The organism is Methylobacterium sp. A54F (genome assembly GCF_053346035.1).
This window is the reverse complement of sequence record NZ_JBKFBF010000005.1, coordinates 169,944-280,672: the sequence shown is the minus strand read 5'-3', so window position 1 is coordinate 280,672 and position 110,729 is coordinate 169,944. Positions and strand designations below refer to the sequence as shown.

Below are 110,729 nucleotides of genomic sequence, written 5' to 3'. Positions count from 1 at the left end.
CTTGGCCTTCGCGTCGTAGGTCCAGGTGGTCTTCTGCACGCCGGGGAAGACCATGCCCTCGTCGGCGGTGGCGGGCCGCTCCTTCGACCAGACGTACCAGTCGCGGTGGGGCGAGGCCGGATCGGAGCGCGCGGACTGGAACCAGGGGTGCCGGTCCGAGGTGTGGTTGACCACGAGGTCGATGAGCACCCGCAGGCCCCGCTGCTTGGCCGCGTGCGCGAAGGCCACGAAGTCGCCGAGCGAGCCGTAGGCGGGGTCGACCCCGTAATAGTCCGAGATGTCGTAGCCGCCGTCGCGCTTCGGCGAGGGCTGGAACGGCATCAGCCAGACCGCCGTGGCGCCGAGCCCCTGGATGTAGTCGAGCCGTCGCTCGAGACCCGCGAAATCACCGATTCCGTCGCCGTCGGCATCCATGAAGGTGCCCACCGACAGGCAATAGATCACCGCGTTCTTATACCAGAGATCATTGATCATGCGGTTGATAAAACCTTCGGTTGTCTCGACCGGGCCGCGCCTCCAACGTTTCAGCCCGCGGAAGCGTTGCGGGCAGCGCGTGCAGGGACGTGGCTATTAAGCGTCGCCCGCCAAAAAGGATTGCGTCGATCTCGGATCGCGGCGGCGAAAGCTTGACTATAGGCCCGTATGCCGGTGTCAGTCTCACCTGCAACGATCGGCGCAATTGCCGCGACGCTTGGGGGGTAGAGGTCATGAGGAACGTGCTGTTCGGAGCCGCGCTGCTGGCAGTGCTGGCAGGGCCGGCCTTCGCCAAGAACTTTGCCATTCCGGCGAACAATCCGGCCCTGACCCTGTCGATCCCGGACAAGTGGAAGCCCGACGAGATCCAGTATGGGTACGGCGCCAAGTCACCGGACGGCGACGTGTTTTTCTCCGTTGAGTACGCCTCGAAGAGCCGCTTCGACCGGATGATGAAGGAGAACGAGAAGTGGATGCGTGAGAACGAGATCGACGACAAGGTCGAGCCCACCGAGAAGGACGTGGACTTCAACGGCAAGCCCGGCAAGCTCTTCCGCTTCGACACCACGGACGGCAACGGCAAGACCATCGTCGACTTCATCGTCGTCAAGGGCAACGACAACACCGCCATCCTGATCACCCTGTGGGCCTCCGAGGAGGAGCGCCAGGCGAACAAGGCGGACATCAACGCCATCATGAGCAGCATCCGGCCGATCCAGTGAGTGCGCGGGGAGAGACGACGGGAGGGACGACCATGGCGATGCACAGGACTATCGGCCTGCCGCTGGCGGGGCTGGCGCTGGCGGCGCTGCTCGGGAGCGGGCCGGCCCGGGCTGCCGACAGCGACCTCTGGATGGGGACGACCAAGAAGGCCGCCCCCGCCCCTACACCCGCGCCCGCACCTGCACCGGTGGCCGGCGGGTCCCGCGAGGCCACGGTGGCCGATCTGGAGGCCGCCGAGCGCGCGGTCGACGCGGCCGAGCGCGCCCTCGCGGAGGTGCAGGACCGCCTGCCCTTCGGCGTGCGCAACGTGACCTTCGTCAACCGCAAGGCGGAGGCGTTCCGCAACATCGACCGGCGCTCGACCAACGTGTTCGCGCCCGGCGAGCCGCTCCTCACCTACATCGAGCCCCTCGGCTACGGGGTGCGGGAGAAGGACGGCGGCTACAACTTCGGCATGACGATGGACTTCCGCGTCCGCACGGCCGCCGGCGAGGTGGTGGCCGGCAAGGACGCCTACAACAGCGTCGACCTAAACCCGCAGAAGCGCCGGGTCCCGTTCTACGTGGATCTCAGCCTCAACCTGACCGGCGCACCGCCCGGCGACTACGTGCTCGTCTACACCCTGCACGACGCGGTGAGCGGCAAGACCACGAGCTTCGAGCAGCCGTTCACGATCAGGGGATAGGCGCGGCCGCCCCGGCAGGCTCCTTAAAACAGCCGCGTTGTGCACCGCATGTTCAGGCGTGCGGGCGCACAAACTTCGGGCCCGCGCGTCTCATGCTCAAGCGTGCCGGTGCCCGAAGGGCTCGATGAACACCATCCTGATCAAGCTGTTCGCGACCGCGCTCACCCTCAGCCAGGTCACCACCCGGCCGGAGGACGTGAAGACGCGCTTCGACCCCGCCACGGACGGGCCGCAGGTGGTGCAGATCCTGCGCGACGGCTGCGCCCACATGCGCAAGGCCTTCGACATCGAGGACATCAACCTCGACGAATTGATCACCACCGCCATGGAGGACCCGAGCGCGGTGGCGGGCGCGGACGCGCCGAAGATCCTCCACGGGCTCGATCTGGCCGAGCTCAACACGAGCTACCGCCAGTTCTGCAAGGGCGAGGCGCCCAAGGACTCGCCCTTCGACGCCGCCGAGGTGATCGCCTTCTACAACAAGGCGACCACCGACCTGCCCACCGCCGAGGCCCTGCGCGACAAGGCGCTGCCCGGCATGACGCAGATCCTCGACAACGCGGGCAAGCCCTTCGCGGAGACCTTCGAGGCGAACGGGCGCCGCCTCGCGGTGCCGATCGAGAGCGTACCGCCCCTCGTCCGGCAGGCCTTCATCGCGGCCGAGGACAAGCGCTTCGAGAGCCACCGCGGCATCGACGAGCGCGGCGTCATCCGCGCCTTCATCGGCAACCTCGCCTCCCCGGGGCGGCCGCAGGGCGGCTCCACCATCACCCAGCAGGTGGTGAAGAACCTCTCGGTCGGCGACGACGTCACCTACGAGCGCAAGATCCGCGAGATGATCGTGGCGGCCCGCCTCGAGCGCATTCTGACGAAGCCGCAGATCCTCGGGCTCTACCTCAACGGCATCTATCTCGGCCGCGGCGCCTACGGGATCGAGATGGCCGCGCGCAGCTACTTCGGGAAGCCGGTCTCCGCCCTCACCCTGCCCGAGGCGGCGCTCCTCGCCGGCATGCCGAAGGGCCCGAACTACTACAGCCCCGACAAGTACCCGGACCGGGCCCGGGAGCGCCGGGCCTACGTGCTGTCCCGCCTCAAGGAGCAGGGCACCATCACGGAGGCCGAGATGGCCGCCGCCGTCGGCGCGGATCTCGGCCTCAAGCCGATCGAGACCGCCCGGCGCGATTCCGGCTTCTACGTGGTGGATCACCTCAACCGCGAGGCCCGGACCTTCGCGGGCGTCGAGGCCCTCACGGCCGCCTCCTACACGGTGCGCTCGACGATCAACGCCGGTCTCCAGCGGGCGGTCGAGGCGGCGCTGCAGGACGGGCTCGCGGGCTACGAGCGTGCGACCGGGCGGCAGGTCTGGTCGGGCCCGGAGCTGAACCTCGCCGAGAGCGTCCGGCGCATCGCGGCAACCCAACCGTCCGAGGCCGCGCCCACTGCGGATGCGGCGGCACCGGCGCCAACCCGCCCGGCGGCCAACAGTGCGTCCAAGACGGGAAGCGGTAAGGCGGCCGGCCGATCCGCTCAGGCCGTCGCCGCGAAGGCTGGTCCGAAGCCCGCCTGGCTGCGGGCGCTCGAAGGCGCCCGGCCTGTCCTCTACGACGTCCACTGGCCGCTGGCGGTGGTGCTGGAGACGGGGCGCAACGGCGTCCGCGTCGGCCTGCCGGACGGGCGGGTGGCCGCCCTCGACCCCGGGCCCGCCCGGGGCAAGCTCCAGCCCTACGACGCGGTGCGGGTGAAGCTGCGGGAGGGCAAGGGCGCGCCGCGTGCCGAGATCCGGATGCGCCCGGCCGTGCAGGGCGCGGCCCTGGTCCTCGAGAACCGCACCGGCCGGATCCTCGCGATGAGCGGCGGCTTCTCCTACCCGGTGAGCCAGCTCAACCGGGTGACCCAGGCGGTGCGCCAGCCGGGCTCGACCCTGAAGCCGCTCACCTACCTCGCGGCCCTCAACGCCGGCCTGCAGCCCAACACCCTGGTGATGGACTCGGCCGTGACGCTTCCGCCGATCGGCGGGGTCGGGGATTCCTGGTCGCCCAAGAACTACGACGGCGGCGGCGCCGGGCCCACCACCCTGCGGCGGGGGCTGGAGTTCTCGAAGAACCTCGTCACCGCCCGCCTCCTGCAGGGCGGCATCGCCGAGAAGGCGCCCCAGAGCCTCAAGCGCGTCTGCGACATCGCGCTCGAGGCGCAGATCTACGCCGAGTGCGAGCCCTACTACCCGTTCGTGCTGGGGGCCCAGCCGGTGCGGATGCTCGACCTCGCCGGCTTCTACGCCGCGGTGGCGAACGAGGGCGCCCGGCCGGCGCCCTACGCCCTCGAGGCGGTGGAGCGCGACGGCAAGGCGCTCTACACGCACAGCCCCCGCGAGCCCGCCCGGATCGGCTCGGCCGACCGCGTCGCCTTCTACCAGCTCAAGACCATGCTGCAGGGCGTGACGAACCACGGCACCGCCGCCGCGCTGGCACGCGTCTCGCAATTCGTCGCGGGCAAGACCGGGACCTCGGAGAACGAGAACGACGCCTGGTTCGCGGGCTTCACCAACGAGATCACCGTCGTGGTCTGGGTCGGCTACGACAATGCCGACGGCACCCGGCGGACGCTAGGGCGCGGCCAGACCGGTGGCCACCTCTCGGTGCCGATCGCTGGCAGCATCTTCCAGGCCGCCTGGGCGAACGGCGTGGCGCGCACGCCCCTCAGCCAGCCCTCCCCGGAGGCGCGACAGCACCTCGTCGACCTGCCGATCGACGCGCGCAGTGGGCAGCGCACGGCGGGCGGCGGTTTCCTGGAGCATTTCCGGACGGGCGGCGACGGCCGCATGGCCGACACCCAGTTCCGCCTCGTGCCCCGCGAGACCCTCTACGCCATGCGGCCCGATGCCGAGGACGGCGACCTCGCCGGCCGGGAGGAAGGTGCCGACGTGAATGGCGACTTCTACGGCAACATGACCGGGAACCGCGCGCCGGACGCGGACCTGTTCGACCCGTTCGGCGAGCGCCGCCAGGCGCCGCAGCGCAGCCGGCGCGCGCAGGGCGACCTCGACGGCTACCGGGCCTGGCCCGGGCAGACCGACCGCTCGCCCTTCGGGGACGAGGACTGGCCGCGGCCCCGCCGCCGCGATCCGGACTACCTGTTCGGCGACGATCCCCGCTACTGACCCGGCGCCCACCCCTCGCCTCCCCCGACCCCGCGCGGCGCGCTCTCGGGGCGGAGCGCGCCGCCGCGCCCCCGAGCCGCATCCGACTTCTCCTTCAGGCAGGTTCCATCGTGCGGATCCCCCCCTCGCAACGCCTCGCCCTCGCCCTCGCCCTCGCGACGGCCGGTGCCCTTCCGGCTCGGGCGCAGGAGACCCGCAACATGGCGCCGCCGCCGGCCGCCGCGGAGCGCGTCCGCGACGTGCCCTCGGTGACGGCGGTGGATCCGGCGACGCTCAAGCCCGGCACGGTCCTGTTCAGCGACCGGCGCGACAAGCCCGCCTCCCCCGAGAGCGGCCTCGTGCCCTACCTCGACTGGCAGCGCGCGCGGCCCGCCGAGGCCGCGGCGCTCGCCCCCTACCCGGGCTACAAGGAGCCCGACTACGTGCAGACCGTGAACGGGGTGGCCAAGCCGCGGCACGAGACCCTGAAGGTCTACGTGGCGGAGGGCCGCTTCGTGGTGGCGCGACCCCCGGAGGCGATCGACCTGCGGGACTTCGCGAACCTCGCCTTTGTCCAGCGCATGGACCCGCAGATCCGGCACAAGGCGCTGGGTCCCGCCGAGGTGACGCCCACCAAGGATCCGGCCGCCGCCTTCGCGCGGCGCCCCGATCGGCCCTGGTGCGGGGAGCCGGGCGCCACCTGCATCGAGTCGCGCTACGACCTCGAGGGCAAGCTGCCCCTCGGGGTCAAGCTCGCCAACAAGCTGGAGGAAGGGGGGGCGAAGAAGATCGCCGAGTTCGTCTCCTTCCAGAGCGAACTGCGCATCCTGTCCCCGGCGGAGGCCGCGGGGCTCGCGGGCCTCACGAAGGTCGATACCCCAGTGACGGGCGGGCTCGAGCAGACGATCTTCTGGGTCAACCAGATCCTGCGCTTCGGCAAGTTCCTGGCCGTCCTCCAGCCGATGCCCGGCGACCCGACGCGGACCGTGGTGACGACCTACATGGCGCTCGCCATCAAGGCGGACGTGCTCGACCGCAAGGCCGAGTATGCCCGCGTGCCGGTGCTCAAGAACCTGCTGCCCGTGCAGGTGCTGATGGGCAATTCGAGCTTCAACACGGGCAGCTCGATCAGCGCCGGGCTGCCGACCTACGCCCGCAACCGCATCACGGCCTTCGCGGACGCCCTGGCCAAGCGCTGAGGCGGGGCGCCTGCCCCGCCCCGGTCAGTACCCGCGGTTGGCGATCGACGGCAGCGAGGGCTGCGTGTAGGCGCGGTTCACGTCACGGCGGCTCTGGGTGCCGTTGGTGTCGTTCGAGCGGCGATAGTTGTCGGCGCTGAAGGTCTCGGCGAAGCCGCTGCGGCTGTCGGGGCCCTCGACGCTGCTGCAGGCGGCAAGGCTCTGGGCCAGCAGCGCGGCGAGGCTCGCGGCGGCAAGGAGTCGGATCGGGCGCATGGCGGTACTCTCGGATCGCGGTCGGTCGGGCCCCGAGGTGCTGCCGGGGGCACCGCCCCGTCAAGCGCCCCTCACCGGCGCGTGAACCGGTTCGGGGCAAGGTGAGGCCGGGCCGCCACGGAAAACTCACCAATCCGCGGCATCGGCGCATCGGCCGGCGGCCAATCGTGTGGAGGACCCCCGGCGGGGTCTGGCGAATCCGCGCCGCTTCGGGACACAATCTGCGCCGATGAGCAACGTCCTGACCTTCCGCCAGCGCCAGCCCGCCGCGCAGCTTGCCCGCTGCGAGGTCGTGGCCGTCGCGGGCGATCTCCTCGGCCTCCTCGAGCAGCTCGAGGACGTCAGCGCCCGCGCCGCCGCCATGGGCCGCCCGAGCCTGGAGGTCCAGCGGACAGTGCAGCACCTCCTCGACGCGGTGACCGCGGTGGAGCGTGCCCTCGACTGCATTGGCGAGGGCGACGAGGCGGCCCCGGCCTGAGCCGGTTTCAGGGGCGCGCACGGTACAACTTTTGGTCACATCCTCCCCGGAACTGTCCCGGTTAACCTGCCGTTAAAAGTGGGACGCGCCGCCGCAGGTGCCCGCCGCACCGCTTCCGTGCGGACCCCGGGCCGGACTTGCGCGTCGCCCGCGCTTTCCGGAGGGGACGAGATGTCAGAGATCCATGCCCGTCGCGCGCCGCGCCGCGCCCTGTTCACGGCGGCGGCGGCCGGCCTCCTGCTCGGCACGGCCGTGCACGGCGCGGCCGCCCAGGACGCCCTCGGCGGCCTGCTCGGCCAGCTCTTCGGAGCCCCTCAGGCAGCGCCGCAGCCGGTCCCGCAATTCGCCCCGGTGCCCGGTTACGCCCCGGACGCCTACCGCGCCCGCCGCGCCGGCAAGCCCCGCCTGAGGACGCGCTACGCCGCCCTGCCGAAATCCGAGCCCCTCGCGATCCGCGTCACGGACCGCCAGAAGCCCCTCGACATGAAGGCCGGTGCCGCCGCGGCCCTGATGCGGGACGAGACCCTGAGGCCGGGCGACATCGTGGTGCTGAAGGACGGCGCGCGGGTGTTCTCCGGTTCCGCGCGGGACAAGGTGCACGCGATGCGCGACTTCGAGCCCGCGGAGCGCTCGCCCTACCTTGACCGCAAGACCCGCCGCCTGCTTGCCGCGATGATCACGCCCGTGGGCGCGCTGCCGGCCGAGGAGGCACGGCGCATGATCGCCCGCCTCAAGCGCAACGCGCCCGCGAAGATCGATGCTGCCGAGCCGGCCGCGGAGCAGGTGGCGGTGCGGGTCATCAATCCCTGGACAACGAACCCCTGAGGCCCCACGGCGCGGGATCGCGCCGTCAGGCGCCAGTCGCGCCCGAGAGGCTCGCCCAGACCGTGCCGTAATGGCAGGCGGTGGCGACGAGCACGAAGGCGTGCCAGATCGCGTTCTGGAAGGGCAGCGTCCGCCAGACGTGGAAGACGACGCCGACCGAGTAGAGCAGCCCGCCGATGGCGAGGAGCCACAGGGCGGTGGGCTGCAGGGCCGCGATCACCGACTCGTAGGCCAGGAGACCGCTCCAGCCGAGCAGCAGGTAGAGGCCGATCGACAGCCGGTCGTAGCGGCCGGGCAGCAGGAGCTTGACGGCGATCCCGATGCCGGCGACCAGCCAGATGAAGGCGAGCAGCGCCCAGGCGGACCAGCCCGTGCCGACCAGCGCCACGAGCGGCGTGTAGGTGCCGGCGATCATCAGGTAGATCAGGGCGTGGTCGGCCCGTCGCAGGAGCCACTTCCGGGGGCAGACCGGATAGAGGTTGTAGGTCGCGGAGACCGCCAGCATCGAGACCATCGCGGTGGCGTAGACGACGACCGCCACCCGGCTCTCCCAGGCGAGGTGGGCGGTGGCGGCCAGCGCGATCAGGGTGACGGCGCCCGCTAGACCCAGCACCACCCCAACGCAATGGACCACACCGTCGGCCATCATCTCACGGCGGGTGTAGTTCCAACTTACCGACAGCGGTCGTCCATCCTCTGCCAGGAACATCTCTGCCTCCTGCAACGTGCTGACCTTAAGCTTTTCGAGCCAAAGTCGTTCCGCGCGAAGACTGCGGATCGGACGCTTATCCCCGTCATTTCGCTGTCATGGTGAAATCTGTTGCTGTGCAGAATGCGTGTTTGCAAAGCAACAACGCCCGGTATCGGGCATCGGCCTGTACTAATTTCGGACTATGCAAGCTTGAGGCCGCGTCGGCATTCAGGGCCGCGAGCCCGCCAGGGCCTCGAACCCGAACGGCACCGCGGTGCCGCCGCGCTGCGGTACGACGGCCGCCGGCAGGCCGCGGCCGAGGCGCGCATGCACCACCGCCATGGTGAGCACCGCCATCGCGAAGACCTGATGCGCGAGGGCGGCCCAGAGCGGCACACCGAGGAGCAGGGTCGCGATGCCGAGGCCGGCCTGCGCGAGCGTCAGCGCGGCGATGCCGGTGGCCCGCCGGGCGGTGCCGCTGCGGGGCACCGCCCGCCTAGCGTCGAAGGCGTGCAGGAGGGCCGCCAGCACGATCAGGTAGGCGGTGAGCCGGTGGTTGAACTGCACGAGGGCATCGTTGTCGATGAAGTTCTCGATCCAGGGCTTGACCGCGAACAGGCTCTCGACGGGCGGGACGAGGTCGCCGTTCATGGTGGGCCAGGTGTTGTAGACGAGGCCCGCATGCGAGCCCGCCACCAGGCCCCCGAGGAAGATCTGCACGAGCACCAGCACCGGCAGGGCGTAGGCGCTCCGCCGCAGCCGCGCCGGGGCTGCCGGCACCGCGTCGCGGCGCTCGCCGGCGGCCAGCCAGACGAGGCCGGCCAGGATCAGGCTCGCGGTGGTGAGATGCAGCGCGAGCTTCAGGGGCGCCACCGCCGTCATGCCCGGCTGGAGGCCCGAGGCGACCATGATCCAGCCGATCGCCCCCTGCAGGCCCCCGAGGATCCCGAGCCCGAGGAGGCCGAGGCCCAGGCGGCGGCCGAGCCGGCCCCGCCACCAGAACCAGACCAGTGGCAGGAAGAAGACCAGCCCGACGATCCGGCCGAGCAGCCGGTGCCCCCACTCCCAGGCGTAGAGAACCTTGAAGTCGGACAGGCCCAGGCCCTGGTTCAGGATCTGGTACTGGGGGGTGCCCTTGTAGCGGTCGAACTCCGCCGCCCAGGCCTCGGCGGAGAGCGGCGGCACCACTCCGGTGACCGGGCGCCACTCCGTGATGGACAGGCCCGAGCCCGTCAGCCGCGTCGCCCCGCCGACCGCCACCATCGCCACCACCAGGGCGGCCAGGAGGTAGAGCCAGGTGCGGACCGGATTGCGGGGTGCCCGGGCGGCTGTCGTCATGCTGTCCTCGCCTCGGCGGGCGTCGGGCACCCGCTCAAACTCCCGGAGGGCGTAGACAAGCCCGCACGGCACGGCAACGCACGCTGGTGCCGCAGCCGCCGGCGGTTGCCAACCGGCGCGCGGCCCCTTAGCCCTCGCGGGACCGCCGGACGGCCCGGAGCCGTCCGGCACCCGGCGGGCGGCTCGGGAGTCCGCCGCCCCGCACCAACCACCGGAGCCCGGCCCGATGCGCCGCCGCACCCGCACCCTCGTCGGGACGATCACGATCCTGGCCGTCGTCATCGTCTACGCGCCCCTCGCGATGGCGCTGGCCGACAGCCGCATCTCGCAGGCCCCCGCGCTGGTGCAGACGATCGCCTACTGCATCCTCGGCATCGCCTGGATCTTCCCCCTGATGCCGCTGATCCGGTGGATGGAGCGGCCGGATCCCTGAGCGGGCGCGCGAAACCCTCGTTTTCGCCGCACTCCGGGGCGAGAAGCGGCCGAACCCCGCTCGCTCACCCGCTTCCGAGTGCCGCCGCCGCCTCATGCCCCGCTCCTCGCCGCGCCGTCTCGGCCTCGTCCTGCTGCTCGTCCTCGCGCCCGCCGCCGCGGCCGCCGAGGCTGCGCCGCGCTCGATGGCCGAGTGCGAGCGTCTGAAGAACGATCTCGCCTACAACCAGTGCCTGGCGATGTTCGGGCCGGCCGCGAAGAACATCGCGGGCGGCGGGGCGGACGGGGCGCCGATGGCGGCACCCGCGGCGGCGGCCACCACGGCCAACGCGGCGACGTCGATCCCGGAGGCTGAGGACCTCGTGCCGGAGCTCGGCAGAAGCCGGCGCGGGCGTCACCGCTACGGGCGCCGCGGGCGGCAGAGCGCGAGCTTCACGGTGGGCGGCGAGGGCAGCGGCTCCTACCGCCGGCGCCGGCGGCGCTGAGCCTCACTCGACATTGACGCGCCGGCCGCGGTTCCAGGCCAGGAACGGCACGCCCGAGAGGAGGCCCGCCAGGGCCGCCTCGGTCTGGTGGCAGCCGTTCACGGAGACCCGCGGCAGAGCGTGCAGGTGGCCGGCATGCGCGCCGAAGAGATGGCCGGGCCGGGTCGTCACCGCCGTCGCGAAGCCGAGCGTGCGGGCGAGGGCGAACTCGCGGGGGCCCGCCGAGCTCGGATCCCCCACCGGGTAGGACAGGTGGCGCACGGGCCGCCCGAGCTCGGCCGCGATGCGGGCGCGGCTCGCCGTCACTTCGCGGGCGACGGTGTCGGGATCGTGCTTGGCCAGCATCGGATGCGAGCAGGTATGCGCCCCGATCGTCACGGCAGGATCGCGGGCGAGCGTGCGCAGGTCGTCCCAGGAGAGGCAAAGCTCGGCCGCCAAGCCCCCGGGGGCGAAGCTGGCCGCCCGGCAGAGCGCGGCGATCCCGTCGAGAAGCCGATCCTCCGGGCCGGCGCGCAAGGCCCGATAGAGGATCTCGAAGGCGCGCGCCTTCTCGGCCGGGCTGCGGGCCGGCAGCTCCAGCGGGCCGAGGCTTACCCGGTCGAGGCGTGCCACCGCCCGCTCCAGCTCGATCCACCAAAGGCGGCCCCGGCCCCCGGCGAAGTCGCTCGCCACGAACAGCGTCCAGGGCGCGCCGTGGCGGGCGAGCACTGGGGCGGCGTGCTCCGCATTGTCGCGGTAGCCGTCGTCGAAGGTCAGGGCCGCGAAGGGGCGCTCCGCATCCCCCGCAAGGCGCGCCGGCACCGCATCGAGGCCGACGAGATCGAAGCCTCGGGCGCGCAGCTGCGTCAGCGTCCGGTCGAGGAAGGCCGGGGTGATGGCCAGGAGCCGGTTCGGCGCGAAGGCGCCCGGCGGCTCCGGCGTGACGTGGTGGAAGGTGAGGATCAGCCCCCGGCCCCGCGCGGCCGGTGCGAGCCAGCGGTCGGCCCCGGTGGCCCGGACGAGGCCGAAACCTGCACCGAACAGGCGGTGGCGATTGGCGGAGGACAGCATGGCGGCCCGCTCCCTGAACTCATGGGTAGCCGTAATCCCCTCCCTCACAAGGTTTCGTTACCCACGGCCGAAGACGGACCCGTCCCGTACACGGGCGCTTAGGGCAGCCCCGGGCAACCTCCCCGCCGATTGGACGCGGACGGGCAGGGAGGCGGGGATGGCCGCATTGGTTCAGGAGGTCCCGATGGCCGGAATGGCGCAGGCGCGGACCCGTAGCGGCCTCAGCGCGGAGATCTTCTCCGCGCTGGCGGCGGCGGAAGTCCTCTGGCGGAGCATCGAGGCCGAGCCGGGCTGCCTCGGCAGCCCCTACCAGCGCTTCGACTGGGTGGCGGCGTTCGTCCGCTCCGGCAGCGCGCGCGGCGACCTCCGGATCGTGGTGCTGCGCGACCCCGCCGGCCGTCCGCGGATGCTGCTGCCCCTGGTGGTGGCGCGCCAGGGCGGGGTGCGGGTCGCTCGGGTCGTCGGCGGCACCCATGCGAACTACCATCTCCCCCTGTTCGCCTCGCGGGAGGCCGCGGCGCTCCCCGCCGCTGCGATCGCGGAGGCGCTCGCGCAGGCGGGCCGGGCCGCCGGGATCGACGTCTTCCACCTCGCCCACCAGCCGGTGGCCTGGGACGGTGCCGTGAACCCCCTCGCGCTCGGGGGCGAGCCGGCCGCCAGCAACGGCTACGGCCTGATGCTCGGCCCGGACCCGGACGCGACGCTGCGCCGGGCCTTCAGCGCGGATGCCCGCAAGAAGCTGCGCACCAAGGAGAAGCGCCTCGCGGAGGCGGTGGGGCCCCTCGCCTACCGGCGGGCCGAGACGCGCGAGGAGGCCGAGCGAATCCTGGCGGGCTTCTACGCCCACAAGGCCGCGCGCTTCGCGAGCCTCGGCGTCGGCGATCCCTACGCGGGCGCGCCCATCCGCCATTTCCTCGCCGCGGCGACGGCCGGGGACGCGCCGGCCGTGGAGCTCCACGCCCTGGTGGTCCGCGAGGACGGCCGGGTGCTGGCGAGCTTCGGCGGCGCGGTCGACGGCGGCCGCTACAGCGGCATGTTCACGGCCTTCGACGGCGACCCGGCCATCGCCCGGTTCAGCCCGGGCGATCTGCTCCTGCACCACCTCGTGGCCGAGCAGACCGCCCGGGGCCGGCAAGCCCTCGACCTCGGGGTCGGGGAGGCCCGCTACAAGGCGAGCGTCTGCGACGAGACCATCGCGCTGGTCGACGCGATCCTGCCCGTCACCCTGCGCGGCCACGCCTTCGGGCTCGCCGCGCGCCTGCGCACGCGCCTCAAGCGACGCGTCAAGGGTAGCCGGCGCCTACGTGGGCTCGTGCAACGCCTGCGGATGCTGCGCGTGCGGGGGTGAGGACTTGGCGGCCGAGGCCGGCGGCGCCGCAACCTGCTGGTCACGCCGCCGAGCGGCGCAGCGGCAGTGCGTCGGCGTCGGGCGCGGTGTGGTGATCCTGGGCGACAAGCACCTGGCCGGTGCCCGCGCGCTCGACCAGCCCGTAGAGGGCGACGAGGGCTGGATCGTCTGCGGCCGCGTTCGTGGCGATCACGACGCTGTCGACGTGGGACGCCGCCAGGGCCAGGAGGTCGTGGTCGGTGCCGGCCCGCAGGCGGCAGACCACCCAGGCGTAGGCCTCCGCCATGGCATCGACCGCGATGCCCAGCGCCTGGCTCTCGCCGAACAGCACGTCGGTCTCGACGAGACCGGTGGAGACCCGGTGGAGGCGTGAGCCCCGCGCCGCGCGGATCACCTCGGGGAAGTCCGCCTCGCCGGCGACGAGGTCCGTGAGGCCCGGCTCGTCGTCGAGGGGGCCGTCGAGGTCAACCAGGAGCGCGCCGCCGCGGGCCGCGAGGGCCTCGGCGAGGCTCGTCACGAAATCCTGCCCGCCCCGCGGTGCCGCGGTCTCGACAATCAGGAGGGTGGTGCCGGCATTGCGGCGGGGCGCCTCCCCGAGGCGGGCGATCAGCGGGTCGAGGTCGAAGCCGGGCGCCGGACGGGGCGCCGGCGGGGCGGCGGGCGAAGCCTCGGGCCGGGACTCCGCCGCGGTGGCAGTCGCCTCGGTCTGCGCGTCCGCGATCGGCCTGCGATAGGCGGCCATCGCGGTGAGGTTGTTCTCGTAGGTGAAGCCCGCCATCCGGGCCCAGGCGTTCGGGGGAGCCGCCTCCGGGAAGGCGAACACCCGGCGCTCCGGGAGCGGCTGAGCCGCGCCCTCGTCCGGCACGGGGCCGAGGCGGGGCTCGACCCGGTCCGGGCGCGGGGGCTCCGCGAGGAGGTGGCGGCCGAGGACCGCGCCGGCCGAGAGGAGCAGCGCCACGAGCGTCGCGAAGGCGATCGTCGGCACCTTCTTGGGGAAGGACGGCGTCTCGGGCGTCACCGCGCGGGAGACGATGCGGGCATCGGCCGGGGCCGCGCCCTCGGCGTCGCGCGCCGCAGCCTCGCGGAAGCGCGAGAGGTAGGATTCGAGCTGGTCGCGCTGCACCCGCGCCTCGCGCTCCAGCGCGCGGAGCTGGATCTCGCTCGTGTTGCCCTTGGCGACGACGTCGCTCTGCCCGTCCACTGCCGCCTGCAGGCTGTCCACGCGGGCGCCCGCGATCTTGGCGTCGTTGTCCAGGGTCCGCACGATGCGCTCGGCCGCGGCCTTGATCTGCTGGTCGAGGTCGGAGACCTGCGCGGTCAGCTCCTTGATGCGCGGATGCGCGGGCAGCAGCGTGCGCGACTCCAGGGCGAGCTGCGCCTTGAGGGCGATGCGGCTCTCGACCGTGCGGCGGATCAGGTCGTTGTTGGCGACCTCGCCGATCTCGAAGGCGCGCCCGTCCTTGATCATTTCCTTGATGGCCTTCACCCGGCCGGCGAGGTCCGCCCGGAGGGTGCGGGCCTGCGAGAGCTGGCTCGACAGCTCGCCGAGCTGCTGGCCGGTGAGGGGCTGGCTCGGGCTGCCGCCGATCAGCCCGTGCTTGGCCCGGAACGTCTCGACCCGGGCCTCGGCCTCGGCCACGCGCTTGCGCAGGCCCTCGATGTTGCCGCCGAGCCAAGTCGAGGCGTAGCGCGCCGTGTCGGTCTTCGCGGTCTCCAGCGAGGCGAGGTAGAGCTCGGAGACGGTGTTGGCGCCCTGCGCGGCGAGCTCCGGGTCGCGGGAGCGGAACTCCACGGTGAGGATGCGCGACTTGCCCGCGGGGTAGACGAGGAGCCGCTCGAAGTAGCTCTCCAGCACCCGGTCCTCGGCCGGGCGGTCGAGGGGGTTGCGCCCCAGGCCGAGCATCATCAGCACGCGCTTGGCCGGGCCGGGCTCGCCGGCGCTCGGGTCGAATTCCGGGTTGCCGACGAGCTTGAGCCGGCGGATCGCCTCCCGCGCGAGGTCGCGCGACATCGCCACCTGGACCTGGCTCGCCACGGCCTGCTCGTCGATCGGCGCGGCCTGCTCGCCGCGCTCGGCCGCCGTCCGCGTGAAGGCGGCCTCCCGGCTCTCCAGCAACACCTTGGCCTCGCCGGTGTAGCGAGGGGGCACGACCTGCACGAAGGCGACCGCCGCGGCCCCCGCCAGCACCGTCGGCACGGCGATCCAGGCCCAGGAGCGGCGCAGCACGGCCAGCATCTGCGGGAGGGCGAGACCCTCGCTCGCGCGCTCGGCGACGGGGCTTTGACCGATACGGGACATGGGCGGGTCTTCACGCAGGGCCGTTCGACACCCGGACAGTTGACCGGTGGCCGAGGGTCGGCATTGCGGGCAGTAAATCCCGTTAAGGTTGCCTGAGCGTTAAGATCCCGCGTCCCGGGGCCGGTCCGATGCGGGACGTCAGCTTTCCTTAACCATATCGCCCTACCCGTGGACGCTCAGGCCAACACGGCGGCAGTGGTGATGAACCGGCGCGCACTCCTCCTCGCACTCACGTCGAGCCTCGCCCTCGGGGGCTGCCTGCGTCCCGATTTCCGGACCGCCGCCCTCGACGCCACCGGCACCGGTTCGATCGGTGCCCGCTACACGCTCGCGGCCGGCGACCGGCTGCGCGTGATCGTGTTCGGCCAGGACAACCTCTCGAACATCTACGCGGTGGACGGGGCCGGCCGCATCGCCATGCCGCTGATCGGCACGGTGGGCATCGGCGGCCAGACCACGGGCGAGGCCGCTCGCACCATCGAGGCCAAGCTCGCGGCCGGCTACGTGCGGGAGCCGCACGTCACCGTCGAGGTCGACGCCTACCGCCCCTTCTACATCCTCGGCGAGGTCACGACGTCGGGCCAGTACCCCTTCGTCAACGGCATGACGGTGGAGACCGCGGTGGCGATCGCGGCGGGCTTCGGCCCGCGCGCCGCCCGCGACTATGCGGTGCTCACCCGCGAGACCAAGGGCAACATGGTCTCCGGCATCGTGCCGATGACCTACCCGGTGCGCCCGGGCGACACCATCGTGGTCAAGGAGCGCTTCTTCTGAGGAGCCCGGCGGAGGCGGGCCGGTCCCGCGGCTCAGCCTTGTCGGAATCGCGTTAGCCCGCCGCTTACCCTCCGGCCGCAAAGACCGGCCCGCGGGCCGCGCCGGGCGCGCGCCTTAACCTCGCACGCACCCCGCCCCCGGAAGAGTGGCGCCATGCCCGCCCGACGGGTGACGGCCGGCCCGCGAGGTCGCCGCCCCGCCGGTTCGCCCGGAGGATTGCGCCGTGACCACTCGACCCTCGATCCTCGCCAGCACGGACGGCGCGGCCGTCGACGTCGGCGCGCGCGGCGCGCGCATCAGTCCGTTCGAGGCCGCCCCGCCCCACCGGATCCTGCACGTCTTCCGGGCCCCGGTCGGCGGCCTGTTCCGGCACGTCGTCGACCTCGCCCGCCTGCAGGCGGCGGCCGGCCACGAGGTCGGGATCGTCTGCGACGCCCTCACGGGCGGCGAGCGGGCCGAGCAGGCGCTTGCGGCGCTCGCGCCCGTCCTCGCCCTCGGGGTCACGCGGCTGCCGATGCGGCGCAACCCGCATCCGACCGACCTCGCGGCCCTGCGGGCCACCGCCCGGCGGGCCGAGGCGGTGGGGGCCGACGTGCTGCACGGCCACGGGGCCAAGGGCGGCGTCTACGCCCGCTTCGCACCGGTCCGGACCGGCGGGCGCCCCGTGGTGCGCGCCTACACCCCGCACGGCGGCTCCTACAACTACCAGCCCGGCTCGCTGCTCCACCGGGTCTACATGGGCGCCGAGGCGGTGCTGGCGCGCCGCACCGACGTCTTCCTCTTCGAGAGCGCCTACGTGGCCGGGCGCCATCGCGCCTACGTGGGCATGGAAGGGCGGATCAGCCGCATCGTTCACAACGGCCTCTCGGCGGCCGAGTTCGAGCCGGTGGCCGAGGCGCCCGACGCCTTCGACCTGCTCTACGTCGGTGAGCTGCGCGAGGCCAAGGGCCTGCCGGTCCTGCTCGAGACCCTCGCGCACCTGCACGCTGCCGGACGACCGCTACGCCTCCTGATGGTCGGCTCCGGCCCCGACGCGGAGGCGCTGCGCCTGCGCGCGGCGGCGCTCGGGCTCGCGGAGGCCGTGGCCTTCGAGCCCGCCCAGCCGATCCGGCCGGTGCTGGCCCGGGGGCGCATCATGGTGGTGCCATCACTGGCCGAGTCCCTGCCCTACGTGGTGCTTGAGGCGGCCGCAGCCGCCCGCCCCCTGGTCGCCACGGATGTCGGCGGCATCCCGGAGATCTTCGGCGCGGCCGCGAGCGACCTCGTTCCGCCCCGCGACGCCCTCGCCCTCAAGGACGCGATCCTGCGGCTCCTCGACGAGCGGCCCGAGGCCCTGAAGGACCGCTTCGAGGCCCTCAGCGCCTCCGTGCGGCGCAACTTCTCCATGGACCGGATGGGCGCCAACGTCCTGTCCGGCTACGCCGCCGCGTTCCGGGCCCGGGCGCGGGCCGCGGAGCCCCGCGCGGCCGGGCTGCCCGGCACGGCGCGCTGAGGCGCCGTTCACGACCACGTCATCCCGCGCCGCGGAACGGGCCTGCGGCGCGCCCTGTTGTGCGCGGGAGCGCGGCGACCCGGGGGTCCCCGCACCCCGCGCAAGCCCTTCGGAGACGGCCCGCCCATGATCTTCCCGGCGACCACCGCGTTCTACGCGGCGCTGCTCGCGCTCCTCTACGTCGGCCTCGCCGGCTGGGTGGTGGCCGGCCGCCTCTCGGGCGACGTCCTTCACGGCGACGGCGACGACCCGGACCTTCAGAAGCGCATCCGGGCCCACGGGAATTTCGGCGAGTACGTGCCCTTCGCGCTCCTGCTCGTCGCCCTCTTGGAGGCGGGCGGCGGCGGCCGCGGGCTGGTCCAGGGCCTCCTCCTCGTCCTCCTCGTCGCCCGCCTCGCCCACCCGTTCGGCATGCTCGCGCCGAAGAATTCCCCGCGCCAGTTCGCCTGTCGCGGCGGCGGCATCCTGGCGACCTTCGGGGTGATGATCGTGGCGGCGATCGCCCTGCTGCTGCGGGCCGGCTGAGGACCCAACGGTGGAGCGGCCCGAGGCAGCGATCTGAACCGGCGCGATGCTCGCCTCGCGCTGCCGTCTGTGCCTCGCCGGCCGTGCCGGAGGCCACGGCACCCGATCCGCAGGCTCCGTGCCGAACCCGCGCACGAATGAGCGTTTCGAGTCTTGGTTGTCCCCACAAACCAAAGACCAGAGGCTTCCGCGCGGCGATCGTGCCTCGGCCTTAAGGTTTCGCACAACGCAAATTGCGAGAGTGGCTCGCGCGGCACGAGGGGGCCGCATCCTGCCCGGAAGCGGTCCATGAGTGCGTTCGACGTCAGAGACCTTCTCAAGGCGGCGGGGGAGCCCGACCCCGGCGCCGGGGCGCTGCCCCTCGCCCGCCCTGCCTCGCCCGCGGCTGCCGCGATCTCGCCGGTGGTGCTGGCCGGAGCCGTGCGGATGGGGGAGTTCGCGCTCATCGTCGGCGTCGGCCTGGTGATGCACCAGGTCCGCCTGCGCGGCGTCGTGCCCTTCGGCCTTCCCTACCTCGCCGCCATCCTCGCGGTGGCGGGCGCCGCCGTCGGTCTGTTCCAGTCGGCGGGCACCTACCGGATCGGCGCCTTCCGGGCCTTCTACCGGACGGCCCTCAAGATCACGGCGGGCTGGATCCTGGCCTTCCTCAGCGTCGCCGCCCTGATGGTGCTGGCCAAGATCTCCGATGCCTACTCGCGGGTCTGGCTCGCCAGCACCTTCACGGGCGGCCTCGCGCTGCTGCTCGCCGGCCGCTTCGCGCTGGCCCAATTCATCGCCGCCGAGACCCGCAAGGGGCGCTTCGACCGGCGCACCGCCATCGTCGGCGGCGGGCCGATCGCCGAGGAGCTGATCGCGGCCCTCGAGAAGGAGAGCGACACGGGCATCCGCGTGGTCGGCGTCTTCGACGACCGCAACGACGAGCGCTCGGCCGAATCGGTCGCGGGGCATCCCAAGCTCGGCAGCGTCAGCGACCTCGTCGGCTACGCCCGCTCGACCCGCCTCGACCTGATCATCTTCACCCTGCCGATCTCGGCCGAGGCCCGCATCCTGCAGATGCTCGCCAAGCTCTGGGTGCTGCCCATCGACATCCGCCTCTCGGCCCACGCGACGAAGCTGCGCCTGCGCCCGCGCGCCTATTCCTACCTGGGCGCCGTGCCGGTGCTCGACGTGTTCGACAAGCCGATCGCCGACTGGGACGTGGTGGTGAAGGGCGTGTTCGACCGGGTCGTGGGGGCGCTCCTGCTCGTCGCCCTCTCGCCGGTGATGCTCTGCGTGGCGCTCGCCGTCCGCCTGACGTCGCGGGGGCCGGTGCTGTTCCGCCAGAAGCGGCACGGCTTCAACAACGAGGTGATCGAGGTCCTGAAGTTCCGCTCCATGTTCGTCGACCAGTGCGATGCCGCCGCGGCCCGGCAGGTGACGAAGGGCGACCCCCGCGTCACGCCGGTCGGGCGCTTCATCCGCAAGACGTCCCTCGACGAGCTGCCCCAGCTCGTCAACGTCCTGAAGGGCGACCTCTCCCTGGTGGGCCCCCGCCCCCACGCGGTGCAGGCGAAGGCCGCCAACACCCTCTACGATCAGGTCGTCGACGGCTACTTCGCGCGCCACAAGGTCAAGCCCGGCATAACCGGCTGGGCCCAGATCAACGGCTGGCGCGGCGAGACCGACACCAGCGAGAAGATCCAGCGGCGCGTCGAGCACGACCTCCACTACATCGAGAACTGGTCCGTCCTGTTCGACCTGCAGATCCTCGTGACGACGCCCTTCGCCCTCCTGAAGACCGAGAACGCCTACTGAGGCTGCGGCTTCCGGCCCCGATTACGCGGGAAGGCCCCGCTCCTCGGCGAGGAGCGGGGCCTTCCCGTTCGAGCGTCCCGTTCGAGCGTCCTGGCGGCTCGGCCTACGGCAGGGCGCCGGCCTTCTCCTTGGCCTTCAGGATGGTGTCGCGGCAGGCGTCGGCGTTGCCGGCCTGATCCTCCTGACGGGCCTTCTGGACGAGGGACTTCGCCTCGGCGACGCCGCCCGCGGTGGCGGTGGTGGACGGATCGCTCGGCTTGCCGGCCGGCGGCTTGTCGAGGGCCTTCTCGGAGTTCGAGGAGGTCGCACCGCCCGGCGGCTCCTTGCCCGTCACCTTCTCGGCGCCCGCGCTGTTCAGGCGCCGCTCCAGCGTCGAGATCTCGTCGGCGCAGGGCGTGGCGAGGGCCGGGCCCGCGACGACCACGAGGGCCAGCGTGGCGGGCAGCAGGTACGAGAACCGCATCAGGTGTGTCTCCCGGATTGTTGGCTCCCGGGCATCGTCCGATGCCGGCCCGGGAGGGATCGGGGAGGTAACACCCCTGCCGGGGGCGAGTTCGGATCGGGGGTTGAGGCGAGAGGCCGCACGCAACCGAGGCGTGCGGATGGGGGATCAGAGCCGCGCCTGGATCCTGCGGGCGATCTCGCCGAGGCGCTGCTCCAGGAGCTGGGGCACCTCGCAGACGTAGGTCAGGGACTGCTTGCGCTCGTCGAAGATGCGCCGGTCCCAGGCGAAGCGGGTCTCCAGCTCCGACTGCTCCTTGGGGAGCTCGCGGGCATCCGCGCCGGTCGGCGCGTCCTTGGTCTCGCTGATCTTGTCGGCCTCCTCGCGGATGCGCTCGGCCATCCGGCGCTGACCCTGGGCGTAGCGGCCGATGCCGCTCATCACCTTGTCGCGCTCGCCGTTGATGACCTCGAAGACGCCCGCGTAGACGTGGGTCAGGCCCTTGGCCTTGCCCTCAGGCCCGACCTTGGCGACGTACGCGTCGAGGAGGCCGTCCACGTCCTTCAGCTCGGTGCGGCGCGATGCGATCTTCTGGGCGAGCACCGCCGCATCGGTGTCGTCGCCCCAGGGGCCTGCGGCCTCGATGTCGGGCCCGGTCCAGAACTGGCCGGCACTGAGATTCGGAACCTTGCGCTGGACGCAGGGCCAGTCCGGGTCGATCCGGGGCTGGGCCGCGGCCGGCACCACGGCCAGGAAGCCGAGGGCGAGCACGCCGAGGCTGGGGAGGAGGTGTCGGGTCATGCGGTGTCTCCGGCCGGTCCGCCCCGCCGGGCCATGATGCCGCGGCCCGGATCGTAGGCGATCACGGCAAGGGTGAAGAAGGCGAGCGTCGTCCCGATCACCACCGCGCAGGCCAGGGGCTCGAACTGCCCGTAGAGGGCGAAGCGGACGAGCTGCACCGCGTGGGTGAAGGGGTTGAGCTCGCAGATCCAGTAGAGCGTCTCGCTCGATTCCCGGATCCGCCAGAGCGGATATAGGGCGGAACTGGCAAAGAACATCGGGAAGATCACGAAGTTCATCACGCTCGCGAAGTTCTCGAGCTGCCGCACCAGCGAGGACAGGAACAGGCCGATCGCGCCGAGCATCAGGCCGGAGGCCAGGAACGCCGGCAGCGCCGCGACGTAGCCGATCGTCGGGATGTCGGTCTCCCAGAAGTAGGCCACCGCCAGGAAGGTGTAGGCCTGGACGATCGAGACCGTGACGCCGGCGATCAGCTTGGCCAGCAGCAGCAGCCAGCGCGGATAGGGCGAGGTCAGCAGCACCTTCATCGAGCCGACCTCGCGGTCGTAGACCATCGAGAGGGACGATTGCATGCCGTTGAAGAGCTGGATCATCACGGCGAGCCCCGGCACCACGTAGACCTCGTAGAGCACGTAGGTCTGGTAGGGCGGCTCGATCGAGACGCCGAGGGTGTTGCGGAAGCCCGCCGCGAAGATGAACAGCCAGACGAGGGGCCGCACCAGGGCGGAGAAGAACCGCTCTTTCTGGTTGAAGAAGCGCAGGAGCTCCCGCCGGACGATGCCGCCGAGGCAGATCAGGTAGCCCAGCGCGTCGAGGCGGCCGAGATGGCTCGCGCCGCGCTCGGCCCGGCCGGTGGTCGCACCGGCGCCGGCCTGTGCCGCTCGGTCCTGCGCGGCGGTGGGGACGGGCGTGCTCATCGGGGCATCTCGCGGGGCTCGGCTTCGGGCATCGTTGCGGTCTCAGGCGGCCTTCGGCTCCGCGACGAGGCGCCGGAAGGCGGCCTCCAGGGATTCGTCGGCCGCGCCGATCGTCCCGGCCCGGCCCCGCGCGACGATCCGGCCGCGATGCAGCACGACGGCGTCGTCGCCCGGCTCGATCTCCTCGAAGATATGCGTCGCCCAGAGCACCGACAGCCCCTCCTCCCGCACGAGCGCCCGGACGATGGCGACGATGTCGGCGCGGGATTCGAGGTCGAGTCCCACAGTCGGCTCGTCGAGGAGCAGGAGGCTCGGGCGGTGGACCAGGGAGCGGGCGATCTCGATGCGGCGCGACTGCCCGCCGGACAGGGTGCGGACCTTCTCGCCTCGCCGGTCGCTCAGGCCCACCCGGTCGAGCAGCGTCGCGATCCGGGCCTTGGCGGCGCCCCGGGCGATGCCGTGCAGGCTCGCGTGGTAGAGGAGGTTCTGCTCGACGGTGAGGTCGGTGTCGAGGGTGCGGGCCTGGAACACCACGCCGAGGCGGGCGAGCGCCCGCGACGGCTCCCGGTCGAGGGGATGCCCGAAGATCGCGACCCGGCCCTCCTGGTTGGCGTAGAGGCGGGTGACCACCGAGAACAGGGTGGTCTTGCCGGCGCCGTTCGGGCCGAGGAGCGCCATGAAGCGCCCCCGCTCGACGGTGATCGAGACGTCGGTCAGGGCCGCGCGCGCGCCGAAGCGGTGGCCGACCCCGAGGACGGCGAGGGCCGGAGCCTCGGCCGCGCTCACCGGCCGAGCGCCCGCTTGGCGTCGCCCACCGCGTCGAGGCACTCGTCGAACTCGCCCTCGCCCTGCTCGCGCTCCGCGACCCGCAAGGCCTTCTTGAGCTTGGGCTGGGCGGCCTCGGGGGGCGCCTTGGCGAGGGCCTCGCGGATCATCGCGATCCCCTCCGCGCAGGCGGCCTTGTCGTCGGCCCTGGCGGGGGCCGTAAGGAGCGGGGCCGCGAGGAGGGCCGCGAGGAGGGCGGCGGGGGCCGCCGCGGCGGTTGCGCGCCGCCGGACGGCCGGGCGGCCGGGTTCGTGGAGAGCCTGCATCACTTCACCGTCAGCGTTCCGGTCATGCCCTTGGACTCCAGTCCGCGGGCCTCCCACTTGTACGCGCCGGGCTTGATCGCGACGAACTCGATGGCGATCTCGCCGGGATCGTCGAATTCGAGGTGGTCGGGCGGCCCGCTGCCGTGGATCTCGAGGTGGTTGATCACGATCTGGTTGAGCCAGATGTAGCGGAAGAACTCGGGCGCGTAGAATTTGTATTCCTGCCGCCCCTTGGCGACGATGCGCAGCCGGTAGGCCTTTCCGGCCTCCAGCTCGATGTCCTTGTTCTCCACGACGAAGTCGTTGCCCTCCTCGTTGCCAAGCACGAGGTCCGGCAGGTTCTGCCGCTTCTTGGTCAGGTCGAGCCCGAGGGCCGGGCCCGCCGCGACGAGGCCCGCGAGGCCGAGCGCCGCGAGCCGGATGGTACGCATCATCGTCGAGTGTCCTCCCTGAGCCGCCTCTGACGGGCGTGCCGGCATCCGTTCCTATTGCGGCGAGACCGCCACGCCCCAGGGCAGCAGGCCCACGGGGATGCTCTTGACCACCTTGCCGGCCTCGACGTCGATCACCGAGACGTCGTTGGAGGTGCCGTTCGTCGTGAACAGCATCTTCTGGTCCGGCGTGAAGGCGAGCTGCCAGACGCGCTGGCCCACGGGCAGGTACTTCTCGACCTCAAAGCTCTTCGCGTCGATCACCGCCACGCGGTTGGCCGGGCCGAGGGCCACGAAGGCCTTGGTGCCGTCCTTGGTGATGCGGATGCCGACGGGCTGGATCGCCTCGTCGTTCACGCTGGGGATCTTGAAGGCAATCTTCTTGACGACCCGGCGGGTCGCCACGTCGATGACGCTCACCGTGCCGCCGACCTCGGCCGAGACCCAGAGGAACTTCCCGTCCGCCGTGAACTCAGCGAAGCGCGGGCGCGCGTCGACCAGCACGTTGTCGATCACCTGGAAGGTCTTGGTGTCGATGAAGTGGGCCATGTTGGTGGTCTCGGAGGTGTTGACGAGCACCGTCCCGTCCGGGGACAGGCCCATGCCCTCCGGCTCGACGCCGACGGGAACCTCCGCCAAGACCTTGTTCTTCTCGATGTCGATGACGGTGACCTGGCTGTCGTCCTCGTTGGCGACGTAGAGGGGGTTGCCGGTCCGGTCGAGGATGAACTGCTCCGGGTCGGGGCCGGAGCGGAGCGAGCGCACCACCTTGCCGGTGGCGGTGTCGAGCACGTCGATGCGGTCGTCGTCGCTTGCGCAGACGAAGACCTCCTTGCCGTCCCGGCTGACGGTGATGCCGCGGGGGCGCCGGCCGACCTTCCAGGTGCCCGTCACCGCGAGGGTCGCGGTGTCGATCACGCTGACCGAGTTGCCCTTCTCGTTCGAGACGTAGACCGTGTAGGCCCGCGCCTCGCCCGATCCGGCGACGAGGCAGGCGGCGAGCGCCGCCGTCCCGAGACCGGTCCTCAGGCCTGCTCTCACGCAGCCGATCATTCCTGTCCTCCCGTCTGTGCCGGCGCTGCCGCCGACGGCCGTGCCTTGTCCGGCAGGGCTCGCCGGCGGCGCGTTGCGGCGCGGAGTGTAGTGCGTTCGCGCCCCGTGGCGAGGCCGGCGGCCCCGCGGGCGCCCATCACGATTGACGCAGGACCCGCTCACTTCAGCTTGCAGATGGTCTCGGGCAGGTCCGTCCCGAGGGTGTCCAGCGGCGTGCGCTGGTGCAGGTAGCCCTGCTCGGGCGCCACGGAGACCAGGGCCTTCGGCTGCACCACGATAAGGGGCTGGCGCATCTGGTGGTCCCAGGGGCGGAAGCTCAGGGAGACGCCCTTGTAGGCCGGCAGGCTGAAGGCGGGGTCCGACAGGAAGGGGCCGATCACCGCCGGGTCGGCGGTCTTCCGCGCGGTCGCGGCGTCCCCCACGGTGCGGATCGCGGCCCAGACCTGGTAGTCGAGGGGCCGCATCAGCCGGCCGGCGAGGCGCCGGAAGCGGTTCTGGGCCTGCGCGGCGCCCCAGGTCTCCAGCACCGGCGCCCATGTGGTCGCCACGAGGGCCTGCGTGCCCGCCACGGGCCGCGGATCGACCGTGCGGTAGGGCACGTAGTCGCCCCAGTCGCTCTCCTCGTCGGCGACGACCGCCACGTCGTAGTCGAGGCCGCGGGTGAACACCATCGCCTCCGCGCGGGTCGGCGTGTCGCCCCGCGCCCGGGCCAGGGGCCCGAAGGTCCAGGGCTTCTCGGCGGTGATCTTCAGGGCGAACTTCCGCGCCGAGTTCCGCCAGGCCTCCGCGTAGAGCTTGTCGGCCTCGGTCGGCCCGACGATCAGGAAGATCTTCCGCCAGCGCATGAAGGTGAAGTACTGCGCCAGCGCATCCGTCTGCATCGCCCGGCTCGGCAGGATGTGGAACACGTTCGCGCGACAATCCGCGCCCCGCAGCCGGTCGTCGGGCGCGGCGGTGTTGAAGACGACCGCGCCCTCGCCCTTCACGGCGTCGGACACCGCCAGGACCTCGTCGGCCGGGAGCGCCAGCACGAGGTAGCGGATCCCCTTGGCGACGAGGCCCTTCGCGGCCTCGACGGCGCCCGGCCTGCCCTCGGCGAGCGCCACCTCGTCCAGCGCGTAGGTCTGCTTCGTGAAGCGGCCGGTGGTGTTGTTGTCGGCAATCCCCATCCGGGCGCCCGCGAGCCCCTCGTCCTCGGGCACCGCCTCGGCGTCGTAGGAGGCCGGCGCGGCCTGGGGCCGGTAGATCAGGCCGATCCGCGTCTCGGAGGCGGCCGGTGCGGCCGGGGGCGTCTCCTGCGCCCTCGGCTCCTGCGCCGAGACGCTCGGCGGATAGGCCGCTGCCCCCGCGAGGGCGGCGAGCATCGGGAGGGCGTGGCGGAGGGCTCGTGCAGGATGATGCATGCGGGCGGCACGCTAACAACATCCGCGCAGCGCGCTCAACGCCTGAAAGATGAGGAAATCCTAAGCGTCCCCCGCCGCGTAAGCGCTTCGGACAGCCCGGCGCATTGCCAAATTCGCCCGTCGCACGACCTAACGGGGCGTGCGTCCGGCCCGGCGCGGACACTCGGGCACGGCCGCCGCCATCAGGGAGATCCGTCCATGCTCCGACGCCTGCCGGCGCGCGCCGCCCTCCTCGCCCTCGCGGGCCTCCTTTCGCCTTTGCCGAGCGGAGCGTGGGCCGCCGAGACCGCTGCCGTGTTCCCCGTGGAGTTCTCCGACCCCGGCGTGGTCGGCGGACGCAAGCCGCGGCCCGACGAGGCGCGGCGCCTCGCCCTCGTCACGGAGGAGCTGCGCACGTCCCTCAAGGCGAGCGGCGGCCTCGAACCCGTGGACACCGGGCCGCAGGCGAGCGAGATCGCCAAGCAGGCGCCCCTGTTCAAGTGCGAGGGCTGCGCGGCCGGCATCGCGAAGACGCTGGGTGCGGATCTCGCCGTGACGGGCTATGTGGAGCGCGGCTCGAACCAGCTCCTGAACCTCAACGTCACCATCGCGGATGCCGGAACCGGCAAGGTGGTGCGGGGCGGGCAGGTGGTGATCCGGGCCGACACCGACGACACCTGGGCCCACGCCATGCGTTGGGTGGTGAAGAACCGCCTGCTGGCCGAGCCCCTGCCGAACAAGTCCTGATCCGTCCGGGCGCCCCCGGCGCCCCCGCTCCGAAGTCTGTCGCGTCGATGCATCCCGTCCCGTCCGCCCCCGGCGCAAGGCCGCGCCTCCTCGTCAGCGTCCGCAGCTGCGACGAAGCCCGCGCGGCGCTGGCCGCCGGGGCCGACCTGATCGACGCCAAGGACCCGGACCGCGGCGCCCTCGGGGCGCTGGCCACGGACGTCGTGCGGGCCATCGTCGCGGCCATGGCCGGACGCGCGGTGACGAGCGCGGTGGCGGGCGAGCCCGCCGGCCCCGAGGCGATGGCGGAGACCGTTCGCGCCATGGCGGCGACGGGCGCCGGCTACGTCAAGGTCGCGGTCCGGCCGGGGGACCTCGCCCATCCGGGCCCCCTCGCGGCGGCCGCGGGGGCCGCGCCCGGCCGCCTCGTGGCGGTGCTGTTCGCCGAGGACGGCGCGGCGGCGCCCTCCGTGGCCCCCCTCGCGGCCGCGGGCTTCGCTGGCGCGATGATCGACACCCTGGGCAAGGACGGCCGGCGGCTCGGCGACTGGCTCGCGCCGGAGGCCCTCGAGGCCTTCACCGAGACCTGCGGCGCGCACGGCCTGCTCTCCGGCCTCGCCGGGTCGCTGCGCGTGGCCGACATCCCGGTCCTGTCCGGCCATGCGCCGGGCTATCTCGGTTTCCGCGGCGGGCTGTGCGAGGGCGGCGACCGCCGCCGCGCCCTCGATCCCGCCCGCATCCGCGCCGCGGTCGCCGCCCTGGCGGCCCTGCCCCGGGCGGACGCCGCATGAGCGGCCTCAGCGTCGTCAAGGTGGGCGGAAGCCTGCTCGCCGACCGGGCGGCCCTCGCCGACGTGCTGCGCGGCCTCGTCGAGGGCCGGGAGGGACCCTGCCTCGTCGTGCCGGGCGGCGGACCCTTCGCGGACGCCGTGCGGACGGCGCAGGCCGCGCTCGGACTGTCCGACGCCCTCGCCCACCGCCTCGCCCTCGACGCGATGGGGCGGACGGCCGAGGTCCTGCGCGCCGTCGAGCCGCGGCTCACGATCTGCGACGCCCCCGAGGCGCTGACCGCCTTTGCGCCCGTCCCGGTCTGGGATCCCCTGCTGTTGAAGGTTGGCCACCCCGAGATCCCCGAGACCTGGGACGTCACCTCGGACAGCCTCGCGCTCTGGCTCGCCGCGCGCCTCAAAGCGGCGCGCTGCCTCATCCTGAAATCCGCCGCGGTGCCTGTCGGCGCCGACCTCGCCGCCCTCGCCCGCCTCGGCCTCGTCGATGCCGCGGCGCCCGCCTTCGCGGCGCGCTTTCCCGGCGCGATCGAGATCCGCGGCCCCGCCGCGCGGGCCGCCGCGTGAGCGCCCCCGAGCACCTCGTCTTCGTGACCGGGCGCCTCGCCCGCGCGCGGCTCGAGAAGGTGGCGGCCGGGCTGCTGGCCGACCGCTTCGCCTGGAGCATCGCGGATGCGGGCGTGAAGGTCGCGGCGCTGATGACCGAGGAGATCATCCGGCGCCGCGTCGAGATCCCCGCGGGGGCGACCCGCATCATCCTGCCCGGGCGCTGCCGCGCGAACCCGGAGGCCCTCACCCGCCACTTCGGCGTGCCGGTGGAGCGGGGGCCCGACGAGATCGTCGACCTGCCGGCCTATCTGGGCCTCGCGGGGCGGCAGGTGGACCTGTCGCGCCACGACCTGCGCATCTTCTCCGAGATCGTGGACGCCTCGCGGATGACCCCGGAGGCGATCCTCGCGAAGGGCCTCGACCTCGCCCGCCGCGGGGCCGACGTGATCGACCTCGGCGGCCTGCCGGACACCGCCTTCCCGCACCTCGAGGACAGCGTGCGACTCCTCAAGGAGGCCGGCCTCAGCGTCAGCGTCGATTCCTTCTCCCTCGACGAGTTGCGCCGCGGCGCCCGGGCCGGCGCCGACTTCCTCCTCAGCCTCAACGAGGAGACCCTCGACCTCGCCTTCGAGACCGACGCATTGCCGGTCCTCGTACCGATGCGGCCCGACGACCTGCCCTCTCTCGACCGGGCGATCGAGCGGATGGAGCGGGCGGGCCGGCCCTACATGGCCGACCCGATCCTCGAGCCGATCCACTTCGGCTTCGTGGACTCGATCGCCCGCTACCGCGCGGTGCGCGAGCGCTACCCCGACATCGAGATGATGATGGGCACCGGCAACCTCACGGAGCTCACCGAGGCGGACAGCCTCGGCGTCACCGCGCTCCTCGTCGGCATGTGCTCGGAGCTCGCGATCCGCAACGTGCTCATCGTGCAGGTCTCGAACCACACCCGCCGCACGGTGGAGGAGCACGACGCCGCCCGCCGGGTGATGTTCGCCGCCAAGGCCGATGCGGCCCTGCCCAAGGGCTACGGCCGGGAACTCTTGGCACTTCACGACAAGCGCCCGTTCGTGCAGACACCCGACGAGGTCGCGGCCGCGGCCGCCGAGGTGCGGGACCCGAACTACCGCGTCGCGGTGGCCGAGGACGGCATCCACGTCTACAACCGCGACATCCACAGGGTCGGCACCGACGCGATGGCCTTCTTCCCGGACCTCAACGTGGCGAGCGACGGCGCCCACGCCTTCTACCTTGGGGCGGAACTGGCCCGGGCCGAGACGGCGTGGCGCCTCGGCAAGCGCTACGTCCAGGACGAGCCCCTGCGCTGGGGCGCGGCCGCCGAGGCCGAGGCCGAGGACACCACCGCCTTCAAGCAGGCCGGCCACACGCGGCACTCGGGTCCCGGCGGCCCGCCGCCCGGCACCCGCGACGCGCGAATTCCGGTGGAGGCCGACGCTGCGCCGCCCGAGACCGTGAGCGAGTCGCAGGCGCGGGCGGAGGTCGCGGGCCTCGCGGAGACGCCAGAGGAGCCGCAGGTGCCGGGTGCGCCCGGCCGCGTGGTCTGCGGCCGGTTCGTGCCGGACGCGGAAGGCTGAGCCGCGTGCCGCTGATCCTCGAGACCATCGTCACCACGCTCTCGCCCGCCGGAGACGTGCATCTCGTGCCCTTCGGGCTGATCCAGGAGGGCGAGGACTACGTGCTGGCGCCCTTCCGGCCCTCGCCCACCATCCTCAACCTCGACGCGAACCCGTTCTTCGCCGCCTCCTCGCCCCGCGACGTGCGGGTGATCGCGGGGGCGGTGACGGGCCGGCGCGACTGGGCGCTGGCGCCCTGCGACGTCATCCCGGGCCGGCGCCTCGCCGACAGCTTCGGCCATGGCGAGTTCGCGGTGGAGGCCGTGGAGGACGACGCCGTGCGCCCGCGCTACCGCGGGCGCCTCGTGCACCGCGCGGCCCACGCGCCCTTCATCGGCTACAACCGGGCGCAGGCCGCGGTGCTGGAGGCCGCGATCCTGTCGACGCGGCTCCACATGCTGCCGCCGGAGAAGATTCTGGACGAGATGCGCTATCTCGCCATCGCCGTATCCAAGACGGCCGGGCCGCGCGAGCGCGAGGCCTGGGACTGGATCGAGGACAAGGTCGCCGCCGCCCTCGGGCGGGAGGACCGCGTGCTCGCGAAGAACGACGCCTCGCCTGCCTGAGGCGGCGCCCAAGGAGGATTATTCATGCGATTCCTGACGCTTGCCACCGTGACGGCCTTCGCCGCGGTGTCGTTCTCTGCCCAGGCCCACGGGCCGACCCGCAAGAAGGTCGAGGAGACCGTCGAGATCAACGCGCCCGCCGACAAGGTCTGGGCGGTGATCGGCAACTTCCAGGACATGAGCTGGCTGCCGCCGGTGGAGAAGACCGAGGGCAAGGGCGGCAACGAGCCCGACAAGGCCACCCGCACCCTGACCCTGAAGGGCGGCGCCACGGTGGAGGAGGCTCTCTACAAGTACTCAGCCGAGAAGAAGAGCTACTCCTACCGGATCACCAAGGTCGACGTGAAGACCCTGCCGGTGAACGACTATTCCTCCACCCTCAAGGTCGAGGACGAGGGCGGCAAGTCGAAGGTCTCCTGGGACGGCGCCTTCTACCGCGGCTACATGAACAACGACCCGCCGCCCGAGCTGAACGACGAGGCCTCCCAGAAGGCGGTCCGCGGCCTCTACCGCACCGGCCTCGACGCCCTGAAGGCCAAGGTCGAGAAGGGCTCCTAGCCCTGTCGCCCTCCGGTCAGACCCAGGGAGGCCGGCCGGCGGCCGGCCTCCTCGCTGCCCTGCTCACCGCCCTGCTCGCAGGCCTCTTCGCCCTCCCGCTCGCCGGCTCGGCGCGGGCCGCCGAGGCCGTGGTGACGGTGCAGGGCGACAACGCGGTCGAACTCGTCGACACCGCCTCGGGCGCGGTGAGCGCGCGAATCCCGGTCCCGGGCTCGCCCGCCGGAATCGCCCTCTCGCCCGACCGCCGCACCGCCTACGTCACGCGGCCGGACGGGCCGGGCCTCGCGGTGATCGACCTCGACGCCCGCCGCGTGGTGCAGACCCTGGCGCTGCCCGGCGGCCCCCTCGGCATCGGCGTCGATCCCGCCCACGGCACCGTCTACGTGGCGGACTGGTACGCGAAGCGCGTCCTCGTGCTGAAGCCCGGACCCGACGGTCTCGTGCAGGACGGCGAGATCGCGGTCGGGGCCTCGCCCTCCGGGCTCGCCGTCACGCCCGACGGCGCGACGCTGCTCGTCGCCAACCGCGAGAGCAGCTCGGTTTCGGTGGTCGACGCGGCGAGCCGCCGCGAGGTCCGGGTGATTCCGGTGGGCGGGCACCCGTTCGGGCTCACCCTCGATGCCGCCGCGGGCCGCGCCTACACGGCCAACGTCCTCTCGAACGACGTCTCGGTGATCGACCTCGCCGCGGGCCGCGAGATCGGGCGCATCAAGGCCGGGGAGCGCCCCTACGTGGTGGCGCTGGCCGGCGCCCGGGGCTTCGTCACCAACCAGTACGCGGGCACCGTCACGGTGTTCGACCGGGCGAGCCTGCGGCCCGAGGCGACGATCGAGGTGGACGACCACCCCGAGGGCATCGCGGCGAGCGCGGACGGACGCACCCTCGTCGTGGCGAACTGGGGCTCGAACACCCTGAGCCTGATCGACGCCGGGAGCCTCAAGGTGGTGCGCACCCTGAAGACCGGCGACGGCCCCAGGGCCTTCGGGGACTTCCTGCGCTGATATCAGGCGGCCTGGGGCGGTTCGTCCGGGCTGTTGCCGGGGGGCGAGTTCAGGATGTCCTCCAGCTCGTCCACCAGCATGTCGACCTGCTCGGGGGTGGCGAGGACGCGCAGCGTCTCGCCGTCCTCCGCGGCGATGGCGAGCTCGATATGGGGGCCGACGCGGGTCGCGAGGATGCGGGCGAGGGGCTTCAGGGCGCTCATGCGGTCTCCGGGGTGGGACGGGATTGGTGGAGCAGCGCGACCGCGAGGGCCGGGCCGCAGGTCGAGGCCCAGTCGGGGCTGCCGGCGATGCGGCCGGCCAGCACGTCCGTGAAGGCGTGGCAGGGGCGCCCGAGGCGCAGGGCAAGCCGCTCCGCCAGGAAGGCGCCGGCGCCGCAGGCGATGAGCGGCGCGTCCGCGCCGAGGTCCGGGCGCGACAGGAGGATGGCGGCCGCTCCCTGCAGGCCGGCGAGCTGCGCCTCGGCGAAGTGGGCGGCGAGCGCCCGCCAGTCGGCGGCGTCGCCCTCGCCCCGGTCGCGCCCGATCATCCGCGCGAGGCGGGTCTCGCTCTCGGGCAGCGACTTGCCCTTGAGGTCGGGGCTGTGCTGCTGGTCGGCGCCCGCCGGCAGGTCGCCGGTGAGCCGGTAGACGTCCGCAGTGTTGGCGAAGGTCTCGGCCATCAGGCGGGTGCGCCGGCCCCGGAAGGGCGCGTGGTCGGTGAGCGCCAGGACCGGCGTGCGCACGACGCCGGTGTAGACGAGCTCCCCCGTCTCCAGCCGCTCCGCGTCGCTGTAGCCGAGGGCGGCGGGCCGGCCCGAAACGATCGGGATGAGGTCCGCCGTGGTCGAGCCGATGTCGACGAGGAGCGCGTCCGGGCGGTGCTGCCCGAGCAGCGCGGCGGTGGCGTGCCAGTTCGCGGAGGCGACGTCGGCGGCGGCCGCCCCGGCGGCGCCGGGGGGCACGAAGCCGCCGCGTCCCGCGTAGATCCGGACGGGGCCGTCGAGGTGCATGGCGGCCCAGCCCGCGAGCTGCGCCACGCCGTCCGCCCGGTCCGCGAAGCAGTCGGTCAGCTCGCCCGTCATGGTGACCGCGTGGTCCGCCGGCTCGCGGGCCCAGGCAGGCAGCTCGGCGAGGGTCCGGTCCAGGGCCGGCAGGCCCCGCCAAAGGGGGCACGGCGCCTGGATCACGGCGGTGACGCGGCCGTCCTCGACGAGGGCGGCCTTGACGTGCACCCCGCCGAGGTCCCAGCCGATGGTGCGGCGCGTCGATGCGGCTGAGGTCACGGGCGGGTCCGGCTTCGAGGTGTCAGGGAGACAGGACGATGGGCGGCTTCGAGATCATCCCGGTGCTCGACCTGCGCCACGGGCGCGTGGTGCGGGCGCGGGCGGGCGAGCGCCAGTCCTATGCCCCGATCGAGACGCCCTTGGCAAAGGGATCGGCACCGGCGGCCGTCGCGGCTGGCCTCGTCGCGGCGTTCCCCGCCCGCACCCTCTACGTGGCGGATCTCGACGCGATCATGGACGGCACGCCGCCGGACCTCGCCGCGCTCCGCGCCGTCGCCGAGGCCTGCCCGGGCACCGCCTTGTGGGTCGATGCGGGATTCGCGGAGGGCGGCGCCGTCGAGGCTTTCCTCGCGGCCGGACTCGGGGCGCCGGTGCTCGGCAGCGAGAGCCAGGCGGGCACGGACCTCGTCCGGCGGTTCTCCGACCGCAGCATCCTGTCGCTCGACAGCCGGGGCGAGGCGCGGCTCGGGCCGCCCGAGCTGCACGACGACCCGAGTCACTGGCCGGACGCGGTGATCGTGATGACGCTGGCGCGGATCGGGGCGGGCGACGGGCCGGACCTCGCGGGGATCGCGGCCGTGCGGGCGCGGGCGCCGCTGGCGCGGGTCTACGCGGCGGGCGGGGTGCGGGGGCCGGAGGACGTCGCCGCCCTGCGCGCCGCCGGGGCGGCCGGCGCGCTCGTCGCCTCCGCGCTGCACGACGGGCGCCTGCGGGCGTCGGACTGTGCCGGCTGAGGGGGCAGGGGACGAGGACACCACGAAAAAGGGTGGGGCGGCTTTCGCCGCCCCACCCGGGCAGGGCCTAACGGCCGAGGAAGATGGAAGCCAGTCGCTGGAGCAGGCCCCGCGGTGCGGGCGGAGGCGCGCTCTGCCCAGGACTGTCCCCGATCTAGGCGTTCGCCGCGAAGGGGTGCGAGGCGGAGTTGCGCTGCTCGGTGACGGTCGAAGCCTTCGGCTCGCCGTTGACGGCGCGCTGGATCGACAGCTTGGTGGCGTCGTAGTTGTACTTCTGGATCTTGGCGTCGTCCGCCGCCTCCCAGTGGATGAACACGCCGACCAGGATGAACAGGTCGTCGGCCTCGTCGGCCGGGATGATGCCCTCGGCAACGGCATCCTGCACGGCCTTGGCGACGCCGTGCTGGGCGGGGCCGAACATCTGGACGGCCTGACGGGCGTCGTTGATGGTGACCTTGTTGAACATCAGCGTGTTCGGCTTGCACGGCAGGTTCGGCGCGATGACCGCGAGCAGGCTGGTGAAGCCGTGCTTGTTGTTCACGAGGCCGTTGCAGAAGGCCGTCTCGGCCGGCGAGCCGCGCGGTCCGATGATCAGGTCGATGTGGGCGACCTCGTTGCCGTCGCCGACGAGAGCCTCGCCGACCTGAACCTTGGTGATCTTTGCCATTCGGGGTCTCTCCCTGGATTCCTGAAAGGAGGCCACGCGCCCGGGAGGCGTGGCCGGAAGCCATCCTTGTTCGCGACGCTCGACAGGGGGCCGAGCCGGTTTGCCCGGATAGCGGCGCGGACCCTACAGCGGGCCTTTTCGCGGAACAACCCTGCGCAAGGCCCTGGAATCGGTAAATGTTTGCGCGGAGCCGGGTGTTCGGCCCTGGATCTTTCGGCGGTTTCGTGCAGGCGCCGTCAGACCGCCGAGCCCGCCGCCAGCACCGCGGCGCCAGCCGCCAGCACCGCGTCGAGGAACAGCGTCGCCACCGTGAGGTCGGCGCTGGTGCCCGGGTTGATGCCCGCCTCCTTCAGGCGCCGGTCGTGGGCGAGGAGCGCGTCGACGGGTTCCCCGGCAAGGTCGAGGGCGAGGAGCTCGGCCGCGGCGGCCGCCCGCACGGCTTCGGCCCGCGCGGGACCGTGCTTGCGGGCGATGTGGCTGTCGGGGATTGCGGCCAGGTAGGCGATGTGCACGGCGGTGGTGCTCCAGGGCGCGTCGAGCCCCCGGGCCCGCGCGGCCGCGAGGGCGGGCAGGCCCACCGTGCGGAGGTCCGCGAAATCGGTGACGTAGGCGCGGGCGATGCGGTCCCGCGGGGCCGCCTCCCCCATCGCGTCCTGCAGGGAGGCCGGGGCGGCGTCGGCGACGTCGTGGCGGGCCGCCCGGCCGAGGCCGCCGGGGTTCGCCTGACGGATCCCCGCGAAGACGCCCGCCGCATCCGCGGCGTCGAGTTCGGCGAGGATCCGGGCCAGGGGGGCTCCGGCCTCGGCCGCCCGCGCCACCGGCGCGCAGAGGAGCAGGATGCCGAGGTTGGTGTTCTGGCCGACCGCCGCCATCGTGGCCGCGACCCCGCCCGCGACCCGGCGCCCGACGCCGGCGCCCGCCTCCGCGAGGGGAGGCGCGGAGACCTCGGCGCTGGTTACGAAGTCGGCCACCGCCATGCGGTGCCCGGCCGCGTAGGCGTGGACGTTGCCGACCTTCAGGGCGTCGAGTTCCGCGAGGCAGGCCGCCCGGTAGAGCGAGCCGATCAGGGCCGGCGCCAGGGCGGCCACCGCCCTCAGCCCTGCACGGCCACGAGGCGCGGAGGCCGGGCCGCCCGCACCGCGTTGAGGAAGCCGCGGGCCACCGCGCCCGCGATGTCGGCCTCCGCGACCCGCTGGAGGCCCGACCAGGCCGGCATCGAGTTGACCTCGAGGACCATGAAGCCCCCCTCCCCGTCCTCCACGAGGTCGACGCCCGTGTAGTCGACGCCGACCGCGGCGGCGGCTGCTTCCGCGAGCTCGCCGGCCCGGGCCGGCATCGCCCAGGGCAGCGGGCGCCCGCCCCGGTGGACGTTGGTGATCCAGCCGTCGCCCTCGCGGATCATGCCCGCGATGGCGCGGCCCTCGCAGACGAAGACGCGGTAGTCGCGCCAGAGCCCGTCGCGGCGGGGCACGTAGCGCTGCAGGTAGTAGACGCGGGCGACGGCCTCCTCGGGTGGCAGATCCTCGGGCCGCTCGACGAGCCGGAGGCCCTCCCCCTGCGAGCCGAACAGCGGCTTGAGGACGAGGGGGCTGCCGGGCCGCGCCTCCCGGTCGACGATCCCGGCCGCGGCCGCGCGGCTCGAGACCACGAAAGTGTCGGGGGTCGGCAGGCCGGCCCGGGCGACGAGGAGGCTGGTGGCCGCCTTGTCCACCGAGCGCTCGATGGCCACCGGCCCGTTCCAGACGGTCACGCCGGCGGCCACCAGGGCGTGCAGCACCCCGAGGCGCAGGGTCGTCGCCTCGAAGGTGCCGCCCGCGATGGTGCGCAGGAGGACGCCGTCCGGCAGCCCGTCCGGGAAGCCCGGCACCCGCAGCGGCTCGCCGCCGCCCGTCACCACCGCGACGTCGGCGAGGGAGAACAGCACCGGCTCGACGCCCTGCGCCGCGAGCGCCGCGCGCAGCCGCGCCTTGTGCCAGGTGCCGTTGTCCGCCGCGAGGCCGATCCGCATGGGTGTCCCGATCTACGCTGCCCACCGCACCACCACCCGGGCGCGGGATCCCGTCCTTCAGAGGCGGCGCGATCGCCCCCCATCCGGGCGGGCGTCGCGCGGCTCCGGGCCTCAGCCGAAGGAGGCCTCGACGAGTTCCGGCATCAGGCGGCCGCCCCGGAAGGTGCTGCCCGTGCGGACCGAGGTGACGATCGCCTCGGCGGGGCTGAAGAGGGCGCCGTCGATCTTGTAGAAGTCGCCGTTCACCCGGGCGAAGATCTCGGCGAAGGGCGCGCCGTGGTCGCTCGACGTGGTGGAGGGCAGCTGCTCGGCGAGGCCCCGCGCGTCGGCGTCGTCGGCGTCCACGAAGAGCTGCACCCGGCCGCCGTAGATGATGGCGTCGTTGGTGCGCCCCATCGCCCGGATGAAGTCCGGGTGCTGCGGTGAGAGCGGCGCCGAGCCGATGCCGTCGACGATAGCGTGCAGGTCGAACCCGACCGTGTGGGCCTTGTGGAGCGCCACCTCCAGCACCCGCGCGACCACCTGCGTGGCGCCCGCGAGGCTCTGGGTCGGCGCGAAGATGAAGGTCAGGTCCTCGGGGCTCAGGCCCGTGGCCTCCGCCACCTTGGCGACGACGCTGGCGGGCGGGCCGCCGGCCGCCTCGAGGACGAGGGCGGTCCGCCCCGCGCTGTCCCGGTATCCGAGCTCCTTGTAGAGGTCCTCCACCACGGCCACCGCCCGTCCGGGACCCGAGCCGAGGGCGAAGAAGCCGGAATCGCCGGTCTCGTCCGCGAGGCTCCAGCCCGCGTACTGGCTGCCAAGGCAGGCCAGCACCGGATCGTTGGCGTGCACCACCACCGAGTAGGGCCAGGCCGCCACGGGGCCGGTCGGGCTGATCGTCACCGTGCCGAGGCCGCCGAGGCAGATCTCGGCGATGCGGCGCCCGGCCTCGATCGAGCCGCGCACGGAGGCGCCGGCATCGACCATGCGCGCGCCGCCGGCCTCCTGGCTCACGGCGAGGCGCAGGATCCCGGCGTCGGCGACGAGCCGCTCCACCAGGGGCGCCGACAGCGCGTTGAGGCTCGGGTAGGCACTGGAACTCATGGTGCTTCCTCCTGGTCGAGGAGGGCGTGCACGATCGCCGCCCTCTCCCGCAACTGCGCGCGCACCGCCCCGGCGTCCCGGCCGGCCGCCAGGACCGTGCAGAGCGGCGCATCCCGGCCGACAGCCGTGCCGGCCCCGGGCCGGTCCCGCACGAAATCGGGCCACGGGAGCGCCGGCAACGTGCGGTGGTCCCGGGCCCCGTAACAGATCTGTGCGCCCGCCGCATCCACCGGTGCGGGCCCCGGCGCCGGGAGGCTCCCGAAATGGGCCTCGACATGCGCGGCGAGCAGGGGAAGCCCGCGCCGGTCGAGGACGTCGAGGGTGGCGCCGGGGCGGGGGTTGATCTCGGTGAGCCACCAATCCGCGCCGTCGACGAGCAGGTCGGCGCTGGCGAGGCCGCGCAGGCCCGTCGCGGCCACGATCCGCTCCACGGCGGCGGCAATCTCGGCGGCGAGGCGGGGTGCTAGCGCCGGCGCCTCGTCGCGGCCGCGTGCCAGGGCGCCGGCGTAGCGGAACGGGCGCAGGGCCGAGGGCGCGCTCCACTGCTCGGTGACGGCCAGCGGCAGGAGGCGGCGCCCGTCGCCGAGGAAGTTCAGGGCGTGGGCGATCCCGGGTACCCGGGCCTGGAAATAGGAGCCCGCGGGCGCCCGTGCCCGGGTCGCGGCGCGGATGTGGCTCCCCCCCGATCCCCCGACCCGCTTGAGGAGCCAGGCCGCCGGCTCCGCCACCGGCCCGAGGCTCACGGCCGGGTGCGGCACCCCGAGGCGGGCGCAGAGGGCCGCAAAGGCGAGCGGGTCCTTCAGGGCGGCGACGCAGGCGGGTTCTGCGCCGATCAGCCGGTGGCGCCGGGCGAGCGTCGCCATCAGGTCCGGCGCGCCCTCGAAGCCGCTGCCGAGGACGAGGCCGAGCGGCGCGCCGCCGGCCTCCTCCGCGAGGGCGTCGAGGGCCCCGAGGACCGCCTCCGCCCCGAGCCGCCCCGTCCCGAAGCGCCCCGGCAGCGGCCGGTGCGCCTCCGCGAGGGCGCGGGTGTCGGCATCGCCGAACAGGTCGGCCACGTAGGGGCGCAGGCCCGCCCGGCGGGCCGCCTCGGCGAGCGCCCGGCCCGACTGCGCCGCGATCAGGACGGCCTCGCCCAAGCCCGCGCTCCGCCTGCGCGAATGCCGTGCGCCTCAGCCGGCGATCTCGACGGCGAGCGCGTAGGCGTCCCGGAAGTCGAGGCACAGGGGCTGCTCGGAATCGAGCATGCGGCGGAACAGCCGGCACTGGGTCTGGTACTTCACGTTGCCGACCGCCAGCGCGCCGATGCCGATGCCCTTGCCGGTGGGCAGGGCGACGTCCACGGCGTTCACGTCGATGCCCGCGATGCCGGCCGGCGGGACCGCGTTGACGTCGGAGGCGACGAGGAGGCCGGGGGCGGATTCGAGGTCCTCCGCCGACAGGATCGGGATGCCGGCCGGGCCTGCCGAGAGGATCACGTCCGCCTGCGTGATGGCGGCGCGGCGCGCCTCCGGGGTCGAGCCGTCGACGGCGCCGACGTCGATGCCGAAGCGCCACTTCATCGTGAAGGCGATTTTCGAGACGCGCTCCTCGCCGTCGTGGCCGACGAGGACCGTGCGGGCGCCCTCGAGGGCGCCGATCACCGCCGCCACGTAGGCGACGACGCCGGCACCCCCGAAGATCACGATCTGCTTGCCCTTGAGGTCCGTTCCGAACCGCCCGCGCAGGGCCCGGGCGACCTGGGCCACCATCGCGGCGCCGGTGGTGAAGGAGCCCGCCGGGTCCGCGAAGAGGTGGTTGGCGAAGGGCGGCACGAAGGCCTTCTTCGCCCGGTCGACCATGTCGAGGGCGTCCTCGGCGTTCTTGCCACCGATGAAGAGGCCGGTGCGCACGCCGTCCTGGGGCGCGCGGGAGAAGATCGAGTCCTGCGTGAGCGACACGACGTCGGGCAGGGTGACGTCCGTGTAGGTGACGATGGTCTCGAAGCCGGCATCGACGGCCATGTTCACGTCGAAGGGGCTCATGTGCTTGAGCGGCGTGAGCATGTGCAGGATCGAGCGGGCCATGGCGGTCTCCTTGAGTTCAGGTCTGAGGGGCGATGGCGCCCTGAGGTTTCGTCAGCTCGCGGTCACGGTCGCGCCCGCGTTGCGTCCGCGGGCGATGACGAAGCGCAGGGGGCCGGGCCGTTCGAGGCGCGCGACGAGCCGGCGCGCCTCGGCCTCGGAGGGCATCAGGGCGAAGCCGGTCGGCCCCCAGGAGCTCTGGCCGTAGCCGGCGACGCCCTGCGCCGCCACCGCCGCCAGCGCCTCGGCCACCGCCGGACTGGCGTAGCGGCCGCCCTGGTGGGGCGCGAAGTGGTCGCCGATGCGCCGCTGGATCGCCGTGATGCCGGCCCCGAACGCCTCGGGCTCGGCGAGCACCGCGGCGGGCATCACCTGCATCAGCACGATCCGGCAGATCTCGGCGGCCTCCGCCTCGGGGAAGCGGGGCAGGTCGCGGAAGGCCTCCGTCTCGGGGGCGCCGTGCACGCCCGTGGCGGTCTCGTCGAGGATCAGCACGATGCGCCAGGCCTCCGGGTAGGGCAGCCGGGCGATCACGGGCGGCGGGGCGCCGCTCGCGTCGCGGCCGCCGTCGACGATGAGGCCGCCCTCCGTGAAGCTCGCGAGGCCGACGCCCGAGCGGTTGCCCCGGTCGAGGGCGTCGGCGAAGTCGGCCGGCGCGAAGGGGCGGCCGTGGAGGCGCGCGAGCGCCGCCGCGACGGCCAGCGCGAGTTGCGTGCCGGAGCCGAAGCCCGCATGGGCGGGGATCGTCTCCTCGATGCGGATGGCGGCGGCCTCGGGCACCCCGAGATGGCGCGCGGCGGCCGCCGCGTAGTCCCGGGCGCGGCCGGCCTCCGGCCCCTCGACGGTGAGCGCCGGGGCCGGGGCGGCCGAGAGGGCGACCGCGGGAGCGTCGACTGCCACGCCGAGGCTGCCGAAGCGCCGGCCGAGGCCGCCGTGGAGGTCCAGGAAGCCGAAATGCAGCCGCGCCGGGGCCCGGACCCGCACCGCGCCGACGCCCGATCCCCCCTGCGCCACCTGATCCGGGAGCTGCGCCACCTCGACCCCTCTCGCGGAGAATCGTCGCCGATGCGGGGTCCCCGGAGGGCGGCCCGCGCGTGGCCGGCTTCTCCCATGGAGACCCCGTGGGGAGCAACCTGGGATCTGCGCCGCCGCCGCACGCGCAGCGGGAAATCCGGAACCCGGCACTTGCCTGCCGCCTTGGCCCGATGCAAACGTTCGCGCCCTGGCCACCCCTGCCCCGGCAGGCGGACGGTTCCGACGCGGCTCTCCGCGCGATGCCCTCCCCCCTCGGGAGCCCGCCTCGCGCGGCGAGAGCCGGCCCCTCCCCGGGCGGTCGCGCGGATGCCGACGCCAAGGTGCCTATGAATGGCGCCAACGAAGGCGACAACGATCGGGTGAGGTGGGATGGCAGCCTGCTGGGTTAAGGGTGGCGCGGCGGACGCGGAGACCGCCATCGAGGCCGCGGCGACGCTGCTGGCCGGGGCCCGGTCCCCGGTGATCGCGGGGCTCAACGCCGACGTCGCGGCGCTGCGCACCGCGTTCCGCCTCGCGGGCACGCTCGGTGCCTCCGTCGACTTCACGGGCTCGGACGCGGCCTACGCCGATCTCGGCTCGCTCACGCGCAACGGCATCATGGCGACGACGCCGGCCGAGGCGGCCGGGCGGGCGGACGTGGTGCTCGTCGTCGGCGCACGCCCCTGGGACGCGCCGGGGCTCGCCGACCTCGCGGCCGGCACGCCGAGCCGGGGCCGCGCGGCGGGGTCCGCGCGCAGCCTCCTCGTCCTCGGCGGCCCCGACGGGCTGCCCCACGCGGCCTTCCCGGTCGAGCCCGCCGGCTTCGCGGTCGCCCTCGCGCACCTGCGCGCCTTCGCCAAGGGCAATCTCTCGGACGACCACCCCTACGCCGACCTCGCCCGGCGCCTCGCGGCCGCGCAGTACGGCGTCGCCGTCTACGAGCCCGGCGAGCTCGGCGAGATGGCGGTCGAGACCCTCCAGGGCCTCGTCAAGGACCTCAACGAGACCACCCGCTTCTTCACCCTCGGACTGTCGGGCGCCGACCAGTCGCGCTCAGTCGTCCAGGTCTCGGCCTGGACCTCCGGTCAGGCGCCCCGCACGGGCTTCGGCCGCGGCGTGCCCGAGCACGACCCCTGGCGCTTCGACGCGGCCCGACAGGCCGCCGCCGGCGAGATCGACGGGGCGCTCTGGCTCTCCCCCCTGCCCGGCCCGCGGCCCGACTGGCTCGGCCGGGTGCCCGCGGTCGCCATCGTCGGCCAGGGCAGCCCCGAGGCGACGGGCGAGCTTGCCGAGATCGTCATCACGGTCCCGGTCCCCGGGACGGGAGCCGGCGGCGTCCTCTGGAACGAGGGGCGCGCCACCCTGACCTACCGGAGCGCGGGCGCCCCCGGCGCGGGGCCGGCGGCCGCGGAGATCGTCGAAACCCTTGCGGCGCGCGTCGCCGAGCGGAGGACCGCCTGATGCTGACCCGGATCAGTGGCGGCCGGGTCGTCGATCCGACGGCCGGGCGCGACGCCGTGGGCGACGTCTGGATCGAGGACGGCCGGGTGGTTGCTCCTTCCGAGCGGACGCCGGACCGCACCATCGACGCCACGGGCTGCGTGGTCATGGCCGGCGGCGTCGAGGTGCACTCGCACATCGCCGGCGGCAACGTGGTGATGTCCCGCCTCCTCCTGCCCGACCTCTACGTGAGCGAGACGGCGCCGGACGGGCATCCCTTCGCGCATGCGGGCGGCTCCGGCGCCTGGATCGGCGCCTCCTACGCCCGGATGGGCTACACCACGGCGGTCGAGCCCGCGATGCCGCCGGCGAGCGCGCTCGCCCTGCAGCTCGAGCTCGCCGACATCCCGCTCCTCGACCGCGGCGCCCTCGCGGTGATGGGCAACGACGACCACCTCCTGAAGCTCCTGCGGGAGGGCGAGAGCGCGGCCGCGGTGCGCGACCTCGTGGCCCTCAACCTCGCCACCACCCGCGGCCTCGGGCTGAAGTGCATCAACGCGGGCGGTGCCTCCGCCTTCAAGGACGGGGCGCTGCGCCTCAGCCTCGACGACGAGATCCCCTGCTACGGGCTCTCGACGCGGCGGATCATGAGCGCCCTCCTCGACGCGGTCGAGGAGATCGGCGTGCCGCACCCGCTGCACGTCCACTGCAACAATCTCGGCCTGCCGGGCGCCGACGACTCGTTCGTGGCGACCCTCGAGGCCGCGGAGGGGCGGCGCATCCACTTCGCGCACGCCCAGTTCTACGCCTACGGCGTCTCCGATCCCGAGAACCCCATGACGGGCGGCTTCCGCTCGGCGGCCGAGCGCATCACCGCCGCCATGGAGGCGCACCCCAACGCCACCTACGACGTCGGCCAGGTCGCCTTCGGGCAGACCGTGACGATCTCGCTCGACATCCTGCGCCAGTTCGGCGGCCGCAAGGGCGCCAAGCCCAAGAAGTGGTCGCTCACGGCGGGCGATGCCGAGGGCGGCGGTGTGGTGCCGTTCCTGTACCGGCCGAAGGGCCCCACGAGCTCGCTCCAGTGGGCGATCGGGCTGGAGCTGATGCTCCTGTCGGGCGACCCCGAGCGCACCATCCTGACGACGGACCACCCGAACGGCGGCCCCTTCACCGAGTATCCCCGCATCATCCACCTCCTGATGGACCGCGAGGAGCGCGCGCGCGCCATCGCGGAGCTGCCGGCGATCGTCGGCGAGCGCTCGACCCTGCCGGCGCTGACCCGGGAGTACTCGTTCTCGGAGATCGCGCAGCTGACCCGCTCGGGGCCCGCGAAGCTCCTCGGGCTCGACGACCGCGGGCACCTGCGTCCGGGCGGGCGGGCCGACGTCGCGATCTACCGCGACGACCCCGACCGGACCGCGATGTTCGCCCGCGCCAAGGCGGTGCTGAAGGACGGCGCCGTGATCGTGGAGGACGGGGAGGTCGTCGCCTGGCGCGCGGGACGCACGCTGTCGCTCGGGGTCGAGGCCGACGCCGGCATGGCGCGGCGCACCGAGAGCTACCTCCAGGACCGGTTCGGCCAGGGGCTCGACAGCTTCGCGGTGCCCGAGGCCGCCTTCGCGGGCGAGACCTTCGAGGACGTGGCATGCCGGGCATGATTGCGCGCGGATCCGAACTGGCGCCGGTGAACTGACGATGGCTGACCTGACCCTTAACGGCATCCGGGTGGAGGACACCTTCGCGGAGGCCTTCGACGTCGCCGGCACCGCGATCGTCGTCACCAACGACACGCCCAAGTGGGCGATGATCGCCGCCACAGTGATGACGGGCTTCGCCACCTCGGTGATCGGCTGCGGCGCCGAGGCCGGGATCGACGCCGTGCTGTCGCCGGACGAGACGCCGGACGGGCGGCCGGGCGTGCGCATCCTGCTGTTCGGCTTCGAGCCGAACGGCCTCAAGGAGCAACTCCTTAAGCGCGTCGGCCAGTGCATCCTCACCTGCCCGGGCACGGCCTGCTACGCGGGCGTCGAGGGGCCGACCAAGATCAAGCTCGGCGGCGCGATCCGCTACTTCGGCGACGGCTTCGCGGTGGCCAAGCGCCTCGCCGACGCGCACGGCAAGGTCCGCCGCTACTGGCGCATCCCGGTGATGGACGGCGAGTTCCTGTGCGAGGATTCGACCCGCGCGGTGGACGGGGCGGTGGGCGGCGGCAACCTGCTCTTCCTCGGCCGCACCCACGCCGACACGCTCCGGGTCGCCGAGATCGCCGTCGAGGCGGCGGCCGCCGTGCCGGGCGCGATCCTGCCCTTCCCCGGCGGCGTCGTGCGCTCAGGCTCGAAGGTCGGCGGGCGCACCAAGGGCATGATGGCCTCCACCAACGACGCCTATTGCCCGACCCTGAAGGGCCGGGCCGGCTCGGCGCTGCCGCCCGAATGCGGCGTGGTGCTGGAGATCGTGATCGACGCGCTGACCTCGCAGGGCGTCTCGGATTCCATGCGGGCGGCGCTCCACGCCGCCACCGAAGTCGGGGCGCGCCACGGCCTCGTCGCGGTCACGGCCGGCAATTACGGCGGCAACCTCGGCCGCCACCACTACCATCTCCGGGACCTCCTGGAGAAGGACGGCGGCGCGGGCGGCGGCGAGGCTGGCGAAAAGGCTGGAGCATGAGCGTCCTCACCCTCCGCGAGGCCCCGCCGGAGCGCCTCGACTTCCTGAACGTCAACCCAGTGGCCCTCGCGGGGCTGTCCGAGGCCGAGGCGGCACGCCTGCCCGTCGGCACGAGCCGCCGGGGCGTGGCGCTGGGTGACTGCTTCGCGGTGTCCCTCGACGGGTCCGACACCCTGACCATCGAGGGCGGCCACGAGCGCCTCGACCGGGTGGGCGCCGCCCTCTCGGAGGGCAGCGTGCGGGTGGTCGGCGACGTCGGCCAGCGCCTCGGCGCCGGCATGGCGGGCGGGCGCCTCACCGTGACGGGCAGCGCCGGTCCCTTCGCGGGCGCGGGCGCGACCGGCGGCCTCATCACCGTGGAGGGCGATGCCGGGGACGGCGCCGGCGGTGCGGTCTACGGCGCCAAGGCCGGGCTCGACGGGGCGACCCTGATCGTGCGGGGCCGGGCCGGGGCGCGCTGCGGCGACCGCATGCGGCGCGGGCTGCTGCTCGTCGGCCGGGCCGGCGACCTCGCGGGCGCCCGCATGATCGCCGGCACCCTCGCGGCACTGGAGGCCGGCGACCACCCGGGGCTCGGCATGCGCCGCGGCACCCTGCTCCTCGGCCGGCACGGACAGATGGCCCCGAGCTTCGTCGAGACGGGCACGCACGACCTCGTCTTCCTGCGCCTCCTCGCCCGCTCCCTGCAGGGCGTGAGCCCGGAGCACGCCGCCCTCGCGACGGGGGCCCTGCGCCGCCACTCGGGCGACCTCGCCACCCTCGGCAAGGGCGAGATCTGGGCCGCCGCCTGAGGCCCTGGCGGCCCCTGGCGCCCGACCGCCGCTTGCCGGAAGCTCCCGGCGGCGTTGCCGCAGCCGGCAAGGTCCATCTGGCCGGAGCGCGCCCGCGCCCGATATGAGGGCGAGCCTGCCCGGCATCCCCGCTCATTCCGCGAGGCGCGGCCCCATGCTGATCCTGCTCTCCATCTGCCTGCTCGCCGAGCCGACCACCTGCAAGGAGGACCGGATCGAGCTCAGCTACGAGGCGACCTCGCCCTTCATCTGCCTGCGCAACTCGCAGAGCGCGCTGGCCACCTGGCAGGAGGCCCATCCGGAATGGCACGTGGCGCGCTGGCGCTGCGCGGCCCGCGGCAGCCAGCCGAAAAGCCTGTGATCCCGGAGTCTGCGGTCCCGGCCCGTCCTCAGAACCGGGTCCGCAGCTCGACGTAGACGGTGCGGGGCGGGCCCGCGTAGAGGCCGCCGTTATCCTCCAGGCTGGCGCGCGTGTAGTAGCGCCGGTCGAGCAGGTTCTGCACGCCGAGGCTGAGCTTGGCGCCCGGCGCCACCTCGTAGCTCGCCCGCGCGTTCCAGATCGCCCAGCCCGGGATGCGGCCGAGCTTCCCGTCCGCGCTCGGCACGACGGTGTTGGCCTCGTCCGCGAACTGGGCGGATTGCAGGTAGCCGAACGTGTCCAGGGAGAAGGGGCCGGTCGCGTAGGTCGCCCCCACCGTGCCGGTGCGGCGGGAATAGAGCCGCAGGTCGTTGCCCCGGAAGACGCCCTCCTCCGCCGTGGCGCGGGTGTAGGCGTAGGTCGCGTAGACGCCGAGGCCGGTCAGCGCCGGGTGGAGGCCCGCGAGGTCGTAGCGCAGGCTCGTCTCGACGCCCCGGTGCAGCGTGCGGCCAACGTTGCGGTAGTTGCTGCCCACCGCGTCGTACTCGATCTGGTTGTCGAAGTTCAGGCGGAACAGGGCGATCTCGGCGGTGAGGCCGCCGAGGAAGTAGCGCGCGCCGACCTCCGCGGTGGTGGCGATCTCGGGCTCCAGGCGCTGGTCGATGGGGCTCAGGGGCAGCTGCAGGAAGGCCACCGAGCCGAAGGAGCGCCCGACGTTGCCGTAGAGGAAGAGGTCGGGGGCGGCCTGATAGCCGACGCGCAGCGAGGGCAACGGCACCGTGTAGTGCTGCGCGGCCTCATAGCCGGTCTGGTTGTTGCGCCGGCCGATCGTCACGTCCTCGACGCGGATGCCCGGGGTCACCGTGAGGGCCCCGAAGGTGAGCTTGTCGTCGAGGTAGGCGGCGTGCGCGTCCGTCCGGCCCGTGGAGTCCCGCACGGTCACGGGGAGCACGGAGAAGGGGTTCGCGCCGGCGCGGAAGCTGCGCCGCAGGCGGCGCTCGTCCGAGTCCTCGCGGACGTAGCGGTAGCCCACCGAGATCTCCTGGGCGATCCCGAGGAGGTCGGTGCGGACGCTGTAGCGCGGCTCGATGCCGAGGGTGTTGTAGGTGCGCGGCAGGATGTCGAACTGCGTCGCCAAGGTATCGCGGCTGCGGTTCGAGAGTGCGTAGGTGCGGCTGCTGGCGAGGTCGAAGACGGTCGTCTCGAAGTAGCGGGTGCCGTCGAACTCGTTGACGTAGCGCGCCACGCCCTCGACCCGGCTCGCCTCGTAGCTCTGGAAGGCGTTGGTGGAGCCGTAGGGGTTGCGCGCGTAGGCCCGCTGGTCGAGGGGGCCCGGCAGCTCGGCGGAGGCGACGAAGCCCTTCACCCGGCCGTCGATGTAGCTCTCGGGCGTGAGCTGGACGCGATACTTCAGCATCGCGTCGTCGATGTCCTGGTTCGTGCGCGGCCGGAAGGACGGACCGTGGTTGCCCGAGTAGAGGAGCGCGAGCCCGCTGCCCTCGGCGTTGCTGCCGCCGACCACGAGGTCGGCCTGGCCGTTGAGGAAGCCGCCGGCCGCCCCGGACCCGTTCAGGTTGCCGCGCAGGCGCACCTGCCCGCCGAACTCCCGCGGGATCGGCCAGGTCACGTAGTTGATGACGCCGCCGACGTTCTGCGGGCCGTAGCGCACCGCGGCGCCGCCCTTGATCACGTCGATGCGCTCCAGCATCCCCACCGAGACCGGCGCCAGGGACAGCTCCGGCTGGCCGTAGGGCGCGTTGGAGATCGGCACCCCGTCGAGCAGCACCGTCGCGTAGCTGCCGAGGCGCGGGTTGAGGCCGCGGATGCCGATGTTCTGCGCAAAGTCGCCGCTGCCGGTGCCGTTCGGCGGGGGCGCCTGGACGCCGGGGATCAGCCGCAGGGCCTCCGTGAGGTTCTGGGCGCCGGAGGCCGCGATCGCCGCGGCGGTGGCATCCCCCCGGCTGCCCGCGTAGGTCCGGGCCGCGGCCGGGACCTGCGCGGTGGCGATGGGGCTCGCGCTCACCTCCAGTTCCTCCAGGGCCACGGCCGCCTCGGGCGCCGCCCGCGCGCCGGACGCGCCGAGGCAGACCGCCGACAGGAGGGCGGCCGCGCGGGCGGCCGGGTGGCGCTGGATGGTCATGGGGCGGGCCTGTCCTCACTCGGGGCGGCCGGAGCCGCGTGCGGCCCCGGTGGCACGGGGGGACGGGCGGGGAAAGCAGGCGCTCGATGCTATCTTCTGTAATTGGAGTAAATCCAAGTTTCGGACGAAGGAGAGGCACAGATATCGATCTTAGAGCCGTAGTAATTTTATGCCGTAATGTTGCGTTTTGGTGTCACAACTCTGGGTTTTCTCAGGTATAATAGCTACCGAAAGTCGTGAGGCCCCTGCGCGCCGACCCGCGGCGATTCCCGCCGACCCGACGGGGGCGCGGCACCCGGGTCCCCTTGGCCGGCGGCCAGCGCGGTGACACTCTCTCCCGGTCGCCCCCCGCGGCCGGAGCAAGGGTCCATGCGTTCGCTGAAGGTACGGTTCGGGCTGCTGCTCGGCGGGACGGCGCTCCTCGTCGTGCTGGCCGCCGCCGGGGTGCTGGCCTCGATCGGGGCGGCCGAGCGCACCATCGACCGCACGCTGGAGGCGCAAGGGCGGCTGGAGCTCCTCGCCGAGCTGTCCGGGCGCATGACCCAGTTCGGCCTCGCCGCCGTCGAGACCGTGACGAACCCGGACGGGCAGCCGGAGGCGATGGGCGTCGCCCGCACCAACGCCGACCGGGCGCTCTCCGCCGTCGAGGAGGCGGTGGCCCGCACCCTCAGCGCCACCTCCGACGACCAGACCGACCGGGTGCAGTTCGCCGCCCGCATGCGGCCGCTCGCGCAGCTGCGCGCCGCGCGCGCCGTCCTCGACCGTCAGGTCTCGCAGATCGAGCGGCAATCCGATGCGGAGGCGCGCAAGAACGCCATCAAGGGCGCGCTCAACGGCTTCGGGGCGATGACGGGCCAGCCCCTCTCCTTCCTGATCGAGGCCGAGCGGCGCAGCATGGTGCTGGGCTCCGAGCAGGCCCGCGCCCTGTCGCAGCGCCTGCGCCTCGCCTCCGCGGCGGCGGTGCTGCTCGCCCTCGCCCTCGTGGCGGTGCTCTACCGCAGCGTCACCCGCCCCACGCTGGCCCGCATCGAGGCGGTGCGGCGGGCGGCCGGCGCGGTGGGCAGCGGCGCCCTCGACACCCGTCTCTCCGTGGCGACCCGCGACGAGCTCGGCCTGCTCGTCGCGAACTTCAACCGCATGGCCGCCCGCCTCTCCCGCCGCGAGAGCCGGCTCGCGGCCGACCGGGCGGCGCTGGAGGACACGGTCGAGGCCCGCACCGCGGACCTGCGCGCCGCCAACGCCCGCCTGGAGGCGGTCGACCGCTCCCGCCGGCGCTTCTTCGCCGACGTCAGCCACGAGCTGCGCACGCCCCTGACCGTGATCCTCGGGGAGTGCGACATCGCGGGCCGCAGCCTCGCGCGGGCCTCCGAGCCCGGCGCCCGCCCGCCGGACTTCGCGCCCGTCTTCGCCACCATCCGCAAGCGGGCGCAGCGCCTGAAGCTGCGCGTCGAGGACCTCCTCCGGGTCGCCCGCTCCGAATCCGGCGCGATCGAGCTCGACCGCCGGGCGGTCGGCGCCGTGCAGGTGCTGGAGGAGGCCGTCGACAACGCGGGCTCCGAGGCCGCCCGGCGGCGGGTCGCCCTCGACTTCGACCCCGGCCCGCGGGACTTCGCGATCCTCGCCGACCGGGAATGGCTGCGCCAGGTCGTCGAGAGCCTCATCGACAACGCCTTCCGGCACGCCACCGGCCTCACCCGGGTGCGGGTGTCGCTCGCGCCCGCCGGGACGCCCGACGCCCCCCGCGCCCGCATCGCGATCCGCGACGACGGCGCGGGCTTCTCCGAGGGGCCGGACGAGCTGTTCGAGCGCTTCCGGCGCGGCACCCGGCCCAACGAGACGGGCTTCGGCATCGGCCTGGCACTGGCGCGCTGGGTGATTGAGCAGCATGATGGCGCGATCCGCCTCGGGCGGGGCGAGCACGGGCGCGGGGCGGAGGTCGTTCTCGACCTCCCCGTGCTCGACCTCGCCCTCCAGCAGAACGAAGGGCGGCAGATCAGGGAGGGCGCCGCATGACGCGGGTACTCATCGTCGAGGACGACAGCGACATCCGCGCCATGCTGGCCCGCGGCCTGGAGGCGGAGGGCTTCTCGGTGGGCATGGCGGGCTGCGTCGGCGACGCGCTCACCGCCGCGCGGGACGAGGCGCCCGAGGCGGTGGTGCTCGACATCACCCTGCCGGACGGCTCGGGGCACGACGTCTGCCGCTCGCTGCGCGAGGGCGGCTATCCGGGCCCGATCCTGTTCCTCAGCGCCCGCGACGAGATCCGCGACCGCGCCGAGGGCCTGGCGCTCGGGGCCGACGACTACATCGTGAAGCCCTTCGTGTTCGACGAGCTGGTGGCGCGCCTGCGCACCCACCTGCTGCGCCGCCGGGAGTCGGACGCGCCCCGCACCCTGGTGACCGCCGGCAAGCTCACCCTCGACCTCAACACCCGGCAGGTGAGCTGCGGCGAGGCCTCCGCCCGCCTCACCCCCCGCGAGGCGGAGCTCCTCGCCATGCTGATGGAGGGCGCCAACCGGCCGGTCTCGCGGGGCGACATCTTCGACAAGCTCTGGGCGAGCCAGGGTGGCCTCTCCCTCAACGTGGTCGACGTCTACGTCGGCTACCTGCGCTCCAAGATGGCGGACTTCGTGCGCTTCGGCGGGCCCGTCCTCGTGACGGTGCGGGGCCGGGGCTTCATGCTCGACCTGCGGGGCCAGGATTTCCGCCATTGAGACGGCGCGCCGGCGGGCCGCAGCGCTTAACGTCCCGCTCACCCGCCTCACACGATTTTGGGATGATCCGGCAATTTTGCGCTTGAAGTGGCGCGCCAAATCGCCGATATAGCTGCGGCGGCAAAAATCGCTGCACCGTCAATATCTTAGGATCCTCTTAGACGGGATCCCGGCGAGATTGACGAATCGAAAAGTCCGAGGAGAAACACCATGAAGTGGGCTGCCCCCATCGTTTCCGAGATCTGCGTCGGCATGGAAGTCACGAGCTACGAGTCGGCCGAGATCGACACCTTCCACTAAGGTGAGCGCCGGCCGGGGATCGCAGGACCATCGGGGAGACCCATGCGTGTCGTGATCCTCGGCTCGGCCGCCGGCGGCGGCCTTCCCCAGTGGAACTGCCGCTGCCCCATCTGCTCGCTCGCCCGCAGCGAGCCCGGGCGCGTCCGCCCCCGCACCCAGTCGAGCATCGCCGTCTCCGCCGATGGAGAGCGCTGGCTCCTGGTGAACGCCTCGCCCGACATCCGGGCCCAGCTCAACGACACCCCCGACCTGCACCCGCGCGAGGGCCTGCGCCACTCGCCGATCGGGGCCGTGCTGCTCACCAACGGCGACGTCGACCACGTCGCGGGCCTCCTGACCCTGCGCGAGGCGCAGCCCTTCACCCTCTACGGCACGCAGGGCATCCTCGATTCCGTCAACGCCAACCGCGTCTTCGACGTGATGGCGGCGGAGGTGGTGGGCCGGCAGCCCATCACCCTGGACCGGACCTTCGAGCCCCTGCCCGGCCTGTCCGTCACCCTGTTCGCGGTGCCCGGCAAGGTGCCCCTCTGGCTGGAGGACGAGACGATGCAGATCGGCGCCGAGACCGAGACCACGGTCGGCGCCATGATCGAGGCCGGCGGTCGCCGGCTCGCCTACATTCCTGGTTGCGCCCGCGTCACGGACGGGCTGAGGGACCGGATCGCCGGCGTCGACGCTCTGCTGTTCGACGGCACGGTCCTGCACGACGACGACATGATCCGCGCCGGCGTCGGCACCAAGACGGGCTGGCGCATGGGCCACGTGCCGATGCGCGGCGAGAACGGTGCCATCGCGGCGCTCGCGCCGGTCGCAATCGGCCGCCGGGTCTTCGTGCACATCAACAACACCAATCCGGTCCTGATCGAGGACGGGCCGGAGCGCGCGAGCGTCGAGGCCGAGGGCTGGACGGTGGCCCATGACGGGCTGAGCCTGACGCTGTAGCGGGCCGGCCCGGCGAGAGGCGGCGCGGGGGCGGGTGGTCCCGCGGATCCGGGGGCCTTATATCTAGCGCGCGATCCAATCGCGCAGCGGCAGCCCTGGTCCCGAGTGCCGGGCGTCCCTACAATGAATCAAAATTCCGGAAACGCAGCCGAAGAACGCCTGGACGACGCCATGACCGCAGCTTTCCCGACTCCCGCCGCCGATGCGTCCCAGCGCCTCCTCAGCCCCGAGGAGCTGGAGGCGGCCCTGCGCGACATCGGTGCCCGGCGCTATCACAACCTGCACCCGTTCCACCGCCTCCTCCACGACGGCAAGCTCAACAAGGATCAGGTCCGCGCCTGGGCGCTCAACCGCTACTACTACCAGGCGATGATCCCCGTGAAGGACGCGGCCGTCCTCGCCCGCATGACCGACGCCAGCCTGCGCCGGGTCTGGCGCCAGCGCATCGTCGACCACGACGGCGACGCCCCCGGGGACGGCGGCATCGAGCGCTGGCTGAAGCTCGCCGAGGGCGTCGGGTTCGAGCGGGACTACGTGCTCTCCACGCGGGGCATTCTCAACGCCACGAAGTTCTCGGTGGAGGCCTACGTCCACTTCGTCTCGGAGCGCTCGCTCCTCGAGGCGATCGCCTCCTCGCTCACCGAGATGTTCTCCCCGACCATCATCTCCGAGCGCGTCGCCGGCATGCTGAAGAACTACGACTTCATCACCAAGGACACGCTCGCCTACTTCGACAAGCGCCTGACCCAGGCGCCGCGCGACGCCGACTTCGCCCTCGACTACGTCAAGCAGCACGCCACCACGCCGGCCCTGCAGCGGCAGGCCATGGCCGCGCTGACCTTCAAGTGCAACGTCCTCTGGACGCAGCTCGACGCCCTCTACTTCGCCTACGTGGCGCCGGGCATGATCCCGCCGGACGCCTGGCGCCCGGGCGAGGGCCTCGTCGCCGAGGTCCCGGCCGAGAAGGCTGCCCCCCAGGCCGCCCCGACCCAGGCCGCCCCGACCCAGGCCGCCGGCACCGGCCGCATCGAGGCCGGCGACCGGCCGCGCCTGCCCCGCGGCGTGCGCATGCGCTTCGACGAGACCCGCCGGAAGCACGTCCTGCTCGCCCCCGAGCGGACCTTCGACCTCGACGACAACGCCGTGGCGGTGCTGCAGCTCGTGGACGGCAGCCGCACCGTCACGGACATCGCCGTCAAGCTCGCCGAGACCTACGCGGCCGATCCGAAGGTGATCGAGGTCGACATCCTGGCGATGCTCAACGACCTCGCGCAGAAGAGGGTGCTGGAGCGATGAACGCGATCACGCCGAACCCGCAGGGCGCCCCGGCGCCGGTGGGGCTGCTGGCCGAGCTGACCCACCGCTGCCCGCTGCGCTGCCCCTACTGCTCGAACCCGCTCGAACTCGACCGCCGCTCGCGCGAGCTCGACACCGCGACTTGGCAGCGGGTGCTGACCGAGGCGGCGGCCCTCGGCGTGCTCCACGTCCACCTCTCGGGCGGCGAGCCGACCGCCCGCGCCGACATCGTCGAGATCACGGAGACCTGCGCCAAGCTCGGCCTCTACTCGAACCTGATCACCTCGGGCGTCGGGGGCGCGCTCGACAAGCTCCAGGCGCTCTACGACGTCGGCCTCGACCACGTGCAGCTCTCCGTGCAGGGCGTCGACGCGCAGAACGCCGAGAAGATCGGCGGCCTCAGGAACGCGCAGCCGCAGAAGATGCTCTTCGCCGAGAAGGTGACGAGCCTCGGCCTGCCGCTGACCCTCAACTCGGTGATCCACCGCGGCAACATCCACGAGGTCGAGGGCTTCATCGACCTCGCGGTGAAGCTCGGCGCCAAGCGGCTCGAGGTGGCCCACACCCAGTATTACGGCTGGGCCTACGTGAACCGCGCCGCGCTGATGCCGAACAAGGCCGACGTCGACGCCTCGATCCGCATCGTGGAGGCCGCCCGCGAGCGCCTGAAGGGCCAGCTCGTCATCGACCTCGTGGTGCCGGACTACTACGCCAAGTACCCGAAGGCCTGCGCGGGCGGCTGGGGCCGCAAGCTCATGAACGTGACGCCGCAGGGCAAGGTGCTGCCCTGCCACGCCGCCGAGACGATCTCGCAGCTCGAATTCTGGTACGTGACGGAGCATTCGCTGGGCGACATCTGGGCGAACTCGCCGGCCTTCACGGCCTACCGGGGCACCGACTGGATGCAGGAGCCCTGCCGCTCCTGCGACCGCCGCGAGAAGGACTGGGGCGGCTGCCGCTGCCAGGCCCTGGCGCTCGCCGGCGACGCCGCCGCGACCGACCCGGCCTGCTCGCTGTCGCCGCTCCACGCCAAGGTGCGCGCGCTCGCGACCGAGGAGGCGGCCGAGAACCCGCCCGACTACCAGTACCGGACGATCGGAGCCAACATCCGCTCGCCGATCAAGGAGGAAGCCCCGCTGTGAAGTGTGTGACGACCACGGCCCTGCTGCTGGCCCTCTGCGCCTTGCCGGGCATCTTGCCGGCCACCCTGCCGGCCGCGGCGCAGGACGCCGCCAAGCCGGCGCCAAGCCCTGCGACCGAAACGCCGGCGCCCGCCGCCCCGGCGGCCGAGAAGCCAGCCGGCGCGACGCCGAGCGCCGCGGACCTGCTGTTCGAGCAGCCGCAGCTGCGGAACGCTGCGCCCGGCACCACCCTGACCTACGACTACCTGCGCCGCTCCGGCATCGCCAAGGGTCCCTTCGGGCCGGTGCTCAACGACACCATCAAGCTCTCGCTGGACGGCGCGAAGGAGCCGGACGCGCGCAACGTACGCGTGGAGATGTTCTCGGGCGCCAACCGCTTCCCGGCGGGTCCGTTCGAGGACATGCCCGGCAACCCCCTGATCCCGCTCTTCCTGGAGAACCACCTGCGCAGCCTCGCCCGCGTGCTGGAGGCGAACCCGCGCTACCTCAAGAACGCCATCCGCAAGGGCCTACGCGACCGGGCCACGGTCACGGCCGTGAAGGTGCCCTTCGGCGGCCGCGAGGTCGACGGCTGGCGCATCGTCGCCAAGCCGTTCGAGGGGGATCCCCTCACCGACCGCATGCGCGGCATGTCCAACATGACCTACACCTTCGTCACCTCGCCGGAGGTGCCGGGCCAGATCGTCTCCATCGAGGCGCAGTCCAGGAATCCGGAGGGCGGCGAGCTTCTCGAGGAGCGAGTGAACTATGATCAGAAGGCTGGTTGAGCGCGGCGCCCTGGCGGGCCTGCTCCTGGGCGCGGCGCTGGCCCTGCCAGTCCGCGCCGCGGAGTCCGAGAACGACTACCCGACCGACGCGCGGGCCGACTACGTGTTCGGCTGCATGGCGGCCAACGGCCAGACCCGGGACTCGCTGCAGCGCTGCTCCTGCTCGCTCGACGCCCTCGCCTCGATCCTGCCCTACGACCGGTACGTGCAGGCGAGCACGGTCCTCTCCATGCGCCAGGGCATCGGCCAGCGCTCGAACGAGTTCCGCTCGACGAAGATGTTCGACGACAAGGTCGCGGAGCTGCGCCGCGCCCAGGCCGAGGCCGAGATCCGCTGCTTCCGCGGCTGAGCCGCGCCGAGGGTCTGTCCGCCGGTATGGACCGGCGGACAGCGGACGGGCCGATCCCGTTGCCTCCCTCCCCGCTTTCGTCCACATCCGGTGCGGGGCCCCCGCGGGCCCGCGACAGGATGCATGGCGCGCCGTGAGCGAGAACCCGCCCGACCCCGAAGCCCCCGCCCTCGTCCGCCTGCTGCCGGAGCTCGGCCGCCGGACCCTGGTGATGGGCATCCTTAACGTCACGCCCGATTCCTTCTCCGACGGGGGCCGCTTCGAGGGCGAGGCGGCGGCGACCGCCCAGGCCGAGCGCCTGGTGAGCGAGGGCGCCGCGCTCGTCGACGTCGGCGGCGAGTCGACCCGCCCGGGCCACGTCCCCGTGCCGGCCGAGGCCGAGCAGGCCCGGGTGCTGCCGGTGATCCGCGCCCTGGCGCCGCGCCTGCCCGTGCCGATCTCCATCGACACCTACAAGGCCTCCACCGCCCGCCTCGCCCTGGAGGCTGGCGCCCGCATCGTCAACGACGTCTGGGGCCTGCAGCGGGAGCCCGACATCGCCCGCGTCGCCGCCGACCACGGCGCACCCGTGATGGTGATGCACAACCGCGAGACCATCGAGCCGGACATCGATATCGTGGCCGACATGCTGCGCTTCTTCGAGCGCTCCCTCGACATCGCCCGCCGGGCCGGGATCCCCGAGCGCGACATCGTGCTCGACCCCGGCATCGGCTTCGGCAAGAGCTGGGAGCAGCACCTGGAGGCGCTGCGTCGCCTGCCCGAGATCCGGGCGCTCGGCTTCCCGCTCCTCGTCGGCGTCTCGCGCAAGTCGCTGCTCGGGCGGCTGCACGACCGCGAGACGCGGCCGGCCGACCGGCTCCACGGCTCCCTCTCCGCGCACGCGCTGGCGGCGACCCTCGGGGCCGACATCGTGCGCGTCCACGACGTCGCCGCCCACGTCGACGCCATGCGGGTGGTCGACGCGGTGATGCGGCCGGAGACGCGGGCGTGAGCGACCGCATCCTCGTCCAGCGCATCGCGGTGTTCGGCTATCACGGCCTCCTCCCCGAGGAGGCCCGCCTCGGCCAGCGCTTCTACGTCTCCCTCGACGCCCGCATCGACCTGCGCCCGGCCGGCGAGGCCGACGACGTCGCGCTCACCGTGAGCTACGCCGACATGACAGAGACCGCGACCGCCATCGCCACCGGGCGCCGCTTCGACCTGATCGAGGCCCTCGCCGAGGCCATTGCGGGGGAGATCCTGGGGCGCTTCCCGGCCCTCTCCGCCCTCACCGTGCGGATCGACAAGCCGAGCGCGCCGGTGCCGGCGGTGATCGAGGGCGTTTCCGTCGAGATCACCCGGACCCGCGGGGACGCGCGATGACCGCTGCCTATCTCGGGCTCGGCAGCAACATCGGCGACAAGGCCGCCATGCTGGACGCCGCGGTGGACAGGCTCGCCGCCACCGCCGGACTCCGCGTGGTCGCCCGCTCGGCCGACTACCGGACACCGCCCTGGGGGGACACCGACCAGGACTGGTTCCTGAACGGGGCGCTCGCCATCGAAACGAGCCTCACGCCGCACGAGCTCCTCGACGCCTGCCTCTCCGTGGAGGCCGCCCTCGGCCGCGTGCGCGAGCGCCGCTGGGGCCCGCGGGTCATCGACATCGACGTGCTGTCCTACGCGGGCGCCACCGTCGCGGACGAGCGGCTCATCCTGCCCCACCGCTTCGTGCGCGAGCGCGCCTTCGTGCTGGTGCCCCTCGCCGAGATCGCCCCGGACCTCGTCATCGGCGGCGAGACCGTGCGGGACGCCTTGGCGAAGCTCGACGCCCGCGGCATCGAGCCCGCGTGAGGACGCCCTTCGGCCCTCACGCTCCCGCTCGCTTGCCGGCTCACTTGCCGGCCGTCGGCTCCAGGAGCTTGTTGTCGTTCTCGTCGAGGAGCGGCACGTCGAAGGCGCGTAGCACGCCCTCGATGTCGGCCCGGCGCTTGCGCAGGATCGTGTTGAGCGAGCGCTTCCAGTCGTCCTCGCCCATGCGCACGCCCATGGCGATGCGGTAGCTCATGGAGGGCCGGTCCGGCTCCTGCAGAAGGGGCGTGACGACCATGTCGGTGCCGCTCTGCTTGGCCAGCCATCCGGCCGCCGGCCCCCACAGGATCGCCGCGTCGATCTTCTGCTCGGCGAGGTCCGCGATCACGGCCGCGGACACCGTCTGGTGCTTGCGGGCGGGATCGAGCTGGTAGGGCGCGTAGGCCTGCATGCTGGAGACCATGCCGAGGTCGCCGAGGCGGTTCACCGGCGGCGTGCCGGCGATGACGCCGAGGCGCTTGCCCTTGAGGCGCGGATCGTCGAGCTTCGCGATCCCGTCGAAGTCGCCGCGGCGGGTGACCAGCGCGTAGGCCGAGCGGTAGTACGGGTTGGTGGTCTGGACGAGATCCGCCCCGAAGGCCGAGCCGAGGATCAGGTCGCACAGGCCGGTGCCCAGGGTGTTGCGGACGAAGCCCGGCCCCTGCGTCAGCCAGTAGTAGCGGACCTTCACCTTCAGTTCGTCCGCGATGATCGCGGCGATCTTGTTCTCGAAGCCATCCTCCTTGCGCTCGGAGAACGGCATGTTGCCCGGGTCGCCGCAGACGCGCAGCGTGTCCGTGGTGACGAGGTCGGGCAGGTGCTGCGCGGAGGCGTCGCGCGCTCCTGCCAGGATCGGCAGGAGCGACGCGAGCGCCGCGGCAATCCGCTGTGCGAGGGGCGTCATCAGCCGCCCAGGCACTCCTTCTCGACCTTCTTGGCGGCTTCGGGCTTCTCTTCCTTGTCGCCGGGGCGGACGCGGCCCATGGCGCCGGCGGCCCGGGCCTTCAGGTAGACGTAGAGGTCGTCGGCGTAGCACATGACGTTCTTGTTATCGCCGAACGCCGGCATGACCTTCTGGTCGGAGGTCGAGACGTCCTGCTTGCCGCCGGCGAGGATGCCGATGAACTCCTCGTAGGAGAGGTGCTTCAGCGAATCCTTGAGGGCCGGGGCGTAGGTCGAGCCCATGCCGTCAGGGCCGTGGCAGACGTGGCACTCGGCGTGGTAGCGGCGGTATCCCGAGTAGGCGTACCAGTCGACCTTCTTGCCCTGGTCGGTGACGTGGAAGGTCGGATGGCCTTCGGCGTCGAGGTACTTGCCGTCCTCGACCTTCACGGCCGCGTCCTTCTTGAGGAGCTTCTCGTCCGGCTCGGCCGACTTGTCGTTCGGGTTGAGCGAGTTGGCGAGAGCGGGGTCGGCGGGCTTGGCATCCTCAGCATGTACGGCCACCGCGGAGACGGAGGCTAGGGCGAGGGCGGCCACGCTGGACCGCAGGACGAACTTGCTGAGGGTGTTCACCACACGTTTTCTCCCTGAGATGGGACCTGAACCGGTCTGGGGCGATCCTTCGGCGCCCTCTTGCGAACGGTTATAATCATAAGAGTGCCGGCGCGGAAACCCGCGCCGGCACCCGGTTTCGAGGTCGGACCTGCGGCCGATTAGTTCGGCAGCGTGAAGACGGTCAGCTGACCACCGAGGTTGGTGTAGTTCGACAGGGCCGCGTAGCCGCCCACCGCGCCGAGACCGGCATTCGGGTCGGTGAGACCGGCCGCCAGGCCGATGCCCGCCCAGCCACCGACACCCGACAGGATGCCGACGTACTGCTTGCCCTTGTGCTGGTAGGTCATCACGTTGCCGATGATGCCCGACGGCGTCTTGAACTTGTACAGCTCCTTGCCGGTCTTCGAGTCGACCGCCTTCAGGTAGCCCTCCAGCGTGCCGTAGAAGACCACGTCACCCGCCGTGGCGAGCGCGCCCGACCACACCGAGAACTGCTCCGGGTTCGACCATTTGATCTTCCCGTTCACGCCGTCCCAGGCGATGAAGTTGCCCATGCCGCCGTGCGAGTTCGGGGCCGGGTACATCGACAGGGTCGCGCCCACGTAGGGCTGGCCCGGGGTGTAGGACACCTTGAAGGGCTCGTAGTCCATGCAGACGTGGTTGGTCGGCACGTAGAACAGCTGCGTCTTCGGCGAGTAGGCCGCCGGCTGCTGGTCCTTGGAGCCCAGCGCGGCCGGGCAGATGCCCTTCGAGTTCACGTCCTCGCCGTTCTGCTCGGTCGAGTACTTCGACACGACCAGCGGACGGCCGTAGTTCTTGGAGCCCTTCTCCATGTCGACCTTGGTGGCCCAGTTCACGACCGGATCGTACTTCTCGGCGACGAGCAGCTCGCCGGTGGCGCGATCGAGGGTGTAGCCGAAGCCGTTGCGGTCGAAGTGGGTGAGCAGCGGACGCTCCTTGCCGTCGACCTTCTGATCCGAGAGGATCATCTCGTTGATGCCGTCGTAATCCCACTCGTCGTGGGGCGTCATCTGGTAGACCCACTTGGCCTGTCCGGTGTCCGGGTTACGCGCCCAGATCGTCATGGACCACTTGTTGTCGCCCGGACGCTGCTTGGGGTTCCAGGTCGAGGGGTTGCCCGAGCCGTAGTACATCAGGTCGAGCTTGGGATCGTAGGAGAACCAGCCCCAGGTGCAGCCGCCGCCGGTCTTCCACTGATCGCCTTCCCAGGTCTTCAGCGAGGAGTCCTTGCCGACCGGCTTGCCGAGAGAGGTGGTCTTCTCGGGGTCCATGATCATGTCGGCGTCGGGGCCCTGCGAGTGGCCGCGCCAGACCTTCTTGCCGGACTTCAGGTCGTAGGCGGTGACGTGGCAGTTCACGCCGAACTCGCCGCCGGAGATGCCGACGATGACCTTGTCCTTGACCGGCAGGACGGTGGCGGTGTTGGTCTCGCCCTTCTTCGGGTCGCCGTTGACGACCGACCAGTTCACCTTGCCCGACTTGGCGTCGAGCGAGACGAGGGTGGTGTCGGCCTGGTGCAGCAGGATGGCACCGTCGGCGTAGGCCAGGCCACGGTTGACCGTGTCGCAGCACATCACCGGGATCACGGACGGATCCTGCTTGGGCTCGTACTTCCAGACGATCTTGGCCTCGTGGTCGAGGTCGAGCGCGTAGACGATGTTCGGGAAGGGGGTGTGGACGTACATCATGTTGCCGACGACGAGGGGCGAGCCCTCGTGACCGCGCAGCACGCCCGTCGAGAAGGTCCAGGCGACCTGGAGGTTCTTGACGTTTCCGGCGTTGATCTGGTCGAGCTTCGAGTAACGGGTGTTGGCGTAGTCAACCGTCTGAAGCACCTGCTGGGCAGGGTTATTGATCTGCTTCAGCAGATCCTCGTTGGCGAGCGCCGGGGTGGCAACAGCCACGCTTGCGCCGAGTGCGAGAAGGTGTACCGCTCTCATGGATTCCTCCGACAGATCTTGAGTCCCGCGCACGTTCCCTCACGGTCGCGTGCTGAGACCTGACCTGCTGCTTGCGACAGGGATCGATTCGCTCCGGTAGCGGGCGGGTTTCGTGACGCTTGTTCTCGGCTCTCGCCGGTCACTCTGCCAGGAGCCGCCCTCCCTTTGGCGACCCCCTCGAAACCGAAGCTTGAACGAACTCTAAGAAAAATTCGGCCGCCGTCAATCGGCTCGGTCGAGGCTTGGCCGCAGCAAAGCCAAGTCTTGCTTTGCCATTAGCCATGGTGAGCCAGGGTATTGCCCTGCAAAATTCGATGTTGCGGTGCGATAAGTAAGCGACGCTGCCATAAAACATGTTTGACAGAGACGGACCTGTGGCATGCCTTCATCGCATGTGAACGGGCATGTACACCAAGAGGCATGTCTTCGAGGCGTGTCGACAGGCTTTCGGAAACGCTCGCTCACGCCGGCGTGTCCTTCCGCTGACGGCGCAGTGCGAAATGGTCAAGCTCGGGCGTTGGGGGCGGCGGACGCTGCGGCGTCCTGCAACGTCGCAGGCCGCCTGCGCGCGTCTGCGCTTTCTCGCCGCAGATTTCTTGGGACAGGCCGGCCCATCCGCGGAGCCGCTCTCACGCTCAGAGGATCGTGACAAGGCCCGTGCTCTCGAACTCGGCCTGATCGCCGAGGAGATCCGTCACGGAGATGTCGATGCGCCGCCCGTTCTTGAGGCGCAGGGTCGAATCGGGCTCCAGCCAGATCGGCCGCAGCCCCGCATGACTGCCCACCAGGGTGCCGTGGGCGAGAAGCCTGTTCTGGCGCCGCTCCACGACGACCTTGTAGCGGACCCGCACGGGCTCGCAGCCCTGCGCGGAGACGATGCCGCGGCCCGTCAGCGTCTGCAGGACTTCATCGGGTTCATACATCGGGACGCGGGGCGAGCGGCTCGGGGGATCGGGACGTTCCGGCAAACGCGTTGCCGCTTCATCCCGACTTAATGTCCCATGCGCGCCCTGTCACCGGGCTTGAGGGGCCTTGCCCCCGGCTTCCGCGCGTGGGTCCCGCCCCGCAGGCGTCAGGTCAGATCGCGAACCACGACGCGACCGCCCTCCGCCGAGAGCGCGAGGCGGCCGCTCTTAAGGGCGAGCGCCTTCTCGCCGAACAGCCCGCGGCGCCAGCCCTGCAGCATCGGCACGTCGGCCGCGTCGTCCTCGGCGACGGCCTCGAGGTCGTCGACGGTGGCGATGATCTTCGGCGCGACCCCTTCGGCCTCGCAGACCGCCTTGAGCAGAACCTTGAGGAGCTCCACGATGGCGCCGGTGTTGCCGCTCCGTCCCCGGGCCCGCTCCGGGATGGTGATGCCGGTGAGGTCACGGCCGAGGCCGCGCTCCACCGCGGCGAGGATCTCGGCCCCGGTGCGCGAGCGCTCGAAGCCCGCCGGAATGGTGCGCAGCCGCCCCATGGCCTCGACGCTGCGGGGCGCGGCCGTGGCCACGTCGATCACCGCCTCGTCCTTGAGGATGCGCCCGCGCGGCACGTTGCGCGCCTGCGCCTCCCGCTCGCGCCAGGCCGCCACCTCGGCGAGGACGGCGATCTCGCGGGGCTTGCGCATCCGCCCCGAGAGCCGGCGCCAGGCCTGGGCCGGATCGGCCCGGTAGGTCTCGGGAGAGGTGAGGACGCCCATCTCCTCGTCGAGCCAGGCCCCCCGGTCGGTCCGTAGCAACTCGCCCGCCAGAACCTCGTAGATCTTCACGAGGTGGGTCACGTCCGAGAGGGCGTAGGCGAGCTGGGCATCGGAGAGGGGCCGCCGCGACCAGTCGGTGAAGCGGGACGACTTGTCGATCTTCGCCTTGGCGACGTCGTTGACGAGCTGCTCGTAGGAGACGGAATCGCCGTAGCCGCAGACCATGGCGGCGACCTGCGTGTCGAAGAACGGCTGCGGCAGGATCTCGCCCATCAGCCAGATGATCTCCAGGTCCTGGCGCGCGGAGTGGAACACCTTCACGACGCCCTCGTCGGCCATCAGGTCCACGAAGGGCCGGAGGTCGATCCCGTCCGCCAGCGGATCGACCAGGACGGCGGTCCCGTCCGGTCCCGCCATCTGGATGAGGCAGAGCTTCGGATAATAGGTCGTCTCCCGCATGAACTCCGTGTCGACGGTGACGAAGGACTGGCGGGCAAGGCGGGCGCAGGCGTCGGCCAGGGCCGGGGTGGTGGCGATCAGGTCCATGGGTCCCGGCTATAGCGAAGGATCGGCTCGATGGGGAGCCGGCCTCGGAGAAGTCCCCGTTTTGCAGAGGCTTCCGTCACACGGCCCGGCAAACGGGGTGCCCGGCGGGCCGCGCCGCGCTGAGCTCAGGCGGCGCGGCCCGCCGTGACGCGGTGGGCGCGGGCGAGCTTGCGCCGGAGGGCCGCGCTCGCCCGCCGCTGCTCCGCGGCGCGGGCGAGGAGCAGGTCAAGGATGCCGGCCTCGATGCGCTGGCCCGTCAGCCCGTCGGTGAGGCGGCGGATCCGGTCGACGCGGAAGCCCCGATAGCCGCCCCGCGCCCGGTCGATGCCGCCGATCAGCGTGCGGCCCGGCCCGAGCTTCAGCTCGCGCGCCTCCAGGGTGCGGGCGCTCCAGATGCCGTTCCCGTCCTCGTAGACGAGGTCGAACCGGCCCTCCAGCGGCAGCACCTGCCAGGCACCCTCGCGGCGCTCGGCCGGGATCTCGGTCCCGGCCCCGGCGGGCAGCAGGCCGGGTGGGGAAAAAGCGTTGTCGATCATGGGGCTTATATGGGAATCCCGGGGCCGTTCCGGAAGGGCTCCGCGCCCCCCGCGGGACCCCCGCGCTTGACTTGAGGCCACCCGCGTGAATGGTGCCGCGCGATGTCGCAAGAGCCCGAAATGCACCGTTACCGTACCCACACCTGCGGGGCGCTCCGCCCGTCCGACGTCGGCCAGACCGTCCGTCTGTCCGGCTGGTGCCACCGCATCCGCGACCACGGCGGCGTCCTGTTCATCGACCTGCGCGACCATTACGGCCTGACGCAGTGCGTGGTGGATTCCGACTCCAAGGCCTTCCGGGCGGCCGAGGCGGTGCGCTCCGAGTGGGTGGTGCGCCTCGACGGACGGGTGCGCACGCGCCCCGCCGGCACGGAGAACGCCGAGCTGCCCACCGGCACCGTCGAGGTCTACATCGACGACCTGGAGGTCCTGGGCGCCGCGGCCGAGCTGCCGCTGCCGGTCTTCGGCGACGTCGAGTATCCGGAGGAGACGCGGCTGCGCTACCGCTTCCTGGATCTCCGCCGCGAGAAGCTGCACGCCAACATCATGAAGCGCGGGGCGATCATCGACGCCCTCCGCCGCCGCATGCGCGAGGGCGGCTTCTTCGAGTTCCAGACCCCGATCCTCACGGCATCGAGCCCCGAGGGTGCCCGCGACTACCTCGTGCCCTCCCGCGTGCACCCCGGCAAGTTCTACGCGCTGCCGCAGGCGCCGCAGCAGTTCAAGCAGCTCACGATGATCGCGGGCTTCGACCGCTACTTCCAGATCGCCCCCTGCTTCCGCGACGAGGATGCGCGGGCCGACCGCTCGCCGGGCGAGTTCTACCAGCTCGACATCGAGATGAGCTTCGTGACGCAGGAGGACGTGTTCCAGGCGGTGGAGCCGGTTCTCCGCGGCGTCTTCGAGGAGTTCGCCGAGGGCAAGCGCGTCACGGGTGACTTCCCGCGCATCACCTATGCGGACGCGATGCTGAAGTACGGCGTCGACAAGCCGGACCTCAGGAACCCCCTGCTCATCGCCGACGTGACGAGCGAGTTCGCCGACGAGGCCGTGGAGTTCAAGGCCTTCAAGGGCGTGATCAAGGCGGGCGGCGTGGTGCGGGCGATCCCCGCCACGGGCGCCGCCGCGCAGCCCCGCTCCTTCTTCGACAAGCTCAACGACTGGGCACGCTCGGAAGGCGCGCCGGGCCTCGGCTACATCGTGTTCGAGGACGAGGGGGGGCAGCTCGCCGGCCGCGGCCCGATCGCGAAGTTCATCCCGGCGGCGATCCAGGCGCGCATCGCCGCGGCCGCCGGCGCGAAGGCCGGCGACGCGGTGTTCTTCGCGGCCGGCCCGGAGGCCAAGGCCGCCTCGCTCGCCGGCAAGGCGCGCATCCGCATCGGCGACGACCTGAACCTGTCGGACAAGGACCAGTACGCGTTCTGCTGGATCACCGACTTCCCGATGTACGAGTGGAACGAGGAGGAGAAGCGCATCGACTTCTCGCACAACCCGTTCTCGATGCCGAACTTCGAGCACGAGGCCTTCCTGGGCCTCGGCGAGGCCGACGCCGAGACGATCCTCGGCATCAAGGCGTTCCAGTACGACATCGTCTGCAACGGCATCGAGCTGTCGTCGGGCGCAATCCGGAACCACAAGCCCGAGATCATGGAGAAGGCCTTCGGCCTCGCGGGCTACGGCCGGGACGTTCTCGAAGCGAAGTTCGGCGGCATGCTGAACGCCCTGCGCCTCGGGGCCCCGCCCCACGGCGGCATCGCGCCCGGCGTCGACCGCATCGTCATGCTCCTCTGCAACGAGCCGAACATCCGCGAGGTCGTGCTGTTCCCGATGAACCAGCGCGCCGAGGACCTGATGATGAGCGCCCCCTCGGAGGCGACGGCCAAGCAGCTGCGGGAGCTGCACATCCGCCTGAACCTGCCCGAGAAGAAGTAGGCGCGGCGCCCTCCCCGCCCCGGGGAGGGCCAGATCGGAACCGTCCCGTGCCGAGCCTCGCCGCGATCGTCGTCGCCCACGACAGCGCCCACGCCCTGCCCGCCTGCCTCGCGGCGCTCGCCGCCGAGCACGTGCCGGCCATCGTCGTGGACAATGCGAGCCGGGACGATTCCGCGGCGGTGGCCGAGGCGGCCGGAGCCGCGGTGATCCGCAACCCCCGCAACGAGGGCTACGGCCGGGGCAACAACATCGGGGTGCGGGCGGCGGCGCGCGCGCGCCACGTCCTCATCCTCAATCCCGACGTGGTGCTCCGCCCCGGCGCCGTAGACGCGCTGCTCGCGGCGGTCGCGGCCTATCCGGACGCGGGCCTCTACGCCCCGCGCCTCGTGGAGCCGGACGGGCGCTACTTCTTCCAGCCGCGCTCGCTGCTCGCGCCCTACCTGACGAATCCGCGCGGGCGCCGCGACCGGCCGGAGGGCGACGCCTGCGCACCCTTCCTGTCCGGCGCCTGCCTCCTCGCCGAGCGGGAGCTCTTCCTCGCCCTCGGCGGCTTCGACGAGGAGATCTTCCTGTTCTACGAGGACGACGACCTCTGCCGCCGCGTGGCGGATGCGGGCCGCGCCCTCGTCCACGTGCACGCCGCGGTGGCGCTCCACGGCCGCGGCCGCTCGGCGGCGCCGGAGCCCGGCCGGGTGTTCCGGAGCCGCTGGCACCTCGCCTGGTCGCGTGCCTACGTGTCCCGGAAGTATGGGCTGCGCGACGACAGCCTGCGGGGCCTCCTCGTGAACGGGGGCAAGGCGGCGCTGGCGGCCCTCGCCCTCCGGCGCGCGGGGCTTGAGCGCTACGGCGGCTCGGCGGCGGGCGCGCTCGCCGCCCTGCGCGGGCGCCGGGCCCTCGCCCGCGAGGGCCTCGTGCCGTGAGGACGGTCGCGGACGCCCTCGCCGAGCCCCGCAACGGCTTCTCGGGCCTGCGCCTCGCGCTGGCGCTGGCCGTCGTCGTCTCGCACGCCTGGAGCGTGACGAGCGGCAACGCCCTCGACGAGCCGCTGACCCGCGCCACCGGCTTCACGCTGGGCGAGCACGCCGTGAACGGCTTCTTCGCGGTCTCGGGTTTCCTCGTCACCATGAGCCTCGACCGGCGGGGCGCGCGCGACTACGTGATCGCGCGGACCCTGCGGATCCTGCCGGGCCTCCTCGCCGCGACCCTCCTGGTGGCGCTCGGGCTCGGCGCGGCGATGAGCCGGCTGCCGGCGGCCGCGTACTACGCGGATCCCGGCCTCTGGCGCTTCGTGGTGGGCACGCTCACCACCTTCAAGAGCAACGCGAGCCTGCCGGGCGTCTTCGCGCAGAACCCCTATCCGAGCCCGCTCGGGACGGTCTGGACCCTCAAGTACGAGACGCTCTGCTACGCCGGCGTGCTGGGCGCGGGGCTCCTCGGGCTCCTGCGGCGCCCGCTGGCGGCCCCGATCCTCGCCACCATCCTCGCCCTCGCGCTGGTCGTCCTCGAGGCCCGCCACGCGGACCTCCCGAAGGGCGTCGAGACGGCGCTGCGCCTGCCCCTGATCTTCTCGATCGGCGCCGCGCTCTACCTCGGGCGGGCCCGGGCGCGCCTCGGCTGGCCGCTCGCCCTGGCGCTCGCCGCGGCGGCCTTCCTCGCCCACGGCACCGTCCTGTACCGGGCGCTGCTGTTCGGGGCGGAAGCCTACGGGGCGGTCTGGCTCGCCCTGGCTCCGGCGCTCGCCCGCCCGCTCTTCGACCCGCCGGCCGACCTCTCCTACGGGATCTACCTCTACGGCTGGCCGATCCAGCAGAGCCTGCACGCCCTCTGGCCGGCGGCGCCGGCCCCCCTCCTCCTCGTCCCGGCGCTCCTCCTGACCCTCGGGATCGCGGCCGCCTCCTGGTACGGGGTCGAGCGGCCGGCGCTTCGCCTCAAGGCCCGGGCGCTCGGCCGGCGGACGCTCGGCACCATCGAGCCCGCGGGTCCCTGAACAACGTGTCCGTGAATGCTCCCACCGGGCGCCCGCTGCCGCCCCTGCAGGCCATCGCGCTCGCGGCGCGGCTCCTCGAGGCGGCCAGCTTCGCGGAGGCCGCCCGCAACGCGCGCGGCGACAGCCGCTACCTGCGCCCCGCCGGCTGCCCGTTCTCCCTGCGGGTCTCGAACCACGCCCGGACCCCGAAGCAGCGGCGCGGCCATCCCGAGGTGCTGGCGAGCCTCGTCATCCGGGCGCCGAGGACCGCCGCGCAGGTCGCCGCGCTGGTCGAGGCGGCGCTGCGGGATTTCGGCGCGAACCGGGCCCGGCGGGAGGGGCTGGCTCAGCCCTCGGCGGGGGCCCTGAAATAGGGCTCCACCGCGCCCTTCAGCTTCACCGTCATCGGGTTGCCGGCGCGGTCGAGGGTCTTGCCGGCGCTGAGGCGGACCCAGCCCTCGCTGACGCAGTACTCCTCGACGTTCGTCTTCTCGACGCCCTTGAAGCGCACGCCGACGCCGCGCTCCAGCACCTTCTCGTCGTAGAACGGGCTCGACGGGTTCGTGGCGAGGCGGTCCGGCGGGGAATCGGTGGCGGTCTCGCTCATGGCGGGGTCCTCGGTCTCGTCCGCCCGCGAGCCTTCGCCGGCGGGCCTCGGTCCGCGCCTACGGCATCGCACGGGCGCGCGCAACGGCGGCGAGGAGGTCGGGGACGGGCCCGCCCTGGAGGAGCGGCACGAGGCCCGTCACCGCGGCGTGGGGCAGATCCCACCAGGCGGCCTCCACCAGCGCCGCGGCGGTCGCCGCGTCGAAGCGCTGGCGCACCACGCGGGCCGGGTTGCCGGCCACCACCGCGTAGGGCGGCACGTCCCGGGTCACCACCGCGCGGGCGGCCACCACCGCGCCGTGGCCGACGCTGACGCCGGACAGGATCATGCAGCCGGAGCCGAGCCAGACGTCGTGCCCGATCGTCACGTCGCCCCGGGAGGCGTGGTAGTCGGCCGGCGCCTCGGCACCCGGAAAGAGGCCGGGCATCGCCGCGAACGGGTAGGTCGAGGCCCAGTCGAGCCGGTGATCGCCGCCGAGCAGGATCTCGACCTTGTCGGCGATGGAACAATAGCGCCCGATCGTCAGCCGCCGGCCCGATTCGGGGAAGCGCACCTTCGGCCGTCCGTAGGAGTATGCGCCGATGGAGAAGCCGTAGCGGCGGACCAGGGTCTCCAGGTGGAGGCGGGTCTCGTTGTGCGGGTTGCGCCCTCTCCTCAAGCGGTGCAACAGAGCCAGCATCAGACGGGACGCCCGGGCGCGCGGGGCTCGAATCCGTCGGGGGCCGGTCCAACGGGGCCGGCGACGCAGGGAGAAGGGCACATGGCCGACAACATGTCCGAGGATCTCAAGTCCGGGGCGCTCGTCTACCACCGCCTGCCCAAGCCCGGAAAGCTCGAGATCCAGGCGACCAAGCCGCTCGGCAACCAGCGCGACCTCGCGCTGGCCTACTCGCCCGGCGTCGCTGCCGCCTGCATGGCGATCCACGAGGACCCGCAGGAGGCCGCCACCCTCACGATCCGCCAGAACCTCGTCGCGGTGCTCTCGAACGGCACGGCGGTGCTCGGCCTCGGCGACATCGGCCCCCTGGCCTCCAAGCCCGTGATGGAGGGCAAGGCGGTCCTGTTCAAGAAATTCGCCGGCATCGACGTGTTCGACATCGAGGTGGACCAGAACGACGTCGACAAGCTCGTGGACGTGGTCTGCTCGCTGGAGCCGACCTTCGGGGGCATCAACCTCGAGGACATCAAGGCGCCCGAGTGCTTCGAGGTCGAGGAGCGCTGCCGAGCCCGGATGAACATCCCGGTCTTCCACGACGACCAGCACGGCACCGCGATCATCGTCGCGGCGGCCGTCCTCAATGGGCTGGAACTCGCCGGCAAGGCCTTGTCCGACGTCCGCATCGTCACCTCGGGCGCGGGCGCGGCGGCGCTCGCCTGCCTCAACCTCCTCGTCTCCCTGGGCGCCCGGCGCGAGAACATCGTCGTCACCGACATCAAGGGCGTGGTCTACAAGGGCCGGCCCGAGCTGATGGACCGCTGGAAGGACGTCTACGCGCAGGAGACGGAGGCCCGCACCCTCGCCGAGGTGATCCCCGGCGCGGACGTGTTCGTCGGCCTCTCGGCCGGCGGGGTGCTCAAGCCCGAGTACCTGGAGAAGATGGCCGAGAACCCGCTGATCATGGCGCTGGCCAACCCCTACCCCGAGATCATGCCGGACCTCGCGCAGGAGAAGCGCCCCGACGCGATGATCTGCACCGGGCGCTCGGACTTCCCGAACCAGGTCAACAACGTCCTCTGCTTCCCCTACATCTTCCGCGGTGCCCTCGACGTCGGCGCCACCTCGATCAACGAGGAGATGAAGAAGGCGGCCGTGAAGGCGATCGCGGCGCTCGCCCGCGAGACGCCCTCCGACGTCGTCGCCCGCGCCTACGGGGGCGAGGCGCGGCCCTTCGGGCCGCGCTCGCTGATCCCGAGCCCGTTCGACCCGCGCCTGATCCTGCGCATCGCCCCGGCGGTCGCCAAGGCCGCCATGGATTCGGGCGTCGCCGGGCGCCCGGTGGCCAACATCCAGGCCTACGCCGAGAGCCTCGACCGCTTCGTGCACCGCTCGGGCTTCATCATGAAGCCGCTGTTCACCAAGGCCAAGGAGGCGCCCAAGCGCGTCATCTATGCCGAGGGCGAGGACGAGCGGGTGCTGCGCGCCGTGCAGGCCATCGTGGAGGACGGGGTCGCCAAGCCGATCCTCGTCGGCCGCCCGCGGGTCGTCGAGACCCGGCTCAAGCGCTTCGGCCTGTCGATGCGCCAGGGCGAGCACTTCGAGCTGATCGACCCCGAGGACGATCCCCGCTACCGCAAGTACGTCCAGACCTACCTGGACGTGGCGGGCCGGCGCGGCATTACGCCGGAGGCGGCGCGCACGCTCGTGCGCACCAACACCACGGTGATCGGCGCCATCGCGGTCCGCCGCGGCGAGGCCGACGCCCTGATCTGCGGGCTGGAGGGCCGCTTCGAGACGCGCCTGCGCATCATCCGGGACGTGATCGGCCTCAGCCCCGGCGTGCAGGAATGCGCCGCGATGAGCCTGATCGTCACCAAGAAGGGCGCCTACTTCCTGGCCGACACCCACGTCCGGCCGGACCCCACGGCCGAGCAGATCGCCGAGGTGGCGATCGCCTGCGGCAACCACGTCACCCGCTTCGGCCTGACGCCGAAGGTCGCCCTCCTCAGCCACTCCGATTTCGGGCAGTCGGACTCGGCTTCGGCCAAGAAGATGCGTGCCGCCGCGGACCTGCTGCAGGCCCGGGCCCCCGACCTTCAGGTCGACGGCGAGATGCAGGCGGATTCGGCGCTCTCCGAGATGGTGCGCGACCGGGTGCTGCCGGGCTCGCGCCTGCGCGGATCGGCCAACGTGCTGATCTTCCCCAACCTCGATGCCGCCAACATCGCCTTCCAGTTCGCCAAGGTGCTGGCCGACGCGCTGCCGGTCGGCCCGCTCCTGATCGGGCCGGCGAAGCCCGCCCACATCCTCACGCCCTCGGTGACCGCGCGCGGCATCGTCAACGTCACCGCGGCCGCGGTGGTGGAGGCGCAGGCCGGCCACGTCGGCGCGGGCGCGGACGCGGCGGAGGCCGGCGTCGGACCGATCTCGGAGTAGGGATACGGCGGGGCGGCTCGCGGGGCTTCGGCGCCCGCCGCCCCGGCGGGCCTTCCGGGGCGAGGACGGATCGTCAGGCTCGGGCCCGTTTCAACCCACCTCGACCCGTCCGTCGAGGCCGATCACGCGGCCGAGGCCGCGGACGCGGTTGAGGATGCGCTCGCCGTTGAGGGCCGACCACTCGACGGGCAGGCGCAGCACCACCTTGCCGTCCTCCACCGCCAGCGGCATCCGGCGCAGCGCGCCCTCCATGCCGGTCGAGATCGGGAAGGCGACGCGGAGCAGGGCGCCGATCAGCCGGGCCCGCTCGAACAGGCGCGGGCCGGCGAGCCCCCGCAGGACGCCGCTCGCCTTCTCGGGGGCAACCCCCTCGTGCCGGAAGTAGACGGCCAGCGCCAAGTAGGCGCGCCCTGGGTGGTCCACGCCCACGAAGGCCGCGTTGGTGATGACGTTGAGGCTCTGCTCGCCCCGGTAGTCGGGGTGCGCCCGCCAGCCGATATCCGACAGGAGGCAGGCGGCGTGGCGCAGGCGCCGCTCGTCGGCGGTCTCCGGCCCGCCGAGGCTCTCCACGAACCGGTCGCTCCAGGCGAGCAACTCCTCGCCGTGACGCGGTGACCGAGCCCGCAGGGCGTTCAGCTCGCCCGCCACCGCGAGGAGCGGGTCGACGGCGCGGGTCTCGCGGTCGAGCTGCTCGTAGAGCAGCCCCTCGCGGACGCCCGAGGCGGAGATGGCGATCTCGCGGGGGCGGCCGAGGCGGATGATCTCCTCCAGCACCACCGCCCCGTAGGCGAGCAGCGGCCGGCGCGCCTCGGAGATCGCCTCCACGTCCTGCAGCTGGGCCGCGTCGACCCCCTCGACGGCTTCCAGGAAGCTCAGCTCGTCGGAGGGCTCGATCGTGTAGCCGTGCATGACGTGGACCGGATAGCCACGGGCGGCCATGTGCAGGCGCGCCAGCGCCCGCCAGGTGCCCCCCACCGCGTAGAAGGTGCGCCCGCGCAGGGTCTCGAGCTGGGGGGCAGCCTTCTTGAGGTGCTCGCGGGCGAGCTTGCCGGCCCGCTTGAGCGAGCCGCCCGACAGGTCCTGCAGGGCGAGGCCGCCCAGCGGCATCGTGACCCCCTGCCCCATCACGGAGCCGCGCAGGTCCACGAGCTCCAGGGAGCCGCCGCCGAGGTCGCCCACGAGGCCGTCCGGCGCGTGGAAGCCCGAAACGACACCCAGCGCAGACAGCTCCGCCTCCCGGCGGCCGGACAGCAGCTCGATCTTCTGCCCGCAGGCCTCCTCGGCGGCCTGCAGGAAGGCCGGCCCGTTCTCGGCGTCGCGGGCGGCCGCCGTGGCGAGCACGAACAGGCGCGCGACCCGCATGGTGTTGCACAGGATGCGGAAGCGGGTCAGCGCCGCGAGTGCCCGGCGCACGGCCTCCTCGTTGAGGCGGCCCGTGGTGAGGACGTTGCGGCCCAGCCCGCAAAGGACCTTCTCGTTGTAGAGCGGGGTCGGCGACCGGGTGAGCCCGTCATAGGCGACGAGGCGCACGGAGTTCGAGCCGATGTCGATGATCGCCACCGGCGCGGCGGCGTCCCGGACCAGAGGTTCGGCGGAGTGAGCGAGCATCAGGTTCGCACGGATCGGGCCCAAGGCAAGGCTCCCCCTTAGAGCATCGGCCCGGAAAGGGGAAACGGCCCTCCCGGAAAAGCTCATGCGCAGCAAAGGTCTAGAGGGCCGGGCCGGGTCGTGCCCCCGGTCCGGCGCATCCAGGATGCCCGCCGCCCGTGGCGGCTCAGGCGCGTTGCGCGCGCCGGCTCAGGGCGCGCGGACTCGATTTCTTCGACGACTTGCCCCGCCCGGACAGGCTCGGGTTCGTCATGAAGTACTTGTGCGCGTTGAACGGCTCCTCGCCGTCCACCGGCTGCACGCGCTCGCTGGCGCCCGAGGCCAGGACGCGCCAGCTTTGCCGGTTGTCGAGCAGGTTGGCCAGCATGATCTGGTCCAGAACCTGTTGATGCACGGTGGCGTTGCCGATGGGCAGGAGCGCCTCGACGCGCCGGTCGAGGTTGCGGCTCATCAGGTCCGCGGACGAGATGTAGACGATGGATTTCGGGTGGGGCAGCCCGACGCCGTTGCCGAAGGCGTAGATGCGCCCGTGCTCGAGGAAGCGCCCGACGATCGACTTCACGCGGATCGTCTCCGAGAGGCCCGGGATGCCGGGCCGCAGGCAGCAGATGCCGCGCACCACGCAGTCGATCTGCACCCCGGCCTCCGAGGCATCGTAGAGCGCGTCGATGATCTGCGCGTCGACCAGCGCGTTGCACTTGATCCAGATCGCCGCCGGCCGTCCAGCCTTGGCGTGGGCGATCTCGGCCTCGATGTGCTCCAGGAGGCGGGCCTTGGCGGTGAGCGGCGAGACCGCCATCCGCTCCAGCTCCGCCGGCTCGGCGTAGCCGGTGATGAAGTTGAAGATCCGGCTCACGTCCCGGGCGATGGCGGGGTCCGCCGTGAAGAAGGACAGGTCCGTGTAGATGCGCGCGGTGATCGGGTGGTAGTTGCCGGTGCCGACGTGGCAGTAGGTGACGAGGCGGTCGCCCTCGCGGCGGACCACCATCGAGAGCTTGGCGTGGGTCTTCAGCTCCACGAAGCCGAACACCACCTGCGCGCCGGCCTTCTCGAGGTTGCGCGCCCAGCGGATGTTGGCCTCCTCGTCGAACCGGGCCTTCAGCTCCACCAGGGCGGTGACCGACTTGCCGGCCTCCGCCGCCTCGGCGAGCGCCGCGACGATCGGCGAGTTCGAGGAGGTGCGGTAGAGGGTCTGCTTGATCGCCACCACGTTCGGGTCGCGGGCGGCCTGGGCGAGGAACTGCACCACCGAGTCGAACGACTCGTAGGGATGGTGGACGATGAAGTCCTTCTGGCGGATCGCCGCGAAGACGTCGCCGCCCGATTCCCGGATGCGCTCGGGGAAGCGCGGGTTGTAGGGCTTGAACTTCAGGTCCGGCCGGTCGATCCCGACGATCTGCGACAGCTCGTTCAGCGCCAGCATCCCCTCGACGAGGAAGATCGCGTCCGTGGCGATCTCCAGCTCGTCCGCCACGAAGGCGCGCAGGTCCTCGGGCATGCCGGCCTCGACCTCGAGGCGGATCACCACGCCGCGGCGGCGGCGCTTCAGGGCGCTCTCGAAGTGGAGGACGAGGTCCTCGGCCTCCTCCTCGATCTCGAGGTCGGAATCGCGCACCACCCGGAAGGCGCCCTGCCCCTTCACGAGGTAGCCGGGGAAGAGCCGGGCCGTGAAGGTCACGATCACCTGCTCGATGGCGATGAAGCGGGCGACCGGGTCGCCGCTGCGGTCGGGCAGGCGCACGAAGCGGTCGAGCACGCCCGGCATGCGGATGAGCGCTCGGAGCACCCGGCCGTCGCGGGGCCGCACCAGCATCAGGGCGATCGTCGAGCCGAGGTTCGGGATGAAGGGGAACGGGTGCGCGGGATCGATGGCGAGCGGCGTCAGCACCGGGAAGACGTGGCTGAGGAAGTAGTCCTCGAGCCAGGCCGCGTGCTCCGGGTCGAGGTCGCCGGGCTCGACGAGGTCGATGTCGGCCCCGTGCAGCTCCGCGCGCAGCTCCCGCCAGCGGGCCTGCTGGTCCTCGGCGAGGCGCGCCACCTCGGTGGCGATTCGGGCGAGCTGCTCGGAGGGCGAGAGCCCGTCCTGCGAGGGCACCGTCAGGCCGGCCCGGACCTGATCGTGCAGGCCCGCCACGCGCACCATGAAGAACTCGTCGAGGTTGTTCGCCGAGATCGAGAGGAAGCGCAGCCGCTCCAAGAGCGGGTGGCCGGCATTCGAGGCCTCCTCGAGCACCCGCCGGTTGAACTGCAGCCAGGACAGCTCGCGGTTCACGAATCGCTCCGGGGCGTGGCGCAGCGCCCGGCCCGCCTCCAGGACGTTCTCCCGCGCGGGCGGCTCGACCGCCTCGGCCGCCGGGGCGGCGGCGACGGGCCACTCGTCGGGCTCCTCGGTGACCGGCGCCGCGGGCGCCTCGGCCGGCCGCCGCGTCGTGCGGGCGCCGTGGGCGCGCCGCACCGGCTGGGCCCGGCGCTCCGCCGCCGGCCGCGCGGCCGGACGCTCGGAGGTCCCGCCGGACGCGGCGCCGACCTCCTCGTCCGCTGCCTCGTCCCGTCGCGCCTCGGCGTTCGGATCCATCTCGGACAACGACGCTCCTCCTCGGTATCCTCGTCGGCGAGGCACCCCTAACATGGGCGGGCCCCGCTCATTTGACAGTTCGATGACATTTTTGCCGGCGAACCGGGCCGTCCTGCGCTGGCTCCCCGGCGGCATTCGTCAAGGCTTCGTTAAGGCCACCCCGCGCGGTACGTTGCCGAAATGCCACGTTTCCGAACACAGCGGCGTGAATGCCCAATATCTATGCAATCGCCTAAAAATGGATTTTGCCCTGAGCGGGTCGAGGATGGCAGCTTGACAGTACAACGACGCATCCGAGCTGAGCATCATGGCGCCCCGCATCCTTCTGACCGGCCTGACCGCCGCCCTGCTGTCTTCGGTGTCCGCCTTCGCGGCCGACCTGACCCCGAAGGCCCCCCCGCCCCCGGCAGCGCCGGAGGTCTGCAAGGCCGCGATCACCTTCCCGGCCTTCGGCGGCGTCATCAAGCAGAACCCGAACCCGGCCTGCATCACCACCGCCATCGGCGACATCTACGTCGGCGGCGCCGTGACCGGCTACGCCTACAACTACAGTGACCGGCTGCCGTCGTTCTACACCCCCCTGGTTCCCGGCCAGAACGACGACCGCGTCGCCCGCGTCGACTTCAGCAACGTGCAGGCCTTCATCCAGAAGGCCGACGGCCCGTTCCAGTTCTACGTGCAGACCGGCCTCTACTCGATCCCGGCGCTCGGCTTCCCGACCTTCAGCGCGATCGACCAGACCAACCTGCTGTTCAGCCCGGTGCCGGTGGTGTTCGGCAAGTGGGCGATCAACGACGAGTGGTCGGTGCAGGGCGGCCGCATGCCGACCAACATCGGCTCGGAGCTGGCCTTCACCTTCCAGAACCTGAACATCTCCCGCGGCCTCCTGTTCAACCAGGAGAACATCATCAACCAGGGCGTGCAGGTGAACTACGCGAGCGGCCCGCTCTCGGCCTCGATCGCGGTCACGGACGGCTTCTACTCCGGCGAGCTCAACTGGGTGACGGGCGCGATCACCTACAAGCTCGACGATGCCAACACCATCGGCATCAACGGCGGCACGCACTTCTCGAGCTACAACAACCTCAACCAGAGCGCGCGGTTCTACTACGCCACGCCGCTCACGCTGCAGAACAGCAGCATCGTCAGCGCGAACTACACCTACGCGGCCGGCCCCTGGATCGTGACGCCTTACGTCCAGTACACGAACGTCGAGCGCAACGGCATCATCCCGCTCGCCGGCGCCGAGACCTTCGGCGGCGCCATCCTGGCGAGCTACGCCTTCACGGACAACTTCGCGCTGGCCGGCCGCTTCGAGTACATCGCCCAGAGCGGCAACCGCTTCCTGCAGGACACCACCAACGTGCTCTACGGGTCGGGCAGCTCGGCCTACTCGTTCACGATCACCCCGACCTTCACCTTCGACCGGTTCTTCATCCGCGGCGAGTACTCGCACGTCGAGCTGGTGGACTTCGTGCGCGGCGACCTCGCCTTCGGCGGCGTCACCCCCGGCCTCGGCTTCGGCCCCCTCGGCAACAAGCGGGGCCAGGACCGCTACATGGTCGAGACCGGCTTCACCTTCTGAACCGTCCGACCCCTCACGGCTTCGAGGGCCGCTCCCGCACCGCGGGGGCGGCCCTCGGCGTTTCGGCATCGCTGGTGCCGGCCGGTCAGCCCTCGTCCTCGGCGTCGCCGCCGAGCCCGAGGCGCTCCAGCACGGCGAGCGCCAGCGGCCGGGTGATGCGGCGGTGCCGGCCGAGGGCGTCCCGGTCGAGCTCGGCCACGACCGCGCGGGCCCGCCCCAGGGAGCGGTCGATGCGCAGGGCCACGGCATCGACGACGCCGAGGTCCACCACGAGCTGCCGGTCCACGAACAGCTTGACGAGGACGGCCCGCAGCAGGGCGTCGTCGGGCGGCAGGATCTCGGCGCCCGGCGCGAGGCGCAGGCGCGAGCGCAGGTCCGGGGTTGCGAGGCCGATCGCCTCCACCGCGAGCGCGCTCGTCAGCAGCACGGCGCAGGCCCGCTCCCGCGCGAGGTTGAGCAGGTGGAACAGGGCGGCCTCGTCGCGCCCCTCCGGCCGGTGGATGTCCTCCACCACCAGGGCCCCGTTCGAGACGAGGTGGGTCGGGTCGGCCCCCTGAATCGCGGCCGCCGGCACCGTCCAGGCGTGGGCGCGCGTCGCCCAGATCGAGGCGAGGTGGCTCTTGCCGCTGCCCATCGGGCCGGTGAGGAGCAGCACCGTGTCGGGCCAGTCCGGCCAGGCCTCCACCAGCCCGTAGGCCGCCTCGTTGGCGGGGCCGACCAGGAAGTCCTCGCGGCCGTAGCGCGGGTCGAGGGGCAGGTCGAAGGCGAGCTGCCGGGGGGGCGCGTTCTCGCGCTTCGGGTCCGTCATGGGCCGGTCAGGTCGGCCACGGAGCGGCCCGGGTCAAGGCCGGGATCACCGGTGCTCCTCCGGCAGCAGCAGGGGCTGCTCCGCGTGGAACAGCCGGCTCTGCAGGTAGCGCGCGAGGGCGAAGCGCACGAGCACGCCGATCGAGGCCGCCACCGGCACCGCGAGCAGCAGCCCCAGGAAGCCGAACAGGGAGCCGAAGGCGAGGAGCGCGAACATCAGCCAGACCGGGTGCAGCCCCACCGAATCGCCGACGAGCTTCGGCGAGATGATGTTGCCCTCCAGGAACTGCCCGACCAGGAACACGCCGACCGTGGCGCCGAGGTGCAGCCAGTCCGAGCCCGGCCAGAACTGCACCAGCGCGACGCCCACGGAGAGGAGGAAGCCCGTCAGGGTGCCGACGTAGGGGATGAAGGTGAGGAAGCCGGCGATCAGCCCGATCAGGACGCCGAAGTTGAGGCCCACCAGCCAGAGGCCCAGCGCGTAGAACGTGCCGAGGATCAGGCAGACCAGGGTCTGGCCGCGGACGAACCCGATGATCGCCCGGTCGATCTGCGCCGCGAGCGCCCGCACCGTCAGCCGGTGCCGGGGCGGCACCCAGCCGTCGATGGCCGCCACCATGCGGTCCCAGTCGACCAGGATGTAGAAGGCGACCACCGGCGTCACGACGAGGAGCGAGGCGATCGAGATCAGCGCCTGGCTGCCGGACCAGATCGACTTGAGGAAGGCGAGGAGCCAGGCGCCCCCCTGCGTCGCCAGGGTGCCGACCGACGCCTGCAGGTCGGTGAGGACGTTGGCTCCGCCGATCCGCTCCAGCAGCGGCCCAGCCCGCTCGGCGATGATCCCCTGCAGGCGCGAGACCATGGCGGGCATGCTGGCGATCAGCCCGGCGACCTGGCCCGCGATGAGCGGCACGAGGATCAGCAGCGTCACCACCAGCGCGAACACGAACAGCGCCAGGATGGCGAGGCTCGCGGCGAGCCGGCCGAGGCCGAGGCGCTCCAGACGGTCGGCCAGGGGGTCGAGCAGGTAGGCGAGCGCCATGCCGGCCACGAAGGGCAGCATCACGTCCCGCAGCAGGTAGACGAGCACCACGAGGACCACGAGGAGCCCGACCCCGATCAGCGCCCTGCCCCGCATCGATCCCGCCTTCCTGCCGCCGTCCCGCGCGAGACAGTGGGAAGGGCCCCCGAGCCGGTCAAGGTCGAGCCGCCGGCCGGGGCGGGCGGGCCCGTGAAGAATCTCCGCGCCTCGGGTTCGCCGGGCCGGGATCTTCGGCTATGGAGGCCCCGACCTGTGAGGATTGGGTGCCGATGACGGCCGAGAGCAACAACGGGCTGACCTACGCGGCGGCCGGCGTCGATATCGATGCGGGCAACGCCCTCGTCGAGACCATCAAGCCGCTGGTGCGCGCGACCCGCCGCCCGGGGGCGGATGCCGAGATCGGCGGCTTCGGCGGCCTGTTCGACCTGAAGGCGGCGGGCTTCCGCGACCCGATCCTGGTGGCGGCCAACGACGGCGTCGGCACCAAGGTGAAAATCGCCATCGAGACCGGCCGGCACGCCACCATCGGCATCGACCTCGTGGCGATGTGCGTGAACGACATCATCGTCCAGGGCGCCGAGCCCCTGTTCTTCCTCGACTACTACGCCACCGGCAAGCTGGTCCCCGGCGTCGGCGCCGACATCGTGCGGGGCATCGCCGAGGGCTGCCGGCAGGCCGGCTGCGCGCTGATCGGCGGCGAGACGGCCGAGATGCCCGGGCTCTACGAGGGCCAGGACTACGACCTCGCCGGCTTCGCGGTGGGCGCGGCCGAGCGCGGTACCCTGCTGCCGAAGGCCGGCATCGCGGCCGGCGACGTGGTGCTCGGCCTGCCCTCCTCCGGGGTCCACTCGAACGGGTTCTCGCTGGTGCGGCGCATCGTGGCGGCGGCCGGCCTCGCCTGGGACGCGGAGGCGCCCTTCGCCCCCGGCCGCCGCCTCGGCGAGGCGCTCCTCGAGCCGACCAGGATCTACGTGAAGCCGCTCCTCGCCGCGCTGAAGGCCACCGACGGCATCAAGGCGCTCGCCCACATCACCGGCGGGGGCTTCCCCGACAACCTGCCCCGGGTGCTGCCCGACAGCGCCGGGATCGCCATCGACCTCGACGCCATCGCGCCGCCCGCGGTGTTCGGCTGGCTGGCCGAGGCCGGGGGCGTGGCGTCCCACGAGATGCTGCGCACCTTCAACTGCGGCATCGGCATGGTGGCCGTCGTCGCGGCCGACGCCGCCGACGCGGTGAGCGCGGCGCTCGTCGCGGCCGGCGAGGCGCCGGTGCGCCTCGGGGCGATCACGCCGCGCGGCCCGGAGGCCGTCACCTTCACGGGGCGCCTCGCGCTCTGATGCCCGGTGAGCGAAAGATCCGGGTCGCGGTGCTGATCTCCGGCCGCGGCTCCAACATGGTCTCGCTGATCGAGGCTGCCCGCGTGCCCGGCTTTCCGGCCGAGATCGTGCTGGTGCTGGCCAACCGTCCGGATGCGGGCGGGCTTGCGCGCGCGGCCGAGGCGGGGATTGCCGCCCGCGCGGTCGACCACAAGAGCTTCCCGGACCGTGCGGCGTTCGACGCCGCCCTCGACGCCGAGCTTCGGGCCGCCGGCATCGACCTCGTCTGCCTCGCCGGCTTCATGCGCATCTTCACGCCCGGCTTCGTCGAGGCCTGGGCCGGGCGGATGCTCAACATCCACCCCTCGCTCCTGCCCCTGTTCCGCGGCACCCGCACCCACGAGCAGGCGCTCGCCGCCGGGGTCCGAGTCCACGGCTGCACGGTGCACTACGTGGTGCCGGAGCTCGATGCGGGCCCGATCGTGGCGCAGGCGGCGGTGCCGGTGCATCCGGGCGACGATGCCGACGCCCTGGCGGCGCGCGTCATCGTGCAGGAGCACCGCCTCTACCCGGCCGCCCTCGCCCTGGTGGCCGGCGGCCGGGCCCGCCTCGACGGCGGGCGCGTGACGTTCGCGCCGGACGTGGCGGGCGCCGGGGGCGCGCTGCTCAGCCTGTGACGTCGGGGCGTCTACCCGGGAGGCGCCGCGCGGCGGCCCCGCCCGGGATGCGGGGGGCCTTGTGTCAGGCCGGCCGCTGCAGCTTGCAGGAATCCAGCGCGTTCAGCGCCTTGGCGCGCGCGGAATCGTTGAAATAGCCGGTGCTGCGGTAGGCCTCGATCTCGTCGTCGCTCAGCGTGCGCATGGTCTGGCGCGCGTAGCAGCCGCAGGGACGCTCGAGCGAGGCCTCGGAGGCGTTCGTCATGCGGGCCTGGATGACCGCGCAGGCGTGGCGCACGCGGCCCTCGAGGTTCGCCTTGGGGGCGGTGCGGAGGGCGGGATCGGGCTGGTACTGCTCGAACGGGGCGGAGGAACCGCCGGCGAGGGCGGCGGTGGCGCCGAGAGCGAGGAGACCGGCGGCGAGGAGCGGGCGGAGGCGCATCGGTTGAAGTCCGTGAAGGCTGGAAGCCCAGCCGTTGGACTCCCGTTGCCGCATCCGCGCAATGACGGCGGCGCCACACTGCCCCTCAAATCGCCGGGCCGGCCCTCACCCCGGCAGCGCCTCCAGCGAGACGTGGTTGTCGTGGAAGGCGGCGCCCCCGAAGGGCGCTGCCGCGTCGGCGCCCGTGAGCGTGTTGATGCCGCGCCCGTCCGGGTAGGCGTCGTTCGGCCAGATCGATTCCGCGATCAGAACGCCGCGCCGCAGGCCCCCGAACAGGCTCGCGCGGAGCGTCACGGCCCCGCGCGCGTTGGCGAGGCGGACCCAGCCGCCCTCGCGCACCCCGAGCGGGGCGGCGTCCTCGGGGTGGACCATCACGGTGGGGTGGCCCTCCTTGGCGCGGGAGGTCGGCGTCTCGGTGAAGCTCGAGTTCAGGAAGTTCCGGGTCGGGCTCGTGGCAAGGCGGAACGGGTGCGCGGGCGTCGGGAGCGCGAGCGGCGCCTCCCAGTGGTCCGGCAGCGCGGGCATCGCGGCGGCCTCGCGCCGCTCGTCGCCCGCCGGCAGCGGGCCCCAATCCGGGCGGAAGCGGAAGCGCCCGTCCGGGTGGCCGAACCCCTCGAGGAAGTGGGCGCGCGCGAACGGGTCCTGCACATCCTGGAAGCCGGTCGCCTCGAGCTCCGCGAGGGTGCCGCGCCCGGAGGCGCGCAGCGTCGCGTCGATGATGGCGCGGGGCGTCATCGCGAAGCCCGGATGCTCGGCGCCGAGGCGCGCGGCGAGGCCCGCCAGGACGTCGTGATTCGAGCGGCAGCCCGGCGGGGGCTCGACGCGCTTCGGCCCGAGCTGGATGTGCTGCTGGCCGCCGCCCGTGTAGAGGTCGTCGTGCTCCAGGAACATGGTCGCCGGCAGCACGATGTCGGCCATCAGGGCCGTCTCGGTCATGAACTGCTCGTGCACGCAGACGAAGAGGTCGTCGCGGGCGAAGCCGCGCTTCACCCGCTCCTGCTCGGGCGCCACCGAGACCGGGTTCGTGTTCTGCACGAGCATCGCGGTGACGGGCGGCCCGCCGCGCAGGGCCTCGGGGTCGCCGCAGAGGACCCGTCCGACCTGCGATTGGTCGAGCACCCGCGTGCCGGGCCGGCGCGCGTCGAGGCCCTCGATCAGCTGCTTGTCGATCCCGAAGATGCCGCTGTTCGAGTGGAAGGCGCCCCCGCCGCGGTGGCGCCAGGCGCCCGTGACCGCCGGGATGCAGAGCGCGGCGTGCATGTTGACGGCGCCGTTGCGGCTGCGGCTGAAGCCGTAGCCGAGCCGGAAGAACGTGTTCGGCGTCGATCCGACGAGGTGGGCGAACCTCTCGATCTCCGCGACGTCGAGCCCGGTGATCGCCGCCGCCCAGGCAGGGTCCCGGCCGGCGAGATGGGCCTCAAGCGCGTCCGGGCAGTCGGTGTGGCGCGCGAGGTAGTCGCGGTCGGCGAGGCCGTCGCGGAAGAGGACGTGCATCACCGCGCAGGCGAGCGCCCCGTCCGTGCCGGGCCTCAGCAGCAGGGCGAGGTCGGCCTGCCGCATGGTGGCGTTGTCGTAGATGTCGACCGCCACGATGCGCGCGCCGCGCGCCTTTCGGGCCGCCAGCGCATGGGTCATGAGGTTGACCTGGGTGTGGACCGGGTTGGTCCCCCAGATCACCACGCAGTCGCTGTGGGCGATCTCGCGCGGGTCGGTGCCCGCGAGGCGCCCCGTGCCGGCGACGTAGCCCGACCAGGCGAGCGTCGTGCAGATCGTCGAGTGCTGGCCCGAATAGCCCTTGACGTGGCGCAGGCGGTTGATGCCGTCGCGCATCACCAGCCCCATCGTGCCGGCGTAGTAGTAGGGCCAGACGGCCTCCGGCCCATGCGCGGCCTCGGCCGCCAGGAAGGCCGCCGCGGTGCGGTCGAGGGCCTCGTCCCACGACACCGGCGCGAATTGCCCGGAGCCCTTCGGGCCCGTGCGCAGCAGGGGCCGGGTCAGACGATCGGGATGATGGATGCGCTCCGCGTAGCGCGCGACCTTCGCGCAGACCACGCCGGCCGTGTAGCTGTGGCGGGGATCCCCGCGCACACGACCGATGGCCGCGCCGTCGATCACCTCGACCTCGAGGGCGCAGACCGATGGGCAGTCGTGCGGGCAGGTCGAGCCCACCCGGTCGATGCGTGCGCGAACCGTCACCGGGCTCCTCCTCGCAGGACGAGCGGCCCGCATCCGGGTCCGCCGCGGGCCATCAGACCCCTTCCGCCGGCGCGGCGGAAGGGGCGCTTCGAGGGATGCCGCGTCGGCGACCGCCCTCAGGCGGCGATGTCGGCATCCGTGAAGAACTGCGCGATCTCGATCCGCGCGTTCTCGGCGCTGTCCGAGCCGTGCACGGTGTTCTCGCCGACCGACTGGGCGAAGCGCTTGCGGATGGTGCCCTCGGCGGCCTGGGCCGGGTTCGTCGCGCCCATCACCTCGCGGTAGCGGGCCACGGCGTTCTCGCCCTCGAGCACCTGCACGACCACGGGGCCCGAGGTCATGAACTCCACGAGCTCGCCGAAGAACGGGCGCTCCTTGTGGACCTCGTAGAACTTCTCCGCCTGCGCGCGGCTCATCTGGATGCGACGCTGGCCGACGATGCGCAGGCCCGCCTCCTCGATCACGGCGTTCACGGCGCCCGTGAGGTTCCGCTTGGTCGCGTCGGGCTTCAGGATGGAGAAGGTGCGCTCGGTGGCCATGCGGTGCGGCTTTCGTCAGGGGTCTGGGAGAGGTTTGGGGAAACCGTGGAGAAGCGGAAAAACCGCTTCGGCGCCGGGCTTATAGCCGGGGCCCCGCCGGCCCTCAACCCGAGGCGGCCGCCCCGGCGCCCGGACCTTGGCCATGGCTTTGCTGCAACAGGGCCGAAAAATCGCCCGATTGCGACCGTTCACTCGGGCCTCGACAGAACCCCGCAACCCTCCGCCCGGAGATCGCCCATGCGCCTCGCCCTCGCCACGGCCCTCACCCTCGCCGGCCTCAGCGCTGCCGCCGCCGAGACCCCGGCGGATCCCTCGGGCACCTGGCTCACGGGGGACGGCCGCGCGAAGATCCGCATCGAGAAGTGCGGGCCCGGCCAGAGCCTCGCCTGCGGCAAGGTGGTGTGGCTGAAGGCGCCCAACACCGATGCGGGCGCGCCCCGCACGGACGCCAAGAACCCGGACCCGAAGAAGCGCAGCCGCCCCGTCATCGGCCTGCAGCTCATCGACGGCCTCAAGCCCGACGACGGCAAGTTCTCGGGCGAGCTCTACAACATCGAGGAAGGCAAGACCTACCAGGTCAGCCTGGAGCGCGAGAGCGCGTCCGAGCTGTCGGTCTCGGGCTGCATCCTGAAGGTGCTGTGCGGCTCGCAGACCTGGACCCGCGTGCCCGACGTGAACCAGCAGGCGGCCCTCGGCACCGAGCCCAGCAAGGCCGCCAAGGTCGGCGACAAGGCGGGCGAGAAGCCGGCCGCCCGGAAGGCCGGCGAGTAAGGCCTCCTCAGATCGCGGCGAGCCCCCGCTGCACGCCGGGGCGCGCCAGCACCGCGTCGAGCCAGCGCTTGACGTTCGGGAAGGGGCCGACGTCGATGCCCTGCTTGCCGTGGAACTTCGCCCAGGTCACCGTCGCGACGTCGGCGATGGAGTACGCGCCGCCGAGGTACTCGGCCTCGGCGAGGCGCCGGTCCAGCACCCCGTAGAGGCGGTTCGCCTCCGCCGTGAAGCGGTCGATGGCGTAGGGGATCTTCTCCTGCGCGTAGATGCGGAAGTGATGGGCCTGGCCGAGCATCGGGCCGAAGCCCGCGCATTGCCAGAACAGCCACTGGTCGACGAGCGTGCGCGCCCGCTCGTCCGCGGGGTAGAGGCACCCGGTCTTGCGGCCGAGATACTGCAGGATCGCGCCGGACTCGAAGACCGTGACCGGCTCGCCCCCCGGCCCGTCCGGGTCGAGGATGGCCGGGATCTTGTTGTTCGGCGAGATCGCCAGGAAGTCCGGCGCCATCTGCTCGCCCTTGCCGATGTTCACCGGCACCACCCGGTAGGGCAGGCCGCACTCCTCCAGCATGATCGGGATCTTCCAGCCGTTCGGCGTGCTCCAGGTGTGCACCTCGATCGGTCTGCCGGTGACGGCGGCCATGTCGCGCTCCTCGTGCGGGGTATCCGGATGTCCTGCCGGCCCCGCGATGCTCGCTTGCGGTGATCGCCCCGGAACGTGCCCGGAATCCGGACCCCGCTCAAGCGCCCGCGGCGACCCTCACGATTGCGAGAGCAACGGCCTCCCCGGCCCCGGGCCTCGCCGTCCGCCCTTGCGCCGCCCCGGCGTTGGGGCTGTCATGCGCGCGAACCGCCACGCTTGCGTCGCGGAGCCGGGGATCCGACCGATGCTGAAAGCCCTCCGTGCCGCGCTGATGCTCGGCGCGCCGCTCCTCCTCATCCAGCCCGCCCTCGCCCGCGAGGCTGCCAAAGGGGCCGACAAGGGGACCGAGGCTCCGGCCCGGGCGCCGAGCGCCGGCCAGACCGCCGCGCGCGAGCGCCAGAAGAAGTGCGGCACCGAGTGGCGCGGCCTCTCGGACGCGCAGAAGACCGCCCAGGGGCCGAAATGGCCGCAGTACTGGAGCAAGTGCAACGCCCGCCTCAAGGGCGAGAAGGCGTGAGCCCCCGAACCGATCGCCCGGGCCGCGGGTTCTGACCCTCGGTTGGCCGGAGCGGGAGCGGTGATGACGGAGCGGCAGGCGCTGCAGCGGGTGGTGGCCCTCGGCGGGGTGATCCCGGTCGCGGCCGGGCTCTACGGCGTGGTGTTCGGCATCAACGGCCTCGCGGGCGGCGTGCCGGACGTCTCCGCCGACAGCCACTTCCGCTACCTGTCGGGCCTGCTCCTCGGCATCGGCCTGCTGTTCTGGTCCTGCGTGCCCGACATCGAGGGCAAGACCCGCCTGTTCCGCTTCCTCACCGGCGTCGTGGTCCTCGGCGGCCTGGCGCGGCTCGCCGGGCTCTACCTCACCGGCGTGCCCTCGCTGACCATGCTGGCCGCCCTCGGGATCGAGCTGGTGGCCACCCCCCTCCTCTGCCTGTGGCAGGCCCGGGTCGCGTCCGCGCCCGCGCCCGTCGCCGGCCTTCCGGCACGGGGCTGAGGTGGCCGGCGCCGCCCTGCCCGCGGGCCGGCTCGACCGCCTGATCGACTGGGCGGATGCCTGGGTGCCGAAGCCCGCGGCCTGGGCCTTCGCCTTCCGCATCTGGGTCGCCATGATGGTCGCGCTCTACGGGGCCTTCTGGCTGCAGCTCGACAGCGCCTCCTCGGCGGCCGTCGGCGTCGCGATCCTGGCGCAGCCCAAGCGCGGCCAGGCGCTCTCGAAGTCCTTCTACCGCTTCCTCGGCACGATCGTCGGCGGGGTCGTGGCCCTCGTCCTGATGGGGCTGTTCAACCAGGACCGGGTGCTGCTCCTCGTCAGCTTCGGGACGTGGCTCGGCCTGTGCGTCTTCGTCGCCCAGTACCTGCAGGACACCCGCGCCTACGGGGCGATGCTGTCCGGCTACACCGTCGCCATCATCGCCATCGCCCACATCGACGCGCCGCAGACGACCTTCGACGCCGCGGTGGGCCGGATCGCGGCGATCACGGTCGCCATCGTCACCATCACCTTCATCAACGACGCCCTCGCCTCGCCGAGCACTTGGCGGACCCTGCGGCCGACGCTTGTCGACGCCGTAGCGGCCACCAAGGCGTTCGCGCTGGAAGCCTTCACGCGGGGCGATCCGGGCTCGCTCGCCACCGCGGCCCTCATCCGGCAGGTCGCCGCGATGCGGGCGGATGCCAGCGCCATCGGGGCGGAGCTCGACGACGGCGCGCACCGGGCCGCCGGCGCGCGCAGCGCCATCGCGGCGCTCTACGTGATGGCGGCCGCCTCCCGCGCCTTCGCGGCCGCCGCCGGCCGGCTGACGCCCCCGGGCCCGGCGGTCGCCGAGGCGGTGGAGATCTGCCGGCGGGCGGCGGGGGGCGGCGTCTCCGAGCCCGGTGCAGCGGTGCTCGACCGGGACGACGCGCGCCTGCGCGAGCTCGTCGACGCGGCCATGCGCGACGGGGACCGCCCCCTCGACGAGACCATGGCGCTCCAGCGCGCCCTCGACTTCGTCAACGCCGCGACCTTCGCGGATGACGGCCTGCGCGCCCTCGCGGACGGGCACCGGCCCCTGCGGGACGTCGACCTGCCGACCCACCGCGACTTCCCCGTGGCGCTGCGCGGCGCCGCCCGGGTGGTGATCGCCTACGCCCTCACGGCCGCGTTCCTGATCGCCACCGGCCTGCCGGACAGCTCCTTCGCGCTGGTGCAGGTCTCGGCCACCTGCGCCCTCTCCTCGGTGACGCCCGACCCGCGGGCCTTCGCCCGCGGCGTGCTGATCGGCATGCCGCTCGCGACCGTGTGCGGCGGGGTCATCCTCTACGTGTTCCTGTCGGGCAACCAGGGCTTCCCGCTGCTCGCCATCGCGATGGCGCCCGTGGTGTTCGGCGCCTGCTTCCTGTCGCTCCACCCGAAGACCTTCACGGTGGGCTTCATCACGCTCGTGTTCACGCCCGTGCTGCTTTCGCCGAACAACCCCCAGAGCTACGACCCGCAGACCTACCTGATGAACGGGATCCTCGTGGTCCTCGCGGCCGTGATCCTCTACCTCACGGTGCGCCTCGTCCTGCCGATCTCGCCCTCCCGGCACCGAGCCTTCGCCCTCGACTCGGCCCGCCGGGACCTCGCCGACGCCCTGGTCGGCGCGGGCGGCGACGCCACCACCCGCACCAGCCTGAACGCCGACCGCCTCCTGCAGTTCTCGACCTGGAACTCGGGCAGCGGCACGGTGCGCCGGATGGCCATGGACCACGCCTTCGCGCTCGCGCAGATCGAGGCCGCGGCGGCCCGCGCCCACGCGCAGATCGGCCTGCTCGGGCGGGTGCCGGCCCTGCACCCCACGCTGGAGCGGGCCCGCGCCGCCCTCGCCCGGGGCAGCGTCGGGGGGCTGGAGGCGGCCGCCCGGGACCTCGTGCGGGCGGCGGGCGCGCAGGATCGGGCGGCCCGCCTCACGGCCGCCCGCGCGGCCACCGATCTCGCCACCGCCTCGCGCGTTATGGCGAAGCACGCCCGCTTCCTGCGGCGCCTCGACCTGCCCGCGAGCTGAAGGGTGACCGAGCCGACGATGCGCCACGATCTCGAGTTCGGCGGGGTGCTGGTCTCCCCCTTCGTCGCCTACGCGGCGGGCGCCCTGGCGATCCTGCTCGCCCTGCGCGTGCTCCTGCGGCGGGTGCGCTTCAGCCGCTACGTGGCCAACCCCCCGCTCGCCGAGGCCGGGATCTACGTCTGCGTCCTCGCCCTGCTGATCGTGCTGTTCTGATGGCCGACGAGGACGACCCCAAGGCCGGCAACAGGGCCGGCAACGAGGCCGCCGCCCCCGAGCCCGGCCGGGATGCCGGGCCGCAGGCGGACCCGCCCCCGACGCCGCTCCTCGCGCAGCCCGCCGCGGCGCGGCGCGGCCGCGCCGGCAAGGTGCTGCGCCTCCTCGCCACCGCGGTGATCCTGGCCTGCGCGGTCGTCGCCGCCGCGATCGTCTGGTCCTACTACGTCACGGCCCCCTGGACGCGGGACGGCGAGGTGCGGGTCCAGGTCGCCAACATCGCCCCCCAGGTCGCCGGCCAGATCGTCGAGCTGCGGGTCGGCGACAACCAGGCGGTCCGGAAGGGGGACGTCCTCTACGTGATCGACCCGTTCGACTACCGGGTCTCGATCGCCTCCGCGGAGGCGGAGCTGCAGAACCGGGAGGCGGACCTGCAGGTCAAGCAGGCCCAGTCGGCCCGCCGCCAGGCACTGTCCACGGTCTCCACCTCCGTGGAGGAGAAGCAGCAATACGCCGGCACCGCCAAGATCGCCGAGGCGGCGGTCGCCTCGGCCAAGGCGCAGCTCGCCCAGGCGAAGGTCAACCTCGAGCGCACCGAGGTCCGCTCCACCGTGAACGGGCGGGTGACCAACCTCCTCCTCCGGGTCGGCGACTACGCCCAGACCGGCACCGCGAACGTGCGGGTGATCGACACCGATTCCTTCTGGGTGGACGGCTACTTCGAGGAGACGAAGATGCCCAACATCCACGTGGGCGACGCCGCCGAGATGGCGCTGATGGGCTACGCCGACCCGCTGCGCGGCACCGTCGAGAGCATCACCCTCGGCATCGCCACGCCGAACGCCGCCCCGAGCACGCAGGGCCTGCCGAGCGTCAACCCGGTCTACACCTGGGTGCGCCTCGCCCAGCGCGTGCCGGTGCGCATCCGCATCGAGCACGTCCCGGACGGGATCCCCCTGGTGGCCGGCATGACCGCCACGGTCTCCGTGGGGTCGCGCGAGGCCCGCCTGCCCCGGTGGTTCGCGGACCTGCGCCGCAGCGTGACGGGCGGCCCCTGACGCCCGTCCCGGGCGCGTGCGAGTTGTGCAGTGCGAACACAACTTGAAGACGCGACAATATTCGGCGCCCAGATTAAATCGTGCGCGAGATGTTATTTACAGCGTGGCCGTATTTTGTGGGTTGACGACATGGTTTGATCGTCGCAACCTCCTTGCGTGCTTCGCGAATGCAGGGCACGACCGGCACCGGGGCGGCTTGGCAGCTCCCCGTCCCGGCCGGGAAAGCTGGAGGAGACAGGCATGACTCCACCGCAGCGCAAGGCCGCCAGGAACGTCCCGGGATAGTTCGGCCCGAGGCCCAGCGGCGCAACACGCGAACGACCCGACGAAAGCGACATCAGGGGCGCAGAAGCGGCCAGCACGGCACGTCTTCGAACACGCGAAATGCCCCACCTCATGCCGCTTCGGCCGCGGTACCCACGACGCGCACATCCCATGGTCTGACTGCCCGCCCGGCCCATCGTGCCGCGCGGGATCGCGCCATGTCCGCAACGGTCTCGGGCCTGCCGCGCGGGCGGAGGCGGGTGGGGCAGCGAGGGTCGGGGGACCCGCGACGCGCTGGTGGGGCGGTTGCCCGGCCGTGGCGCTCGTCTGTCCCAACCCTTTCATTGCTGACGCAGCGGAGCCTCGATGGCGGGTTCCAGGGTCAGCACAGGGTTCTGGATGCCTCCTTCGAGGCCGCTCCGCGGCACCTCAGGATGAGGTGGATGGATGGGAGACGCCGGGTATCACCTTGCCTCCCACCCGCGCCCTCATCCTGAGGTGCGCAGCGAAGCGGAGCCTCGAAGGAGGGCTCCAGTTTCCGCGCGATCCCTGGAGCCCTCCTTCGAGGCCCCCTGGCGGGGGCGCCTCAGGATGAGGTGGGTGGATGGGAGAAGCCCTGTGCCGGTCTGCCTCCCACCCGCGACCTCCTCCTGAGGTGCGGAGCGCAGCGGAGCCTCGAAGGAGGACTCCAGCTCGCGCGCGGGCCCTGGAAGCCGCCATCGAGTCCGCATCGCGAGCGCTCCGGCGCCGGGCGTGCACCTGGCGGCCGGTAGAACGGTGCGCCCGGCCGACCCGGCAACCCACGCAACCCAAGCGAGCAAATTCGGGATAAACAGGCAAGATAATTGCCGACTTCTCCCAAAACTAGTCGGCGAAACGCCAGCAGTTGCGGCCTTCCGGTGGGTTCTGTAGCCTGCCCGGGCAGTCGATGGTGGTGCGGCGTCGGGACAATGGACTTGATCAAGGGAGCGTCGCTCCTGGAGCATCCGATTCACGCCGACGATCGCGGACATCTGGTTGCCTTCCAACAGTTCGACACGCTGCCCTTCCGGCCGGAGCGGGTCTTCTTCATGAAGATCGACCGGCCCGAGGTGGAGCGCGGCGGGCACGCCAATTCGTGCGACGAGTTCATCGTCGCCGTGGCGGGCGCCGTGCGGGTCGAGGTCGATAACGGCACGGAGCGGGGGGGCGTGTGGCTGCGCGACTACGCCCGCGGCCTCTGGGTCCGGCCGGGCGTGCTGATCCACCTGCGCGCCTTCGAGCCCGGCACCATCCTGCTCGTCTGCGCCTCCGCCCGCTACGAGGCGACGCGCCACTTCGCCACCGCGCAGCCGCACCTGATGCTCGCGGATTGCTGCGCATGATCCCGCAGGCCGCGCCGCAGCGGCGAATCGCCCGCTTCCGGCGGGAGATCGATGCGGCAATCGGCGGCCTCCTCGGCGGCGAGGCCTACATCCTCGGGGCGCCGGTCGCCGCCTTCGAGGAGGCCTTCGCGGCACATGCGGGCTGCGCTCACGCGGTCGGCGTCTCGTCGGGGACCGAGGCGCTGGCGCTGGCGCTCCGCGCCCTCGGGGTCGGCGCCGGGGACGAGGTGGTCCTGCCGGCGCTGACCTTCGCGGGCTCCGCCCAGGCGGTCCTGCACTGCGGGGCCCTGCCGCGCTTCGCCGAGGTCGACCCCCTGACCCGCTGCCTCGATCCCCGGGCCGCGGCCGCCGCGATCGGCCCGCGCACGGCGGCGATCCTGCCCGTGCACCTGTTCGGGCACCCGGCCGACATGCCGGCCCTCATGGCGCTGGCCGCCCGGCACGGCCTCGCGGTGGTGGAGGATTGCGCCCAGGCCCACGGCGCCACCCTGGACGGGACCCGCCTCGGCAGCTTCGGGCACGCCGCGGCCTTCTCCTTCTACCCGACGAAGAACCTCGGCTGCGTCGGCGACGGCGGGGCGATCACTACGAACGATCCCGGGCTCGCCGAGCGCCTCCGCGCCCTCCGCAACTACGGCTTCGCCGAAGGCGAGAAGGTCAGCCTCGGCCTGGGCTTCAACGCGCGCCTCGACGCCCTCCAGGCCGCCATCCTCTCGGCGCTCCTGCCCTACTGCGATGCCGGCAACGCGGAGCGCCGCGCCGTCGCGGGCCGCTACCGCGCCGCCCTGGAGGGGTGTCCGGAGCTCGGCCTGCCGCCGGAGGCCGAGGGCGCGGTCTACCACCAGTTCGCGGTGACGCACCCGGACCGGGACGGGCTGATGCGCCACCTCGCGGCGGCGGGCATCGGCAGCGCGGTCCACTACGCCCCGGGCCTCCACCGGCACCCGGCCTTCGCGGAGGGCGCGCCCGGCCCCCTCCCGGTCACCGACCGGCTGGCCGATACGCTCCTCAGCCTGCCCGTGCAGCCCGAGATCGCCTGCCAGGCCCTCGACCGCGTGGCGGATGCGGTCCGCGCCTTCTGCGGCCGATGAGGGCCATCGTCCTGTTCGGCACCGGCTCGCCCGTCATCGTCGACGTGGAGGAGAGCCTCCACCGGGCCGGCCTCGCCGTCGCGGCGGGCATCCGCAACCGGCCGCCGCCCTGCCACCTGCCCGAGGACCTGCCCCTGCGGCCCCCGGAGGCCATCGACGACGCCCTGCGCGCCCTGCCCTTCCTGGTGCCGCTGTTCACGCCGGCCCACCGGCAGACCGCCCTCCGGGAGGCCGAGGCGGCGGGCCTGCGCGAGCCCTTCACCCTGGTCGATCCCAGCGTGCCGGCGCCGCGGCGCATCGCCCTCGGGCCGGGCACCTACGTCAACGCCGGCTGCAGCCTCGGCAGCGCCTCGGTCCTCGGCGCTTTCGTCTTCGTCAATCGCGGGGCGAGCCTCGGGCACCACGCCCGCATCGACGACTTCGCCTCCCTCGGGCCCGGCTGCGTGGCGGGCGGGCACGTCACGATCGGCCGCGGTGCGGTGATCGGCACCGGGGCCGTCGTGCTGCCCGAGGTGACGATCGGCGCGAACGCGGTGGTGGGCGGCGGCGCGGTGGTGACCCGGGACGTGCCGCCGGCCTGCCTCGTCCTCGGCAATCCGGCCCGGATCGTGCGCAGCGACATCGGCGGCTACCAGGGGCTCGCCGTCGCGTGACGAGGCCGCGGGTCCACCTCTACACCGTCTGCTGGGACGAGGCCGACATGCTCGGCTTCTTCTTTCGGCACTACGACCCCTGGGTCGACCGCTACGTCGTCTACGACGACGGCTCGACCGACGGCTCCCTCGATATCCTGCGGGCGCATCCCAAGGTTGAGCTGCGCCGCTTCGAGCGTGTGGAGGCCGAATCCTTCGTGCTCTCCCACAAGGCGATGCAGGACCAGGCCTGGCAGGAGAGCCGGGATGTCGACTGGATCTGCATCACAGCCATCGACGAGCACCTCCACGCCGCCGGACGCCCGATGGACACCGTGCTGGACACGGCGCGGGACAGTGGCGTGACACTGTTGCCGGCGCTCGGCTTCGACATGAACCATCCGGTGATGCCGGACGACCACGGCCTCCTCGTCGAGCGGGTCACCCGGGGCCGCCCGCGCAGCGCCTTCAACAAGCTCAGCCTGTTCCGCCCCGCCTTCGTGCGCGAGACCGGCTTCGGCCCCGGCCGCCACGCCGCCGAGCCCGTGGGCGACCTCGTGCTGCCCCCCCGCGACACCGTAATGCTCTGGCACTACAAGCATCTCGGCTTCGAGCGGAACGCCGCCCGCGAGGCCGCCCAGGCCCAGCGCCTCGGCGCCGTCGACATCGCCAACGACTACGGCCAGCACTATCGCTGGTCCAGGGAGCGCCTGCGCGGCTTCTGGGACCAGATGGAGCGGGACTCGACCGACCTCGCGGCCCCCGGCTTCGACCCCGGGCAGGCCGCGATCCGGCCCCTCTGGTGGGAGCAGCGGCCGGACATCCGCCGCCAGGAACCCCGCCCGGCACCGCCCGCCGAGCCGAAATCCGACCCCACGGTCTCGGTGCTCGTCAAGAGCTTCGACCACGCGGCCTATGTCGGCCGGACGATCGAGAGCGTGCTGGAGCAGTCCTTCCAGGACTTCGAGATCGTCGTCACCGACGACGGCTCGACGGACGGCACCCGCGCCGTGATCGGGCGCTACGCCGATCCGCGCATACGCCTCGAGGCGTTCCCGGAGAACCGCGGGATCTCGGCGGCCATGAACGCCACGATCGCGCGGGCGCGGGGGCGCTACCTCGCGATCCTCAACTCGGACGATTGGGCGCTGCCCGGCCGCCTCGCGGCCCAGGTCGACCTCCTCGACGCGCGGCCGGACGTGTCCCTGGTGTTCGGGATGCCGCGTCCGGTCGACGAGCGCGGCGCGCCGATCGCGGCCTACAACGACTTCACCGAGCCCCTCCGGCTGCCGGATTTCACCCCGGATTCCTGGCTGCGCCGCTTCTTCCACCACGGCAACTGCCTGTGCGCGCCGACCGCGATGATCCGGGCGGACGCCTACCGCGCGGCCGGCCCCTACGATCCGCGCCTCACCAACCTGCAGGATCTCGACATGTGGATCCGCATGGCCATGGCCGGCCACGCGATCCACGTCCTGCCCGAGGAGCTCACCGCCTTCCGCATCCGCGACGCCGCCGCCAACATGAGCGCCCCGCGGCCGGACACGATGCTGCGCAGCGCCTTCGAGCTGAACCGCGTGCTGCGGCGCTTCGCCCACCTCGACCCGGAGCGCTTCGAGACCCTGTTCGGTCCCGAATGCCCTGAGACCCGCGGGCTGCCCGTGCCGCTCCGCGTCGCGGACCTCGCCCTGCGCAACCCCGGTCCCGTCTACCAGAACCTCGCCGTCGACCTGCTCCACGAGCACGCCAGCAGTCCTGCGGACCACGCGCGTCTGCGCGACCTCGCCGGCCAGGTCGATGCCTTCGGGCTCGCCGGGATCGCGGAGCGCGACCGCAGGATCACGGAGCTGTGGGTCATGGTGCACGCCCGCAACGAAGCCATCACCGAGGCCGCCGGACGGCACGCGGCGGACATCGCCGGACGCGACGCCGCCCTCGCCGGGCGGGACGCGGCCCTCGCGGAGCAGCGGGAGGCCCTGAGCGCGCGCGATCAGCGCCTCGCGGAGCAGGCGGCGGCGATCGAGGTCGGACGCCGGGCGCTCGCGGGTGCCGAGGCCGAGATCGCGCGCATCGATGCCATACGTCTCGCTTCGGAGGCCGAGGTGGCAAATCGGGGGGCGATGCTGGCCCTGGCCGTCGCCTCGCGCGAGCGCATGCGCAAATCCCTCTCCTGGCGCTCGACCGCTCCGCTCCGCTGGATCGGACGCCGGATCGACGCCATTTCGGGCGCGCGAACGAAGGCGCCGCGTTCGTAGCGGCCCGCTGGCCCGGTACGGCCTCCCGACGCGCGGAGCGCTAGTCGAGCCCGAGCTTGGCCTTCAGCAGCGCGTTCACGGCGGCCGGGTTCGCCTTGCCGCCGGTGGCCTTCATGGTCTGGCCGACGAACCAGCCGAGCAGCGTCGGCTTCTCCTTCGCCTGCGCCACCTTGTCGGGGTTCCTGGCGATGATGTCGTCCACTGCCGCCTCGATGGCGCCCGTGTCGGTCACCTGGCGCATGCCGCGGGCCTCGACGATCGCCCGCGGGTCGCCCCCCTCGGACCAGACGATCTCGAACAGGTCCTTGGCGATCTTGCCCGAGATCACGCCCTCGCCGATGAGGTCCACGATGGCGCCGAGCTGCTCGGCGGAGACCGGCGTGTCCTCGATCGTCCGGCCCTCTTTGTTGAGGCGTCCGAACAGCTCGTTGATCACCCAGTTGGCCGCGGCCTTGCCGTCGCGGCCCCGCGCCACGGCCTCGTAGTAGTCGGCCGCCGCGCGCTCGGCGACCAGCACCCCGGCATCGTAGGCCGAGAGGCCGAAATCCGAGACGAACCGCGCCTTCTTGGCGTCCGGCAGCTCCGGCAGCCCCTTCGCGAGGTCGTCGACGTAGGCCTGGTCGAACTCAAGGGGAAGCAGGTCGGGGTCCGGGAAGTAGCGGTAGTCGTGCGCCTCCTCCTTGGAGCGCATGGAGCGCGTCTCGCCCTTGCCCGGGTCGAACAGGCGTGTCTCCTGGTCGATGCTGCCGCCATCCTCCAGGATGGCGATCTGGCGCCGCGCCTCGGTCTCGATGGCCTGCCCGATGAAACGGATCGAGTTCACGTTCTTGATCTCGCAGCGCGTACCGAGGGGCTCGCCGGGGCGGCGCACCGAGACGTTCACGTCGGCGCGCAGGTTGCCCTTCTCCATGTCGCCGTCGCAGGTGCCGAGGTAGCGCAGGATGGTGCGCAGCTTCGTCACGTAGGCGCGGGCCTCCTCGGACGAGCGCAGGTCCGGCCGCGAGACGATCTCCATCAGCGCGACGCCGGAGCGGTTGAGGTCCACGAAGCTGCGCGTCGGATCCTGGTCGTGGAGCGACTTGCCGGCGTCCTGCTCCAGGTGCAGGCGCTCGATCCCGACCGTGATGGACTCGCCGTCCGCCAGGTCGACCAGCACCTCGCCCTCGCCGACGATCGGGTCCTTGTACTGCGAGATCTGGTAGCCCTGCGGCAGATCCGGGTAGAAGTAGTTCTTCCGGTCGAACACCGAGCGCAGGTTGACCTTGGCCCTCAACCCGAGGCCGGTGCGGATCGCCTGCGCCACGCATTCCGCGTTGATCACCGGCAGCATGCCGGGCATCGCGGCATCGACCAGCGAGACGTGGTCGTTCGGCTCGGCCCCGAAGGCGGTGGCCGCACCCGAGAACAGCTTGGAGCGGCTGGTGACCTGGGCGTGGATCTCCATGCCGATCACGACCTCCCAGTCGTGCAGGCCGCCCTTGATGAGCTTGTTGGGGGAGACGGGTGCGTTCATGCTCGCCGGGCCGGTGGAGGATGTCGGGGCCGGCCGGGGCCGGTCTGGCGCCAGTTACGGGGCGCTCCGCGGTCGGGTCAAGCGCGCCGCGCCAGGGCCCGCCGGGCCGCGAAGGCGAGGATCGCCCAGAGGAGCGCCGCGACGGTGCGGACGGGGAAGAAGGTCGGCCCGTCGTGGCTCACCGGCGCCGGCCAGGGGATGCCGAGCGCCGTGATCCCCCAGGAGGCCAGCACCGAGACGCCGAGCGCGATGATGGCCGCGATGAAGACCTTGCCGAACTGGCTGGCGTGCCAGCCGAGCCAGAGGGCGAGGCCCACGAGGATGGGGTCGAGGGCGGCCCAGATCCAGACGGAGGGCGGGTAATAGGGGACGGTCATGCCCACCAGGACTGCGGCAGCTTGGTCCGGCCGGCGGCGTCCTCGATGACCTGGGAGGCCGCGAACAGGGTCTCCTCGTCGAAGGGGCGGCCGATGAGCTGAAGGCCGAGGGGCAGGCCCTGCCCGTCGAGGCCCGCCGGCACCGCGATGCCCGGTAGCCCGGCCATGTTCACCGTCACCGTGAAGACGTCGTTGAGGTACATCTCGACCGGATCGGCGGAAGCCTTCTCGCCGATCCCGAAGGCGGCGGACGGCGTGGCCGGCGTCAGGATGGCATCAATGCCCGACGCGTAGGCCGCCTCGAAGTCGCGCTTGATCAAGGTGCGGATCTTCTGGGCGCGCACGTAGTAGGCGTCGTAGTAGCCCGCCGAGAGCACGTAGGTGCCGATCATGATGCGGCGCTTCACCTCGCGGCCGAAGCCGGCCGCGCGGGTGTTCTCGTACATGCCGGCGATGTCCTTGCCGGGCACCCGCAGGCCGTAGCGCACGCCGTCGTAGCGGGCGAGGTTCGAGGAGGCCTCGGCCGGCGCCACGATGTAGTAGGCCGGCAGCGCGTACCGGGTGTGGGGCAGCGAGATCTCGCGGATCGTGGCGCCGGCCGCGCGCAGCCATTCCGCGCCCTGGTCCCAGAGCCGCTGGATCTCGGCCGGCATGCCGTCGACCCGGTACTCCCGCGGGATGCCGATGGTGAGGCCCTTGCACCCGCGCGACACCGCCGCCTCGAAATCCGGGACGGGCAGGTCGGCGCAGGTGGTGTCACGAACATCCGTACCCGCCATGGAGCCGAGCAGGATCGCACAGTCGCGCACCGTGCGGGCGATCGGGCCGGCCTGGTCGAGGGAGGAGGCGAAGGCCACCGTGCCCCAGCGCGAGCAGCGCCCGTAGGTGGGCTTGATCCCGACCGTCCCCGTGAAGGCCGCGGGCTGGCGGATCGAGCCGCCGGTGTCCGTGGCGGTGGCCCCGAGGCAGAGGTGCGCAGCCACCGCCGCCGCGGAGCCGCCGGAGGAGCCGCCCGGCACGATCGCCGCCTCCGAGCCGTTCCGGCGCCAGGGCGAGATCACGCTGCCGTAGGCGCTGGTCTCGTTCGAGGAGCCCATGGCGAACTCGTCGAGGTTGAGCTTGCCGAGCATCACGGCGCCGTCGCGCCAGAGATTGGCCGAGACCGCCGACTCGTAGTGCGGCTCGAAGCCCTCGAGGATCCGCGAGCCCGCGGTCGTCGTCACCCCGTGAGTGCAGAACAGATCCTTGATGCCGAGGGGCAGGCCCTCGAGCGGGCGCGCCTCGCCGGCGGCGATCTTGGCGTCCGAGACCTCGGCCATCTTGAGCGCGCGGTCGGGCGTCTCGAGCAGGTAGGCGTTGAGGACGCGCGCCTTCTCCAGGGCATCGATGTGCGCCCGGGTCAGCTCGTGCGCCGAGAAATCCCGGGCCTTCAGCCCGTCGCGGGCTTCCGCGAGGGTGAGTTCGTTGAGTGCGGTCACGATCGTCGTCCTGAAGCCGCGCTCCGCTCGGGCGGCGCGCGCGATGCCGGGGCCTGAGGCGGGGGCGCGCCTACTCGATCACCTTGGGAACGAGGAAGTAGTTGTCCTCGGTCTCGGGGGCGTTGGCGACCACCTCGTCGGCGCGGCCGCCGTCGGTGATCGCGTCCTCGCGCTTCTTCATCCGCATCGGCGTCACCGAGGTCATCGGCTCGACGCCCGAGACGTCGACGGTCCCGAGCTGCTCGACGAAGGCCAGAATGGCATTCAGCTCGCCCTGGAGCGGGGCCACGTCGTCCTCGCTCACGGCGATGCGGGCAAGGTGGGCGATGCGCCGGACTGTCTGTGCGTCGACCGACATGCTGCCTTGTTTCGTTCTCGCGCGGATGCGCCCGGGAGGGAGGCAGCGCCGCGGAGGCGCCCCTGGTCGGGCGCGCTATAGCACCCGCCTTCGGAGCGCCGCAACGCGTCAGGTCACGACGTGATTCGGCGCCACCGTCGTCTCGATGAGGATGCCCGCCCGGCGCACCGGGTGCTGCCACGCCTGGGCCGCCCCGAACACCAGCACCTCGAAGGCGAGGAGCAGCAGGAGCCTGTGGAGCCGTGAGAGCCGCGCGCTGGGCGGCGAAGGCGACGCGATGGCGGGCACGGACGTCTCGGGGCAGGGTTAACGAAGCGTAAACCCATCTATGCGGGATGGGCTCCCGATTCGGCCATGCCGAAGCGTGGGCATGGTTAACGGAGGCGGCATGGGCCGGGACAGCGACGACACGGTCTGGGCCGAGATCTTCACGACCCTGCGGCAGGGGCACCCGTCGAGCGAGGCGGATCTGGCGCGGGCCGAGGCGGAGCTCGGCTTCTCCCTCCCCGAGAGCTATCGCGGGTTCTGCCGGACCTGCGGGGCCGGTCTCGCGGGCGGGCAGATCCGCATCGCCACGCCGGTCCCCTTCGAGGCGGCCGACCTGGTGACGCGGGCCGGCCTCATCGCCCACAGCGTCGGCGAGGCGATCCGGCTCGTCGACGCCAACCCGACCCTGGGTTTCGAGCCCCACCGCTTCGACGTGGAGGGCGGTGAGGCGGAGGTTCTCGAGCGCGCCTGCTTCTTCGGCACCACCGAGGACGGCGCCTTCCTGTTCTGGGACGTGCAGGGCACCGGCGAGTTCGATGTCTGGGTGCTCGCCGCGGACCTCGAGAGCGTGCGCTTCGGGGGCGAGGACCTGACCGAGTTCTTCCGCCGGGTTCAGGGCGCGGCCGCCGCGCAGGTGCTCGGTCCCGGCGCGGAGCCCCTGCCGCCGCACTTCGAGGGCACCGATACGGGGATCCTGGCGCGGGCGGGCGAGGCGGGAGCCCCCTCGTGAACCGCGACGACCTTCGCGCCTTCGACGAGGCCTCCCGTGGGTCTCCGCGCCTCATCGGCGTCGATCTCGGGACGAAGACCATCGGGCTCGCCCTCTCCGATGTCGGCCGGCAGATCGCCTCGCCGCTGGAGACCATCCGGCGCGTGAAGTTCACGCCCGACGCGGCGCGGCTCAAGGAGATCTGCCTCCGCCACGGGGTCGGCGGCCTGGTCTTCGGCCTGCCGCTCAACATGGACGGGAGCGAGGGGCCGCGCGTGCAATCGACGCGCGCCTTCGTGCGCAATCTCAAGCCGATCCTCGACCTGCCCGTCCTCTTCCATGACGAGCGCCTCTCGACCGCCGTGGTGACCCGGGCGCTGATCGAGGCTGACGCCTCCCGGGCCCGGCGCAGCGAGCTCGTGGACAAGCTCGCGGCCGCCTACATCCTCCAGGGCTGCCTCGACATCCTGCGCAGCCTGCGACCGGGGCCGGAGGAGCCGGCCTGGACCTGAGGGCTTCGGTGCCTCGCGGCGCCTCCGCCCGGGTCGGCCTTCAGCCGACCAGCGAGACACTGCCGCTGCCGTGACGCTCGATGCGGCCGGCAAGCTCCAGCTCCAGCAGGTTCGCCTGCACGATCCGGACCCCGAGGCCGCTCGCACGGGCGAGCTCGTCGACGCCGATCGGGCTCGGGCTCAGATGCGCGATCAGGCGGGCGCGCTGGTCCGCCGGGGCGTCCGTGTCGGGCACGGGCGGTTCGAGGCGCGGCGGGATCACCGGAAGCGTCTCTCCGTCGAGGTCGATCTCGTCCCAGTAGGCCTCGGCGTCCGCGAGGTCCGGCGGCGGCATCCCGAGTGCGGGGGCGCCCCCTTCGATCAGCGGGGCGAGCACTTCGAGGACGTGATCGACGCTGGCGACAAGGGTCGCGCCCTGGCGGATCAGGTCGTTGGTGCCCTCCGCCCGCGGGTCGAGCGGCGAGCCCGGCACCGCGAACACCTCCCGCCCCTGCTCGAGGGCGAAGCGGGCGGTGATCAGCGAGCCCGAGCGGCGCGCCGCCTCGACCACGATGGTGCCGTAGGCGAGCCCCGAGATGATGCGGTTGCGGCGGGGGAAGTCGCGGCCGCGGGGCTCCCAGCCCATGGGCATCTCGGCGACGAGGCAGCCGCCCGCGGCGAGGATCTCGTCGGCGAGGCCGGCGTGATTGGCCGGGTAGATGCGGTCGTGCCCGCCGGCCAGCACCGCGACGGCGCCTGTCGCGAGGGATGCCTTGTGGGCTCGGGCATCGATGCCGCGGGCGAGGCCCGAGACCACGGTGAACCCGGCCTCGCCGAGGCCCCGGGCCAGCCGCTCCGCGAAGGCGAGGCCCGCCGCCGAGGCGTTCCGGGACCCTACGAGTGCGACGGCCGGCCGCGCGAGGACGGATGCGCCGCCGCGCAGCGCGACGAGGGGCGGTGCGGCGTCGGCGGCCTGAAGGAGACGCGGGTAGTCAGCCTCGCCGGTCGCCACGAGGCGGGCCCCGAGGCGTGCGGCCGCCGCGATCTCGGCCTCGGCCTCGGCGCGCGTCGGCGGGGTGACCCGTCGGCCTCGGGCCTGGGTGAGGCCCGGCAGGGCTTCGAGGGCCGCGCCCGCGCCGCCGAAGCGGTTGATCAGGGCCCGGAAGGTGCGGGGGCCCACGCCCTCGCAGCGGATCAGCCGCAGCCAGTCGACCCGCTGCGTGTCGGTGAGCTGCATTCCGCCCTCCCCCGTCGGGACGGACGAGCGCGGTGACTCAGCCCTTCTGCCCGATCCGCCCCTCGGTGCCGGCCATCAGGCGCCGGATGTTCGGAACGTGCTTCCACCATAGCAGGGCGGCGAGCGCGAGGAAGAGCAGGGCCTCGCTCGGCCGGCCGAGGCCCCAGAGCACCAGGGGCGTCGCCGCGGAGGCGACGAGCGCCGCCAGGGAGGAGTAGCGCGCCGCGAAGGCCAGGCCGAGCCAGAGCAGCGCGAAGGCTAGCACGGCCACGGGCGCGAGCCCGAGCAGAACGCCGATGAAGGTCGCCACGCCCTTGCCGCCGCGAAAGCCGAGCCAGACCGGGAAGAGGTGGCCCAGGAAGGCCCCGAGGCCCGCTGCGAGGGCCGGCCCTTCGCCGAAGCGGAGCCCGATCAGCACCGCGGTGGTGCCCTTGAGGGCGTCGCCGAGGAGGGTGGCCGCGGCGATGCCCTTGCGGCCCGTGCGCAGGACGTTGGTGGCGCCGATGTTGCCCGAGCCGATCGCCCGGACATCCCCGAGCCCGGCGGCGCGGGTCAGGATCAGGCCGAAGGGGATCGAGCCGAGGCCGTAGCCGAGGACGAGGCACCCGAAGATCGCCGGCCAGCCGGCTGCGAGGAGGTCGTTCACCGGGGAGCCCTCACGCTGCCGCCGCGAGGGCATCCGCCCGGTGGACGACCCGGCCGCCGACGAGGGTCAGCACGGCGGCGCCCTGCAGGCGCGCCTCGTCGAAGGGCGAGTTCTTGGAGCGCGACTTCAGCTGCCGCTTGTCGAGCACGTAGGGCAGGTCCGGGTCGATCAGCACGAGATCGGCCGGGGCTCCCGGGGCGAGGCGTCCGCTCCCTCGGCCTAGGAGCGCGGCCGGCGCCGCCGAGAGCGCGGCGAGAAGCCGCTGCAGGTCCACGTCGCCGGTATGGACGAGGCGCAGGGCTGCGCCCAGCAGGGTCTCGATGCCGAGTGCCCCGTTCGCGGCCTCGGCGAAGGGCAGGCGCTTCGTCTCGACGTCCTGCGGATTGTGGTCCGAGACGATCACGTCGACGATGCCGGCGTTGAGGGCGGCCACCATTGCCTGCCGGTCCGCCTCGTCCCGGAGCGGCGGCGAGAGCCTGCAGAAGGTGCGGTAATGCCCGATGTCGCCCTCGTTGAGGACAAGGTTGTTCACCGAGACGCCGCAGGTCACGGGGAGCCCCGCCTCCTTGGCGCGACGCACGATCTCGACCGAATCGGCGCACGAGATCATCGCGGCGTGGTAGCGAGCGCCGGTGAGCCGCACGAGGCGGATGTCGCGCTCGAGCATCACCGTCTCGGCCTCGCGGGGGATGCCGAGGAGCCCGAGGCGCGAGGCCATCTCGCCCTCGTTCATCACGCCCTCGCCCACGAGGTCGGGCTCCTCGACGTGCTGCATCAGCAGCGCGCCGAAATCGCGGGCGTAGGTGAGCGCCCGGCGCATCACCTGCGCGTTCGTCACGGCCTTGAGCCCGTCCGTGAAGGCGACGGCGCCCGCCTCCTGCAGCAGGCCGAACTCGGTCATCTCCCGGCCCGCGAGGCCCTTGGTGATCGCCGCGGCCGGCAGGACGTGCACGCTCGCCGTGTCGCGGGCGCGCCGCAGCACGAAATCGACGATGGCGGGCCCGTCGATCACGGGGTTCGTGTCGGGCATGCACACGAGCGTGGTGACGCCCCCGGCCGCCGCCGCGGCGCTCGCGCTCGCCAGCGTCTCCCGGTGCTCCGCTCCGGGCTCGCCCACGAAGGCGCGCAGATCCACGAGGCCCGGTGCCAGGACGAGGCCGCCGCAATCGATCGTCTCGGCACCCTCGGGCGCGGCCGGCGCCGCCCCCCAGGCGATGTCGGCAAGGAGCCCGTCGCGGATCAGGACCGCGCCGGGGCCGGCGCGGCCGGCGGCGGGGTCGATCAGGTGGGCGTTGTACAGGATCGTCGTCGCCACCGATGTGCTCCTCAAGCGTTCGGCAGGTGCGTGGCCAGCGCCTCCAGCACTGCCATGCGCACCGCGACGCCCATCTCGACCTGCTCGCGGATCAGCGACTGCGCCCCGTCCGCGATGTCGGAGGCGATCTCGACGCCGCGGTTCATCGGGCCGGGATGCATCACCAGGGCGTCGGCCTTGGCGAGGGCGAGCTTCTCGGCGTCGAGCCCGTAGTAGCGGAAGTACTCCTTCACGCTCGGCACGAAGGAGCCGTTCATCCGCTCGCGCTGCAGGCGAAGCATCATCACGATGTCGCAGCCCGCGAGCCCCGCCCGCATGTCCGTGAAGACCTCGACGCCGAACCGCGAGATGCCGGTGGGCAGCAGCGTCGAGGGGCCGATCACCCGCACGCGCGCGCCGAGGGCCTGGAGCAGGATGATGTTGGAGCGGGCGACCCGGGAATGCAGGACGTCGCCGCAGATCGCCACCTGCAGCCCCTCGATGCCGCCCTTGTTGCGGCGGATCGTCAGCGCGTCGAGGAGCGCCTGGGTCGGGTGCTCGTGTGCGCCGTCGCCGGCGTTCACCACCGCGCAGTCGACCTTGCGGGCGAGGAGGTGGACGGCGCCGGCCGCGTGGTGGCGCACCACGATGATGTCCGGCCGCATCGCGTTGAGGGTGGCGGCGGTGTCGATCAGGGTCTCGCCCTTCTTCACCGAGGAGGAGGCGACCGACATGTTCATGACGTCGGCACCGAGACGCTTGCCGGCGAGCTCGAACGAGGCCTGCGTCCGCGTGGACGGCTCGAAGAAGAGGTTGATCTGCGTCCGTCCGCGCAGGACGTTGAGCTTCTTCTCGACCTGCCGGGAGACCCCCACCGCCGCGTCCGCGCGCTCGAGCAGATCCTCGATCTCGGGCCGCGTCAGGCCCTCGATTCCGAGGAGGTGCCGGTGCGGGAACGGGTGGGCGGGCGCGCTCATGCTGGGGGCCGGCTATAGGTCCCGGCGGGGCCTGCGGCAAGGCGGCAGCCCCCCACGCACCCGGGGCTGGTAACTTTTCGCGCCTGCGACACGTATGGGGTCCTGAAGCGCATTGCGCGCAACCCGACAGCAGGAGCACGAACCGACGTGGCGCCCGCATCCGCCCCCGCTCTCGACGCCCGCGAGGTCACCGAAACCGTGCGGCGGCGCTGGATCTACCGGCACCCGCTGGTGATCCGCGTCGCGCACTGGGTCAACGCCGCCTGTCTGCTCGTTTTGCTGATGAGCGGCCTGCAGATCTTCAACGCGCACCCGGCCCTCTACTGGGGCTCGAAATCCGTGTTCGACAATCCCGCCCTCGCGATCACCAGCGAGCAGGCCGCGGACGGCCAGAATCGTGGGGTGACCTATGTCGGCGGCTGGCGCTTCGACACCACCGGATGGCTCGGCCTCTCGACGATGAACGGGCAGACGGCCGAGCGGGCCTTCCCGGCCTGGGCGACGGTTCCGGCCGCCCAGGACCTCGCCACGGGCCGGCGCTGGCACTACCTGTTCGCCTGGGCCCTCGTCCTCAACGGGTTGGTCTACCTGCTGTACGGCTTGGCCAGCGGGCAGCTGCGCCAGCGGGTGATCCCGGACGGGGACCAGATCCGCGACATCGGCGGCTCCATCCGGGAGCACATCACGCTGCACTTCCCCGAGGGCGAGGAGGCGAAGCGCTACAACGTCCTGCAGAAGCTGACCTACCTCGTGGTGGTGGCGATCCTGCTGCCCGTGATGGTGCTGGCGGGCCTTGCCATGTCGCCCGCCATGGACGCGGCCGTGCCGTTCCTCACCGAGGTCTTCGGCGGCCGGCAGTCGGCGCGGAGCATCCACTTCATCGTGGCGAACCTGCTCGTGCTGTTCGTGATCGTCCACGTCCTCCTCGTGCTGGTCTCGGGGTTCTGGAACAACATGCGCGGCATGGTGACGGGCTGGTTCGCCATCGAGCGGACGCGGCTCACGAACGACGCGGGAGGGCGGTGATGGAGAGCTTCAGCCGACGCCGCGTCCTCGGAGGGGCAGCCGTGCTCGCCGGCTCCGCCGCCCTCGGGGGCTGCGACCGCTTCGCCGCGAGCGCCTACGGCCCGCGGACGCTCAAGCTCGGCGAGGATGCCAACCTGTTCGTGCAGCGCTTCCTGCTGACGCCGGCCTCCCTCGCGCGCGAGTTCCCGGATTCCGAGATCTCGGCCTTCTTCAAGCCGAACGGCACGATCCGGCCGACGGATCGCGAGTACAAGACGCTGGAGGGAAAGGGTTTTTCCGACTTCAAGCTGCAGGTCGGCGGCCTCGTCGAAGAGCCGCGATCGTTCTCTCTCGCGGACCTACGCGGCCTCCCCGCCCGGACCCAGACGACCCGGCACGATTGCGTCGAGGGCTGGAGCTGCATCGGCAAGTGGACCGGGGTGCCGCTCTCGGAGATCCTCCACCGCGCACGCCTCAAGCCGCAGGCCCGCTACGTCGTGTTCCACTGCGCGGACACGATGGAATATGCCGGCGGCGGCCTGGAGGGTGACGGCGCGGGCCTGATCCGGCCCGAGAACCCGAGCGCGGTGCGCCACCTCGCTGCGGCGGGCGACGACGCGATGCCGTGGGGCAGCCCCGCGCAGGACGACGCGCCGGCGGACGCCGAGCCGGACCGCCGACGGCCGATCCGGTACTACGAGAGCATCGACCTCACCGACGCCTTCCACCCCCAGACGATCCTGGCCTACGACATGAACGGCAGGGCGCTGCCCGTGGAGCACGGGGCCCCCTTGCGCCTGCGGCTGGAACGCCAGCTCGGCTACAAGATGGCCAAGTACGTGATGCGCCTTGAGGTGGTCGACGCGCTCAAGGGCATCGGCGAGGGCGGAGGCGGCTACTGGGAGGACCGGGGCTACGAGTGGTACGCGGGCATCTGACGCCCGCCCCGCGCTCCGCGGCCGTCCCGATTTGACATCCTGGCAGGCTTGAACCACTTCTCCCGGCGACCGACGGAGTGCTCGCCGCCCCGTCGCGATCCCCAGGGTGACGCATCCTTCGTCCCGGCGAACCGTGTCGTGCTTCGCCGAACGCTGCATCGGCCTCCGGTTACGGGCGGGCCTCAGCATCCGAGCATTGCATCTGACCCCGGCTGCGGTGGGCTCTGTCGAGAGGCTGTTCCGTACATGAAAGTCGTCGTCGTCGAGTCGCCGGCCAAAGCCAAGACCATCAACAAGTACCTTGGTCACGACTACGAGGTGATTGCCTCCTTCGGACACATCCGTGACCTTCCGGCCAAGGACGGGTCCGTGGACCCGGACTCCGATTTCCGCATGATCTGGGAGCTGGAGGAGCGCGGCTCGAAGCGCGTCGCGGAGATCGCGAAGGCCGTCAAGGGCGCCGAGAAGCTGATTCTCGCCACCGACCCGGATCGCGAGGGCGAGGCGATCTCCTGGCACGTCGTCGAGGCGCTCGCCGCCCGCAAGGCGCTCAAGGGCATCCCGATCGAGCGGGTGACCTTCAACGCCATCACCAAGGCCTCGGTCGAGACCGCCATGCGCCAGCCGCGGCAGATCGATCAGGCGCTGGTCGATGCCTACCTGGCGCGCCGGGCCCTCGACTATCTCGTGGGCTTCAACCTCTCGCCGGTGCTGTGGCGCAAGCTCCCCGGTGCAAGGTCGGCCGGCCGCGTGCAGTCCGTGGCGCTGCGCCTCGTCTGCGAGCGCGAGTACGAGATTGAGACCTTCAAGCCGCGCGAGTACTGGTCGATCATCGCGACCCTCGCCACGGAGGGCGGCGGCGTATTCGAGGCGCGCCTCGTCGGCGCGGACGGCAAGCGCATCCAGCGCCTCGACGTCGGCACGGGCGAGGCCGCGACCGCGTTCAAGCGGGATCTCGAACTCGCCACCTTCGGCGTGGCCAGCGTCGAGGCGAAGCCCGCCAAGCGCCACCCGCAGCCCCCCTTCACCACCTCGACCCTGCAGCAGGAGGCCTCCCGCAAGCTCGGGATGGCGCCCGCCCAGACCATGCGGGTCGCGCAGAAGCTCTACGAGGGCGTCGATATCGGCGGCGAGACGGTCGGCATCATCACCTACATGCGTACCGACGGCGTCGACATGGCCCCGGAGGCGATCCTCGACGCCCGCCAGGTGATCGGGCGCGAGTTCGGCGACGCCTACGTTCCGGACGCTCCGCGCAAGTACAGCGTGAAGGCGAAGAACGCGCAGGAGGCCCACGAGGCCGTGCGTCCCACCGAGATGGGCCGGCTCCCGAAGCAGATCGCCCGCCACCTCGATGCGGAGCAGGCCCGGCTCTACGAGCTGATCTGGACCCGCACCGTGGCGAGCCAGATGGAATCGGCCGAGCTCGAGCGCACCACCGTCGAGGTAACCGCCAAGGTCGGGCCCCGCACGATCGACCTGCGTGCCACCGGGCAGGTGGTGAAGTTCGACGGGTTCCTGACCCTCTACCAGGAGGGCAAGGACGACGAGGAGGACGAGGAGGGCCGGCGCCTTCCCGCGATGAAGGCCGGCGATGCGCTCCGGCGCGAGCGCATCGCCGCGACCCAGCACTTCACCGAGCCGCCGCCGCGGTACTCCGAGGCGAGCCTCGTGAAGCGCATGGAGGAGCTCGGCATCGGCCGCCCCTCCACCTACGCGGCGATCCTGCAGACGCTGCGCGACCGCGAATACGTCAAGATCGACAAGAAGCGGCTCGTCCCGGAGGACAAGGGCCGGCTCGTCACCGGCTTCCTGGAAAGCTTTTTCAAGCGCTACGTCGAGTACGACTTCACCGCCGCGCTGGAGGGTCAGCTCGACCGCGTCTCGAATGCCGAGATCGACTGGCGCGAGGTGCTGCGCGATTTCTGGCGCGATTTTTCCGCGGCGGTCGGCGGCACCAAGGAACTGCGGGTCGCCGAGGTCCTCGACGCACTGAACGACCTCCTGGGCGCACACATCTTCCCAGAGCGGGCGGACGGGTCGAACCCGCGCGCCTGCCCGACCTGCGGCTCGGGTACGCTCTCCCTGAAGCTCGGCAAGTTCGGGGCCTTCGTCGGCTGCTCGAACTACCCGGAGTGCAAGTACACCCGCCAGCTCGCGGCCTCGGGCGTCGAGGGCGAGGGCGACGGAACGTCGGCCGAGGGCGGGCAGCCCGGCACGCGGGTGCTCGGCAACGACCCCGCCACGGGTCTGCCCGTGACCCTGCGGGACGGCCGCTTCGGTCCCTTCCTGCAGCTCGGCGAGGCCTCCACCGAGAAGGGCGCCGAGAAGCCCAAGCGTTCCTCGCTGCCCAAGGGGCTCTCCCCCGGATCGGTCGATCTGGAGATCGCCCTGCGCCTGCTCGCTCTGCCCCGCGAGGTCGCCCGGCACCCCGAGACCGGTGAGCCGATCCTCGCCAATCTCGGGCGCTTCGGGCCCTACGTGCAGCACGGGAAGACTTACGCGAACCTCGGAAAGGACGACGACGTCCTTGAGATCGGCGGCAACCGGGCCATCGACCTCATCGTGGCCAAAGAGCAGGGCGGCGGCCGCGGCCGCCCGGCTGGCGATCCGGGCCGGGTGGTCGGCACGGACCCGGCTTCCGGGCGGGCGCTGACCGTGAAGGCCGGGCGCTACGGGGCCTACGTTACCGATGGCGAGGTCAACGCCACGCTGCCGAAGACCGTCGTGGGCGACGCGCTGACCCTCGAGGAGGCGATCGGCCTCGTGAACGCGCGCCGCGCCGCGGGCGGCGGTAAGACGCCCGCGCGGGGCCGCAAGGCTCCCGCCCGTAAGGCCGCGCCGCGAAAGGCTGCGGGCGGCGATGAATCGGCACCGAAGCGGAAGCCGGCGGCGAAGGCCGGAGCCAAGGCGGCCGCGAGGCCGGCGGCCAAGCGGGCCCCCAAGAAGGCGGCGGAGTGAGGCGATTCGGTCCGGACAGCGCCGGGCCGAAGGCTGGAACGATAATGCGAGAGGATCAGACGAGGTAGCTGACAGCCGCCGCGATCGCTGTGGCGAGGGCCGCCAGGGCCACGATCGTCGGCGTCAGCACCGAGACCCGTGGCGCGGGCGCGGCCTCCTGCGGACAGCCGAACACCTCGCCGGCGGCGCGCTCCAGGCGAGCGAGGGTGAGGCGGCGCGCTTCGATCGCGGCGGTGCTCATCGGCTGGGGCTCCGGTTGGCGTTACGGCTCAGCTTCGGCAAGATAATGCCCTTCCGAGGTTTCGGTTCCGTCACCTTTCGGCGTATCCGCACCGCGAGACGGGATCTTAACCACGCTTGCGCATCACTCCGATGACACGGGCGCATCCGCCATTCGGTCCCCGGGTTTGGTGGGCGGCGCCCGCGCATGCGATCGTGCACCGCAGGGCGGATCCGTGCGGGACCGCTTTGATGTTTCCGGTTTGTTCCGGTACAAGGAGCGCATGAAGGCTCATGGTGCGAGACGCGATTCGAAGCCCGGGAGAGTGCGCGTGAGCGATCCCGCACGCGACTTGTTCGGGCCGGGCGCAAAGGCCGCCGGCGCTGGGCTGCCGGCGAGCGAGCGGCGGCGCCCGGTGGCCGTGCAACCCCTGCCGGCTCCCGAGGCGGCAGAGGCCGGCTACGATGCCTCCACCATCGAGGTCCTCGAGGGGCTTGAGCCGGTGCGGCGCCGGCCCGGCATGTATATCGGCGGCACCGACGAGCGGGCGCTCCACCACCTCTTCGCCGAGGTGATCGACAATTCCATGGACGAGGCGGTGGCGGGCCACGCGAGCTTCATCGAGGTGGAGCTGGAGGAGACCGGCGCCCTCGTGGTCACGGACAACGGCCGTGGCATCCCGGTCGACCCGCACCCGAAGTTTCCGGGGAAGTCCGCCCTCGAAGTGATCATGACGACGCTGCACGCGGGCGGCAAGTTCGACTCCAAGGTCTACGAGACCAGCGGCGGCCTGCACGGCGTCGGCATCTCGGTGGTCAACGCCCTGTCGGACGTCCTTGAGGTCGA

General features: G+C 72.4%; 111 protein-coding genes (2 of these 111 cut by a window edge). 61 read left to right on the top strand and 50 right to left on the bottom strand.

The window, feature by feature from the left end; genetic code table 11:
* Positions 1-474, bottom strand: the 5' portion of a protein-coding gene (locus tag ACLBXP_RS10965) for an alpha-amylase family protein (protein WP_447667681.1). 1,194 nt of this gene lie to the left of the window's left edge; only the first 474 of its 1,668 coding nucleotides appear in the window; it begins with the start codon at positions 472-474; its stop codon lies beyond the left edge, outside the window.
* A 233-nt stretch (positions 475-707) separates the two neighbouring features.
* Between ACLBXP_RS10965 and ACLBXP_RS10960 the strand changes: the two genes are divergently transcribed.
* The 4 genes from ACLBXP_RS10960 (at position 708) to ACLBXP_RS10945 (ending at position 6,217) form a co-directional block, all read left to right on the top strand.
* Positions 708-1,196, top strand: coding sequence for a hypothetical protein (locus tag ACLBXP_RS10960; protein WP_447667680.1), 489 nt, complete (start codon positions 708-710; stop codon positions 1,194-1,196).
* A 32-nt stretch (positions 1,197-1,228) separates the two neighbouring features.
* Positions 1,229-1,882, top strand: a complete 654-nt coding sequence (locus tag ACLBXP_RS10955) for a hypothetical protein (protein ID WP_447667679.1) — start codon at positions 1,229-1,231, stop codon at positions 1,880-1,882.
* 124 nt (positions 1,883-2,006) lie between these two features.
* Positions 2,007-5,039: a penicillin-binding protein 1A gene (locus ACLBXP_RS10950; RefSeq protein WP_447667678.1), complete on the top strand. Its 3,033-nt coding sequence runs from the start codon at positions 2,007-2,009 to the stop codon at positions 5,037-5,039.
* Between the two features lie 200 nt (positions 5,040-5,239).
* The gene (locus tag ACLBXP_RS10945; protein ID WP_447667739.1) at positions 5,240-6,217 is read left to right on the top strand and encodes a hypothetical protein; all 978 of its coding nucleotides are present in this window, start codon (positions 5,240-5,242) and stop codon (positions 6,215-6,217) included.
* Between the two features lie 24 nt (positions 6,218-6,241).
* On the opposite strand, the gene ACLBXP_RS10940 is transcribed toward ACLBXP_RS10945, so the two are convergent.
* Complete coding sequence (locus tag ACLBXP_RS10940) at positions 6,242-6,472, bottom strand: hypothetical protein (protein ID WP_447667677.1); 231 nt, start codon at positions 6,470-6,472, stop codon at positions 6,242-6,244.
* Positions 6,473-6,701: 229 nt separating this feature from the next.
* Between ACLBXP_RS10940 and ACLBXP_RS10935 the strand changes: the two genes are divergently transcribed.
* Positions 6,702-6,950: a hypothetical protein gene (locus ACLBXP_RS10935; RefSeq protein WP_447667676.1), complete on the top strand. Its 249-nt coding sequence runs from the start codon at positions 6,702-6,704 to the stop codon at positions 6,948-6,950.
* A 171-nt stretch (positions 6,951-7,121) separates the two neighbouring features.
* The gene (locus ACLBXP_RS10930; protein WP_447667675.1) at positions 7,122-7,775 is read left to right on the top strand and encodes a hypothetical protein; all 654 of its coding nucleotides are present in this window, start codon (positions 7,122-7,124) and stop codon (positions 7,773-7,775) included.
* 25 nt (positions 7,776-7,800) lie between these two features.
* On the opposite strand, the gene trhA is transcribed toward ACLBXP_RS10930, so the two are convergent.
* A complete protein-coding gene (trhA, locus tag ACLBXP_RS10925; RefSeq protein WP_447667674.1) occupies positions 7,801-8,484 on the bottom strand; it encodes a PAQR family membrane homeostasis protein TrhA in 684 nt (227 codons plus the stop codon).
* Between the two features lie 210 nt (positions 8,485-8,694).
* Complete coding sequence (locus tag ACLBXP_RS10920; RefSeq protein WP_447667673.1) at positions 8,695-9,804, bottom strand: COX15/CtaA family protein; 1,110 nt, start codon at positions 9,802-9,804, stop codon at positions 8,695-8,697.
* 226 nt (positions 9,805-10,030) lie between these two features.
* Here ACLBXP_RS10920 and ACLBXP_RS10915 point away from each other — a divergent pair, with 226 nt between their 5' ends.
* On the top strand, positions 10,031-10,237 hold the full coding sequence (locus tag ACLBXP_RS10915; RefSeq protein WP_447667672.1) for a DUF2842 domain-containing protein: 207 nt from the start codon (positions 10,031-10,033) through the stop codon (positions 10,235-10,237).
* 94 nt (positions 10,238-10,331) lie between these two features.
* The gene (locus ACLBXP_RS10910; protein ID WP_447667671.1) at positions 10,332-10,721 is read left to right on the top strand and encodes a hypothetical protein; all 390 of its coding nucleotides are present in this window, start codon (positions 10,332-10,334) and stop codon (positions 10,719-10,721) included.
* Positions 10,722-10,724: 3 nt separating this feature from the next.
* Here ACLBXP_RS10910 and ACLBXP_RS10905 read toward each other — a convergent pair whose 3' ends face one another.
* Positions 10,725-11,771, bottom strand: coding sequence for a polysaccharide deacetylase family protein (locus tag ACLBXP_RS10905; RefSeq protein WP_447667670.1), 1,047 nt, complete (start codon positions 11,769-11,771; stop codon positions 10,725-10,727).
* Positions 11,772-11,928: 157 nt separating this feature from the next.
* Here ACLBXP_RS10905 and ACLBXP_RS10900 point away from each other — a divergent pair, with 157 nt between their 5' ends.
* A complete protein-coding gene (locus tag ACLBXP_RS10900) occupies positions 11,929-13,119 on the top strand; it encodes a GNAT family N-acetyltransferase (RefSeq protein WP_447667669.1) in 1,191 nt (396 codons plus the stop codon).
* Between the two features lie 40 nt (positions 13,120-13,159).
* On the opposite strand, the gene ACLBXP_RS10895 is transcribed toward ACLBXP_RS10900, so the two are convergent.
* Positions 13,160-15,418 (bottom strand): Wzz/FepE/Etk N-terminal domain-containing protein, encoded by a 2,259-nt coding sequence (locus tag ACLBXP_RS10895; RefSeq protein ID WP_447667668.1) that lies wholly within the window; start codon positions 15,416-15,418, stop codon positions 13,160-13,162.
* Between the two features lie 201 nt (positions 15,419-15,619).
* On the opposite strand from ACLBXP_RS10895, the gene ACLBXP_RS10890 reads away from it, so the two are divergent.
* The 4 genes from ACLBXP_RS10890 to ACLBXP_RS10875 all read left to right on the top strand — a co-directional run bounded on the left by ACLBXP_RS10890 (position 15,620) and on the right by ACLBXP_RS10875 (position 20,003).
* On the top strand, positions 15,620-16,192 hold the full coding sequence (locus ACLBXP_RS10890; RefSeq protein ID WP_447667667.1) for a polysaccharide biosynthesis/export family protein: 573 nt from the start codon (positions 15,620-15,622) through the stop codon (positions 16,190-16,192).
* 295 nt (positions 16,193-16,487) lie between these two features.
* Complete coding sequence (locus ACLBXP_RS10885; RefSeq protein WP_447667738.1) at positions 16,488-17,684, top strand: glycosyltransferase family 4 protein; 1,197 nt, start codon at positions 16,488-16,490, stop codon at positions 17,682-17,684.
* Positions 17,685-17,810: 126 nt separating this feature from the next.
* Positions 17,811-18,209: an MAPEG family protein gene (locus ACLBXP_RS10880; protein ID WP_447667666.1), complete on the top strand. Its 399-nt coding sequence runs from the start codon at positions 17,811-17,813 to the stop codon at positions 18,207-18,209.
* A 288-nt stretch (positions 18,210-18,497) separates the two neighbouring features.
* Positions 18,498-20,003 (top strand): undecaprenyl-phosphate glucose phosphotransferase, encoded by a 1,506-nt coding sequence (locus ACLBXP_RS10875; protein ID WP_447667665.1) that lies wholly within the window; start codon positions 18,498-18,500, stop codon positions 20,001-20,003.
* Positions 20,004-20,106: 103 nt separating this feature from the next.
* Here ACLBXP_RS10875 and ACLBXP_RS10870 read toward each other — a convergent pair whose 3' ends face one another.
* The 8 genes from ACLBXP_RS10870 to ACLBXP_RS10835 all read right to left on the bottom strand — a co-directional run bounded on the left by ACLBXP_RS10870 (position 20,107) and on the right by ACLBXP_RS10835 (position 26,141).
* Positions 20,107-20,466: a hypothetical protein gene (locus ACLBXP_RS10870; RefSeq protein WP_447667664.1), complete on the bottom strand. Its 360-nt coding sequence runs from the start codon at positions 20,464-20,466 to the stop codon at positions 20,107-20,109.
* Between the two features lie 147 nt (positions 20,467-20,613).
* Positions 20,614-21,246, bottom strand: coding sequence for a hypothetical protein (locus ACLBXP_RS10865; RefSeq protein WP_447667663.1), 633 nt, complete (start codon positions 21,244-21,246; stop codon positions 20,614-20,616).
* Entirely contained in the window at positions 21,243-22,163 is a 921-nt protein-coding gene (locus tag ACLBXP_RS10860) for an ABC transporter permease (RefSeq protein WP_447667662.1), read from the bottom strand. Before ACLBXP_RS10860 ends, ACLBXP_RS10865 begins: the two co-directional genes overlap by 4 nt.
* Before the next feature lie 42 nt (positions 22,164-22,205).
* The gene (locus ACLBXP_RS10855; RefSeq protein WP_447667661.1) at positions 22,206-22,949 is read right to left on the bottom strand and encodes an ABC transporter ATP-binding protein; all 744 of its coding nucleotides are present in this window, start codon (positions 22,947-22,949) and stop codon (positions 22,206-22,208) included.
* The gene (locus tag ACLBXP_RS10850) at positions 22,946-23,254 is read right to left on the bottom strand and encodes a hypothetical protein (protein ID WP_447667660.1); all 309 of its coding nucleotides are present in this window, start codon (positions 23,252-23,254) and stop codon (positions 22,946-22,948) included. Before ACLBXP_RS10850 ends, ACLBXP_RS10855 begins: the two co-directional genes overlap by 4 nt.
* Entirely contained in the window at positions 23,254-23,688 is a 435-nt protein-coding gene (locus ACLBXP_RS10845) for a hypothetical protein (protein WP_447667659.1), read from the bottom strand. Before ACLBXP_RS10845 ends, ACLBXP_RS10850 begins: the two co-directional genes overlap by 1 nt.
* A 51-nt stretch (positions 23,689-23,739) precedes the next feature.
* Positions 23,740-24,726: a YVTN family beta-propeller repeat protein gene (locus tag ACLBXP_RS10840; protein WP_447667737.1), complete on the bottom strand. Its 987-nt coding sequence runs from the start codon at positions 24,724-24,726 to the stop codon at positions 23,740-23,742.
* A gap of 170 nt (positions 24,727-24,896) precedes the next feature.
* Positions 24,897-26,141, bottom strand: coding sequence for an ABC transporter substrate-binding protein (locus ACLBXP_RS10835; protein WP_447667658.1), 1,245 nt, complete (start codon positions 26,139-26,141; stop codon positions 24,897-24,899).
* A gap of 198 nt (positions 26,142-26,339) precedes the next feature.
* On the opposite strand from ACLBXP_RS10835, the gene ACLBXP_RS10830 reads away from it, so the two are divergent.
* The 7 genes from ACLBXP_RS10830 to ACLBXP_RS10800 are packed head-to-tail and all read left to right on the top strand — an operon-like array spanning position 26,340 to position 31,941.
* Entirely contained in the window at positions 26,340-26,867 is a 528-nt protein-coding gene (locus ACLBXP_RS10830) for a DUF3280 domain-containing protein (protein ID WP_447667657.1), read from the top strand.
* 47 nt (positions 26,868-26,914) lie between these two features.
* A complete protein-coding gene (locus tag ACLBXP_RS10825) occupies positions 26,915-27,637 on the top strand; it encodes a (5-formylfuran-3-yl)methyl phosphate synthase (protein ID WP_447667656.1) in 723 nt (240 codons plus the stop codon).
* On the top strand, positions 27,634-28,197 hold the full coding sequence (locus ACLBXP_RS10820; protein ID WP_447667655.1) for an amino acid kinase family protein: 564 nt from the start codon (positions 27,634-27,636) through the stop codon (positions 28,195-28,197). Before ACLBXP_RS10825 ends, ACLBXP_RS10820 begins: the two co-directional genes overlap by 4 nt.
* Positions 28,194-29,777 (top strand): DUF6513 domain-containing protein, encoded by a 1,584-nt coding sequence (locus tag ACLBXP_RS10815; protein ID WP_447667654.1) that lies wholly within the window; start codon positions 28,194-28,196, stop codon positions 29,775-29,777. Before ACLBXP_RS10820 ends, ACLBXP_RS10815 begins: the two co-directional genes overlap by 4 nt.
* A gap of 5 nt (positions 29,778-29,782) precedes the next feature.
* A complete protein-coding gene (locus tag ACLBXP_RS10810) occupies positions 29,783-30,382 on the top strand; it encodes a DUF447 domain-containing protein (protein ID WP_447667653.1) in 600 nt (199 codons plus the stop codon).
* A 24-nt stretch (positions 30,383-30,406) separates the two neighbouring features.
* A complete protein-coding gene (locus ACLBXP_RS10805) occupies positions 30,407-30,940 on the top strand; it encodes an SRPBCC family protein (RefSeq protein WP_447667652.1) in 534 nt (177 codons plus the stop codon).
* Positions 30,941-30,942: 2 nt separating this feature from the next.
* Complete coding sequence (locus ACLBXP_RS10800; protein WP_447667736.1) at positions 30,943-31,941, top strand: YncE family protein; 999 nt, start codon at positions 30,943-30,945, stop codon at positions 31,939-31,941.
* A gap of 2 nt (positions 31,942-31,943) precedes the next feature.
* Here the strand turns inward: ACLBXP_RS10800 and ACLBXP_RS10795 are convergent, their stop codons facing one another.
* A complete protein-coding gene (locus tag ACLBXP_RS10795; RefSeq protein ID WP_447667651.1) occupies positions 31,944-32,144 on the bottom strand; it encodes a hypothetical protein in 201 nt (66 codons plus the stop codon).
* Complete coding sequence (locus ACLBXP_RS10790; protein ID WP_447667650.1) at positions 32,141-33,205, bottom strand: hydantoinase/oxoprolinase family protein; 1,065 nt, start codon at positions 33,203-33,205, stop codon at positions 32,141-32,143. Before ACLBXP_RS10790 ends, ACLBXP_RS10795 begins: the two co-directional genes overlap by 4 nt.
* 38 nt (positions 33,206-33,243) lie before the next feature.
* Here ACLBXP_RS10790 and ACLBXP_RS10785 point away from each other — a divergent pair, with 38 nt between their 5' ends.
* The gene (locus ACLBXP_RS10785; protein WP_447667649.1) at positions 33,244-33,939 is read left to right on the top strand and encodes a HisA/HisF-related TIM barrel protein; all 696 of its coding nucleotides are present in this window, start codon (positions 33,244-33,246) and stop codon (positions 33,937-33,939) included.
* 154 nt (positions 33,940-34,093) lie between these two features.
* Here the strand turns inward: ACLBXP_RS10785 and fae are convergent, their stop codons facing one another.
* The 7 genes from fae to ACLBXP_RS10750 form a co-directional block, all read right to left on the bottom strand.
* Positions 34,094-34,606 (bottom strand): 5,6,7,8-tetrahydromethanopterin hydro-lyase, encoded by a 513-nt coding sequence (gene fae, locus ACLBXP_RS10780; RefSeq protein ID WP_447667648.1) that lies wholly within the window; start codon positions 34,604-34,606, stop codon positions 34,094-34,096.
* A 236-nt stretch (positions 34,607-34,842) separates the two neighbouring features.
* Positions 34,843-35,694, bottom strand: coding sequence for a triphosphoribosyl-dephospho-CoA synthase (locus ACLBXP_RS10775; protein ID WP_447667647.1), 852 nt, complete (start codon positions 35,692-35,694; stop codon positions 34,843-34,845).
* 5 nt (positions 35,695-35,699) lie between these two features.
* Positions 35,700-36,614, bottom strand: a complete 915-nt coding sequence (locus ACLBXP_RS10770; RefSeq protein ID WP_447667646.1) for an ATP-grasp domain-containing protein — start codon at positions 36,612-36,614, stop codon at positions 35,700-35,702.
* Between the two features lie 111 nt (positions 36,615-36,725).
* Positions 36,726-37,697 (bottom strand): methenyltetrahydromethanopterin cyclohydrolase, encoded by a 972-nt coding sequence (gene mch, locus ACLBXP_RS10765; protein ID WP_447667645.1) that lies wholly within the window; start codon positions 37,695-37,697, stop codon positions 36,726-36,728.
* A complete protein-coding gene (locus ACLBXP_RS10760) occupies positions 37,694-38,833 on the bottom strand; it encodes an ATP-grasp domain-containing protein (RefSeq protein WP_447667644.1) in 1,140 nt (379 codons plus the stop codon). The genes mch and ACLBXP_RS10760 overlap by 4 nt, the downstream gene beginning before the upstream one ends.
* A gap of 33 nt (positions 38,834-38,866) precedes the next feature.
* Entirely contained in the window at positions 38,867-39,760 is an 894-nt protein-coding gene (locus ACLBXP_RS10755) for an NADP-dependent methylenetetrahydromethanopterin/methylenetetrahydrofolate dehydrogenase (RefSeq protein ID WP_447667643.1), read from the bottom strand.
* A 51-nt stretch (positions 39,761-39,811) separates the two neighbouring features.
* The gene (locus ACLBXP_RS10750) at positions 39,812-40,792 is read right to left on the bottom strand and encodes a beta-ribofuranosylaminobenzene 5'-phosphate synthase family protein (protein WP_447667642.1); all 981 of its coding nucleotides are present in this window, start codon (positions 40,790-40,792) and stop codon (positions 39,812-39,814) included.
* A 369-nt stretch (positions 40,793-41,161) separates the two neighbouring features.
* Here ACLBXP_RS10750 and ACLBXP_RS10745 point away from each other — a divergent pair, with 369 nt between their 5' ends.
* The 5 genes from ACLBXP_RS10745 to ACLBXP_RS10725 all read left to right on the top strand — a co-directional run bounded on the left by ACLBXP_RS10745 (position 41,162) and on the right by ACLBXP_RS10725 (position 46,033).
* Positions 41,162-42,232 (top strand): formyltransferase, encoded by a 1,071-nt coding sequence (locus tag ACLBXP_RS10745; RefSeq protein ID WP_447667641.1) that lies wholly within the window; start codon positions 41,162-41,164, stop codon positions 42,230-42,232.
* Positions 42,232-43,872 (top strand): formylmethanofuran dehydrogenase subunit A, encoded by a 1,641-nt coding sequence (locus ACLBXP_RS10740; protein WP_447667640.1) that lies wholly within the window; start codon positions 42,232-42,234, stop codon positions 43,870-43,872. Before ACLBXP_RS10745 ends, ACLBXP_RS10740 begins: the two co-directional genes overlap by 1 nt.
* A gap of 37 nt (positions 43,873-43,909) precedes the next feature.
* Entirely contained in the window at positions 43,910-44,881 is a 972-nt protein-coding gene (gene fhcD, locus ACLBXP_RS10735) for a formylmethanofuran--tetrahydromethanopterin N-formyltransferase (RefSeq protein ID WP_447667639.1), read from the top strand.
* The gene (locus ACLBXP_RS10730; RefSeq protein WP_447667638.1) at positions 44,878-45,672 is read left to right on the top strand and encodes a formylmethanofuran dehydrogenase subunit C; all 795 of its coding nucleotides are present in this window, start codon (positions 44,878-44,880) and stop codon (positions 45,670-45,672) included. The genes fhcD and ACLBXP_RS10730 overlap by 4 nt, the downstream gene beginning before the upstream one ends.
* A 154-nt stretch (positions 45,673-45,826) precedes the next feature.
* The gene (locus ACLBXP_RS10725; protein ID WP_447667637.1) at positions 45,827-46,033 is read left to right on the top strand and encodes a hypothetical protein; all 207 of its coding nucleotides are present in this window, start codon (positions 45,827-45,829) and stop codon (positions 46,031-46,033) included.
* A 28-nt stretch (positions 46,034-46,061) separates the two neighbouring features.
* Here the strand turns inward: ACLBXP_RS10725 and ACLBXP_RS10720 are convergent, their stop codons facing one another.
* Complete coding sequence (locus tag ACLBXP_RS10720) at positions 46,062-48,170, bottom strand: TonB-dependent receptor family protein (protein ID WP_447667636.1); 2,109 nt, start codon at positions 48,168-48,170, stop codon at positions 46,062-46,064.
* 369 nt (positions 48,171-48,539) lie between these two features.
* Here ACLBXP_RS10720 and ACLBXP_RS10715 point away from each other — a divergent pair, with 369 nt between their 5' ends.
* The 11 genes from ACLBXP_RS10715 to folK all read left to right on the top strand — a co-directional run bounded on the left by ACLBXP_RS10715 (position 48,540) and on the right by folK (position 57,512).
* Entirely contained in the window at positions 48,540-50,183 is a 1,644-nt protein-coding gene (locus ACLBXP_RS10715) for an ATP-binding protein (RefSeq protein WP_447667635.1), read from the top strand.
* Entirely contained in the window at positions 50,180-50,884 is a 705-nt protein-coding gene (locus ACLBXP_RS10710) for a response regulator transcription factor (protein ID WP_447667634.1), read from the top strand. The genes ACLBXP_RS10715 and ACLBXP_RS10710 overlap by 4 nt, the downstream gene beginning before the upstream one ends.
* A 210-nt stretch (positions 50,885-51,094) precedes the next feature.
* Entirely contained in the window at positions 51,095-51,184 is a 90-nt protein-coding gene (gene pqqA / locus ACLBXP_RS10705; RefSeq protein ID WP_447667633.1) for a pyrroloquinoline quinone precursor peptide PqqA, read from the top strand.
* Positions 51,185-51,226: 42 nt separating this feature from the next.
* On the top strand, positions 51,227-52,126 hold the full coding sequence (pqqB, locus tag ACLBXP_RS10700; RefSeq protein WP_447667632.1) for a pyrroloquinoline quinone biosynthesis protein PqqB: 900 nt from the start codon (positions 51,227-51,229) through the stop codon (positions 52,124-52,126).
* A 171-nt stretch (positions 52,127-52,297) separates the two neighbouring features.
* Positions 52,298-53,422, top strand: coding sequence for a pyrroloquinoline-quinone synthase PqqC (gene pqqC / locus ACLBXP_RS10695; protein WP_447667631.1), 1,125 nt, complete (start codon positions 52,298-52,300; stop codon positions 53,420-53,422).
* Positions 53,419-54,564: a pyrroloquinoline quinone biosynthesis protein PqqE gene (gene pqqE / locus ACLBXP_RS10690; protein WP_447667630.1), complete on the top strand. Its 1,146-nt coding sequence runs from the start codon at positions 53,419-53,421 to the stop codon at positions 54,562-54,564. Before pqqC ends, pqqE begins: the two co-directional genes overlap by 4 nt.
* A gap of 5 nt (positions 54,565-54,569) precedes the next feature.
* Positions 54,570-55,331 carry a hypothetical protein gene (locus ACLBXP_RS10685; protein WP_447667735.1) on the top strand — a complete coding sequence of 254 codons (762 nt, stop codon included), beginning with the start codon at positions 54,570-54,572 and terminating at the stop codon, positions 55,329-55,331.
* Positions 55,312-55,680, top strand: a complete 369-nt coding sequence (locus ACLBXP_RS10680) for a hypothetical protein (RefSeq protein ID WP_447667629.1) — start codon at positions 55,312-55,314, stop codon at positions 55,678-55,680. The genes ACLBXP_RS10685 and ACLBXP_RS10680 overlap by 20 nt, the downstream gene beginning before the upstream one ends.
* 211 nt (positions 55,681-55,891) lie before the next feature.
* On the top strand, positions 55,892-56,671 hold the full coding sequence (gene folP / locus ACLBXP_RS10675; protein ID WP_447667734.1) for a dihydropteroate synthase: 780 nt from the start codon (positions 55,892-55,894) through the stop codon (positions 56,669-56,671).
* Complete coding sequence (gene folB / locus ACLBXP_RS10670) at positions 56,668-57,042, top strand: dihydroneopterin aldolase (RefSeq protein ID WP_447667628.1); 375 nt, start codon at positions 56,668-56,670, stop codon at positions 57,040-57,042. The genes folP and folB overlap by 4 nt, the downstream gene beginning before the upstream one ends.
* Positions 57,039-57,512: a 2-amino-4-hydroxy-6-hydroxymethyldihydropteridine diphosphokinase gene (gene folK / locus ACLBXP_RS10665; RefSeq protein WP_447667627.1), complete on the top strand. Its 474-nt coding sequence runs from the start codon at positions 57,039-57,041 to the stop codon at positions 57,510-57,512. Before folB ends, folK begins: the two co-directional genes overlap by 4 nt.
* Positions 57,513-57,552: 40 nt before the next feature.
* On the opposite strand, the gene xoxJ is transcribed toward folK, so the two are convergent.
* From xoxJ to ACLBXP_RS10635, 6 genes are all read right to left on the bottom strand, one after another.
* Complete coding sequence (gene xoxJ, locus ACLBXP_RS10660) at positions 57,553-58,413, bottom strand: rare earth element methanol dehydrogenase accessory protein XoxJ (RefSeq protein ID WP_447667626.1); 861 nt, start codon at positions 58,411-58,413, stop codon at positions 57,553-57,555.
* A complete protein-coding gene (locus ACLBXP_RS10655) occupies positions 58,413-59,024 on the bottom strand; it encodes a c-type cytochrome, methanol metabolism-related (RefSeq protein ID WP_447667625.1) in 612 nt (203 codons plus the stop codon). The genes xoxJ and ACLBXP_RS10655 overlap by 1 nt, the downstream gene beginning before the upstream one ends.
* A 140-nt stretch (positions 59,025-59,164) precedes the next feature.
* Positions 59,165-60,967 (bottom strand): lanthanide-dependent methanol dehydrogenase XoxF1, encoded by a 1,803-nt coding sequence (xoxF1, locus tag ACLBXP_RS10650; RefSeq protein ID WP_447667624.1) that lies wholly within the window; start codon positions 60,965-60,967, stop codon positions 59,165-59,167.
* Between the two features lie 635 nt (positions 60,968-61,602).
* Positions 61,603-61,890, bottom strand: coding sequence for a hypothetical protein (locus tag ACLBXP_RS10645; RefSeq protein ID WP_447667623.1), 288 nt, complete (start codon positions 61,888-61,890; stop codon positions 61,603-61,605).
* Between the two features lie 149 nt (positions 61,891-62,039).
* On the bottom strand, positions 62,040-63,194 hold the full coding sequence (gene rnd, locus ACLBXP_RS10640; protein WP_447667622.1) for a ribonuclease D: 1,155 nt from the start codon (positions 63,192-63,194) through the stop codon (positions 62,040-62,042).
* A 125-nt stretch (positions 63,195-63,319) separates the two neighbouring features.
* Positions 63,320-63,730 (bottom strand): hypothetical protein, encoded by a 411-nt coding sequence (locus ACLBXP_RS10635; protein ID WP_447667621.1) that lies wholly within the window; start codon positions 63,728-63,730, stop codon positions 63,320-63,322.
* A gap of 120 nt (positions 63,731-63,850) precedes the next feature.
* On the opposite strand from ACLBXP_RS10635, the gene aspS reads away from it, so the two are divergent.
* From aspS to ACLBXP_RS10615, 4 genes are read left to right on the top strand one after another with little or no spacing between them, the layout of a single operon-like run.
* Positions 63,851-65,662 carry an aspartate--tRNA ligase gene (aspS, locus tag ACLBXP_RS10630; protein WP_447667620.1) on the top strand — a complete coding sequence of 604 codons (1,812 nt, stop codon included), beginning with the start codon at positions 63,851-63,853 and terminating at the stop codon, positions 65,660-65,662.
* A gap of 47 nt (positions 65,663-65,709) precedes the next feature.
* Positions 65,710-66,582 carry a glycosyltransferase gene (locus tag ACLBXP_RS10625; protein ID WP_447667619.1) on the top strand — a complete coding sequence of 291 codons (873 nt, stop codon included), beginning with the start codon at positions 65,710-65,712 and terminating at the stop codon, positions 66,580-66,582.
* Positions 66,579-67,649, top strand: a complete 1,071-nt coding sequence (locus ACLBXP_RS10620; RefSeq protein ID WP_447667618.1) for an acyltransferase family protein — start codon at positions 66,579-66,581, stop codon at positions 67,647-67,649. The genes ACLBXP_RS10625 and ACLBXP_RS10620 overlap by 4 nt, the downstream gene beginning before the upstream one ends.
* Before the next feature lie 11 nt (positions 67,650-67,660).
* On the top strand, positions 67,661-68,002 hold the full coding sequence (locus ACLBXP_RS10615; RefSeq protein ID WP_447667617.1) for a hypothetical protein: 342 nt from the start codon (positions 67,661-67,663) through the stop codon (positions 68,000-68,002).
* On the opposite strand, the gene ACLBXP_RS10610 is transcribed toward ACLBXP_RS10615, so the two are convergent.
* Both ACLBXP_RS10610 and ACLBXP_RS10605 read right to left on the bottom strand, forming a co-directional pair.
* Positions 67,975-68,235, bottom strand: a complete 261-nt coding sequence (locus ACLBXP_RS10610) for a DUF3297 family protein (RefSeq protein WP_447667616.1) — start codon at positions 68,233-68,235, stop codon at positions 67,975-67,977. The genes ACLBXP_RS10615 and ACLBXP_RS10610 overlap by 28 nt on opposite strands.
* A gap of 58 nt (positions 68,236-68,293) precedes the next feature.
* Positions 68,294-68,914 carry a CatB-related O-acetyltransferase gene (locus ACLBXP_RS10605; protein ID WP_447667615.1) on the bottom strand — a complete coding sequence of 207 codons (621 nt, stop codon included), beginning with the start codon at positions 68,912-68,914 and terminating at the stop codon, positions 68,294-68,296.
* 81 nt (positions 68,915-68,995) lie between these two features.
* On the opposite strand from ACLBXP_RS10605, the gene ACLBXP_RS10600 reads away from it, so the two are divergent.
* Positions 68,996-71,329 carry an NADP-dependent malic enzyme gene (locus ACLBXP_RS10600; protein ID WP_447667614.1) on the top strand — a complete coding sequence of 778 codons (2,334 nt, stop codon included), beginning with the start codon at positions 68,996-68,998 and terminating at the stop codon, positions 71,327-71,329.
* Between the two features lie 90 nt (positions 71,330-71,419).
* On the opposite strand, the gene ppx is transcribed toward ACLBXP_RS10600, so the two are convergent.
* Both ppx and ACLBXP_RS10590 read right to left on the bottom strand, forming a co-directional pair.
* Complete coding sequence (gene ppx / locus ACLBXP_RS10595) at positions 71,420-72,961, bottom strand: exopolyphosphatase (protein ID WP_447667613.1); 1,542 nt, start codon at positions 72,959-72,961, stop codon at positions 71,420-71,422.
* A 142-nt stretch (positions 72,962-73,103) separates the two neighbouring features.
* Positions 73,104-75,512: an RNA degradosome polyphosphate kinase gene (locus tag ACLBXP_RS10590; RefSeq protein WP_447667733.1), complete on the bottom strand. Its 2,409-nt coding sequence runs from the start codon at positions 75,510-75,512 to the stop codon at positions 73,104-73,106.
* Positions 75,513-75,819: 307 nt separating this feature from the next.
* Between ACLBXP_RS10590 and ACLBXP_RS10585 the strand changes: the two genes are divergently transcribed.
* The gene (locus ACLBXP_RS10585; RefSeq protein WP_447667612.1) at positions 75,820-77,097 is read left to right on the top strand and encodes an outer membrane beta-barrel protein; all 1,278 of its coding nucleotides are present in this window, start codon (positions 75,820-75,822) and stop codon (positions 77,095-77,097) included.
* 85 nt (positions 77,098-77,182) lie between these two features.
* On the opposite strand, the gene ACLBXP_RS10580 is transcribed toward ACLBXP_RS10585, so the two are convergent.
* Both ACLBXP_RS10580 and ACLBXP_RS10575 read right to left on the bottom strand, forming a co-directional pair.
* The gene (locus ACLBXP_RS10580) at positions 77,183-77,905 is read right to left on the bottom strand and encodes a hypothetical protein (RefSeq protein ID WP_447667611.1); all 723 of its coding nucleotides are present in this window, start codon (positions 77,903-77,905) and stop codon (positions 77,183-77,185) included.
* 45 nt (positions 77,906-77,950) lie between these two features.
* Positions 77,951-79,042: an AI-2E family transporter gene (locus ACLBXP_RS10575; protein WP_447667610.1), complete on the bottom strand. Its 1,092-nt coding sequence runs from the start codon at positions 79,040-79,042 to the stop codon at positions 77,951-77,953.
* A 173-nt stretch (positions 79,043-79,215) separates the two neighbouring features.
* Between ACLBXP_RS10575 and purM the strand changes: the two genes are divergently transcribed.
* Positions 79,216-80,283, top strand: a complete 1,068-nt coding sequence (purM, locus tag ACLBXP_RS10570) for a phosphoribosylformylglycinamidine cyclo-ligase (protein ID WP_447667609.1) — start codon at positions 79,216-79,218, stop codon at positions 80,281-80,283.
* Positions 80,283-80,939, top strand: a complete 657-nt coding sequence (gene purN / locus ACLBXP_RS10565) for a phosphoribosylglycinamide formyltransferase (protein ID WP_447667608.1) — start codon at positions 80,283-80,285, stop codon at positions 80,937-80,939. Before purM ends, purN begins: the two co-directional genes overlap by 1 nt.
* Before the next feature lie 64 nt (positions 80,940-81,003).
* Here purN and ACLBXP_RS10560 read toward each other — a convergent pair whose 3' ends face one another.
* From ACLBXP_RS10560 to ndk, 3 genes are all read right to left on the bottom strand, one after another.
* Positions 81,004-81,360: a hypothetical protein gene (locus ACLBXP_RS10560; protein WP_447667607.1), complete on the bottom strand. Its 357-nt coding sequence runs from the start codon at positions 81,358-81,360 to the stop codon at positions 81,004-81,006.
* 105 nt (positions 81,361-81,465) lie between these two features.
* Positions 81,466-83,556, bottom strand: a complete 2,091-nt coding sequence (locus tag ACLBXP_RS10555) for a molybdopterin-containing oxidoreductase family protein (RefSeq protein WP_447667606.1) — start codon at positions 83,554-83,556, stop codon at positions 81,466-81,468.
* Positions 83,557-83,672: 116 nt separating this feature from the next.
* Positions 83,673-84,095 (bottom strand): nucleoside-diphosphate kinase, encoded by a 423-nt coding sequence (gene ndk / locus ACLBXP_RS10550; RefSeq protein ID WP_447667605.1) that lies wholly within the window; start codon positions 84,093-84,095, stop codon positions 83,673-83,675.
* Positions 84,096-84,332: 237 nt separating this feature from the next.
* On the opposite strand from ndk, the gene ACLBXP_RS10545 reads away from it, so the two are divergent.
* Positions 84,333-84,866 (top strand): DUF2147 domain-containing protein, encoded by a 534-nt coding sequence (locus tag ACLBXP_RS10545; RefSeq protein WP_447667604.1) that lies wholly within the window; start codon positions 84,333-84,335, stop codon positions 84,864-84,866.
* Positions 84,867-84,873: 7 nt separating this feature from the next.
* Here the strand turns inward: ACLBXP_RS10545 and ACLBXP_RS10540 are convergent, their stop codons facing one another.
* Positions 84,874-85,509, bottom strand: coding sequence for a glutathione S-transferase N-terminal domain-containing protein (locus ACLBXP_RS10540; RefSeq protein ID WP_447667603.1), 636 nt, complete (start codon positions 85,507-85,509; stop codon positions 84,874-84,876).
* 244 nt (positions 85,510-85,753) lie between these two features.
* Here ACLBXP_RS10540 and ACLBXP_RS10535 point away from each other — a divergent pair, with 244 nt between their 5' ends.
* The 9 genes from ACLBXP_RS10535 (at position 85,754) to ACLBXP_RS10495 (ending at position 95,412) form a co-directional block, all read left to right on the top strand.
* Positions 85,754-86,026, top strand: coding sequence for a hypothetical protein (locus tag ACLBXP_RS10535; RefSeq protein WP_447667602.1), 273 nt, complete (start codon positions 85,754-85,756; stop codon positions 86,024-86,026).
* Between the two features lie 63 nt (positions 86,027-86,089).
* On the top strand, positions 86,090-86,503 hold the full coding sequence (locus ACLBXP_RS10530; RefSeq protein WP_447667601.1) for a DUF4345 domain-containing protein: 414 nt from the start codon (positions 86,090-86,092) through the stop codon (positions 86,501-86,503).
* Between the two features lies 1 nt (position 86,504).
* Positions 86,505-88,535, top strand: a complete 2,031-nt coding sequence (locus ACLBXP_RS10525) for an FUSC family protein (protein ID WP_447667600.1) — start codon at positions 86,505-86,507, stop codon at positions 88,533-88,535.
* An 18-nt stretch (positions 88,536-88,553) separates the two neighbouring features.
* Complete coding sequence (locus ACLBXP_RS10520; protein ID WP_447667598.1) at positions 88,554-88,748, top strand: DUF1656 domain-containing protein; 195 nt, start codon at positions 88,554-88,556, stop codon at positions 88,746-88,748.
* A complete protein-coding gene (locus ACLBXP_RS10515; RefSeq protein ID WP_447667597.1) occupies positions 88,748-89,806 on the top strand; it encodes an efflux RND transporter periplasmic adaptor subunit in 1,059 nt (352 codons plus the stop codon). Before ACLBXP_RS10520 ends, ACLBXP_RS10515 begins: the two co-directional genes overlap by 1 nt.
* Positions 89,807-91,026: 1,220 nt before the next feature.
* Entirely contained in the window at positions 91,027-91,434 is a 408-nt protein-coding gene (locus tag ACLBXP_RS10510) for a sugar 3,4-ketoisomerase (RefSeq protein ID WP_447667596.1), read from the top strand.
* A complete protein-coding gene (locus ACLBXP_RS10505; protein WP_447667595.1) occupies positions 91,431-92,525 on the top strand; it encodes a DegT/DnrJ/EryC1/StrS family aminotransferase in 1,095 nt (364 codons plus the stop codon). The genes ACLBXP_RS10510 and ACLBXP_RS10505 overlap by 4 nt, the downstream gene beginning before the upstream one ends.
* A complete protein-coding gene (locus ACLBXP_RS10500; RefSeq protein ID WP_447667594.1) occupies positions 92,522-93,178 on the top strand; it encodes an acetyltransferase in 657 nt (218 codons plus the stop codon). Before ACLBXP_RS10505 ends, ACLBXP_RS10500 begins: the two co-directional genes overlap by 4 nt.
* Positions 93,175-95,412 (top strand): glycosyltransferase, encoded by a 2,238-nt coding sequence (locus tag ACLBXP_RS10495; RefSeq protein ID WP_447667593.1) that lies wholly within the window; start codon positions 93,175-93,177, stop codon positions 95,410-95,412. Before ACLBXP_RS10500 ends, ACLBXP_RS10495 begins: the two co-directional genes overlap by 4 nt.
* Before the next feature lie 40 nt (positions 95,413-95,452).
* Here the strand turns inward: ACLBXP_RS10495 and gatB are convergent, their stop codons facing one another.
* From gatB to ACLBXP_RS10470, 5 genes are all read right to left on the bottom strand, one after another.
* A complete protein-coding gene (gene gatB, locus ACLBXP_RS10490; RefSeq protein WP_447667591.1) occupies positions 95,453-96,925 on the bottom strand; it encodes an Asp-tRNA(Asn)/Glu-tRNA(Gln) amidotransferase subunit GatB in 1,473 nt (490 codons plus the stop codon).
* Positions 96,926-97,002: 77 nt separating this feature from the next.
* Complete coding sequence (locus ACLBXP_RS10485) at positions 97,003-97,302, bottom strand: hypothetical protein (RefSeq protein ID WP_447667590.1); 300 nt, start codon at positions 97,300-97,302, stop codon at positions 97,003-97,005.
* Positions 97,299-98,780 (bottom strand): Asp-tRNA(Asn)/Glu-tRNA(Gln) amidotransferase subunit GatA, encoded by a 1,482-nt coding sequence (gatA, locus tag ACLBXP_RS10480; protein WP_447667589.1) that lies wholly within the window; start codon positions 98,778-98,780, stop codon positions 97,299-97,301. The genes ACLBXP_RS10485 and gatA overlap by 4 nt, the downstream gene beginning before the upstream one ends.
* Before the next feature lie 70 nt (positions 98,781-98,850).
* Positions 98,851-99,138, bottom strand: a complete 288-nt coding sequence (gene gatC, locus ACLBXP_RS10475; protein WP_447667588.1) for an Asp-tRNA(Asn)/Glu-tRNA(Gln) amidotransferase subunit GatC — start codon at positions 99,136-99,138, stop codon at positions 98,851-98,853.
* Positions 99,139-99,246: 108 nt separating this feature from the next.
* Complete coding sequence (locus ACLBXP_RS10470) at positions 99,247-99,426, bottom strand: hypothetical protein (RefSeq protein ID WP_447667587.1); 180 nt, start codon at positions 99,424-99,426, stop codon at positions 99,247-99,249.
* Between the two features lie 100 nt (positions 99,427-99,526).
* Here ACLBXP_RS10470 and ACLBXP_RS10465 point away from each other — a divergent pair, with 100 nt between their 5' ends.
* Positions 99,527-100,135: an SMI1/KNR4 family protein gene (locus tag ACLBXP_RS10465; protein ID WP_447667585.1), complete on the top strand. Its 609-nt coding sequence runs from the start codon at positions 99,527-99,529 to the stop codon at positions 100,133-100,135.
* Entirely contained in the window at positions 100,132-100,626 is a 495-nt protein-coding gene (gene ruvX / locus ACLBXP_RS10460; RefSeq protein ID WP_447667584.1) for a Holliday junction resolvase RuvX, read from the top strand. The genes ACLBXP_RS10465 and ruvX overlap by 4 nt, the downstream gene beginning before the upstream one ends.
* Before the next feature lie 40 nt (positions 100,627-100,666).
* On the opposite strand, the gene dprA is transcribed toward ruvX, so the two are convergent.
* The 4 genes from dprA to ACLBXP_RS10440 are packed head-to-tail and all read right to left on the bottom strand — an operon-like array spanning position 100,667 to position 104,759.
* Entirely contained in the window at positions 100,667-101,842 is a 1,176-nt protein-coding gene (gene dprA / locus ACLBXP_RS10455; RefSeq protein ID WP_447667583.1) for a DNA-processing protein DprA, read from the bottom strand.
* Between the two features lie 37 nt (positions 101,843-101,879).
* Positions 101,880-102,488, bottom strand: a complete 609-nt coding sequence (gene plsY / locus ACLBXP_RS10450) for a glycerol-3-phosphate 1-O-acyltransferase PlsY (protein WP_447667582.1) — start codon at positions 102,486-102,488, stop codon at positions 101,880-101,882.
* A gap of 10 nt (positions 102,489-102,498) precedes the next feature.
* A complete protein-coding gene (locus ACLBXP_RS10445; protein ID WP_447667581.1) occupies positions 102,499-103,803 on the bottom strand; it encodes a dihydroorotase in 1,305 nt (434 codons plus the stop codon).
* 11 nt (positions 103,804-103,814) lie between these two features.
* On the bottom strand, positions 103,815-104,759 hold the full coding sequence (locus tag ACLBXP_RS10440; protein WP_447667580.1) for an aspartate carbamoyltransferase catalytic subunit: 945 nt from the start codon (positions 104,757-104,759) through the stop codon (positions 103,815-103,817).
* Positions 104,760-104,906: 147 nt separating this feature from the next.
* On the opposite strand from ACLBXP_RS10440, the gene ACLBXP_RS10435 reads away from it, so the two are divergent.
* The 3 genes from ACLBXP_RS10435 (at position 104,907) to topA (ending at position 109,663) form a co-directional block, all read left to right on the top strand.
* Positions 104,907-105,785, top strand: coding sequence for a cytochrome b/b6 domain-containing protein (locus ACLBXP_RS10435; protein ID WP_447667579.1), 879 nt, complete (start codon positions 104,907-104,909; stop codon positions 105,783-105,785).
* Entirely contained in the window at positions 105,785-106,702 is a 918-nt protein-coding gene (locus tag ACLBXP_RS10430; protein ID WP_447667578.1) for a molybdopterin-dependent oxidoreductase, read from the top strand. The genes ACLBXP_RS10435 and ACLBXP_RS10430 overlap by 1 nt, the downstream gene beginning before the upstream one ends.
* A 246-nt stretch (positions 106,703-106,948) precedes the next feature.
* Complete coding sequence (gene topA / locus ACLBXP_RS10425; RefSeq protein ID WP_447667577.1) at positions 106,949-109,663, top strand: type I DNA topoisomerase; 2,715 nt, start codon at positions 106,949-106,951, stop codon at positions 109,661-109,663.
* A gap of 55 nt (positions 109,664-109,718) precedes the next feature.
* Here the strand turns inward: topA and ACLBXP_RS10420 are convergent, their stop codons facing one another.
* On the bottom strand, positions 109,719-109,904 hold the full coding sequence (locus ACLBXP_RS10420; RefSeq protein WP_447667576.1) for a hypothetical protein: 186 nt from the start codon (positions 109,902-109,904) through the stop codon (positions 109,719-109,721).
* 310 nt (positions 109,905-110,214) lie between these two features.
* Between ACLBXP_RS10420 and parE the strand changes: the two genes are divergently transcribed.
* A protein-coding gene (gene parE, locus ACLBXP_RS10415) for a DNA topoisomerase IV subunit B (protein ID WP_447667575.1) crosses the window boundary here: on the top strand, positions 110,215-110,729 show its 5' end (the start). The gene runs 1,543 nt beyond the window's last position; 515 of the gene's 2,058 nt are visible here — the first part of the coding sequence; its start codon is at positions 110,215-110,217; its stop codon lies beyond the right edge, outside the window.

Bases quoted from the DNA above. Each gene is read 5' to 3' on its own strand.
- pqqA (WP_447667633.1), top strand. From the start codon at position 51,095: ATGAAGTGGGCTGCCCCCATCGTTTCCGAGATCTGCGTCGGCATGGAA.
- ACLBXP_RS10485 (WP_447667590.1), bottom strand. From the start codon at position 97,302: ATGACCGTCCCCTATTACCCGCCCTCCGTCTGGATCTGGGCCGCCCTC.
- ACLBXP_RS10420 (WP_447667576.1), bottom strand. From the start codon at position 109,904: ATGAGCACCGCCGCGATCGAAGCGCGCCGCCTCACCCTCGCTCGCCTG.
- ACLBXP_RS10940 (WP_447667677.1), bottom strand. From the start codon at position 6,472: ATGCGCCCGATCCGACTCCTTGCCGCCGCGAGCCTCGCCGCGCTGCTG.
- ACLBXP_RS10835 (WP_447667658.1), bottom strand. From the start codon at position 26,141: ATGCATCATCCTGCACGAGCCCTCCGCCACGCCCTCCCGATGCTCGCC.
- xoxJ (WP_447667626.1), bottom strand. From the start codon at position 58,413: ATGACGCCCCTCGCACAGCGGATTGCCGCGGCGCTCGCGTCGCTCCTG.
- folK (WP_447667627.1), top strand. From the start codon at position 57,039: ATGACCGCTGCCTATCTCGGGCTCGGCAGCAACATCGGCGACAAGGCC.
- folP (WP_447667734.1), top strand. From the start codon at position 55,892: ATGGGCATCCTTAACGTCACGCCCGATTCCTTCTCCGACGGGGGCCGC.
- ACLBXP_RS10865 (WP_447667663.1), bottom strand. From the start codon at position 21,246: ATGACCCGACACCTCCTCCCCAGCCTCGGCGTGCTCGCCCTCGGCTTC.
- ACLBXP_RS10755 (WP_447667643.1), bottom strand. From the start codon at position 39,760: ATGGCCCGCTCGATCCTGCACATGCTCACGCCGCTCAAGCACATGAGC.
- aspS (WP_447667620.1), top strand. From the start codon at position 63,851: ATGCACCGTTACCGTACCCACACCTGCGGGGCGCTCCGCCCGTCCGAC.
- ACLBXP_RS10945 (WP_447667739.1), top strand. From the start codon at position 5,240: ATGGCGCCGCCGCCGGCCGCCGCGGAGCGCGTCCGCGACGTGCCCTCG.
- ACLBXP_RS10820 (WP_447667655.1), top strand. From the start codon at position 27,634: ATGAGCGGCCTCAGCGTCGTCAAGGTGGGCGGAAGCCTGCTCGCCGAC.
- purN (WP_447667608.1), top strand. From the start codon at position 80,283: ATGCCCGGTGAGCGAAAGATCCGGGTCGCGGTGCTGATCTCCGGCCGC.
- ACLBXP_RS10580 (WP_447667611.1), bottom strand. From the start codon at position 77,905: ATGACGGACCCGAAGCGCGAGAACGCGCCCCCCCGGCAGCTCGCCTTC.
- ACLBXP_RS10795 (WP_447667651.1), bottom strand. From the start codon at position 32,144: ATGAGCGCCCTGAAGCCCCTCGCCCGCATCCTCGCGACCCGCGTCGGC.
- ACLBXP_RS10515 (WP_447667597.1), top strand. From the start codon at position 88,748: ATGGCCGACGAGGACGACCCCAAGGCCGGCAACAGGGCCGGCAACGAG.
- xoxF1 (WP_447667624.1), bottom strand. From the start codon at position 60,967: ATGAGAGCGGTACACCTTCTCGCACTCGGCGCAAGCGTGGCTGTTGCC.
- ACLBXP_RS10900 (WP_447667669.1), top strand. From the start codon at position 11,929: ATGGCCGCATTGGTTCAGGAGGTCCCGATGGCCGGAATGGCGCAGGCG.
- ACLBXP_RS10860 (WP_447667662.1), bottom strand. From the start codon at position 22,163: ATGAGCACGCCCGTCCCCACCGCCGCGCAGGACCGAGCGGCACAGGCC.
- ACLBXP_RS10805 (WP_447667652.1), top strand. From the start codon at position 30,407: ATGCGATTCCTGACGCTTGCCACCGTGACGGCCTTCGCCGCGGTGTCG.
- ACLBXP_RS10930 (WP_447667675.1), top strand. From the start codon at position 7,122: ATGTCAGAGATCCATGCCCGTCGCGCGCCGCGCCGCGCCCTGTTCACG.
- ACLBXP_RS10875 (WP_447667665.1), top strand. From the start codon at position 18,498: ATGAGTGCGTTCGACGTCAGAGACCTTCTCAAGGCGGCGGGGGAGCCC.
- ACLBXP_RS10600 (WP_447667614.1), top strand. From the start codon at position 68,996: ATGGCCGACAACATGTCCGAGGATCTCAAGTCCGGGGCGCTCGTCTAC.
- ACLBXP_RS10895 (WP_447667668.1), bottom strand. From the start codon at position 15,418: ATGTCCCGTATCGGTCAAAGCCCCGTCGCCGAGCGCGCGAGCGAGGGT.
- ACLBXP_RS10725 (WP_447667637.1), top strand. From the start codon at position 45,827: ATGCTGATCCTGCTCTCCATCTGCCTGCTCGCCGAGCCGACCACCTGC.
- rnd (WP_447667622.1), bottom strand. From the start codon at position 63,194: ATGGACCTGATCGCCACCACCCCGGCCCTGGCCGACGCCTGCGCCCGC.
- ACLBXP_RS10915 (WP_447667672.1), top strand. From the start codon at position 10,031: ATGCGCCGCCGCACCCGCACCCTCGTCGGGACGATCACGATCCTGGCC.
- ACLBXP_RS10535 (WP_447667602.1), top strand. From the start codon at position 85,754: ATGCTGAAAGCCCTCCGTGCCGCGCTGATGCTCGGCGCGCCGCTCCTC.
- ACLBXP_RS10920 (WP_447667673.1), bottom strand. From the start codon at position 9,804: ATGACGACAGCCGCCCGGGCACCCCGCAATCCGGTCCGCACCTGGCTC.
- ACLBXP_RS10710 (WP_447667634.1), top strand. From the start codon at position 50,180: ATGACGCGGGTACTCATCGTCGAGGACGACAGCGACATCCGCGCCATG.
- ACLBXP_RS10430 (WP_447667578.1), top strand. From the start codon at position 105,785: ATGGAGAGCTTCAGCCGACGCCGCGTCCTCGGAGGGGCAGCCGTGCTC.
- fae (WP_447667648.1), bottom strand. From the start codon at position 34,606: ATGGCAAAGATCACCAAGGTTCAGGTCGGCGAGGCTCTCGTCGGCGAC.
- trhA (WP_447667674.1), bottom strand. From the start codon at position 8,484: ATGTTCCTGGCAGAGGATGGACGACCGCTGTCGGTAAGTTGGAACTAC.
- topA (WP_447667577.1), top strand. From the start codon at position 106,949: ATGAAAGTCGTCGTCGTCGAGTCGCCGGCCAAAGCCAAGACCATCAAC.
- ACLBXP_RS10465 (WP_447667585.1), top strand. From the start codon at position 99,527: ATGGGCCGGGACAGCGACGACACGGTCTGGGCCGAGATCTTCACGACC.
- ACLBXP_RS10950 (WP_447667678.1), top strand. From the start codon at position 2,007: ATGAACACCATCCTGATCAAGCTGTTCGCGACCGCGCTCACCCTCAGC.
- ACLBXP_RS10540 (WP_447667603.1), bottom strand. From the start codon at position 85,509: ATGGCCGCCGTCACCGGCAGACCGATCGAGGTGCACACCTGGAGCACG.
- ACLBXP_RS10590 (WP_447667733.1), bottom strand. From the start codon at position 75,512: ATGGATCCGAACGCCGAGGCGCGACGGGACGAGGCAGCGGACGAGGAG.
- ACLBXP_RS10645 (WP_447667623.1), bottom strand. From the start codon at position 61,890: ATGTATGAACCCGATGAAGTCCTGCAGACGCTGACGGGCCGCGGCATC.
- ACLBXP_RS10720 (WP_447667636.1), bottom strand. From the start codon at position 48,170: ATGACCATCCAGCGCCACCCGGCCGCCCGCGCGGCCGCCCTCCTGTCG.
- ACLBXP_RS10500 (WP_447667594.1), top strand. From the start codon at position 92,522: ATGAGGGCCATCGTCCTGTTCGGCACCGGCTCGCCCGTCATCGTCGAC.
- ACLBXP_RS10870 (WP_447667664.1), bottom strand. From the start codon at position 20,466: ATGCGGTTCTCGTACCTGCTGCCCGCCACGCTGGCCCTCGTGGTCGTC.
- mch (WP_447667645.1), bottom strand. From the start codon at position 37,697: ATGAGTTCCAGTGCCTACCCGAGCCTCAACGCGCTGTCGGCGCCCCTG.
- ACLBXP_RS10520 (WP_447667598.1), top strand. From the start codon at position 88,554: ATGCGCCACGATCTCGAGTTCGGCGGGGTGCTGGTCTCCCCCTTCGTC.
- ACLBXP_RS10935 (WP_447667676.1), top strand. From the start codon at position 6,702: ATGAGCAACGTCCTGACCTTCCGCCAGCGCCAGCCCGCCGCGCAGCTT.
- gatC (WP_447667588.1), bottom strand. From the start codon at position 99,138: ATGTCGGTCGACGCACAGACAGTCCGGCGCATCGCCCACCTTGCCCGC.
- pqqC (WP_447667631.1), top strand. From the start codon at position 52,298: ATGACCGCAGCTTTCCCGACTCCCGCCGCCGATGCGTCCCAGCGCCTC.
- ACLBXP_RS10785 (WP_447667649.1), top strand. From the start codon at position 33,244: ATGGGCGGCTTCGAGATCATCCCGGTGCTCGACCTGCGCCACGGGCGC.
- ACLBXP_RS10910 (WP_447667671.1), top strand. From the start codon at position 10,332: ATGCCCCGCTCCTCGCCGCGCCGTCTCGGCCTCGTCCTGCTGCTCGTC.
- ACLBXP_RS10635 (WP_447667621.1), bottom strand. From the start codon at position 63,730: ATGATCGACAACGCTTTTTCCCCACCCGGCCTGCTGCCCGCCGGGGCC.
- ACLBXP_RS10585 (WP_447667612.1), top strand. From the start codon at position 75,820: ATGGCGCCCCGCATCCTTCTGACCGGCCTGACCGCCGCCCTGCTGTCT.
- ACLBXP_RS10745 (WP_447667641.1), top strand. From the start codon at position 41,162: ATGGCAGCCTGCTGGGTTAAGGGTGGCGCGGCGGACGCGGAGACCGCC.
- purM (WP_447667609.1), top strand. From the start codon at position 79,216: ATGACGGCCGAGAGCAACAACGGGCTGACCTACGCGGCGGCCGGCGTC.
- ACLBXP_RS10850 (WP_447667660.1), bottom strand. From the start codon at position 23,254: ATGCAGGCTCTCCACGAACCCGGCCGCCCGGCCGTCCGGCGGCGCGCA.
- pqqB (WP_447667632.1), top strand. From the start codon at position 51,227: ATGCGTGTCGTGATCCTCGGCTCGGCCGCCGGCGGCGGCCTTCCCCAG.
- ACLBXP_RS10845 (WP_447667659.1), bottom strand. From the start codon at position 23,688: ATGATGCGTACCATCCGGCTCGCGGCGCTCGGCCTCGCGGGCCTCGTC.
- ACLBXP_RS10955 (WP_447667679.1), top strand. From the start codon at position 1,229: ATGGCGATGCACAGGACTATCGGCCTGCCGCTGGCGGGGCTGGCGCTG.
- ndk (WP_447667605.1), bottom strand. From the start codon at position 84,095: ATGGCCACCGAGCGCACCTTCTCCATCCTGAAGCCCGACGCGACCAAG.
- ACLBXP_RS10740 (WP_447667640.1), top strand. From the start codon at position 42,232: ATGCTGACCCGGATCAGTGGCGGCCGGGTCGTCGATCCGACGGCCGGG.
- ACLBXP_RS10825 (WP_447667656.1), top strand. From the start codon at position 26,915: ATGCATCCCGTCCCGTCCGCCCCCGGCGCAAGGCCGCGCCTCCTCGTC.
- ACLBXP_RS10905 (WP_447667670.1), bottom strand. From the start codon at position 11,771: ATGCTGTCCTCCGCCAATCGCCACCGCCTGTTCGGTGCAGGTTTCGGC.
- ACLBXP_RS10505 (WP_447667595.1), top strand. From the start codon at position 91,431: ATGATCCCGCAGGCCGCGCCGCAGCGGCGAATCGCCCGCTTCCGGCGG.
- ACLBXP_RS10715 (WP_447667635.1), top strand. From the start codon at position 48,540: ATGCGTTCGCTGAAGGTACGGTTCGGGCTGCTGCTCGGCGGGACGGCG.
- ACLBXP_RS10890 (WP_447667667.1), top strand. From the start codon at position 15,620: ATGAACCGGCGCGCACTCCTCCTCGCACTCACGTCGAGCCTCGCCCTC.
- ACLBXP_RS10545 (WP_447667604.1), top strand. From the start codon at position 84,333: ATGCGCCTCGCCCTCGCCACGGCCCTCACCCTCGCCGGCCTCAGCGCT.
- ACLBXP_RS10880 (WP_447667666.1), top strand. From the start codon at position 17,811: ATGATCTTCCCGGCGACCACCGCGTTCTACGCGGCGCTGCTCGCGCTC.
- ACLBXP_RS10610 (WP_447667616.1), bottom strand. From the start codon at position 68,235: ATGAGCGAGACCGCCACCGATTCCCCGCCGGACCGCCTCGCCACGAAC.
- gatB (WP_447667591.1), bottom strand. From the start codon at position 96,925: ATGAACGCACCCGTCTCCCCCAACAAGCTCATCAAGGGCGGCCTGCAC.
- ACLBXP_RS10960 (WP_447667680.1), top strand. From the start codon at position 708: ATGAGGAACGTGCTGTTCGGAGCCGCGCTGCTGGCAGTGCTGGCAGGG.
- ACLBXP_RS10680 (WP_447667629.1), top strand. From the start codon at position 55,312: ATGATCAGAAGGCTGGTTGAGCGCGGCGCCCTGGCGGGCCTGCTCCTG.
- pqqE (WP_447667630.1), top strand. From the start codon at position 53,419: ATGAACGCGATCACGCCGAACCCGCAGGGCGCCCCGGCGCCGGTGGGG.
- ACLBXP_RS10770 (WP_447667646.1), bottom strand. From the start codon at position 36,614: ATGCGGATCGGCCTCGCGGCGGACAACGGCACCTGGCACAAGGCGCGG.
- ACLBXP_RS10730 (WP_447667638.1), top strand. From the start codon at position 44,878: ATGAGCGTCCTCACCCTCCGCGAGGCCCCGCCGGAGCGCCTCGACTTC.
- ACLBXP_RS10530 (WP_447667601.1), top strand. From the start codon at position 86,090: ATGACGGAGCGGCAGGCGCTGCAGCGGGTGGTGGCCCTCGGCGGGGTG.
- ACLBXP_RS10440 (WP_447667580.1), bottom strand. From the start codon at position 104,759: ATGAGCGCGCCCGCCCACCCGTTCCCGCACCGGCACCTCCTCGGAATC.
- ACLBXP_RS10830 (WP_447667657.1), top strand. From the start codon at position 26,340: ATGCTCCGACGCCTGCCGGCGCGCGCCGCCCTCCTCGCCCTCGCGGGC.
- fhcD (WP_447667639.1), top strand. From the start codon at position 43,910: ATGGCTGACCTGACCCTTAACGGCATCCGGGTGGAGGACACCTTCGCG.
- ACLBXP_RS10575 (WP_447667610.1), bottom strand. From the start codon at position 79,042: ATGCGGGGCAGGGCGCTGATCGGGGTCGGGCTCCTCGTGGTCCTCGTG.
- ACLBXP_RS10605 (WP_447667615.1), bottom strand. From the start codon at position 68,914: ATGCTGGCTCTGTTGCACCGCTTGAGGAGAGGGCGCAACCCGCACAAC.
- dprA (WP_447667583.1), bottom strand. From the start codon at position 101,842: ATGCAGCTCACCGACACGCAGCGGGTCGACTGGCTGCGGCTGATCCGC.
- ACLBXP_RS10560 (WP_447667607.1), bottom strand. From the start codon at position 81,360: ATGCGCCTCCGCCCGCTCCTCGCCGCCGGTCTCCTCGCTCTCGGCGCC.